Source organism: Aminobacterium sp., from assembly GCF_034926885.1.
In the GTDB taxonomy this organism is placed as follows: domain Bacteria; phylum Synergistota; class Synergistia; order Synergistales; family Aminobacteriaceae; genus Aminobacterium.
In genome coordinates, this window is record NZ_JAYFQR010000020.1 from 1 (window position 1) to 113448 (window position 113448).

The 113448-nt window shown below is 42.5% G+C and carries 132 protein-coding genes, 1 tRNA gene, 1 pseudogene and 1 other annotated feature (1 of these 135 only partly in view); of the genes and pseudogenes, 121 read left to right on the forward strand and 13 right to left on the reverse strand.

Going from position 1 to position 113448, the window contains the following annotated elements; genetic code table 11:
* The 71 genes and pseudogenes from tuf to VB083_RS09240 all read left to right on the forward strand — a co-directional run.
* A pseudogene (gene tuf / locus VB083_RS08890) lies at nucleotides 1-146 on the forward strand (elongation factor Tu); the annotation flags it as partial.
* A 21-nt stretch (nucleotides 147-167) separates the two neighbouring features.
* Nucleotides 168-476, forward strand: coding sequence for a 30S ribosomal protein S10 (rpsJ, locus tag VB083_RS08895; RefSeq protein ID WP_307880079.1), 309 nt, complete (start codon nucleotides 168-170; stop codon nucleotides 474-476).
* 30 nt (nucleotides 477-506) lie between these two features.
* Nucleotides 507-1133, forward strand: a complete 627-nt coding sequence (gene rplC / locus VB083_RS08900) for a 50S ribosomal protein L3 (RefSeq protein WP_213690638.1) — start codon at nucleotides 507-509, stop codon at nucleotides 1131-1133.
* A gap of 29 nt (nucleotides 1134-1162) precedes the next feature.
* Complete coding sequence (gene rplD, locus VB083_RS08905; protein ID WP_213690637.1) at nucleotides 1163-1786, forward strand: 50S ribosomal protein L4; 624 nt, start codon at nucleotides 1163-1165, stop codon at nucleotides 1784-1786.
* Complete coding sequence (gene rplW, locus VB083_RS08910; RefSeq protein WP_213690636.1) at nucleotides 1783-2079, forward strand: 50S ribosomal protein L23; 297 nt, start codon at nucleotides 1783-1785, stop codon at nucleotides 2077-2079. The genes rplD and rplW overlap by 4 nt, the downstream gene beginning before the upstream one ends.
* An 18-nt stretch (nucleotides 2080-2097) precedes the next feature.
* Nucleotides 2098-2925 (forward strand): 50S ribosomal protein L2, encoded by an 828-nt coding sequence (gene rplB, locus VB083_RS08915; RefSeq protein WP_213690635.1) that lies wholly within the window; start codon nucleotides 2098-2100, stop codon nucleotides 2923-2925.
* An 18-nt stretch (nucleotides 2926-2943) separates the two neighbouring features.
* Nucleotides 2944-3225, forward strand: a complete 282-nt coding sequence (gene rpsS / locus VB083_RS08920; RefSeq protein WP_213690634.1) for a 30S ribosomal protein S19 — start codon at nucleotides 2944-2946, stop codon at nucleotides 3223-3225.
* Nucleotides 3226-3238: 13 nt separating this feature from the next.
* Nucleotides 3239-3571: a 50S ribosomal protein L22 gene (gene rplV, locus VB083_RS08925; RefSeq protein WP_213690633.1), complete on the forward strand. Its 333-nt coding sequence runs from the start codon at nucleotides 3239-3241 to the stop codon at nucleotides 3569-3571.
* A 13-nt stretch (nucleotides 3572-3584) separates the two neighbouring features.
* Entirely contained in the window at nucleotides 3585-4250 is a 666-nt protein-coding gene (gene rpsC / locus VB083_RS08930) for a 30S ribosomal protein S3 (protein WP_213696106.1), read from the forward strand.
* A gap of 6 nt (nucleotides 4251-4256) precedes the next feature.
* A complete protein-coding gene (gene rplP, locus VB083_RS08935) occupies nucleotides 4257-4679 on the forward strand; it encodes a 50S ribosomal protein L16 (protein WP_213690631.1) in 423 nt (140 codons plus the stop codon).
* Between the two features lie 2 nt (nucleotides 4680-4681).
* Nucleotides 4682-4894: a 50S ribosomal protein L29 gene (gene rpmC, locus VB083_RS08940; protein WP_213690630.1), complete on the forward strand. Its 213-nt coding sequence runs from the start codon at nucleotides 4682-4684 to the stop codon at nucleotides 4892-4894.
* A gap of 6 nt (nucleotides 4895-4900) precedes the next feature.
* Nucleotides 4901-5200 (forward strand): 30S ribosomal protein S17, encoded by a 300-nt coding sequence (rpsQ, locus tag VB083_RS08945; RefSeq protein WP_213690629.1) that lies wholly within the window; start codon nucleotides 4901-4903, stop codon nucleotides 5198-5200.
* 3 nt (nucleotides 5201-5203) lie between these two features.
* Nucleotides 5204-5572 carry a 50S ribosomal protein L14 gene (gene rplN / locus VB083_RS08950; RefSeq protein ID WP_323401991.1) on the forward strand — a complete coding sequence of 123 codons (369 nt, stop codon included), beginning with the start codon at nucleotides 5204-5206 and terminating at the stop codon, nucleotides 5570-5572.
* 15 nt (nucleotides 5573-5587) lie between these two features.
* Complete coding sequence (rplX, locus tag VB083_RS08955) at nucleotides 5588-5914, forward strand: 50S ribosomal protein L24 (protein WP_213690627.1); 327 nt, start codon at nucleotides 5588-5590, stop codon at nucleotides 5912-5914.
* A gap of 12 nt (nucleotides 5915-5926) precedes the next feature.
* Nucleotides 5927-6472 carry a 50S ribosomal protein L5 gene (gene rplE, locus VB083_RS08960; protein ID WP_213690626.1) on the forward strand — a complete coding sequence of 182 codons (546 nt, stop codon included), beginning with the start codon at nucleotides 5927-5929 and terminating at the stop codon, nucleotides 6470-6472.
* Nucleotides 6473-6491: 19 nt separating this feature from the next.
* Complete coding sequence (locus VB083_RS08965; RefSeq protein ID WP_213690625.1) at nucleotides 6492-6677, forward strand: type Z 30S ribosomal protein S14; 186 nt, start codon at nucleotides 6492-6494, stop codon at nucleotides 6675-6677.
* A 29-nt stretch (nucleotides 6678-6706) separates the two neighbouring features.
* Nucleotides 6707-7111, forward strand: a complete 405-nt coding sequence (gene rpsH, locus VB083_RS08970) for a 30S ribosomal protein S8 (protein ID WP_213690624.1) — start codon at nucleotides 6707-6709, stop codon at nucleotides 7109-7111.
* 17 nt (nucleotides 7112-7128) lie between these two features.
* Entirely contained in the window at nucleotides 7129-7668 is a 540-nt protein-coding gene (gene rplF / locus VB083_RS08975; protein WP_213690623.1) for a 50S ribosomal protein L6, read from the forward strand.
* A gap of 15 nt (nucleotides 7669-7683) precedes the next feature.
* Nucleotides 7684-8052: a 50S ribosomal protein L18 gene (gene rplR, locus VB083_RS08980; RefSeq protein WP_213690622.1), complete on the forward strand. Its 369-nt coding sequence runs from the start codon at nucleotides 7684-7686 to the stop codon at nucleotides 8050-8052.
* Nucleotides 8053-8067: 15 nt separating this feature from the next.
* The gene (gene rpsE, locus VB083_RS08985; protein WP_213690621.1) at nucleotides 8068-8580 is read left to right on the forward strand and encodes a 30S ribosomal protein S5; all 513 of its coding nucleotides are present in this window, start codon (nucleotides 8068-8070) and stop codon (nucleotides 8578-8580) included.
* A gap of 16 nt (nucleotides 8581-8596) precedes the next feature.
* The gene (gene rpmD / locus VB083_RS08990; RefSeq protein WP_213690620.1) at nucleotides 8597-8782 is read left to right on the forward strand and encodes a 50S ribosomal protein L30; all 186 of its coding nucleotides are present in this window, start codon (nucleotides 8597-8599) and stop codon (nucleotides 8780-8782) included.
* Nucleotides 8783-8794: 12 nt separating this feature from the next.
* On the forward strand, nucleotides 8795-9241 hold the full coding sequence (gene rplO / locus VB083_RS08995) for a 50S ribosomal protein L15 (RefSeq protein ID WP_213690619.1): 447 nt from the start codon (nucleotides 8795-8797) through the stop codon (nucleotides 9239-9241).
* On the forward strand, nucleotides 9242-10540 hold the full coding sequence (gene secY, locus VB083_RS09000) for a preprotein translocase subunit SecY (RefSeq protein WP_213696103.1): 1299 nt from the start codon (nucleotides 9242-9244) through the stop codon (nucleotides 10538-10540).
* Between the two features lie 16 nt (nucleotides 10541-10556).
* Nucleotides 10557-11213 carry an adenylate kinase gene (locus VB083_RS09005; protein ID WP_213690617.1) on the forward strand — a complete coding sequence of 219 codons (657 nt, stop codon included), beginning with the start codon at nucleotides 10557-10559 and terminating at the stop codon, nucleotides 11211-11213.
* Entirely contained in the window at nucleotides 11210-11986 is a 777-nt protein-coding gene (gene map / locus VB083_RS09010) for a type I methionyl aminopeptidase (RefSeq protein ID WP_213690616.1), read from the forward strand. Before VB083_RS09005 ends, map begins: the two co-directional genes overlap by 4 nt.
* An 11-nt stretch (nucleotides 11987-11997) precedes the next feature.
* On the forward strand, nucleotides 11998-12288 hold the full coding sequence (locus VB083_RS09015) for a KOW domain-containing RNA-binding protein (RefSeq protein WP_213690615.1): 291 nt from the start codon (nucleotides 11998-12000) through the stop codon (nucleotides 12286-12288).
* A 9-nt stretch (nucleotides 12289-12297) separates the two neighbouring features.
* Complete coding sequence (gene infA / locus VB083_RS09020) at nucleotides 12298-12519, forward strand: translation initiation factor IF-1 (RefSeq protein WP_213690614.1); 222 nt, start codon at nucleotides 12298-12300, stop codon at nucleotides 12517-12519.
* A gap of 117 nt (nucleotides 12520-12636) precedes the next feature.
* Nucleotides 12637-12762 carry a 50S ribosomal protein L36 gene (rpmJ, locus tag VB083_RS09025; protein ID WP_013048053.1) on the forward strand — a complete coding sequence of 42 codons (126 nt, stop codon included), beginning with the start codon at nucleotides 12637-12639 and terminating at the stop codon, nucleotides 12760-12762.
* Nucleotides 12763-12769: 7 nt separating this feature from the next.
* Nucleotides 12770-13147 carry a 30S ribosomal protein S13 gene (gene rpsM, locus VB083_RS09030; RefSeq protein WP_213690613.1) on the forward strand — a complete coding sequence of 126 codons (378 nt, stop codon included), beginning with the start codon at nucleotides 12770-12772 and terminating at the stop codon, nucleotides 13145-13147.
* Between the two features lie 35 nt (nucleotides 13148-13182).
* Nucleotides 13183-13575, forward strand: a complete 393-nt coding sequence (gene rpsK / locus VB083_RS09035; RefSeq protein WP_213690612.1) for a 30S ribosomal protein S11 — start codon at nucleotides 13183-13185, stop codon at nucleotides 13573-13575.
* 32 nt (nucleotides 13576-13607) lie between these two features.
* Nucleotides 13608-14237, forward strand: a complete 630-nt coding sequence (gene rpsD, locus VB083_RS09040; RefSeq protein ID WP_213690611.1) for a 30S ribosomal protein S4 — start codon at nucleotides 13608-13610, stop codon at nucleotides 14235-14237.
* A 33-nt stretch (nucleotides 14238-14270) separates the two neighbouring features.
* Nucleotides 14271-15269 carry a DNA-directed RNA polymerase subunit alpha gene (locus VB083_RS09045; protein WP_213690643.1) on the forward strand — a complete coding sequence of 333 codons (999 nt, stop codon included), beginning with the start codon at nucleotides 14271-14273 and terminating at the stop codon, nucleotides 15267-15269.
* A gap of 4 nt (nucleotides 15270-15273) precedes the next feature.
* Entirely contained in the window at nucleotides 15274-15627 is a 354-nt protein-coding gene (rplQ, locus tag VB083_RS09050) for a 50S ribosomal protein L17 (protein ID WP_307879488.1), read from the forward strand.
* Nucleotides 15628-15629: 2 nt separating this feature from the next.
* On the forward strand, nucleotides 15630-16463 hold the full coding sequence (locus VB083_RS09055; RefSeq protein ID WP_213690610.1) for an energy-coupling factor transporter ATPase: 834 nt from the start codon (nucleotides 15630-15632) through the stop codon (nucleotides 16461-16463).
* A complete protein-coding gene (locus VB083_RS09060) occupies nucleotides 16448-17293 on the forward strand; it encodes an ATP-binding cassette domain-containing protein (protein ID WP_213690609.1) in 846 nt (281 codons plus the stop codon). Before VB083_RS09055 ends, VB083_RS09060 begins: the two co-directional genes overlap by 16 nt.
* A complete protein-coding gene (locus VB083_RS09065) occupies nucleotides 17290-18102 on the forward strand; it encodes an energy-coupling factor transporter transmembrane component T family protein (protein WP_213690608.1) in 813 nt (270 codons plus the stop codon). Before VB083_RS09060 ends, VB083_RS09065 begins: the two co-directional genes overlap by 4 nt.
* Complete coding sequence (gene truA, locus VB083_RS09070; protein WP_213690607.1) at nucleotides 18102-18917, forward strand: tRNA pseudouridine(38-40) synthase TruA; 816 nt, start codon at nucleotides 18102-18104, stop codon at nucleotides 18915-18917. The genes VB083_RS09065 and truA overlap by 1 nt, the downstream gene beginning before the upstream one ends.
* A gap of 57 nt (nucleotides 18918-18974) precedes the next feature.
* Nucleotides 18975-20024, forward strand: coding sequence for a rod shape-determining protein (locus VB083_RS09075; protein ID WP_307879487.1), 1050 nt, complete (start codon nucleotides 18975-18977; stop codon nucleotides 20022-20024).
* A 12-nt stretch (nucleotides 20025-20036) separates the two neighbouring features.
* Nucleotides 20037-20846 carry a flagellar basal-body rod protein FlgF gene (gene flgF, locus VB083_RS09080; RefSeq protein ID WP_213696101.1) on the forward strand — a complete coding sequence of 270 codons (810 nt, stop codon included), beginning with the start codon at nucleotides 20037-20039 and terminating at the stop codon, nucleotides 20844-20846.
* An 18-nt stretch (nucleotides 20847-20864) separates the two neighbouring features.
* Complete coding sequence (flgG, locus tag VB083_RS09085) at nucleotides 20865-21653, forward strand: flagellar basal-body rod protein FlgG (protein ID WP_213690604.1); 789 nt, start codon at nucleotides 20865-20867, stop codon at nucleotides 21651-21653.
* Between the two features lie 12 nt (nucleotides 21654-21665).
* Nucleotides 21666-22607 (forward strand): flagellar basal body P-ring formation chaperone FlgA, encoded by a 942-nt coding sequence (gene flgA / locus VB083_RS09090; RefSeq protein WP_213690603.1) that lies wholly within the window; start codon nucleotides 21666-21668, stop codon nucleotides 22605-22607.
* Nucleotides 22604-23188 carry a flagellar basal body L-ring protein FlgH gene (locus VB083_RS09095; protein ID WP_213690602.1) on the forward strand — a complete coding sequence of 195 codons (585 nt, stop codon included), beginning with the start codon at nucleotides 22604-22606 and terminating at the stop codon, nucleotides 23186-23188. The genes flgA and VB083_RS09095 overlap by 4 nt, the downstream gene beginning before the upstream one ends.
* Before the next feature lie 14 nt (nucleotides 23189-23202).
* Nucleotides 23203-24333 (forward strand): flagellar basal body P-ring protein FlgI, encoded by a 1131-nt coding sequence (locus tag VB083_RS09100; RefSeq protein ID WP_213690601.1) that lies wholly within the window; start codon nucleotides 23203-23205, stop codon nucleotides 24331-24333.
* Nucleotides 24334-24345: 12 nt separating this feature from the next.
* A complete protein-coding gene (locus tag VB083_RS09105) occupies nucleotides 24346-24669 on the forward strand; it encodes a hypothetical protein (RefSeq protein WP_307879486.1) in 324 nt (107 codons plus the stop codon).
* A complete protein-coding gene (locus VB083_RS09110; protein WP_213696099.1) occupies nucleotides 24656-25102 on the forward strand; it encodes a YkgJ family cysteine cluster protein in 447 nt (148 codons plus the stop codon). Before VB083_RS09105 ends, VB083_RS09110 begins: the two co-directional genes overlap by 14 nt.
* A gap of 90 nt (nucleotides 25103-25192) precedes the next feature.
* The gene (locus tag VB083_RS09115) at nucleotides 25193-26347 is read left to right on the forward strand and encodes a DUF3084 domain-containing protein (RefSeq protein ID WP_213690600.1); all 1155 of its coding nucleotides are present in this window, start codon (nucleotides 25193-25195) and stop codon (nucleotides 26345-26347) included.
* Between the two features lie 37 nt (nucleotides 26348-26384).
* On the forward strand, nucleotides 26385-26600 hold the full coding sequence (locus tag VB083_RS09120) for an alcohol dehydrogenase (protein ID WP_213690599.1): 216 nt from the start codon (nucleotides 26385-26387) through the stop codon (nucleotides 26598-26600).
* Nucleotides 26590-27015, forward strand: coding sequence for a GNAT family N-acetyltransferase (locus VB083_RS09125; RefSeq protein WP_213690598.1), 426 nt, complete (start codon nucleotides 26590-26592; stop codon nucleotides 27013-27015). Before VB083_RS09120 ends, VB083_RS09125 begins: the two co-directional genes overlap by 11 nt.
* Complete coding sequence (locus tag VB083_RS09130) at nucleotides 27002-27649, forward strand: ComF family protein (RefSeq protein WP_213690597.1); 648 nt, start codon at nucleotides 27002-27004, stop codon at nucleotides 27647-27649. Before VB083_RS09125 ends, VB083_RS09130 begins: the two co-directional genes overlap by 14 nt.
* Before the next feature lie 59 nt (nucleotides 27650-27708).
* Complete coding sequence (gene flgM / locus VB083_RS09135; protein ID WP_213690596.1) at nucleotides 27709-27993, forward strand: flagellar biosynthesis anti-sigma factor FlgM; 285 nt, start codon at nucleotides 27709-27711, stop codon at nucleotides 27991-27993.
* A gap of 4 nt (nucleotides 27994-27997) precedes the next feature.
* Nucleotides 27998-28444, forward strand: coding sequence for a flagellar export chaperone FlgN (gene flgN, locus VB083_RS09140; RefSeq protein ID WP_323401992.1), 447 nt, complete (start codon nucleotides 27998-28000; stop codon nucleotides 28442-28444).
* A gap of 12 nt (nucleotides 28445-28456) precedes the next feature.
* Nucleotides 28457-30943 (forward strand): flagellar hook-associated protein FlgK, encoded by a 2487-nt coding sequence (gene flgK, locus VB083_RS09145; RefSeq protein ID WP_323401993.1) that lies wholly within the window; start codon nucleotides 28457-28459, stop codon nucleotides 30941-30943.
* Nucleotides 30944-30954: 11 nt separating this feature from the next.
* The gene (flgL, locus tag VB083_RS09150; RefSeq protein WP_213696095.1) at nucleotides 30955-33651 is read left to right on the forward strand and encodes a flagellar hook-associated protein FlgL; all 2697 of its coding nucleotides are present in this window, start codon (nucleotides 30955-30957) and stop codon (nucleotides 33649-33651) included.
* A 29-nt stretch (nucleotides 33652-33680) separates the two neighbouring features.
* Nucleotides 33681-34154 (forward strand): flagellar assembly protein FliW, encoded by a 474-nt coding sequence (fliW, locus tag VB083_RS09155; RefSeq protein ID WP_307880078.1) that lies wholly within the window; start codon nucleotides 33681-33683, stop codon nucleotides 34152-34154.
* Complete coding sequence (gene csrA, locus VB083_RS09160) at nucleotides 34154-34408, forward strand: carbon storage regulator CsrA (protein ID WP_213690591.1); 255 nt, start codon at nucleotides 34154-34156, stop codon at nucleotides 34406-34408. Before fliW ends, csrA begins: the two co-directional genes overlap by 1 nt.
* Nucleotides 34408-36939 carry a motility associated factor glycosyltransferase family protein gene (locus VB083_RS09165; protein WP_323401994.1) on the forward strand — a complete coding sequence of 844 codons (2532 nt, stop codon included), beginning with the start codon at nucleotides 34408-34410 and terminating at the stop codon, nucleotides 36937-36939. The genes csrA and VB083_RS09165 overlap by 1 nt, the downstream gene beginning before the upstream one ends.
* Before the next feature lie 113 nt (nucleotides 36940-37052).
* The gene (locus tag VB083_RS09170) at nucleotides 37053-39410 is read left to right on the forward strand and encodes a flagellin (RefSeq protein ID WP_213690589.1); all 2358 of its coding nucleotides are present in this window, start codon (nucleotides 37053-37055) and stop codon (nucleotides 39408-39410) included.
* Nucleotides 39411-39487: 77 nt separating this feature from the next.
* Nucleotides 39488-39847 (forward strand): flagellar protein FlaG, encoded by a 360-nt coding sequence (locus VB083_RS09175; protein WP_213690588.1) that lies wholly within the window; start codon nucleotides 39488-39490, stop codon nucleotides 39845-39847.
* A 123-nt stretch (nucleotides 39848-39970) separates the two neighbouring features.
* Complete coding sequence (locus VB083_RS09180; protein ID WP_213691985.1) at nucleotides 39971-41143, forward strand: polysaccharide pyruvyl transferase family protein; 1173 nt, start codon at nucleotides 39971-39973, stop codon at nucleotides 41141-41143.
* 65 nt (nucleotides 41144-41208) lie between these two features.
* Nucleotides 41209-42246, forward strand: a complete 1038-nt coding sequence (locus tag VB083_RS09185; protein ID WP_213691986.1) for an N-acetylneuraminate synthase family protein — start codon at nucleotides 41209-41211, stop codon at nucleotides 42244-42246.
* On the forward strand, nucleotides 42246-43406 hold the full coding sequence (neuC, locus tag VB083_RS09190; RefSeq protein WP_213691987.1) for a UDP-N-acetylglucosamine 2-epimerase: 1161 nt from the start codon (nucleotides 42246-42248) through the stop codon (nucleotides 43404-43406). Before VB083_RS09185 ends, neuC begins: the two co-directional genes overlap by 1 nt.
* A 1-nt stretch (nucleotide 43407) precedes the next feature.
* Nucleotides 43408-44103, forward strand: coding sequence for an acylneuraminate cytidylyltransferase family protein (locus tag VB083_RS09195; RefSeq protein ID WP_323401995.1), 696 nt, complete (start codon nucleotides 43408-43410; stop codon nucleotides 44101-44103).
* A 128-nt stretch (nucleotides 44104-44231) separates the two neighbouring features.
* Complete coding sequence (locus tag VB083_RS09200; protein ID WP_213691989.1) at nucleotides 44232-44675, forward strand: OmpH family outer membrane protein; 444 nt, start codon at nucleotides 44232-44234, stop codon at nucleotides 44673-44675.
* Nucleotides 44676-44750: 75 nt separating this feature from the next.
* Nucleotides 44751-45581 (forward strand): HAD-IIB family hydrolase, encoded by an 831-nt coding sequence (locus VB083_RS09205; RefSeq protein WP_213691990.1) that lies wholly within the window; start codon nucleotides 44751-44753, stop codon nucleotides 45579-45581.
* Nucleotides 45582-45632: 51 nt separating this feature from the next.
* Entirely contained in the window at nucleotides 45633-46130 is a 498-nt protein-coding gene (locus VB083_RS09210; protein ID WP_213691991.1) for an adenosine-specific kinase, read from the forward strand.
* Between the two features lie 21 nt (nucleotides 46131-46151).
* A complete protein-coding gene (locus tag VB083_RS09215; RefSeq protein ID WP_323401996.1) occupies nucleotides 46152-47351 on the forward strand; it encodes an ABC transporter substrate-binding protein in 1200 nt (399 codons plus the stop codon).
* Nucleotides 47352-47371: 20 nt separating this feature from the next.
* On the forward strand, nucleotides 47372-47737 hold the full coding sequence (locus tag VB083_RS09220) for a DRTGG domain-containing protein (RefSeq protein WP_213691993.1): 366 nt from the start codon (nucleotides 47372-47374) through the stop codon (nucleotides 47735-47737).
* Nucleotides 47738-47740: 3 nt separating this feature from the next.
* Nucleotides 47741-48172 (forward strand): ATP-binding protein, encoded by a 432-nt coding sequence (locus tag VB083_RS09225; RefSeq protein ID WP_213691994.1) that lies wholly within the window; start codon nucleotides 47741-47743, stop codon nucleotides 48170-48172.
* Nucleotides 48173-48184: 12 nt separating this feature from the next.
* On the forward strand, nucleotides 48185-49483 hold the full coding sequence (locus tag VB083_RS09230) for a [Fe-Fe] hydrogenase large subunit C-terminal domain-containing protein (RefSeq protein WP_213691995.1): 1299 nt from the start codon (nucleotides 48185-48187) through the stop codon (nucleotides 49481-49483).
* Between the two features lie 12 nt (nucleotides 49484-49495).
* Nucleotides 49496-49834, forward strand: a complete 339-nt coding sequence (locus VB083_RS09235) for a serine kinase (protein WP_213691996.1) — start codon at nucleotides 49496-49498, stop codon at nucleotides 49832-49834.
* Nucleotides 49809-50597, forward strand: coding sequence for a PHP domain-containing protein (locus tag VB083_RS09240; RefSeq protein WP_323401997.1), 789 nt, complete (start codon nucleotides 49809-49811; stop codon nucleotides 50595-50597). The genes VB083_RS09235 and VB083_RS09240 overlap by 26 nt, the downstream gene beginning before the upstream one ends.
* On the opposite strand, the gene hisIE is transcribed toward VB083_RS09240, so the two are convergent.
* Genes hisIE through hisD form a run of 8 tightly spaced genes read right to left on the reverse strand, consistent with a single transcriptional unit; the run spans nucleotide 50594 to nucleotide 56977 of the window.
* Nucleotides 50594-51217 (reverse strand): bifunctional phosphoribosyl-AMP cyclohydrolase/phosphoribosyl-ATP diphosphatase HisIE, encoded by a 624-nt coding sequence (hisIE, locus tag VB083_RS09245; RefSeq protein ID WP_213695959.1) that lies wholly within the window; start codon nucleotides 51215-51217, stop codon nucleotides 50594-50596. The genes VB083_RS09240 and hisIE overlap by 4 nt on opposite strands.
* 1 nt (nucleotide 51218) lies before the next feature.
* Complete coding sequence (gene hisF, locus VB083_RS09250; protein ID WP_213695960.1) at nucleotides 51219-51983, reverse strand: imidazole glycerol phosphate synthase subunit HisF; 765 nt, start codon at nucleotides 51981-51983, stop codon at nucleotides 51219-51221.
* The gene (locus VB083_RS09255) at nucleotides 51977-52696 is read right to left on the reverse strand and encodes a HisA/HisF-related TIM barrel protein (RefSeq protein ID WP_213692000.1); all 720 of its coding nucleotides are present in this window, start codon (nucleotides 52694-52696) and stop codon (nucleotides 51977-51979) included. The genes hisF and VB083_RS09255 overlap by 7 nt, the downstream gene beginning before the upstream one ends.
* On the reverse strand, nucleotides 52693-53310 hold the full coding sequence (hisH, locus tag VB083_RS09260; protein WP_213692001.1) for an imidazole glycerol phosphate synthase subunit HisH: 618 nt from the start codon (nucleotides 53308-53310) through the stop codon (nucleotides 52693-52695). The genes VB083_RS09255 and hisH overlap by 4 nt, the downstream gene beginning before the upstream one ends.
* Entirely contained in the window at nucleotides 53307-53876 is a 570-nt protein-coding gene (locus VB083_RS09265; RefSeq protein ID WP_213695961.1) for an imidazoleglycerol-phosphate dehydratase, read from the reverse strand. The genes hisH and VB083_RS09265 overlap by 4 nt, the downstream gene beginning before the upstream one ends.
* On the reverse strand, nucleotides 53866-54516 hold the full coding sequence (gene hisG, locus VB083_RS09270) for an ATP phosphoribosyltransferase (protein ID WP_213692003.1): 651 nt from the start codon (nucleotides 54514-54516) through the stop codon (nucleotides 53866-53868). Before hisG ends, VB083_RS09265 begins: the two co-directional genes overlap by 11 nt.
* On the reverse strand, nucleotides 54510-55724 hold the full coding sequence (locus tag VB083_RS09275; RefSeq protein ID WP_213692004.1) for an ATP phosphoribosyltransferase regulatory subunit: 1215 nt from the start codon (nucleotides 55722-55724) through the stop codon (nucleotides 54510-54512). The genes hisG and VB083_RS09275 overlap by 7 nt, the downstream gene beginning before the upstream one ends.
* The gene (hisD, locus tag VB083_RS09280; RefSeq protein WP_307879479.1) at nucleotides 55721-56977 is read right to left on the reverse strand and encodes a histidinol dehydrogenase; all 1257 of its coding nucleotides are present in this window, start codon (nucleotides 56975-56977) and stop codon (nucleotides 55721-55723) included. The genes VB083_RS09275 and hisD overlap by 4 nt, the downstream gene beginning before the upstream one ends.
* Nucleotides 56978-57121: 144 nt before the next feature.
* Between hisD and radA the strand changes: the two genes are divergently transcribed.
* The 5 genes from radA to holA all read left to right on the forward strand — a co-directional run bounded on the left by radA (nucleotide 57122) and on the right by holA (nucleotide 64086).
* On the forward strand, nucleotides 57122-58459 hold the full coding sequence (gene radA / locus VB083_RS09285; RefSeq protein ID WP_307879478.1) for a DNA repair protein RadA: 1338 nt from the start codon (nucleotides 57122-57124) through the stop codon (nucleotides 58457-58459).
* Nucleotides 58456-59793 (forward strand): NfeD family protein, encoded by a 1338-nt coding sequence (locus tag VB083_RS09290; protein WP_307879477.1) that lies wholly within the window; start codon nucleotides 58456-58458, stop codon nucleotides 59791-59793. The genes radA and VB083_RS09290 overlap by 4 nt, the downstream gene beginning before the upstream one ends.
* A gap of 2 nt (nucleotides 59794-59795) precedes the next feature.
* Nucleotides 59796-60587 carry a slipin family protein gene (locus VB083_RS09295; RefSeq protein ID WP_213701786.1) on the forward strand — a complete coding sequence of 264 codons (792 nt, stop codon included), beginning with the start codon at nucleotides 59796-59798 and terminating at the stop codon, nucleotides 60585-60587.
* Between the two features lie 80 nt (nucleotides 60588-60667).
* A complete protein-coding gene (gene leuS / locus VB083_RS09300; RefSeq protein WP_307879476.1) occupies nucleotides 60668-63154 on the forward strand; it encodes a leucine--tRNA ligase in 2487 nt (828 codons plus the stop codon).
* Nucleotides 63154-64086, forward strand: a complete 933-nt coding sequence (gene holA / locus VB083_RS09305) for a DNA polymerase III subunit delta (protein ID WP_213689996.1) — start codon at nucleotides 63154-63156, stop codon at nucleotides 64084-64086. Before leuS ends, holA begins: the two co-directional genes overlap by 1 nt.
* 69 nt (nucleotides 64087-64155) lie before the next feature.
* Here the strand turns inward: holA and rpsT are convergent, their stop codons facing one another.
* Entirely contained in the window at nucleotides 64156-64446 is a 291-nt protein-coding gene (gene rpsT, locus VB083_RS09310) for a 30S ribosomal protein S20 (RefSeq protein ID WP_213689995.1), read from the reverse strand.
* A gap of 99 nt (nucleotides 64447-64545) precedes the next feature.
* Between rpsT and VB083_RS09315 the strand changes: the two genes are divergently transcribed.
* From VB083_RS09315 to VB083_RS09350, 8 genes are all read left to right on the forward strand, one after another.
* Nucleotides 64546-66513: an ATP-dependent DNA helicase gene (locus VB083_RS09315; RefSeq protein ID WP_213689994.1), complete on the forward strand. Its 1968-nt coding sequence runs from the start codon at nucleotides 64546-64548 to the stop codon at nucleotides 66511-66513.
* Nucleotides 66514-66585: 72 nt separating this feature from the next.
* Entirely contained in the window at nucleotides 66586-66723 is a 138-nt protein-coding gene (rpmH, locus tag VB083_RS09320; protein WP_213689993.1) for a 50S ribosomal protein L34, read from the forward strand.
* A gap of 26 nt (nucleotides 66724-66749) precedes the next feature.
* On the forward strand, nucleotides 66750-67100 hold the full coding sequence (locus tag VB083_RS09325; protein WP_213689992.1) for a ribonuclease P protein component: 351 nt from the start codon (nucleotides 66750-66752) through the stop codon (nucleotides 67098-67100).
* 24 nt (nucleotides 67101-67124) lie between these two features.
* Nucleotides 67125-67361, forward strand: a complete 237-nt coding sequence (gene yidD, locus VB083_RS09330) for a membrane protein insertion efficiency factor YidD (protein WP_213689991.1) — start codon at nucleotides 67125-67127, stop codon at nucleotides 67359-67361.
* Between the two features lie 14 nt (nucleotides 67362-67375).
* Nucleotides 67376-68161 carry a YidC/Oxa1 family membrane protein insertase gene (locus VB083_RS09335; protein WP_213689990.1) on the forward strand — a complete coding sequence of 262 codons (786 nt, stop codon included), beginning with the start codon at nucleotides 67376-67378 and terminating at the stop codon, nucleotides 68159-68161.
* Nucleotides 68162-68210: 49 nt separating this feature from the next.
* The gene (jag, locus tag VB083_RS09340; protein ID WP_213689989.1) at nucleotides 68211-68846 is read left to right on the forward strand and encodes an RNA-binding cell elongation regulator Jag/EloR; all 636 of its coding nucleotides are present in this window, start codon (nucleotides 68211-68213) and stop codon (nucleotides 68844-68846) included.
* Between the two features lie 5 nt (nucleotides 68847-68851).
* Entirely contained in the window at nucleotides 68852-69625 is a 774-nt protein-coding gene (locus tag VB083_RS09345; RefSeq protein ID WP_213701783.1) for a prolipoprotein diacylglyceryl transferase, read from the forward strand.
* 77 nt (nucleotides 69626-69702) lie between these two features.
* On the forward strand, nucleotides 69703-71097 hold the full coding sequence (locus tag VB083_RS09350) for a DegQ family serine endoprotease (protein WP_213689987.1): 1395 nt from the start codon (nucleotides 69703-69705) through the stop codon (nucleotides 71095-71097).
* Between the two features lie 59 nt (nucleotides 71098-71156).
* On the opposite strand, the gene VB083_RS09355 is transcribed toward VB083_RS09350, so the two are convergent.
* Together VB083_RS09355 and VB083_RS09360 are read right to left on the reverse strand one after the other, a co-directional pair.
* Nucleotides 71157-72254 carry a sensor histidine kinase gene (locus VB083_RS09355; protein WP_213695769.1) on the reverse strand — a complete coding sequence of 366 codons (1098 nt, stop codon included), beginning with the start codon at nucleotides 72252-72254 and terminating at the stop codon, nucleotides 71157-71159.
* Between the two features lie 33 nt (nucleotides 72255-72287).
* On the reverse strand, nucleotides 72288-72968 hold the full coding sequence (locus tag VB083_RS09360) for a response regulator transcription factor (protein ID WP_213689985.1): 681 nt from the start codon (nucleotides 72966-72968) through the stop codon (nucleotides 72288-72290).
* 251 nt (nucleotides 72969-73219) lie between these two features.
* Between VB083_RS09360 and rpsO the strand changes: the two genes are divergently transcribed.
* From rpsO to VB083_RS09435, 15 genes are all read left to right on the forward strand, one after another.
* Nucleotides 73220-73486, forward strand: coding sequence for a 30S ribosomal protein S15 (rpsO, locus tag VB083_RS09365; protein ID WP_213689984.1), 267 nt, complete (start codon nucleotides 73220-73222; stop codon nucleotides 73484-73486).
* Between the two features lie 132 nt (nucleotides 73487-73618).
* A complete protein-coding gene (locus VB083_RS09370; RefSeq protein ID WP_213689983.1) occupies nucleotides 73619-75880 on the forward strand; it encodes a polyribonucleotide nucleotidyltransferase in 2262 nt (753 codons plus the stop codon).
* Nucleotides 75877-76317 carry a dUTP diphosphatase gene (dut, locus tag VB083_RS09375; protein ID WP_213689982.1) on the forward strand — a complete coding sequence of 147 codons (441 nt, stop codon included), beginning with the start codon at nucleotides 75877-75879 and terminating at the stop codon, nucleotides 76315-76317. Before VB083_RS09370 ends, dut begins: the two co-directional genes overlap by 4 nt.
* Nucleotides 76318-76618: 301 nt before the next feature.
* Nucleotides 76619-78520, forward strand: coding sequence for a threonine--tRNA ligase (gene thrS, locus VB083_RS09380; protein WP_213689981.1), 1902 nt, complete (start codon nucleotides 76619-76621; stop codon nucleotides 78518-78520).
* Nucleotides 78521-78556: 36 nt separating this feature from the next.
* Nucleotides 78557-78690: a sequence feature (ribosomal protein L20 leader region), on the forward strand.
* 20 nt (nucleotides 78691-78710) lie between these two features.
* Nucleotides 78711-79283, forward strand: coding sequence for a translation initiation factor IF-3 (gene infC / locus VB083_RS09385; protein ID WP_213695981.1), 573 nt, complete (start codon nucleotides 78711-78713; stop codon nucleotides 79281-79283).
* A gap of 64 nt (nucleotides 79284-79347) precedes the next feature.
* Nucleotides 79348-79545 carry a 50S ribosomal protein L35 gene (gene rpmI / locus VB083_RS09390; protein WP_213689980.1) on the forward strand — a complete coding sequence of 66 codons (198 nt, stop codon included), beginning with the start codon at nucleotides 79348-79350 and terminating at the stop codon, nucleotides 79543-79545.
* 55 nt (nucleotides 79546-79600) lie between these two features.
* Nucleotides 79601-79960, forward strand: coding sequence for a 50S ribosomal protein L20 (gene rplT, locus VB083_RS09395; protein WP_213689979.1), 360 nt, complete (start codon nucleotides 79601-79603; stop codon nucleotides 79958-79960).
* Between the two features lie 2 nt (nucleotides 79961-79962).
* Entirely contained in the window at nucleotides 79963-81282 is a 1320-nt protein-coding gene (locus VB083_RS09400) for a TrkH family potassium uptake protein (protein ID WP_213689978.1), read from the forward strand.
* Nucleotides 81283-81294: 12 nt separating this feature from the next.
* Nucleotides 81295-81990 carry a potassium channel family protein gene (locus VB083_RS09405; RefSeq protein WP_213689977.1) on the forward strand — a complete coding sequence of 232 codons (696 nt, stop codon included), beginning with the start codon at nucleotides 81295-81297 and terminating at the stop codon, nucleotides 81988-81990.
* Complete coding sequence (gene pheS, locus VB083_RS09410; RefSeq protein ID WP_213689976.1) at nucleotides 81987-83033, forward strand: phenylalanine--tRNA ligase subunit alpha; 1047 nt, start codon at nucleotides 81987-81989, stop codon at nucleotides 83031-83033. Before VB083_RS09405 ends, pheS begins: the two co-directional genes overlap by 4 nt.
* Nucleotides 83027-85435, forward strand: coding sequence for a phenylalanine--tRNA ligase subunit beta (gene pheT / locus VB083_RS09415; RefSeq protein ID WP_213695979.1), 2409 nt, complete (start codon nucleotides 83027-83029; stop codon nucleotides 85433-85435). Before pheS ends, pheT begins: the two co-directional genes overlap by 7 nt.
* A gap of 32 nt (nucleotides 85436-85467) precedes the next feature.
* Nucleotides 85468-85767, forward strand: a complete 300-nt coding sequence (locus tag VB083_RS09420) for a hypothetical protein (protein WP_213692168.1) — start codon at nucleotides 85468-85470, stop codon at nucleotides 85765-85767.
* 17 nt (nucleotides 85768-85784) lie between these two features.
* Nucleotides 85785-86045 (forward strand): hypothetical protein, encoded by a 261-nt coding sequence (locus tag VB083_RS09425; protein ID WP_213692169.1) that lies wholly within the window; start codon nucleotides 85785-85787, stop codon nucleotides 86043-86045.
* A complete protein-coding gene (locus VB083_RS09430; RefSeq protein WP_213692170.1) occupies nucleotides 86042-86560 on the forward strand; it encodes a CvpA family protein in 519 nt (172 codons plus the stop codon). Before VB083_RS09425 ends, VB083_RS09430 begins: the two co-directional genes overlap by 4 nt.
* Complete coding sequence (locus tag VB083_RS09435) at nucleotides 86547-88898, forward strand: endonuclease MutS2 (protein WP_213692171.1); 2352 nt, start codon at nucleotides 86547-86549, stop codon at nucleotides 88896-88898. Before VB083_RS09430 ends, VB083_RS09435 begins: the two co-directional genes overlap by 14 nt.
* A 107-nt stretch (nucleotides 88899-89005) precedes the next feature.
* On the opposite strand, the gene VB083_RS09440 is transcribed toward VB083_RS09435, so the two are convergent.
* Nucleotides 89006-89698 (reverse strand): Crp/Fnr family transcriptional regulator, encoded by a 693-nt coding sequence (locus tag VB083_RS09440; RefSeq protein WP_323401998.1) that lies wholly within the window; start codon nucleotides 89696-89698, stop codon nucleotides 89006-89008.
* A 125-nt stretch (nucleotides 89699-89823) separates the two neighbouring features.
* On the opposite strand from VB083_RS09440, the gene VB083_RS09445 reads away from it, so the two are divergent.
* The 4 genes from VB083_RS09445 (at nucleotide 89824) to VB083_RS09460 (ending at nucleotide 93297) form a co-directional block, all read left to right on the forward strand.
* Nucleotides 89824-90411, forward strand: coding sequence for a class I SAM-dependent methyltransferase (locus VB083_RS09445; protein WP_213692173.1), 588 nt, complete (start codon nucleotides 89824-89826; stop codon nucleotides 90409-90411).
* Nucleotides 90412-90591: 180 nt separating this feature from the next.
* A tRNA-Arg gene (locus VB083_RS09450) sits at nucleotides 90592-90667 on the forward strand.
* Between the two features lie 83 nt (nucleotides 90668-90750).
* Nucleotides 90751-92118: a sodium:solute symporter family protein gene (locus VB083_RS09455; protein ID WP_213692174.1), complete on the forward strand. Its 1368-nt coding sequence runs from the start codon at nucleotides 90751-90753 to the stop codon at nucleotides 92116-92118.
* A gap of 6 nt (nucleotides 92119-92124) precedes the next feature.
* A complete protein-coding gene (locus tag VB083_RS09460; RefSeq protein ID WP_213692175.1) occupies nucleotides 92125-93297 on the forward strand; it encodes an alanine--tRNA ligase-related protein in 1173 nt (390 codons plus the stop codon).
* 63 nt (nucleotides 93298-93360) lie between these two features.
* Here the strand turns inward: VB083_RS09460 and VB083_RS09465 are convergent, their stop codons facing one another.
* Entirely contained in the window at nucleotides 93361-94326 is a 966-nt protein-coding gene (locus VB083_RS09465) for a TAXI family TRAP transporter solute-binding subunit (protein WP_213692176.1), read from the reverse strand.
* A gap of 301 nt (nucleotides 94327-94627) precedes the next feature.
* Between VB083_RS09465 and VB083_RS09470 the strand changes: the two genes are divergently transcribed.
* The 18 genes from VB083_RS09470 to VB083_RS09555 form a co-directional block, all read left to right on the forward strand.
* Nucleotides 94628-95137 carry a HutP family protein gene (locus VB083_RS09470; protein WP_307879470.1) on the forward strand — a complete coding sequence of 170 codons (510 nt, stop codon included), beginning with the start codon at nucleotides 94628-94630 and terminating at the stop codon, nucleotides 95135-95137.
* 82 nt (nucleotides 95138-95219) lie between these two features.
* Nucleotides 95220-95459: a 50S ribosomal protein L31 gene (gene rpmE / locus VB083_RS09475; RefSeq protein WP_213692178.1), complete on the forward strand. Its 240-nt coding sequence runs from the start codon at nucleotides 95220-95222 to the stop codon at nucleotides 95457-95459.
* Nucleotides 95460-95522: 63 nt separating this feature from the next.
* Nucleotides 95523-96218, forward strand: coding sequence for an FAD-dependent thymidylate synthase (thyX, locus tag VB083_RS09480; RefSeq protein WP_213692179.1), 696 nt, complete (start codon nucleotides 95523-95525; stop codon nucleotides 96216-96218).
* A gap of 2 nt (nucleotides 96219-96220) precedes the next feature.
* Nucleotides 96221-97132, forward strand: coding sequence for a DUF1385 domain-containing protein (locus tag VB083_RS09485; protein WP_307879469.1), 912 nt, complete (start codon nucleotides 96221-96223; stop codon nucleotides 97130-97132).
* The gene (gene prfA / locus VB083_RS09490) at nucleotides 97116-98192 is read left to right on the forward strand and encodes a peptide chain release factor 1 (RefSeq protein WP_213692180.1); all 1077 of its coding nucleotides are present in this window, start codon (nucleotides 97116-97118) and stop codon (nucleotides 98190-98192) included. The genes VB083_RS09485 and prfA overlap by 17 nt, the downstream gene beginning before the upstream one ends.
* Nucleotides 98193-98234: 42 nt before the next feature.
* Entirely contained in the window at nucleotides 98235-99053 is an 819-nt protein-coding gene (gene prmC, locus VB083_RS09495) for a peptide chain release factor N(5)-glutamine methyltransferase (protein WP_213692181.1), read from the forward strand.
* 82 nt (nucleotides 99054-99135) lie between these two features.
* Nucleotides 99136-100323: a thioredoxin-disulfide reductase gene (gene trxB / locus VB083_RS09500; RefSeq protein ID WP_213692182.1), complete on the forward strand. Its 1188-nt coding sequence runs from the start codon at nucleotides 99136-99138 to the stop codon at nucleotides 100321-100323.
* Nucleotides 100324-100392: 69 nt separating this feature from the next.
* Entirely contained in the window at nucleotides 100393-101325 is a 933-nt protein-coding gene (locus VB083_RS09505) for a 1-phosphofructokinase family hexose kinase (RefSeq protein ID WP_213692183.1), read from the forward strand.
* Nucleotides 101326-101340: 15 nt separating this feature from the next.
* Nucleotides 101341-101793 (forward strand): HPP family protein, encoded by a 453-nt coding sequence (locus VB083_RS09510; protein WP_213695653.1) that lies wholly within the window; start codon nucleotides 101341-101343, stop codon nucleotides 101791-101793.
* Between the two features lie 57 nt (nucleotides 101794-101850).
* On the forward strand, nucleotides 101851-102321 hold the full coding sequence (fliS, locus tag VB083_RS09515; protein WP_307879467.1) for a flagellar export chaperone FliS: 471 nt from the start codon (nucleotides 101851-101853) through the stop codon (nucleotides 102319-102321).
* A complete protein-coding gene (flgN, locus tag VB083_RS09520) occupies nucleotides 102308-102772 on the forward strand; it encodes a flagellar export chaperone FlgN (protein WP_213690668.1) in 465 nt (154 codons plus the stop codon). The genes fliS and flgN (VB083_RS09520) overlap by 14 nt, the downstream gene beginning before the upstream one ends.
* 11 nt (nucleotides 102773-102783) lie before the next feature.
* Complete coding sequence (locus VB083_RS09525) at nucleotides 102784-103860, forward strand: M48 family metalloprotease (RefSeq protein WP_213690669.1); 1077 nt, start codon at nucleotides 102784-102786, stop codon at nucleotides 103858-103860.
* An 89-nt stretch (nucleotides 103861-103949) separates the two neighbouring features.
* Nucleotides 103950-105728: a DNA polymerase III subunit gamma/tau gene (dnaX, locus tag VB083_RS09530; protein ID WP_323401999.1), complete on the forward strand. Its 1779-nt coding sequence runs from the start codon at nucleotides 103950-103952 to the stop codon at nucleotides 105726-105728.
* On the forward strand, nucleotides 105725-109156 hold the full coding sequence (gene dnaE / locus VB083_RS09535) for a DNA polymerase III subunit alpha (RefSeq protein WP_213690671.1): 3432 nt from the start codon (nucleotides 105725-105727) through the stop codon (nucleotides 109154-109156). The genes dnaX and dnaE overlap by 4 nt, the downstream gene beginning before the upstream one ends.
* Nucleotides 109157-109207: 51 nt before the next feature.
* Nucleotides 109208-110959, forward strand: a complete 1752-nt coding sequence (gene pyk, locus VB083_RS09540; protein WP_213690672.1) for a pyruvate kinase — start codon at nucleotides 109208-109210, stop codon at nucleotides 110957-110959.
* A gap of 16 nt (nucleotides 110960-110975) precedes the next feature.
* A complete protein-coding gene (locus tag VB083_RS09545; protein WP_213690673.1) occupies nucleotides 110976-111581 on the forward strand; it encodes an NUDIX hydrolase in 606 nt (201 codons plus the stop codon).
* The gene (locus VB083_RS09550) at nucleotides 111572-112414 is read left to right on the forward strand and encodes a deoxyribonuclease IV (RefSeq protein WP_213690674.1); all 843 of its coding nucleotides are present in this window, start codon (nucleotides 111572-111574) and stop codon (nucleotides 112412-112414) included. The genes VB083_RS09545 and VB083_RS09550 overlap by 10 nt, the downstream gene beginning before the upstream one ends.
* A gap of 6 nt (nucleotides 112415-112420) precedes the next feature.
* On the forward strand, nucleotides 112421-113448 hold the 5' portion of the coding sequence (locus VB083_RS09555) for an alanine racemase (RefSeq protein WP_213690675.1). The gene runs 49 nt beyond the window's last position; only the first 1028 of its 1077 coding nucleotides appear in the window; it begins with the start codon at nucleotides 112421-112423; the stop codon falls past the right edge of the window.

A 113448-nucleotide genomic window follows, 5' to 3' on the forward strand; every position in this document is an offset into this window, starting at 1 on the left:
GAGTAGAGATGGTTATGCCGGGAGACAACGCGACCTTTGAGGTAGATCTGATAGTGCCAATCGCCATGGAGGCAGGACTTCGTTTTGCCGTTCGTGAAGGTGGACACACTGTCGGAGCTGGCGTTGTTACCGAGATTCTTGCATAACCCCAACAAAGGGGGTTGTTGATTTTGGCTAAAAAGATTCGTATTCGCCTGAAAGCCTTTGATCACAGAGTATTAGATAGTTCGGCTTCTCAGATAGCAGAAACGGCAGAGCGGAGTGGTGCAAAAGTTTCTGGACCTATCCCATTGCCAACTGAAATAAATAAATATACAATTCTTAAATCCCCGCACAAAGATAAGGATGCGAGGGAGCAGTTTGAAATGCGAACTCATAAGCGCTTAATTGATATTCTTAATCCAACGCAGAAAACGATGGATGCGCTTATGCAGCTGAACCTTCCTTCTGGGGTGGACATCCAGATCAAACTGTAGGAAGCTCTGAGCTGAAAGGAGTGGAAGTGGATGAGCATTGGAATACTGGGGCGTAAGTTAGGTATGACTCAGATTTACAACGAAGCTGGACAGGCTGTACCTGTTACTGTTATTCAGGCCGGTCCGTGCCCTGTTGTTTCTCTGAAAACTCCTGATAAGAACGGATACTCAGCAGTACAGCTGGCATTCGAAGAAGTGAAGCCCCACAAGCTCACAAAGCCCGTAAAAGGGCAGTATGATAAGGCTAGTCTTGAGCCCCATCGTCATATGAAAGAATTTCGTATGAGCGATACTGAGGCCTACGAGATTGGTCAAGTAATTACTGTTTCCCTTTTTGAAGAGGGCGAGAAGATTAACGTTGTAGGCAAAAGTAAGGGAAAAGGATTTGCCGGTGTTATGAAACGGCATAATTTTGGTGGTACTTTTGCTACCCATGGTGTTTCTGTAATGCACCGTCATGGTGGTTCTAGCGGCGCTAGCAGCTATCCTGGCCGTGTGTTTAAAGGAAAAGCAATGCCTGGACATATGGGTGGTGAACGTGTCACTGTCAAAAACCTTACAGTGGTGGCAGTGGATACGGATAACAATCTTCTGCTTGTCAAAGGGGCCGTTCCCGGTGCGAAAAATGACATCGTTACGGTCTTTAAGCAGGATTAGGTCGGGGACAGAAGGAGGGCAGAACGATTATGCCTACCGTAAAGCTTGTTAGTTTTCAGGGTGAACAGGTAAGTGACCTCCAGCTTTCCGACTCTGTGTTTGCTGCGCCGATTCATGTACCGGCCATGCACCAGGTAGTTGTGGCACAGCTGGCGAATCTTCGTCAGGGTACCCACAGCTGTAAGGGAAGAGGAGACGTTAGCGGCGGCGGAAGAAAGCCTTGGCGCCAAAAGCATACAGGTCGTGCTCGTCACGGAAGTACCCGATCACCGATCTGGGTCGGAGGTGGCGTAGCTCACGGACCACAACCTCGAGATTATCGTCAAAAGGTTAATAAGAAGGTTCGTCGTCTTGCTATGAGAAGTGCACTATCTCTTAAAGTTAGAGATAACCTGTTAACAGTAGTGGATAAATTTAATCTCGAAACCCCATCGACAAAAGAAATGCTCGGGTTTATTGATAAGATTGGTGTAAAGAAACCTCTGATCGTTCTTCATGAGCCCAATGAAGCTATTTCTAAGTCTGTAAGAAATATTCCTGGGGCAAGAGCAATTAATGTTGGTAATATCAACGTTTATGATCTTCTTAACTACCAGAGTCTCGTTTTGACTCAGGAAGCTATAGCCCGGATCGAGGAGGTGTACTCGATATGAAACTCCTTGCTCATGACATCATCATTCGGCCAATCGTAACAGAGAAGAGCAGCAGATTGATGGAGCATAATAAATATACATTTGAGGTGCACCCTAGCGCCAATAAGATCCAGGTAAAAGAGGCTGTACAAGAGGTCTTTAAGGTTAAGGTTAAGAATGTTCATATCATTCGAGTTCACGCAAAGCCCAAGAGAATGGGAGTTTTCCTTGGAAAAACCCGTTCTTGGAAGAAAGCGATTGTAAGCCTTCCAGAAGGCGAACGAATCGAGTTCTTCGAGGGCGCGAGTATTTAGAGGGGGGAGACGATTAATATGTCTGTAAAAGACTTCAAACCCTATACGCCAGGCCGCAGAGCCATGTTGAGCCAGTCTTATGACGATGTTACGAAAAGCGAGCCTGAACGCGCCCTGACTGCCGCTTTGAAAAAGTCTGGTGGACGGAATAACCTTGGTCGTATAACAATGCGCCATCGTGGTGGCGGCATGAAGCGTCTCTACCGGATTATCGATTTTAAACGCGATAAGATCGGTGTGCCTGGAAAAGTTGCCGCAATTGAGTATGATCCTAACCGCTCATCTCGTATTGCGTTGATTCACTACGTAGATGGTGAAAAACGATATATCTTGGCTCCAGCAGATTTAAATGTTGGCGACACGATTGTTGCGGGACCCGAGTCGGATATTAAACCAGGTAACGCATTGAAACTCAAAGATATGCCGGTTGGTACAGTTGTTCATAACGTAGAACTTGAACCTGGATGTGGCGGAAAGTTGGTACGTTCCGCTGGTACTTCAGCTCAGGTTATGGCGAAAGAAGGCAAGTATGCCTACATCAGAATGCCGAGCGGAGAGCTTCGTCTTGTTTTAAATGAATGCATGGCTACAGTTGGCCAGGTAGGCAATGTAGAGCATGAGAATATCTCTCTTGGTAAGGCTGGTAAAACTCGCCTTATGGGCAAAAGGCCTATGGTTCGCGGAATGGTTATGAACCCAGTGGATCACCCCCTTGGTGGTGGAGAAGGACGTAGTAAATCTCATAAACATCCTGTCTCTCCTTGGGGCACACTGGCAAAAGGTTATCGTACCCGGAAGAACAAGCCTTCTGATAGGCTTATTGTTCGCCGCCGGTATGCGAAGTAGCGTTAGGAGGGACTAAATATGGCTCGTTCAACAAAGAAAGGGCCCTATGTTGACCTTAAACTTCTTCGCAGGATAGAGGATATGAACGTTTCCGGGAATAAAAAGGTTCTGAAGACCTGGTCCCGACGTTCAACAATCGTTCCGGCGATGATTGGTCATACAATAGCGGTACATAATGGTCGAATTCATGTTCCTATTTATGTAAGTGAGAACATGGTAGGACATAAACTTGGAGAGTTCGCCCCAACACGCAAATCAGCGCGTCATGCGGGTCAGGAACGCTCCTCGAGAGTGAGGTAAGGGAGTGATGGGAATGGAAGCAAAAGCCCTTGCCAGACAAGTGCGTATTTCTCCTTATAAAGTGAGACGCATTCTTCCCCTTATTAGAGGGAAGAAAGTTGATGAAGCGATGATGATTCTCAAATATAGTTCTCAGAAATCAGCGAGGGTCGTCAGCAAGGTATTGCAGAGTGCAGTAGCCAATGCCGAGCACAATTATGGTATGGATACTGACAAGCTGCGGGTTGTCAAAGCTACGGCTGATCAGGGACCGAGTATGAAACGTTTCCGCCCAGTATCAATGGGAAGAGCTCATCCCTATCGTCACCGTACCAGCCACGTAACGATCATCGTTGCGGAACGTTAAGGAGGGGGAACTCGTGGGACAGAAAGTTCACCCAGTTGGTTATAGATTAGGTGTGGTAACGGAGTGGGAATCAAAATGGTACGCTACAGGCAAGGATTACGCCAAAAAGCTCCATGAAGATCTCGCTCTTAGAAAGTGGATTTTGGATAGATGGTCACATGCCGGAATTTCCAGAGTCGATATTGAGCGTGTGGGCAATGTAGTTCGTTTTTCAATTTGGACCTCCCGGCCTGGTGTAGTAATTGGACGAGGCGGATCAGAGATTCAGGCAGTAAAAGACGAGCTTCAAAAAATGACGGGATCTAAGATAATGATCAACGTTCAGGAGATCAAAAATCCAGATGTCGTTGCCCAGCTTGTCTCTGAAAGCGTAAGTTCTGCTCTTGAACGCAGAGTGAGCTTCAGACGAGCAATGAAACAGGCTATTTTCCGTGCAATGAAAGCCGGAGCAAAAGGCATTAAAGTACAGTGTGCCGGCCGTCTTGGCGGAGCTGAAATAGCCCGGACAGAGTGGTATAACGAGGGGCAGCTTCCTCTTTCTACCATCAGAGCTGATATCGATTATGGTTTCGCTCAGGCTCAAACCATGTATGGCGTTATTGGAGTCAAGGTCTGGATCTTTAGAGATAGGGATGCTGAAAAAGCAGCTCAGCCCAGACCCTCTAGAAAGAGGGGGTAGTCCGATATGCTTATGCCAAAACGAGTAAAATACCGGAAGCCCTATCGTAGACTTCTTCGCGGTAAAACTAAAGGTGGAGCTACAGTGGCTTTTGGCGACTATGGTTTGCAGGCTCAGGATTGTGCTTGGATCACAGCTCGTCAGATAGAGGCAACCCGTATTGCTATTTCGAGAAAAATGAAAAAGGGCGGAAAAATCTGGATTCGTATTTTCCCAGACCATCCTTTTACAAAGAAGCCTCTTGAAACTCGTATGGGTAAAGGAAAGGGAACGCCAGAATTTTGGGTCGCCCCTGTCAAACGCGGGCGTATTTTATTTGAAGTTGCAGGAGTATCTAGGGAAGTAGTGGAAGATGCTTTCAGAACTGCATCCCATAAGCTGCCTGTAAAGGTCAAAATTGTTGCCCGTGAAGGTCTGGGTGGTGAATAGAAATGGATGCGAAGAGTTTGCGTGATTTAACCCTAGAAGAGCTTCAAGAGAAACATCGTCAGTATAAAGAAGAGCTTTTCAATCTTCGTTTTCAAAATGCAATCGGTCAGCTTCAGAATACAAGCCGGATTAATGTAGTAAAGAAGACCATTGCTAAAGTTCTGACGGTAGTGCGAGAGAAACAGCAGGCAGAAAGCGCTGCTGGAAGGAGGTAACGACTGATGGAGGCACGTTCACCCCATCGTAAGAGACGGGTCGGAACCGTAGTCAGCGAAAAGATGGACAAAACTATCGTTGTCCGTGTAACTCGACACGACATTCATCCTTTATACGGAAAGCGGATAGTTAAAAGTACTAAATATATGGCTCACGATCCAGAAAATACCTGTCGGCTAGGTGATTTAGTGAGCATCGCTGAAACCCGACCCATGAGTCGCAGAAAATGCTGGGTTCTTGAAAGAGTTATCGAAAGAGCCCCAGTGTTTGATAAAGCTGCTGACGAATTGGCCGAGGAGGAATAGGTCATGATTCAGCTTAGAACAGTCTTTAATGTAGCAGATAACTCTGGTGCGAAAAGCTTGATGTGCATCCAGGTTCTAGGCGGAAGCGGACGGCGCTATGGAACCATAGGAGACGTTATTGTTGCTTCCGTCAAAGAGGCCATTCCAAATAGCAATATCGCTAAGGGTTCTGTTGTAAAAGCAGTCATTGTCCGTACGAGAAAAGAACTGCGCCGTCCTGACGGTTCATATGTCCGTTTTGACGACAACGCAGCTGTTATTATCGACAACAACGGAGATCCTAAAGGAACCCGTATCTTCGGGCCTGTCGGAAGAGAGCTCCGGGCCAAGAAGTATATGAGGATACTTTCTTTGGCTCCTGAGGTTGTCTAAGGGGGCAATGCCATAATGAGCAAAATGAGAATTAAAAAAGGAGACTTAGTTAAAGTTATCTCCGGTAAAGATAAGGGGAAGGAAGGCAAAGTCCTTCGTAATCTTCCTAAGGAGGAAAAAGTTGTTGTAGAAGGCGTAAACATGGTTACTCGCCATGTTAAACCTTCTCCTCAAAATCCTCAGGCCGGGATTGTAAAACAGGAAGCTCCTCTTTACGCCGCAAAAGTCATGCTTGTTTGTCCCACTTGTGGTAAGGCAACTCGTGTAAGCAGAGCCTACCTTGAGAGTGGACAAAAGGTTAGAGTATGTAAGCAGTGCGGCGAAATAGTGGATCGGGCATAAGGAGGCACAACAATGAATCCTCGTTTCCTTGATAAGTATAAGAGCGAAGTGGTGCCTCATCTGAAAGAGCAGTTTAAATACTCCAATGTGATGGAGGTTCCACGTATTACTAAAGTTGTAGTCAACATAGGCGTAAGTGAAGCTAAGACTGATTCCAAATTTATGGATGCTGCTATAGCTGAGCTTAGAGCAATCGCTGGACAACAGCCTCTTATGAAGCGCGCGAAGAAATCCATTGCTGGATTTAAGCTTCGTCAGGGTATGCCAGTTGGTTGTAAAGTTACTCTTCGTGGTGGCCGTATGTGGGAGTTTCTGGATCGTCTGATGTCTTTGGCTTTGCCGACAATTAAAGACTTCCAGGGAGTTTCCAGAAAAGGTTTCGATGGTCGAGGAAATTATAACCTTGGCTTAAGAGAGCAGCTTATCTTTCCGGAAATTGACTATGACGATGTTATTCGAACACGCGGTATGAATGTAGCCATAGTAACTACCGCGAAGACGGATGAAGAGGCTTTTGCCCTGCTGAAAGAGCTGGGAATGCCTTTCAGCAACCGTTAGGAATAAGGGGGAAAAAATTATGGCTCGTAAAGCAATGGAATATAAAGCTAAGCAGCCCCCAAAGTTTGAGGTGCGGAAGTATAACAGATGCCCGCTTTGCGGACGTGTTCACTCTTATATGCGTACGTTCGATATGTGCCGCTGCTGCTTCCGCAAATTGGCGAGAGAGGGGAAAATCCCCGGTGTCGTCAAGTCCAGCTGGTAGGCGAGAGTGAACATAAGGGGGTCACAGGAATGTACGTAACCGATCCAATAGCTGATATGCTGACACGGATTCGGAATGCTAATGTGGTTTACCACGAAAGCGTAGATGTCCCTCACAGTAATGTGAAATTCAATATTGCAAAAATATTGAAAGAAGAGGGATATATCCGAAATTACAAGGTAATTAACGATCCTAAAAAACCCTATGCTGTAGTGCGTGTTTTTCTGAATTACGGTCCTAATAGAGAACGTGTTATTCAGGGACTTCGCAGAATCAGCAAACCAGGGCGCAGGATCTATGTTGGTAAAGACAATCTCCCCAAAGTCATGGGTGGTCTTGGAATAGCTATCATTTCCACTTCCCAGGGCTTGAAGACAGAGGCTGAGGCATCTCAGCTTGGTCTTGGCGGAGAAGTTGTTTGTTACGTTTGGTAAGCGAGGAGGGAACGCTTATGTCACGAATCGGACGTAAACATATTCCTCTCGCTAAGGGAGTAACGGTCACTACAAAAGACGATAAGGTTTTAGTTAAAGGACCTAAAGGTGAGCTCTCCTGTGATCTCGTGCAGGGCATTGCTCTTTCTGTAGAGGACAATGCAATTGTGATAGCGCGGGATAACGACGAAAAGCAGACAAGAGCTTTTCACGGAATGATGAGAGCACTCGTTGCCAATATGGTGACGGGAGTAACTGAGGGTTTCGAGAAAAAACTTGAGATCGTCGGTGTAGGATACCGTGCTCAGATGCAGGGGAAGAAGTTAATTCTCAATGTCGGATATTCAAACCCTATCGAATATGATCCACCAAAGGGTGTTGAGATTTCAACAGAAAGTCCTATAAAGATTTCGGTAAAGGGTATTGATCGACAGCTGGTAGGTCAGGTAGCGGCGATCATTCGTGAGTTCAGGAGTCCTGAGCCCTATAAAGGGAAAGGTATCCGCTATGCTGGCGAATATATTATTCGTAAGGCCGGCAAAGCCAGTGCCAAGTAACCTGAGGTGACGTTGATGAAGACGAATAGTAGAAACCAAATGCGTATCGTCCGGCACCGGAGACTCAGGAAAACTGTTTCCGGAACACCGGAGCGCCCAAGAATGGCTGTTTATCACAGTCTGAGCCATATTTACGTTCAGATTGTAGATGATGTAGCTGGGCATACCCTTGCCTCGGCTTCGACACTCGATAAAAGCCTCAGGGAGACCCTTTCAGCAGGAACCTGCAATATGGAAGCGGCTGTAGCCGTAGGCAAGCTTGTTGCGGAGCGCGCGCTCGAAAAGGGTATTTCAGCAGTGGTATTTGACCGTGGGGGACATATGTACCACGGAAAGGTCAAAGCCCTTGCCGATGCGGCCCGTGAAGCAGGCCTGAAGTTTTAAGAGGGAGGACCGAGGATGACCATAAAACGTGTTGACGCTAAAGGCTTAGAGCTCAGCGAACGCGTAGTTGCCATCAATAGAGTAAGCAAGGTTGTAAAGGGCGGTAAGCGCTTTAAATTTAGCGTACTCGTTGTTGTTGGTGACGGCGAACACTATGTAGGCGTAGGAATGGGGAAAGCCAAGGAAATTTCTGAAGCAGTTCGTAAGGGAATCGATAAAGCGACAAAGAACCTTCATGAACTTAAAAAAGTTGGCAATACTATCCCTCATCCTGTTGACGGGCAGTTTGGAGCAGCACATGTTCTTTTGAAACCAGCAGCTCCTGGTACAGGAGTTATTGCGGGTGGCGTTGTCCGAGCTATCATGGAGCTTGGTGGCGTAAAAGACGTGTTGACCAAAGTTATTGGTAGAACATCTAATCCTGTCAATGTTGCGTGGGCGACATTAGAGGCCCTGCGCGAGATGAGGACGCCCGACGAAATTGTGCGTCTGAGGGGTCTTGAAGCCGCTCAGCCAGAGGCAGAATAAGGAGGGGTCAGTCCTAATGGCTAAACTTCGTATAACATGGGTTAGAAGTGCAATTGGACAGCAGGCTCGTCAGAAGAAGACAATTAAGGCACTCGGACTCAAAAAATTGCATCACACAGTTGAGTACGAGGATGTCCCCCAAATTCGCGGAATGATCAATCAGGTCCACCACCTTGTTGAGTGGACTGTTGTTGAAGACTAGGAGGGACGCAGCATGAATTTACATGATCTTCGACCTGCTCTTGGCTCCAGACGCAAGGCAAAACGCTTGGGTCAGGGCCATGGAAGTGGCACAGGAAAGACTGCGGGAAAAGGAACAAAGGGTCAGAAATCAAGAGCTGGCGGAGGAGTTCGTCCAGGTTTTGAAGGCGGCCAGATGCCGATTACTCGTCGTATTCCTAAACGTGGATTTAACAATGCTCGATTTGCAAATACGTATCAGATAGTCAATCTTGAGCAAATTGCAGATCGTTTTGAGAGTGGTTCCGTTGTAGGAGCAGAAGAGCTCTACAAAGCGGGACTAATTAGAAACTTGACAACCCCAGTAAAAATTCTCGCGAGAGGAGAAATTTCCCAGGGCCTGACTATAAAAGCCCAGGCCTTCAGTGCCCAGGCGGTTGAAAAAATTTCAACTGCTGGTGGGAAGGCTGAGGTGATCTAAGTGCTTGATTCTTTCAGGGACGCCTTTAAGCTGCCAGATTTAAAAAGACGGATTCTTTTTACTCTTGGGGTACTTTTTATTTTCCGTCTTGGCGCCCATATCCCAACGCCAGGTATTGATACAGCTGCTATGGCGAGGCTCTTCGAGCAGGGCGCAGGTGTGCTCGGGTTCCTTGATATTTTTGCAGGCGGTGCGCTGAGGCGATTTGGTATTTTCGCTCTCGGCGTTACCCCCTACATTAACTCGAGCATCGTTTTACAACTTCTTGTGGTCGTTTTCCCTGCGCTTGAAAAGATGCAGAAAGAAAGCGATGAAGGGCGAAAGAAGATTATTCAATACACAAGATGGGGTACGATCCTTTTTGCTGGTATTCAAGCAATTGGTATGACATTCTGGCTTGGCCGTTTAGGAATTTTCTATGGCGGACTTTTTGCCGGAATTATTGTTATCTTGACAGTTACTGCGGGAGCCGTGGCCGTTATGTGGCTGGGCGAAGAAATTACGGACCATGGAATAGGTAACGGAATTTCATTGCTTATTTTTGCAGGAATTGTAGCTCGTATCCCAGAAGCTATCTTAAGAAGTTGGCAAATGCTTCGTTTAGGAGAAATGAGTGTTCTTGCATTAGTTGTGTCCATAGCGCTTATGATTGCCGTTATAGCTGGATGTATTTTGTTGCAAGAAGGACAGCGACGTTTGCCTGTACAATATGCCAAGCGTGTGGTTGGAAACAAAGTCTACGGAGGACAGAGCACTTTCATACCTTTGAAGGTGAACCAGTCTGGTGTTATGCCAATAATTTTTGCATCATCAATTCTGTTGTTCCCTTATTCTATTGCACGCTTCTTTACTGGCGATATTGCATTGATGTTCCAAAGGATATTTGAGCCAGGCAGTACAACCTACATGGTTATTTACGTTGCGCTCATTATCTTTTTCGCTTATTTCTATACAGCAGTGGTTTTCAACCCAGCTGATGTTGCTAATAATATGAAAAAGTATGGCGGATTCATCTTGGGGATACGCCCGGGTCGTCCCACATCAGAGTTTATTGAGAAGGTTATGTCAAGGATCACTCTTGGTGGAGCTGTGTTTCTCGCTATTATCGCTCTTGTTCCCACTCTAATGACCAATCTCATGGGAATTACGAGTTTTTATTTTGGGGGAACAGCAGTTCTCATCGTTGTAGGTGTGGCATTAGACACTGTACATCAGATCGAAGGGCAGCTTCTGATGCGCCACTACGAAGGAATTCTCAAGCGCCGTGATTCCAAAGGCGGAAGCTTCCTCCGATTCTAAAGGGGATGTAAATATAATGCGAGTTATATTGCTAGGACCGCCAGGTGCAGGAAAAGGAACACAGGCGGCAGAAATAAAAGCTAAGTACGATGTAGCACATATCTCCACTGGGGATATGCTTCGTCAAAATGTAAAAGATGCAACAGAGCTTGGTCAGCAAGCCCAGAAATATATGGATGGGGGCAAGCTTGTTCCAGATGAACTGATCGTTAAGATGATGGGAGAACGACTCAAGGAAAAAGACTGCGAAAAAGGTTTTCTTCTTGATGGTTTTCCGCGAACGGTTCCTCAGGCCGAGTCCCTCGACGGGTTGCTTGAAAATATGAACCTTTCTCTTGACGCTGTTATATTACTGGACGTAGCTGATGATATAGTAGTTGATCGTCTTTGCGGCCGTCGTATGTGTCGCCAGTGTGGAGAGATTTATCACGTATCATTTAAACCTTCTTCTCAAGGCGATAAATGTGATAAATGTGGAGGAGATCTTTTCCAGCGAGATGATGACAAGGAACAAGTCATTCGAAATCGTCTCAAAGTTTATCACGATCAGACGGCACCTCTTATCTCTTATTACGATGAAAAGGGGCTTCTAAGACGAGTCAATGCTGGGACATCAAGTTCTAGTGTTATGGCGGAAATAGAAGCACTTGTCAACGAGAAGGTAGCTGAATGATTACTTTAAAGAAAGAAAAAGATCTTCAGTATATGCGGAAAGCAGGTCGAATAGTTGCAGATGTTTTAGACCTTATTGCTGAAATTGTTCGGCCTGGCATTACAACAGCAGAAATTGATAAAGCTGCCGAAGATCTGATAGCAAGAGAAGATGCGACACCTGCTTTTAAAGGCTATCGAGTTCCAGGAATATCCATACCTTTTCCAGGTGCAGTGTGCGCTTCTATAAACAGCGAGATTGTTCACGGAATTCCTTCTACCGATAGATTTCTTGAGGAAGGCGACATTATAAGTATTGACGTAGGTGCTTGCTACCATGGATACTATGGTGATGCGGCTTGTACTTATCCAGTTGGGAAAGTATCTTCGAAACGCCAAGAGCTTATTGATGTGACTCTTGAAAGTTTAAATAGAGGTGTAGCTGCAGCTAAAGCTGGGAGTACCATTGGGGATATAGGACATGCAGTGGAATCGTATGTTGTTCCCAAAGGATTTGGATTGGTTCGGGATTATACCGGTCACGGTGTTGGCAAACATCTGCACGAGCCACCTCAGGTTCCGAATTACGGGTATCCTGGCAGAGGCGTAACTCTCAAGGCTGGAATGACAATAGCTATAGAGCCCATGGTTATGTCGGGAGCGGAGGAGACTGTCGTAGGTTCAGATGAATGGGTTGTTCTCACAGCAGACGGTTCTGATGCTGCTCATTTTGAAAGATCCGTTCTCATCACAAATGATGGGGTTGAGATACTTACTCCTTGGGAATGGGCCTGAACGGAGAATATATGTTTCGCGTCGGTCAGGTTGTAATATCAAGGAAGGGAAAAGATGCTGGCAAATGGTACGTCGTTGTAAAGGTTCAATCTGAAAATAACAGAATATATGTTTCAGACGGCGGCAAGTTCCCAGCCTCTAAACCTAAAGCTAAAAATCCGAGTCATATTCAAGGGACGCGCTGGATTTTGGATGAAGTGGAAGATAAAATTTCCCGAGGCAAGGAATTAGATAAAGGACGTTTGCAGTATCTTTTTTCGCAAGTAAGGGAAATGAACAGTACTCAGAAGCAGGGAGGTTGACTAATCCGTATGGCCAATAAGGACGATGTCATAGAAGTGCGTGGAACCGTCATAGAACCGCTTCCGAATGCCATGTTTAGGGTAGAATTAGACAATGGTCACAAAATTCTGGCCCATGTGTCGGGTAAAATGAGAATGCATTTTATTCGTATTCTCCCAGGTGATAAAGTTTTAGTAGAAATTTCACCTTACGACTTGACACGCGGACGAATAGTGTATAGATATAAATAACTTATTTATCTGCCCTTATGCTTAAACCGCGGCTGGTGAAAGCAGCAAAATAGATATGTCGAGTATCCAAGGCCTCTTTGGCTAGGTGAAGGTTTTCTCGGAGGAGCGTGGAAAAAAATGAAAGTCAAACCATCGGTTAAACCGATATGTGAGCATTGCCGAGTGATTCGGCGAAAAGGAGTGGTACGGATTATATGCAGCAAGAATCCGCGCCATAAACAGAGACAGGGTGCAAGGAGGTAACGAGCATATGGCCCGTATTGCTGGTGTAGACCTGCCTCGCGAAAAGCGAGTAGAGATAGCGCTTACATATATTTATGGAATAGGGCTCCCAACTTCTCATAAGATTCTCGCTTCGACAGGTATTAACCCTGACACGCGAGTTAAGGATCTTACAGAAGAAGAAGCTCAGAAGCTTCGAAAAGAAATTGAGGAGCATTACAAAGTAGAGGGAGACCTGCGTCGAGAAGTAACCATGAATATCAAGCGTTTGATGGATATTGGTTGCTACAGGGGACTTCGACATAGGCTGGGACTTCCTGTTCGTGGTCAGAAGACTAAGACGAACGCTCGTACACGGAAAGGGCCACGCCGTACCGTAGCTGGGAAGAAACAGGCTGGTAAGTAAGAATTAAAGATTGATCATCAAGGAGGCTGACGCACGTGGCCAAACGTACACAGCGTAGAGGAAAAAGAAAAGAAAAGAAGAATGTAAGTTACGGTGTTGCTCACATCTTCTCTACCTTCAACAATACTATAGTGAGCATCAGTGATAAAAGCGGAAACATTTTATCTTGGGCATCCGGCGGTAATGTAGGTTTCAAGGGAACTCGTAAGTCCACTCCTTTTGCTGCCCAGATTGCTGCTCAGCAGGCGGCTAAAACAGCCCAGGATCATGGGGTGAAGGAGATTGATGTTGTAGTCAAAGGTCCTGGCCCAGGACGGGAGTCTGCTATTCGCTCTCTTCAGGCAGCTGGACTTCAGGTTAACATGATTAAAGACGCGACGCCAATTCCCCATAACGGCTGCAGACCGCCGAAGCGTCGCAGAGTTTAATTTCACCCCTATAAGGAGGCGAAAGACATCTTATGAGCAGATATACAGGACCCGTATGCCGTCTCTGTAAAGCTGAAGGCGTGAAACTTTTTCTTAAAGGCGATCGCTGCTTTACAGAAAAGTGTGCAATAACACGGGGAGAGAATAAAAGTAAACAGAAGAAGGGGAGACCTCGCGCCAAGATGAGCGAGTACGGACTCCGACTTCGAGAGAAACAGAAATTACGCCGTTTTTATGGCATGAACGAAGGTCAATTCCGACGTTTGTTTGCAGAAGCTTCAAGATTGTCAGGAGTAACTGGTCATAATTTCCTTCAGTTACTTGAGCGTCGTCTTGATAACGTTGTCTATCGTATGGGACTTGCCTCAAGCAGAAACCAGGCTAGACAGATCGTTCTTCATGGACACATAACTGTAAATGGACGCAAAGTAGATATTCCCAGCTACCTTCTTCGTGCCGGTTCTGTCGTTGCTGTTGCGGAAAGCAGCAAAGATATTGCACTCATTCGTGAAAACGCGGAAGTTGCAGCATCTAGAACTATTCCGGAATGGCTGGAAGTTAATACCGAGCGGATGGAAGCAAAAGTTATTTCCATTCCCGTACGTGAACAGATTGATGTTCCCGTCAACGAGCAGCTCGTTGTTGAGTTCTATGCCAGATAGTAGGCGTGAAAGGTGTTGGACAAAGTGGAACTAATGCGGCCTGAGATTCGAATTGAAGAGTGTAGCCCGACTTTTGGAAGAGTTATTGTCGAACCTCTTGAACGAGGATACGGTGTTACGCTTGGCAATGCGTTAAGACGAGTGCTGCTTTCCTCTGTAAAGGGGGCGGCCATTACTTCAGTCCGTATTGATGGTGTTCTACATGAGTTCAGTACCATTCCTGGTGTTCGTGAGGACGTAATTGAGCTTATGCTGAATTTAAAGCACATTCCAGTCCGTTCATATAGCAAAGATGTAAAAGTTTTGCATCTTGAAGCTGAGGGACCCAAGGAAGTTGTCGCTGCTGATATTCAGCCTGATAGCGAGATTGAATTTATCAATCCTGACGCGCCAGTATGCGTACTGGAAGATGGCGCCCAATTATCGATGGATCTTTACATCGAGCAGGGGGCTGGATATGCCACCATCGATCGACCGAGACCCGCCTACCTTCCAGCAGACGCTCTTTTAATTGATGCAATTTATTCTCCAGTGCTGAAAGTGCATTACGATGTAGAAGCAGCACGAGTCGGACAACGAACTGACTACGAGCGGCTAGTTTTAAACGTAACAACGAATGGCGTAGTGGCGCCGGATGTTGCTGTAGGCGAGGCAGCGAAAATTATTCGCACGTATTTTGGGTTTATAGTGGAAGACGTTGATAAATTACATCCTCTTGAGGGCGTAGACGAAGATGAAGCGGCTCTTTTAGCAGAAGAAACCTCTATGGAAGCTGCTGAAGCGGCAAAGGAAGAAGATGATCTTCTTTCCAGACCTGTACGAGAGCTTGAACTTTCGATTCGTAGTGAGAATTGCCTTTTAAGAGGTGGAATTCATACTATCGGTGATCTTTTAACGCGAACCCGGGATGACCTGCTCAAAATTCGTAACCTTGGTAAAATCTCTCTCCGAGAGATAGAGGAAAAAATTGAAAAGCAGGGACTTCGCCTGAGCGCAGAAAAGAGCGAAGAGAAAGCAGTAAAGGAGGACTAGTTCCATGAGACACCGTATGGATCATAGAAGGCTTGGCCGTTATGGAAGTCATCGTAAAGCGATGCTCTCCAATCTGGCTGCGAGTCTTTTTATAGAAGAGAGCCTTACCACCACGGTGACCCGGGCGAAAGAACTTCGCCGTGTAGCCGAAAAATTTATTACCAGAGCTAAAGGGGCAACTGTGCATGATCGTCGAATTATTCGTGCCCGTCTTGGCCATAAAGAGGCTTCTATAAAACTCTTTGAAGATTTGGCAAAAAGATATGCCAATCGTCCTGGTGGCTATACTAGAATAATTAAAACCGGTTCACGTCTTGGCGATGGTTCGCCCATGGCAATAATCGAGCTGGTTGATTAGCAATGGCCCCAAAAATAGTCTGTTCGCTTCAGGATGTAGTTTTTTCCTACCCTGAAGCGAATAGTTCTGCACTGGATCGTGTCTGTTTAGAGGTCCGGGAAGGGGAGTGGCTGGCTCTACTCGGCAGCAATGGTTCGGGAAAATCGACGCTGGCCAAACATTTGAACGCCCTGCTGCTACCATCGCAGGGCGCTTGTTTTGTTTATGGTATGGATACGAGAGACGAAACAAAGCTATGGGATATAAGAAGTCATGTTGCTATGGTGTTCCAAAATCCTGACAATCAGATTGTGGGAACAGTTGTAGAAGATGACACGGCTTTCGGCCCTGAGAATATGGGACTTCCCCCAGAAGAAATTCGTCGCAGGGTAGATTGGGCCCTTTCTGTTACCGGTTTATCCCATAAAGCTCAAAATCCTACATATTCCCTTTCCGGTGGAGAGAAACAACGGTTGGCTGTAGCTGGAGCTTTAGCTCTTGATCCACCTTGTTTAGTTCTTGATGAACCGACAGCAATGCTTGACCCTCAAGGACGTCGTGATTTACTTGACATATTGAAAAATCTTCATGAGCAGGGAAGAACAATAATTTATATTACCCATCGCCTTGAAGAAACCGTCTTTTGTGACAGGGCTTTTGTTTTGAAAGACGGTACTGTACGATGGAATGGAGCCATAACGGAACTCTTCAGCCTCACTCAAAAACTTGATGAATGGGGACTTGAAACGCCTCCCTTTGTTGAGTTATGGCAAATGTTGGTTGCAGAGCAGCTTATTCCAGAAGGAACGCCTGCAACAGTATATGGAGTACAAAAAGCCTTATGTCAATTATTATAAAAAATCTCACTCATATTTATCATCCTTCCACACCTCTAGAAACAGTGGCTTTGAAGGATATAAGTCTACAAACAGAGAAAGGTCAGTGGCTTTCCATAGTTGGTCATACCGGAAGTGGTAAGTCCACACTGGCGCAACATCTTAATGCTCTGATTGTTCCAGAAAAGGGAGAAGTTGTTGTTGAGAATATGGTTGCTCGTTCCGGGAGTTCTGATCTGCGTAAAATCAGGCATCTTGTGGGGTTAGTTTTTCAGTATCCCGAGCAACAACTTTTTGCAGAAACAGTATTTGAAGAAGTAGCCTTTGCTCCGCGAAATTGGGGTGTTCCAGAAGATGAATTACAAGGTGTAGTGGAGCGTTCTCTCTTGGAAGTGGGACTCTCTCTTGATTTTCTTGATCGCAATCCTTTCCAACTTTCGGGAGGAGAAAAACGCCGTATAGCTCTCGCATCAGTTTTAGCTGCAGATCCTGCCTATGTAGTTCTTGATGAACCGACAGCGGGTCTTGATGCTACGGGGCGTAAAGAGCTTGTTCGTCTTCTATTGGCTCAAAAAGATAAGGGTCGTGGAATAGTTTTTGTTACTCATGATTTGGAAATAGCTCTAATGGCCAGCGATTCTATCTTAGTGCTTGAAGGGGGTCGTGAAGTGGTACAAGGCCCTCCCAAGAGAATAGTAGAAGAGTTGAGCCAACGTCCAGTGCGGGGACTTTGTTTGCCTCAAGTGTTGGAGTTAGCAGTTACACTTAATCAAAAAAATTGGTCGGTTCCTTTAACGTGGGAGCATAAACGACTTTTTAAAGCCATACAGAAGAAGGTGAATGCGTTATGAAATTTATGAACCATCTAACCTTTGGGCAGTATGTTCCTGCGAATTCTGTTGTTCATGCTCTTGATCCACGATGCAAAATATTAGGAACAATATTTCTTCTCACCGGTATATTTCTCGTGAAACATCCCCTTGCTTTTGGAGTATGGGGACTTTTGCTATTGGCAATTACTTTGTTTTCGAAATTACCCTTTTCCCTCGTACTTCGTTCTGTACGACCAGTGATGATACTTGTTATTTTTACTGCGTTAATACACATCTTTTTCACCAAAGGCACACCTGTATTCCAATGGGGTTTTGTCACTGTTACACAAGAAGGAATCCGTATGGGGATATATATGGGGTTGCGGTTATTGTTTCTTGTACTTTTCGCTTGTTTTCTTACGTTGACGACAAGCCCTATGGAGTTGGCAGACGGATTGGAAAAACTCTTTTCCCCCTTAGCCCCTTTGGGTTTTCCAGCTCATGAATTAGCTATGATGATGACTATTGCCCTTCGATTTATACCTACGCTTTTAGATGAAACAGATCGCATTATGAAAGCGCAACTTGCGAGAGGGGCAAATCTTGATAAAGGAAATATTTGGCAGCGGTTGCGAGCCATGCTACCGGTTCTTGTGCCTCTTTTTGTTATTGTGTTTCAACGAGCGGAAGATTTGGCAACGGCTATGGAAGCTCGCTGTTATAGAGGAGGTAATGGTCGAACACGTCTTAAACCCTTGCACTGGCGTGGTTCTGACACTGTAGCACTGTTTTTATTGCTTGTAACCTTATCACTTCTTATCTATGTAGATCATATGGTGATTGCGTAATGCATACGTATGCTGCTGTTATCTCTTATGATGGAGTGGCCTTTTCCGGTTGGCAAAAACAAACACAGGCAGCAAGTGTTCAAGAGGATATAGAGAAGGCTTTGCAAAGCGTATGTGGTAATGTTGTTACTGTAACAGCAGCAGGAAGAACCGATGCTGGAGTTCACGGGAAAGGGCAGGTTATTTCTTTTTCATTAACGACTCTTTGGGATCTGCATAAACTTGTATTGGCCATTAATTTCTATCTACCTGAGACTGTTCGTGTTATGCGTGTTTTTTTGGTTGATAATAATTTTAGTGCTCGCTTTTGTGCTTTATGGAGAGAATACCGATATTATATATGGCATGGTCCGGCGTTCCCGCCTTGTCTTTCTCAAAGAGCTTGGTGGAATCGCTGGTATTGGAATAAATCGGCAGTAGAAAAAGCGTGTCTTTATTTAAGAGGAACACATGATTTTAAGGCATTTTGCCCTATCAAAGAATGTCCTGACAATACTGTTCGATCTATTCTTTCTCTAAAATATAGAAATAGGGAACATCTATCTGTGCTTACTATTCGCGGTAATGCTTTTCTCATGAATATGGTGCGTTCGATAGTAGGAAGTCTGGATCTTGTGGGAAAAGAGAAAAAAAGTGCTGAATGGATCAAAGAACTTCTCGATGATAACAAGAATCGCACTCATGCAGGAATGACAGCTCCAGCTCACGGGCTTTATTTTTGGAGGGTTGGCTATGATGTTCACCACTTTTTACCCATTCCTGAAATATCGAAAGAAAGAGTAAAGGAAACATTCGTCCCTTCTGATTTTGCGTAGAAACACATATAATATTTTCTGAGAGTGGGAATGTTTTTAGATAAGGAGGCTACTTTCGTGTTTGGAAGCGATATCGGCATAGACTTGGGAACAGCTACAGTGCTTATTTACGTAAAGAACAAGGGAATAGTTCTGCGAGAGCCGTCTGTTGTAGCAATAGATCTTGAAAACGGCAAAATTCTTGCAGTGGGATATGAGGCCAAAAATATGGTGGGGCGTACCCCTGGAAACGTTATTTCCGTACGGCCTCTCCGTGATGGAGTGATAGCAGATTACACCATGACAGAAGCCATGCTTCAGTATTTCATGAAGCGAGTAAATAAAGGCTTTCGTCGTTTCTTTAGAAATAGGGTTATGATATGCGTTCCTTCCGGAGCGACAGACGTAGAACGTCGAGCCGTTCTTGAGGCAGCAGTTGAAGTTGGAGCCAGTGAAGCTTTTCTGATAGAGGAACCTATGGCTGCCGCTATTGGAGCGAACCTGAACGTTGAAGAACCCAGAGGCAAAATGATTGTCGATATCGGTGGTGGTACAAGTGATATCGCTGTTATTTCTCTGGGAGGCATTGTCGTTTCGAAATCGTTGCGTATTGGCGGAGATAAATTTGACGAAGCCATTATGCGTTATCTAAGAAAGCATTATAGTTTGGCAATTGGAGAGCAGACAGCTGAAAATCTTAAGATCATGATCGGAACTTGCGGGCAGGAAGAGGAAGAGATGACCATGACTCTTAAGGGACGTGATTTGGTACAGGGCTTGCCTCGTCAGATAGAAATCAGCAGTGCTGCTGTGAGTCAGGCTATAGGAGAAATGATTCAAGCTCTAATTGATGGAGTTAGAAATGTTTTAGAGCTAACGCCGCCGGAACTTTCTGCCGATATTATAGATAGAGGAATCGTTCTTACTGGTGGAGGATCGCTGTTACGTGGACTTCCTGAGCTTATTACTCAACAGACGGGCATAAATTGTTTTTGCGCAGATGACCCTATGGAGAGTGTAGCTTTAGGGACAGGCAAAGCTCTTGCAGAGATAGATAAATTGAAAGCGACAGGGCGAAGCGGCATATTGATGACCTCCTCTCGGAAAGGACGAAAGAAAATACGGTAGGAGGATTGCCCCGTGCATCGAGGACTCTATAGTGCAGCGTCAGCCATGCTTGTACAAGAGCGGATGGGTGATGTTGTTGCAAATAACCTGGCAAACGTTAATACTGCTGGCTTTAGAGGTAGAATTGCTGTCAATAAGGCTTTCCCCGAGGTGTTAATGGATCGCTTGGAAAAACTTGATCCCGGGGAAGGCAGAATGGAAGTAGTCCCGCCAGAAGGCGTTATTTTCAGAGGACGTGTTCCCATTGGGGATATTCCACTTGCGAATGTTCTATCTGAAACTGCTATGAAAAAGAGCGAAGGCTCTCTGAGGATTACAGAAAATCCCTTTGATGTTGCTTTACAGGGAGATGGCTTTTTTTCTGTACAGGATAATAATGGAAATGTTTTTTATACGAGATCAGGCCAATTCCAGATTGGCGCTGACGGTCGTGTTATTACTCATGATGGAATGTCTGTGTTGGGTCAGGGAGGCCCTCTGGAGGTAGGAGAAGCTTCTATTATCGAATTCGACGATTCAGGTCAGCTTATTGTTGACGGAGAAGTGGTTGATACCTTGCAGGTCGTTACTTTTGATAAGGCGACACTTTTAAAGCAGGAAGGAAAATCTCTTCTTTCAGAAACAGCAGATTCAGGTACTCCTATAAATGTGGACGAAGTACAGGTAAGGTCTGGTGCTCTTGAAATGTCGAATGTGAATGTCGTGGAAGAAATGGTACGTATGATAGAAGCTCACAGAGCCTATGAAAGTGCATCTCGAGCAGTTACAGCCCATGATGAGACGACAGGAAGATTAATTTCTACCTTTGGCAGAGCGGTTTAATTCCAGGAGGGATACGAGATGATTCGATCTTTATGGTCTGCTGCAACAGGAATGGTGGCCCAACAGACAAATTTAGATGTTACGTCAAATAACTTGGCAAATGTCAACACGTCGGGATATAAAAAGATGCGTGCTGATTTTCAGGATTTGCTTTATCAAATAGACAGAGAACCTGGCGCTCCTGTTGAGACTGGAACGACTGTTCCAACAGGAATTCAGGTAGGTTTAGGAACAAAAGTTGTAGGTACGTCTCGAACTTTTTCGGAAGGGAACCTTCAGGTAACGAATAACCCTTTGGATATCACTATAGAAGGAGATGGCTTCTTTCAGGTTATTCGCCCAAATGGTGAGATTGCTTATACACGAGATGGCTCATGGAAAGTAGATGGAGAAGGACAAATTGTTACAGCGGATGGTTTTCTTCTTGAACCTGCTATTACGATACCCGATGATGCTACTGAAATAATAATAGATAATATGGGCCGTGTTTCTGTTAAAACCGTAGGAAATCAGGAAGCCGATGAAATTGGTCAAATAGAGATTGCCCGTTTTGTTAACCCTGCAGGACTTCGTGCCATGGGGCGGAATCTTTTCGAAGAGACTCCTGCTAGTGGTGAAGCCATAGAGGGAATTCCAGGAGAAGATGGACTGGGGACTCTCCATCAAGGAATTCTTGAAATGTCGAATGTTCAAGTTGTAGAAGAAATGGTAAATCTTATCGTTGCACAGCGTGCATATGAAGCTAACTCCAAGAGCATTCAGACAGCGGACGAACTATTGAGGATTGCTAATAGTCTTCGACGGTAGGTTGGGGTTGTGATGACAGAGAGACTTTTTGAAAGGCGGGAGCGTTGGTGTGCCCGCCTTTTTTTTATTTTTACCCTTTTGTTGTTTGTAGCAGTTTTTTCTTGTGGCATGTATTCTACGTCGGCGGTTGCCTCAACTCTGCTTTCTCTTGAATTTCCTGCTCATATTTCATATCAGAAATCTCCTCTATATCTTGAGCAGATATCTGTAATTAACGGTCCAGAAAATATTGTAAACTATGTCAGGAAGATCGCTGTACCTATGGAAGGTTCATATCTGACACAAGATGATATAGTAAAAATCCTTGTAAAAAACGGAGTAGGAGGCATTCGTCTCTCTCTGTTAATGCCCAAACACGTGGAGCTCAGGCAAGAAACCAGACTTCAAAGTATCGTTCGGAGTATTTCAGGCTGGACGTGGGCTGTTGAAGTGAAACCTCTCTCTGAGGCTGTTCCCCAACCGTCAGAAGATTATATCTCCCCGGGAACGCTCTCTCCTGGAGTGGGCTCAACCACTTTGAAGTTTCGTAGCAATGGTGGTATTCGGTCGATTCCTGTGCGCATTTCTTGGTATCAGCCTGCTGTTGTATTACAAAGAGAGTGTGATAGGGGGCACGTGATTACTGAAAATGACGTTATTCTTCGAAGGGTACAGCTTTCTCAATCAGGAGAGTTACCCAGTCGTGTCGAATCTGTAGTTGGCCTTGCTTTAAAAAGAGATGGTCGTTACGGAGATGTGATCTCTTTCAATTTTCTTGAAACAAAGCCGATAATTTATAGAGGAGACGAAGTGACGATTATTTCTCGAATGGGTACGCTTATTGTGGAAGTTTCCGGTGAAGCCTTAGATGAAGGTGTACTGGGTGACAGAGTTCGAGTTCGGAATAACAGAAGTAGAACTGTAGTAACAGGACGTGTTGTAGGCCCTGGTAAAGTGGAGGTCGATTCTGAATGAACGTAAAACGTACACTCATAGTTTTAAGTGTTTTTGTTTTTATATTTTCTGGTTGGAGAGTTCCTCTTTTAGCTCAGTCTCTTTGGAGTGATTCAACAAATTGGATTGCGGACCAACGTCCTAGCCAAATAGGGGATATTGTTTCGGTTGTTGTTGCCGAAAAAACAACTACAAAGGATGAAGCAAAAACTGATGTAAGCAAAGATAATAATAATTCTGTTTCAGATGGAGTAGGCGTTTTGAATTTTATCAAAGCCTTGGGCTTTTCTTCTAAATCCTCAACTAAGGGTGACAGCTCCACAGAGAGAACGCATACTGCCAAAACAACAATAACCTGCCTCGTAACAGAAGTTCTCCCCAATGGGAATCTTGTTATAGAAGGGGCCAGGGATGTTGTTACCCACGAGGAAAAATTAAAGCTGCATATACGAGGTGTTATTCGACCTCAAGACGTAGAGAGCAACAACACTATCGGTAGCGATAAGGTCGCTAATGCGGAGATAGGTGTTGAAGGTAGAGGAGCTTTATCCAGAGTTCAGAAACCAGGTATACTCACACAGATACTACAGGCTATTTTCTAAGGAGACAGAGATATATGAAAGACAATAGTAAGTGGTTGAAAAGAATTTTTGCGGGCATATTAGTCTTGGTTTTGTTGCTTCCCATGGGGCCAAACACCCTCCATGCCGGTGTTCATCCTGCAGTACGTATTAAAGATTTGGCAGATATACAGGGTATTCGTTCGAACCAGCTCGTAGGTGTTGGTCTGGTTATGGGGTTACAAGGAACTGGAGATAAGGCAAAAATGTCTTTGCAAATGGTTCGTAACCTCATGAGTCAGTTCGGGCTTACAGTTGACGAAGGTTTGGTTAAAAGTAAAAATGTAGCCTCTGTTACAGTTACCTGTGAACTTCCTCCCTTTGCTCGGCCAGGGCAGCAAATAGATGTTACTGTAAGCACTATGGGCGACGCGAAGAGTCTTCAAGGTGGTACGCTCCTTCAGGTGCCTCTCAAAGGTGCAGATGGAAGGGTTTATGCTGTTGCGCAAGGGCCAGTTCTTGTTGGAGGGTTTTCTGCAGAAGGTGGAGCGGCCAGAATGTCAAAAAATGTTGTTACTGTGGGCAGGGTTCCTAACGGAGCCCTTGTTGAGCGTGATGTTCCTATGAACTTTTCTGCCAATGGAACAATTAGTCTTCTTCTGAAAGATCCTGATTTTACAACGGCCGAACGTGTTGCTCTGGCTATAAACTCCCGCTTTGGAGGGATCGCTTCTCCTATAGACGCGGGGATGATTCAGATTGTTATCCCTCCCCAATTCTCCTCTTCTCCGAGTTCGTTCATTGCAAATATTGAAAGGTTGACTGTTGAACCAGACATGGTGGCGCGCGTTGTTGTCAACGAAAGAACGGGTACAGTCGTTATGGGCGGAGATGTTAAAATCAGTACAGTGGCTGTGGCACATGGAAATCTTACAGTACGTGTGACAGAAAAACCTGAAGTTGTTCAGCCAGAGCCTTTTGCTACAGGAAGAACAGCTGTTCAGCCACGAACAGAAATAGCGGCGGAGGAACAGGCTGGAAGCCTCATCTCTTTGGGTGCTACGGCGACTGTTAGTGATCTTGTGAATTCATTGAATTCTGTAGGAGCGACACCAAGAGATATTATCTCAATTTTGCAGGCTGTAAAAGAAGCAGGTGCCCTTCACGGGGAACTTGTTGTCATGTAAAAGGAGTCTTTCATGAATAAAATAGATACAACAATGCAATCTATTTCTTTGCTGCAAGAAACAGGGCATAGAACAGAACAAAAGAAACAGCTTGAAGAAGCATGCCGTCAATTCGAAGGCATACTCTTAGGACAATTATGGAAAAATATGCTTCATGACGCAGAAGAAGTTGCAGGAAAAAAGCAAAAAAGAACTTTCGGCCCTTTAGAAGATCTTTCTGTCGAAATGTCGGCGGAAGCATTAACTAAACAGAACGGTGTTGGTTTGTGGAGAGTTCTTTACGATCAGCTTTCAGCCTCTCTTGATACGAATTCGTCAGACAATGAATCAGCTTAAAAGTATAGAGAGCGCTTGGTGGCGAGAGGGACTTTCCTTTACATGTTTGGGGTGTGGGCGCTGTTGTAGGGGAGAACCAGGCGCTGTTTGGGTTTCTGAAGAAGAAGAGAAGAAGATTGCCGAGTGGCTTAACATCTCCTTGTCTGTTTTCCGGGTTTATTATGAAACAAGGCGATGGGGGCCTCCGAGCCTTAAAGAAAAACAAGCTGGTGAATGTGTCTTTTACAATTCAGAACGGGCTCGATGTACTATTTACCCTGTTCGCCCAGCGCAGTGTTCTCTCTTTCCCTTTTGGCCTTCAGTTTTAGCTACGCCAGAAAGTTGGAGAAAAGCGGCCTTGCTTTGCCCAGGAATGAATGAAGGACGCTTCTACACCGCTATAGAAATAGAGGCATACTTGAATAAATTTCCGTCTGTTATTCCTACTCTGTAATTTTGCTGAAAATGAGGGGAGTCCTTTGTGACTGCCCTCATTTCGTGTTATTCTGTACATGAATACTATTTTATGAATGGGGGCAGAAGAGTGCAGGCCCAAATATGGTCTGATATGAATTGGAAACTTATTATTACACTCCTAATTGTGAGTGCGATCTTGGCCTACTTGGGAGATCGTATTGGCATGCGCATCGGTAAAAAACGGATTTCACTTTTTGGGTTACGGCCGCGCCATACGAGTCAAATTATTACTGCTCTCACCGGTGTTGTTATTTCTATAGGAATTCTGCTCACCATGTCTGTCGTGTCAGAGAACGTACGAACTGCCCTTTTTTCCATGAAATTTCTGCAAAGCCAAATTGTTAATTTAACGTCCGAGTTGCAAGAAAGTCGAGAAGAATCTCAACTTATGTCTATTCGTTTAGTGGAGAGTCAGACAAAGCTTGAATCCCAAGAGACAAAACTCAAAGAGATTCAACAAAAACTTGCGTCCGTACAACCTAAGGTTGAAAAAGCTCAGGAAGAATTAGCTTCGGTAAAAAGTGAAAAAGCAGCATTAGAGAAGGAAAAATTCAAATTAGACCAGGAAATAAGCTCACTTCGTCAGGAAGCTGACCGACTTCGTGAAGGATTAGTGCAGGTTCGAAGTGGAAGGATAGCAGTCTTTGCCGGCGAGCTTTTAGGTCAGCAGGTTATAGAGAGAAAAAGTTCTAAAGAGGATGTTGAATCTGCTTTTGAAGAACTTCATCATCGTGCGGAAATGGTTTTGTCTTTGCGTACAGGAAAACCGGCTGAAGAAATTGTTTTAGGTGTCGATCCTGAAACAGAGAAAAAGAAGATGGACGAATGTATAAATGCTCCTGCTCGTAAGTTTGTTCGAATTATTGCCGATGCAAACATATTACTGGGTGAAGACGTTCGGGTGCGGTACGAAGTTTATGACAGCCGCTTAGTCTATGAAAATGGTGAAGTTGTAGCTCAGCGGACGTGGGTTCCTAATAGTGGAGATGCAGAATCTTTCTTGCATAGCTTATTAGCAGAGGTAAATAGAAGGGCTGTTGCCGAGGGAATTATGCCAGATGCCGCAAGTGGCAAGGTTGGGGCAATGGATGCAACTGATTTTTTCGATGCTGTTGAAGAACTGCAAAAAGTGGAAAAAGCTGTAGATGTTACGGTTATAACATTAGATGATATATACACAGAAGGACCGGTGCGAATAAAATTCCATATCACGACACTTTAATCGTACCTCTTTATAAGGAAATACAGGAGGAGTATTGATGCTCATAGTAGCGTGTCAAATATGTGGCGAAACTAAAGTCTTAGCAGGGACCCCAGATGTAGATGGAGTTGCCCGTGCTATGTGGATTTGTCCAAAGTGCGGAGCAGGTCAAGTTGTCCAACTTCAAATATCTGCTGATGCTCGCAAATCGGATTTGCGTAAAATAGTTCATGGATTGGCGTTTCAGAAAGCGGTAAGTGTACATGAAAGCTAAACTGGAATATGCATTTTACGATAGTAAAAAGGCTGTGACGCCGGCAGAATTAAGAGATCTTTATCGCTTTACTCGTTGGGGACGAAGCCGTTCCCTTGAGGATATAGCTCGCATGCTTGAAGGAACCACTATGTGCTTTTCTGTTCGTCACGGTGAAAAACTGATAGCTTTTTGCAGAATTCTGACAGATTTTGTATTTAGGGGATCTTTATGGGACATAATGGTTCATCCCGATTTTCAAGGCAAAGGGATTGGGTCTGCTCTCATCGATTACGCCCTTTCTCATCCGGCTATACGGTCTATCCCCCTTATTTTGACGTATACGAGCGAACTTGAACCTTTCTTGGCTCAATATGGTTTTGAGCGAAATGAGGGAGCCTTAATGCTTTTACGACGTCCCATTGAATATTCCTAAATATTTTTGTTTCATTTGGGCAAAATGGATAAAGCAGATCATATGGCCTGTTGAATGTCCCGTATGTGGTCGAATTGCTTCTATCGGGTGTCTTTCTTGTCTGGAATCTCTTCTTTCTCATCCAGTAGAAAGAAAAATAGATGGTGATTTGACTCTTCTATCAGGTGCGTATCACCAAGATATATGTCGAGAATTAGTTTTAAGATTGAAATATGAAGGCTGGGGAGAGTTGGGGCATATTATGGGGCGAGCTTTGGCCAGAAGCATCTCTCAGGCGATAGGAGATGCTCTTGTCCCTATTCCTCTTCACAGACAAAGTAAACGGCCATGGAATCAAGCTGAGCTCATTGCACAGGGCATATCTCAAGAGTGGAACATCCCAGTCTTTAATATGCTCAAATGGAAAAAAGACAAAACCACACAAACTTCTCACTCCTCAATGGAAAGACGCACAATGCAAGATGATGTTTTTCATTTTTGCGGACAAAACAAGCCAGTTTACTCTGTAATCTTGGTTGATGATGTTTCTACTACTGGCACCACTCTTCGAAGAGCGGCATCTACTTTGAGAAAATATGCGATACATGTAGAGACAGCTATAACGTGGTCAACTTCTCTTCGTTATTTGCGCTAAAGCTACTTTGAAAGTATTCCGATAATAGATACAAGAAAGGGTAGAACGGGGTGATCATTATGATCGATAAGATTCATGGCATTTATGGCCCTAGCCCTGTAGGGAAGGTCAACGGCAAAAAACATTCGGGCCGTTCGGCATCAGAGGAGACTGACGGAGTTGAGTTTAGCTCTTTTGCTAAAGAGTTGGCAAAAGCGCGAGTTGAACTCAAGAAGATTCCGGATGTTCGGCTTGATAAAGTCGAAGACTTTAAAAAACAGATACAGGACGGACAATATCGGCCCGATATGAACAAGGTCGCAGAGTGTCTTATTAGGGCAGGATTACTCGACAAAGAGGAATAAATTGATGGATAGCCTTGAACTTTCGAAAATTCTTCTGCAGCAAACTGATGTTCTGCAGAAAATGCATGGTGTTGTAGTGCAGCAGAGAGAGGCGCTCAAGGAAGGGCGCCTCGAATTATTGCAACAGTTAATGAAAGATCAGCAGAATTACGCCTTTCAGGCAGAGACTTTAGAACGAGAACGTCAGAGAATATCTGGGCGTATTTCGTCTTTCTATCATTGTCCATCTACTATTGCTGATTTTTGTCAGAATATGCAGCCAGATGTTGCTAGGGAATTACGACAGGCGGCAGATGGTTTGCTGAGGATTGTTGGCAAATTACAGGCAGAGATGGCAATTCTTGCTCGGTTGGTAGAAGAAAGTCAGACGTTAAGCGAGATAACTATAGCTGAGTGGCGGCGTTTGGAGGGGCTGACTTCCTCTAAAAATGGTCTTGACGTATGCGGATAAGGGGGTTCCTTTATGTTTAATAGTTTTTTTGGCCTCGAAATGGGTCGTCGTGCAATGGATTATTTTCGAAGGTCTATGGAAACTGCGGGACATAACATATCTAATGCTGATGTAGAGGGCTATTCTCGTCAGAGAGTAGATGCTTCTTCAACAGATCCATTTACAAATCCCGGCCTTTCTCGACCCAACGTTCCCGGGCAAATTGGGACAGGAGTCAAAATTGATGCTATCCGCCGTCTCAGAGATGAATTCTTAGATCTTCAGTTTAGAGAGGAATCGTCTGTTCAGGGATATTGGGAGACGATGGAAAAGGCCTTGAATACGATAGAGCTTTATGTTAATGAACCGGCTGGTGAAGGTTTTAAAGTTGCCCTTGATGATTACTGGTCTAAATTACAAGAGCTACAGAAACGACCTGACGAGGCTTCTGTTCGAGAGGCTCTAGTAAGTAGTGCGCAGAATCTTACTGTATATATGGATCAGCTTGTAAGAAACTATGGAGAGTACCGTGTAGCTCTTGATAACGACCTTCTTTTGAAAGTGCAGCAGGCAAATGATTATATAGATCAGATTGGAGCTTTAAATACGACGATTGCCGAGATTCAGGGAGTTGGAGGAAATCCAAACGATCTTCTTGATCAGCGCGATCTTTTGACGGAAAAATTAAGCGAATTAATTAATATAAATGTTTCATTGCCATCTGATATGGATGATGGCGACTTCAAAATTTACCTTGATGGGAAACTATTGGTGCAGGGGGATAAAACAAGACATCTTGTAGCTGTTCCTGTACCTGGCAACGAGGGATTCCATGATGTGCAGGTGGAAGATAACCTTTTCAATATAGTTGATAATACTGATGTCCTCTATCTCATGCCGGGACAAAACGCTCCAGAAGGTGTTCATTCCCTCCAGGTTGATCGTTTAGCTTCTGAAACATCGTGGAAAGTTGGTGGAGGAGATTCTTCTTTTACTCCTCGCCTTCGTCCTCAATCACCGACAGAAGCATTGAATATCCGAGGAGCTTTTACTCTGAGCGTTGGCACGCAAGGGACGCTGTCAAAATCGAAAATAATGCCGTCTCAGACAGTTCTATCTTCTGGACAAGATGGGGACACATACTCCTTTCGGGTTGGAGCAGGTTCTGAGGAACAAATTATTTCAATTACGTGGAATGCAACTGACGGAAGATGGGATCTCTCTGATGGAACAAATACAGCGCAGTCTCTCAGTGGAGAATTGTCATTAAGTGATCTTAATAGCTTTCTCAATACAAGTCTTTCTTCAATGCAGGTTACTGCCTCTTTAGACGGAAACCAAATGACCATCCGTTCTATGGATGATCATCTTCTTTCAATAACTGATATAAAGGGCGGAATTGCTTCAAATTTAGGACTTACTTCGTCTGGTAAAACAGTATCAATAGAAGTTACTGAGGAAGATACTCTTGAAACTATCCGAAACAAAATTAATGGGGCTTTCGGAGAAGAAGATGGTGTTAGCGCTCCTGAGGAGTGGCTTCATGCGGCTATAGAAAAAGATGAAGTAACCGGAACATATTTCCTCACGTTGGAAAGCAATGTACTAGGTGAAGCGTCGCGGATTAACGTAATGGGAGATGAGAACGGCTCCCTCAATGTGGCTCGACGTCTTGGCTTTTTAGGTGATGATAATGCAACAAGTTGGTTAGAAACCTCCCAAGATGCAGCTTTTTCTTTTGACGGAAAAACATATCTTTCTTCAATGAATGAGATGAAAGAAGCGAGACGAGTTCCTCGGCAAGCTGACTATTCTGCAACTGTCAATGAGGAAATTTCGTCAGGCCTTCGTTTTGAATTGAGAGGGCTTGGAAGAGCTGAAATAACCATAAAGCATCATGTAAAAGGTGGTTCTATTTTAGGAACCATGGAAGCCAGAGATGACATGATTTTAAGTTTCAAAGATCAACTCGACGAGGTTGTCTATGGTCTCGTTACGGAAATGAATGCTCGTCATTATGCAGGTCATGGCATGGGTGATTCGAGCATGACAACTGGAATTGCCTTTTTTGAACCTATCTCTGGTAAATATGGAGCATCAGCGCACTTCTCTTTCAATATGGATTTGGATAAAGACCCCAGCCTTATTGCCGCGGCTAGGGGAGATGGCAAAGGTGCTTCAAGAGGAGAAGGAGACGGTAGTAATGCTTTGGCTCTTGCTCAGTTGAAACAGGCGAAAGTGCTTCAGAATGGTGCTGCTGATGTAAACGAATATTACCTCTCTTTCCTTGCCAGTTTGGGATCAAAGGGATTACAGGCCAAGACTATGGCGACGAACCAGCGTCATTTAACAGAACAGATAGACACACAGCGGCAGGCAACTATGGGCGTAAATATAGATGAAGAAGTGATGGATATTATAAAGTTTCAACAAGCCTTTAATGCTATGGCGCGATATATTACTACAGTGGATGAAATGCTTGATCGTATCATTAATGGTATGGGTGTCGTAGGCCGATAGGGGGAATCAGTATGACGCGTGTAACGAACTCGATGATGCATCAGACGTTACTTTCTGATTTGCATAAAAATTTAGCTCGAATGCTTGAACAGAGCCATCAGCTTACTACAGGAAAAAAACATAGCCGACCGTCAGATAACCCCATCGATGTGACACGGGAGCTTGGTTTGAGCACGTCTATAACAGAGAATACCCAATATCGTCGTAACCTTGATGACGCCGTAACATGGCTTTCCAATACAGATACATCAATGAACCAGATGACCGATATTGTTCATCGTATTCGTGAACTTGCTGTTTATGCTGGTGACGGTGCCCTCAGCCAGACTGAAATGGATGCAATAGCAGAAGAGATGGTGCAACTTCAGGAAGAACTTATAAATACAGCAAATTACTCCGTGGAAGGTCGGTATTTGCTGGCGGGTTTAAATACCTCTGTCCCCCCCTTTAAGAGAGATGATTTGGGACGAGTTATCTACACTGGAAATACAGAACATGTAGAGTTTGAGGTAGAGCGAGGTGTAGTTGGTCAGGTCTCTTTCCATGGGCGGGAAATTTTTCCTCAAAGTGGAAGGGATTACTCTATTCAGAGTCGTGCTTTGCCTATGGATTTCAGGTGGGAAGGCCGATCCGAAATTATACAGATAAAGGTTGGAGATCGTGTCGCAAAGGTGCGCATCCCAGAGCGATGGTCTGATGATCAGTTGCCTGGTATCGATCAGCCAACTGATGAAAATGGATTTCGAGATCAGGGAGAATTGAAGGGGTACACATTAGACCAGATAGCTGACATTATCAATACAAGCAAAGATATGGGAGACATTAGTAAGCTAGTTACAGTTCGTACTGTAACAGATTCTGCAAGTCAGGTTCAGCATCTTGAATTTGTAAGCCATACCGGTGAGCCTATTCAAGTGACAAGTTGGCCCGAGACCGATACTACTGAAACAGATCATAGCCATGCAGGGCTGGTCTCTCTTTTAGGTATGGAAACGACATTGCAAAGTGTAGAGTTTTCATCAGATACTCTTTCTCTTAGTGGAGGAGCTTTACATTGGCGGCTACAAAGCGGAGATAACAAAGCTGATTTGCAAATTGAAGCCTCTGCTTCGCTTACAGTTGATGAGTTGGCAGAACGCATACGTCAGGTAGCCGGAGATTGGTTAGAAGTTGTTGTTCAGACAGATAGTGCTGAAACGTCTTCAACTCTTGACGGCGAGGTCGCTACCAAGAAGTTGCTTTTGCGCCCTAAAGACAATGAACCGTTAGTTATTTACGATAAAGCGGGAACAAGTAGCGCTCAATATGCTGCTCAATGGGGATTGTCAACGGCGATGACAACGGAGCCAGGAGCGTCAGTTTCTTTTTCCACAGCAACAACTCTGGATCCAAATTTACCTGCCCTTATGAAGGTCTCAGTTGGCGATAAAGATTACACTGTAAAAATTTATCTTGAAGATGTCCGTTCAGCTTCAGGGGGAAATAGTGTTGATAGTTTAAAAGTACTTGAGCAGATTGTAGACCAGGTTGGTGACGATGTTTTAGGTATGGATATTCTTGATTCGTCTACACAATATGGGGCTTTATTCTCGAAAACTGGAGAGCCTGTCGTTCTTCGCGATATGAACTTCTCCGATCCTTCTTTTGCTGCTTTTTCTGGAGGTCTTGCCCTCCAGATGGGAGTGCAGACAGGTCTTACAGGAGGAAGTGGTGCGACAGACGATATGATAACTGCTGGAGGAACATTGCGCATCGCTACATTGGGCAAGACAGTAGACATTACCATAGATGCTGGAAGCACCCCTGAAGATGTGGCTAGGCGGATACGAGAAGCGGCAGGGGATTGGATAGATGTCTCTTACTATGATCCTCGCCCTGGAGAGAGTGGAAGTCAGATTCAATTTGGACTAGTAGCTAAAGATGGTTCTCCATTGACAGTTTACGATGTGCAGGGGACAGTAGCGAGTGACATAATGAATATGGATAATGCTATTAAGGGAACGGTTGATGTGTCTGGGTGGACACCTCCTGCTAATGGAACGTTCTCTATCTCTATTAATGGAATGGAACACACAATAGATCTTTCTGCCATATCCCCGTCTGAAGCAGGAAATCCTGTTACTATCGAAGACCTTGTTCATACGATTAATAGTCGTTTTCAAGAGCAGGGAGTTAAGGCCGAGTTAGTAAAAGATGGGGCAGATCAGTGCCTTGTACTTTGGTCTCCACAAGGGTTTTCAATAGAAGCCACGCAATCGGGAGACGATGCAACTGCCTTGCTGGGGGCTACTTCAGCCCAAACGGAGAATCGTGGTGGGATAGGCGCCTATTCTCAAAAAATAACTGTTCGTACGGGGGCAAATCAACAGAAAACAGACTTCTTTGGAGTAATTGAAAATTTGGCAAATGCTGTTCGTCAGCAAGATAGAGAAGGTATCAACTCTATAATGTTAGGTAAAATCGACGATTTTACCGATAATTTACTTCGTTGTCGAACTCGAGAGGGTGCCGTACAAAAAAGGTACACTTCAAACCAAAGTCGACTTCAACAGAACAATTTAAATCTTACGGAGCTTTATAGCAAAGTGTCGGATGTTGATTTAGCGGAAGCCTATACACAACATAAAATGACTGAAGCCATCTATCAGGCAAGTCTTGCCATGATGGCGCAGATCATACAACCTACTCTAGTAGACTTTTTACGATAATTAGTATGGAAAGCGGAGGTGACTGAGTGATGAGCCGCATTCTTGAAACAAGCCGTTTTGGAGAGTTGCAAATTGAAACTGAGGCTGTAATCAGCTTCCCGAAGGGGATTCCTGGTTTTGAGACCTATAAGGAATGGGTTATTGCCGGTGATGACGAAAATCCCATCAAATGGTTACAAAGTGTGACCGATGTAGATACGGCGTTACCAGTTATTTCTCCACAACTGGTGGTGCAAAACTATAATCTTCAATTAGCTCCAGAAGATTTGACCGATATAGAAGGGGATTTTTCAAAAATAACAGTGATGGTTATTGTTACGATTCCTCCTTCTGCTCCTTGGGAGATGACAGCGAATCTCAGAGCTCCTGTTGTGGTTAACCACGAGAAACGGTTAGCCAAGCAAATTATTTCACAAAATGAAGAGTATCTTATGAGGACTCCAGTGCTGCCTCAAAGTGTTAGAGAAATGATGAAGAAAAAGGCGGCAGGAGGAGAAAAGTAATGCTTGTCTTAAGCAGAAAAGCAGGAGAAGCTATCGTTATTGGCGAAAATATAGAAATATCTATTCTTGAAGTGCGCGGGGATGTGGTTCGTATTGGAATAGAAGCCCCGAGAGATGTGCGCGTTTGGAGAAAAGAGTTGTGGCTTGAAACGGCTCAAGAAAACAAACGAGCTGTTGCTCCTACTGCATTGGCTAAAGAAGCGGAAGATATTCTTCGCCAAACTCTTCATAAGGATAAAGAGGATGTTGATTAATGCGACTATTAACGCCGAATTTTGATTTATGGCAGAAAAACTTAGATGCTTTGCAAAAAAGTAATCCTCAAGCTGCCGAGTTGTTAAAATCCTATGCGGAAGCTGAAAAATACGGAACATTTACAATGAGTTTTGATGATAATGTTGTCGAACTTCGCAAGAGTGACGGGCGATTGCATTTTAGAGAATATCGCAAAAAAACTTTCATTGAAATGGACGGAGGCCGCAAAGAAGATATTAACCTGTACATTGGTTTTGGCCTGGGGTATAGTTTTGCTAGAACGATGAGTCAAGAACGTATGAACCGGGCTGTGATTGTTGAGACAGACCCGGCTCTTTTATATTGGAGCATGCATATCCATGAAATGGAAGGATTGTTAGCCAGTCCTGGAATTTCATGGGTTGTGGGTACAACATCTACCGACCGTGAAACCCAGTGGCGACAAGTATTTGAAAAGCATAGGGGATTGTTGAATGAGGCCCCCTGTGTTTTTATTCACAGAACTAAAGATGGAGAAGAAAGTGTTCAAGAAATACGTCAGATCATAAGTGAGTTTAGAACTGCTTTAAGTGGAGAGATGCATTCGCAGCTTATAGATGCTGATCGTGCATATAGTGAGATGGCACATAATATTGTAAATGGCTGTTTAGTGCATAAAAAAGGGATGTTTCCTCTTTCTTCTTTACAAAAAATGTGGAAAGAAAAGCCCATTATCATTGCCTCAGCAGGACCATCTTTAGATAAACAGTTGCCCTTACTTAAAAAAGCCCAGGATTATGCTGTTATTATTGCCAATGATGTAATAGCTGAGGGGTTATTTAAGGAAGGAATTACTCCTCATGTAGTTGTTGCCCTCGATTCTTCACGTTCTAATTATCAGCGTATGAAACCAATTATAGAAAACTTTAGAGAACAAGCCTCTCATACTGTTTTTGTAGCGGGAAGTAAGGTCCATCCGGCAGTTGTTTCGAAGTGGCCGGGGCCTATATCATTAACTAATTGCGATGCTCTTGGTCCTTACCTGGCCAAGATAATGGGAATGCCGGATATTCGAAGCGGATTATGTGTAAGTCATTTGTGTTACCATCTGGCTGAAACATTACATCCCTGTGAGATTGTTTTTATCGGCCAAGATCTTTCTTATGGTGTTGACGGAAAAACTCACGCATCTTCCTTTGGGCACTATCGTTATGGTCGTAAAAATTTTGCCAAAGTTCAAAGTTGGGATAAAAGTACCACTGTTGATACCAATAATCATTGGTATGCCTTCCTTATCTATTTCGAGCGTTGCATAGCTGATGCAACAATCCCTGTTTATAACTGTACAGAAGGTGGCGCATGGATTGAGGGAGCTAATCATGTCCCCTTTGCTAGTCGTGTTGAAAATTGGAAGGAAATAGGTCTTACTTCTGTGGCATATGCAGAAAAGCAACAGCAGGTTATGAAGGGAGGACTCTCTTCTGAGGGTGCCCTTTATGTTATGAACGAAATGTTATCCTTGCAAAAACGATGTTTTGAGATTTCTGAACGTGTTTGTAACGTTTGTAACACAGGGCAGCAAATGTCGTTAAAAAATTTAAGGATGACTTCTCTTTCTCTTCTTAACGAGTGGAAATGCCTTTGGCGTGAAATTCCTAAATTAGCAATAGGATTGCAGTCTATAATTATATTTTCAACCTCAGGAAAGTATTGGAATACCCCTTTCCCTGATGGGTGGAAACATAAAGATTTTATGCTTTTCTGGTCTCAGGTCTATGACGATATATCTGTTGTTTTCACATATTTGGGAAAGCTTTTTTATATTTGGAAAGAACTCTCGGAAAGTAACGAGAATGATCGAAGTTCTGCACGGAATATATGGAAAGAAATAGTCGAAGGAAACGATGATTGGTGGAATCCATGGATTGAAACATCTTTATTAGAAGAACGTCCTTCTAAAATTGCTCGACTCTTGTTAGATGGGTACCTAGCTGGTCTCGATAAAGATTTACGTCTCTTTACAGATTGGATTGCTTCAGAATATACAGGCTTTTTCGGAGAGTGGTGTGTCGCCTGGAAGAATTTTATTGATGGGGAACTTGATGGTTATATTGAAATGGCACGTCTTATCTTTGCGGTTCGGCACGAGGCTTATAATGTTCCAGAAAAAGAACTAGATGGTGCTATGAAATTAGTTCAGTTACTTCCCTCTCTTTTGCGTAGTTTTGCAGTTCATATTAGAAAGAGTCGACAGGGGCAACAGATTTCTTCCCTCTTCCCATCCTTGCTTGCAACTCTTCTTGACGGTGAAGCTTATTTTTGGGAGGGGGATATATCTTATAATGACTCTTTTATTTCTCTTTTGAATTCGTTGCCTACTGATCCTTTTCATGATTGGTTCAAGAAAACGGCAGGAGGAAACTGGGCAGCTTGGACAGCAGAACGTATTATGATGAATGTATCAAAAGAAGAACAAGAAAAAGTTGAACAAAAAATATTACTTTGTTGGAATATTTCTCTTAAGAAAGCAGAGAAAGTTGTCGATATATAAATATAAGTTTTAGAAAAGGAGGTGAATTCCCCAGAGGTGTAATGTTTTTGTAGTAAGATGATTCGTTTTTCAAGGAAGAATCAACAATTAACCTCAAGGAGGAGGAAATAATAATGCGAGTATATCATAATATTCCTGCACTTTTTGCTTACAATTCTGTAAGCCAGACAAATGGTTCTCTTCAGAAATCCATTAACAAACTTTCCACAGGTCTTCGTATTAATAGCGCTGCTGACGATGCAGCGGGACTTGCCATCAGTGAGAAGATGCGTGCACAGTATAAGGGATTGGATCAGGCTGTCAGCAATGCTCAAGATGGTATTTCTATGATTCAGACAGCTGAGGGTGCTCTTAACGAAACACATTCTATTTTACAGAGAATGCGCGAGTTAAGCGTTCAGGCTGCAAACGATACACTCACATCTCAGGATCGTCAGTACATCCAGCTTGAAGTCGACCAGCTTCGTGATGAAGTTGACCGTATTGCTGGAACGACTCAGTTCAACAAAAAGAAGTTGCTTGATGGTTCTGCATCTGTGCTTTGGTCCACAGACGAGCTTTCTACTAAGGTTTTCGTACGTGGCGGACTTCGTACTATTGACCAGTATGGCCAGAAGATCGTAGCTGAGGGCAACTATAAACTTTCTGTTGAGGCTAAAGCTGGTCAGACACAGGTACAGAAGAGTGACATTTTCAAGGTGAAACATGATGATGTCATTGCTGATGTTTCTGGTAAAGAAGCTCTTGGTATTAAAACTCTTTCTGGAGAGGGTCTTGTCCATGCAAGCGCTAACGCAACTTCCGTAAAATTAAATGCTACCTTGACTGGTGCAAGAACAACAAGTGTTGCTATTAGTCATAGCTTTGGAGTTCAGGACGGCGTACCTACAGGCTTCTTGAATTTCCTCAGCAACGCAACAGAGACATTGTTTACTGGAAATGTCGTTAATGGTTCCACATTGTGGGAAGTAAAAGCTGTTAACGGCGAGAAGATAACCTTTAACGTAAAGGTCCAGACCGTGGGATCTACAGCCGGAGCTGTTATGCAGAGCGCTGAAAAAGATATTACAATCGATTTCGCGGCTGCAGATGGAGCTTCTGCTCTTGACGCACTTACAGCAGCAGGTCTTTCTTTTAATGCATTAACAGGTGCTAATGTTGCTACCTCCATGAATGCTAATTTGAAGGTTGGAGAGCAGTTCGTAGTGAACGTTAGCCGTCAGGCAGCAGATGCTGCTGAAGATGGCCTGAAGTTCAGCGTTACAGCTGATGGCGTAACCAATACTCAGGAGATGCAGTTCTATTTTGCCGATGATGCTTTGAACGATACGCAGAAAGAGCTTAAATTCTGGGCATTCGACGAAGATGGAACAGCTCAGCTCTCCACATATAAATTTGATATGGGTACATTAGCTGCTGGCGAGGCTACCTTCCGTCAGTTAGATGCTGGCGACGAGGCTTATGAAGATGTCAGCTTAAGAGATCTTGATAAGTTCTGGGATGCTTCTTCTGGACGATTCCTTATGGATGATCCTCAGACAATTAAACTTGTACAGGGTGACGGCAAAGACGCGAGCATCACTTTGTACAGCCAGGATACACTTGGCGATTTGGCATTAAAGCTGAATAACGCGATCTCTTCTGGATTGGATCAGATTAAAGTTTTGGATGCTGCCAATCGCGATGAGAACAAAGGAAACTTTGTTAAATTCGTCGAAGATGATGCCGATAATACCCCTTATTCTGTACGTGGAACATTGGTCATTTCCAGTGCTGTAGCAGGTAAAGCTGGAAATATCAACTTTATCGGTGACGAAGATGTCGTTAAAGCTCTCAGCTTGAACGAAGTTCAGAAAGCTTCTGAAAACACCTTTAACGTTAAGGTAACCAATGCTCATACCGGAACAAATGTAAACCAGGTTGAAGTAACAGGCAATCAGCTTGTTGGAGTAGTACATCCTAACGTAGATATCGAAATCGACGCTATGGCTGGCTTAGACGCAGCTTGGGATGATGCTGCTAAAAAGTGGACCGTTTCTTCTTCTGGTACATATGATACAACTGTTCACCTTGCCGATAATACAACTGTTTTCCAGATTGGTGCCAATGAAAAAGAAGATATGGGAGTCTATATTGGCGATATGAGTACACGTTCCCTTGGTTTGAACAAAGTACTCGTAACTGACAGAGATTCTGCCAGCCGCTCTATCACTGTCATTGATAGTGCTATCGACAGAGTTTCTAGCCAGAGAGGCAACCTTGGTGCCTATCAGAATCGCTTAGAGCACACCATCAATAACCTGACCACAGCCAGCACAAACCTGACCGCTGCTGAAAGCCGTATTCGTGACCTTGATATGGCAAAAGAGATGATGAACTTCACGAAGCTCAACATCCTTATGCAGGCCGGTAACTCCATGTTGGCCCAGGCGAACCAGCTGCCCAACGCTGTTATGCAGCTGCTTCGGTAAGACAAACGAGAGAATAAAAAACATTTTGAGAGGGGCTTTAGCCCCTCTCTTTTCTAGCAGAGGATGGTGGCGGATTTATGAACATTTCCTCAAAAGCGGGATTTCGCTCCAGTCCTGTTGACGCGACACTCTCTCCTTTGTCTATCCACCAGCAGGCCGGGGGTAGTTCAAACAGAAGCAATACTTTTCATAATGGAGTTCCTTTTTCCAAAAACGAAAAGGAACTAAAGAATGTCCTTACCCAAGCAGAAGAAATAGTTCAAATTTTTGATAGAAACTTAAAGTTCAAGTATGTTAAGGAAGCGGATCTTTTCCAGGTAGAAGTTATAGATACGGTTAAAGATGAAGTTGTTCGAAAGATCCCACCTGACGAAGTTGTGAACTTAGTAAAACATGTTGAAGATCTGCTAGGGATGCTCTTTGATGTAAAAGGATAAAAAGAAGGAGTGCAAATTGTTGTAGCTGTACGACTTTTTGCACTCCTGTTGGTTTCTCTCAAATTTTCGATTTACCGGTCACTCCCTTCTTCTAATAATAAGTAATTGAGGTGTCTACTAATTATGAAAAGTCTGAGAGCTTTACATATAGCGAGTTTTAATGGAAATATCGGAGATAACGCCAATCATAATGGCTTCAGAAGCAAGTTGGAATGTTCGTTGGGATCCCCCATCCAATATAAGGAACTTGAGATCAGAGAATTCTATCAGTCGTGGAATATCAGAGATTTCAACAGCAGGGATTTTGTGAGTTTGTGCAATAATTTCGATTTTGTGGTTATTGGTGGTGGAAATTTCTTCGAGTTAAAGTGGGACTATTCATGTACGGGTACGACTATAAATATAAGTACTGACACCTTAAATCAAATAAAAGTTCCCATATTTTTTAATGCTTTGGGATGTGATGTTGCTAAAGGTGCTTCCCAAAGTGCGATTTCTAAGTTTGAGTCTTTCTTAGATGTTATTACAAGTTCGGATAAATATATGGTAAGTATCAGAAATGATGGTTCTTACAAAACTTTAAACGATCTGTATGGGAATAAATATAATGAGAGTATTTATAGAGTTCCTGATGGTGGTTTCTTTTTCAAGACGAAACCTTTTTATTATCCTGAATTGAACCCAAAATATAAATCGTTAGGAATAAATATCGTATCAGATATGAAAAAGGTGAGATTTAGTAAGCAACAGATAGAAGGAATTGAGTATGAAGAGTTTATTGAGAGTTTTGCGAGAGTTATCAATAATTTTTTCTATGCATACGAAGGATATCAGATTATACTTTTTCCTCATATTTATAGCGATTTAGAGGCTATATATAAATTATTAGAGAGAATAGACGATAGATTTAGGCGAAAAAGAGTTGTTGTGGCACCCTACTTAACTGGTGAAGGTGCTGATGAATATATTTTTGGTTTGTATAAACAATGTGAAGTTATATTAGGGATGCGTTTTCACAGCAATGTATGTTCTATAGCTCAACAAATACCAACAATTGCGTTGAGCAGCTATAAAAAAATAGTAGATTTATACGATGAATTACAGTTGTCAGATAGAGTTGTAGAGGTAAATAAAAGAGGATTTGATAATAAACTTCAAAACCAAATAGAGTTTACATTAAAAAATATAGAAGATGTGAAAAAAAGATATGGCATTGTGAACGCGAATCTTTTGATTAAGGGAAAAGCTTTTTATGACGAAGTAAAAAAATGGTGCATGAAAAATGACATCATTTAACGGTTAGTTTTTTATATGGTGCTACCGATAATATAGACGGTACATTGTGATTAGAGGTGGAAAGAATGCCCTTTTTTAGATTAGGAGAACGTTGCGTTGGTGACGGCTACCGCCCTTTGGTTATTGCAGAAATAGGCATTAATCACGAAGGTGACATAAATAAGGCTTTTCGTATGATTGATGATGCACGTCTTGCTGGCTGTGAATGTGTAAAGTTTCAATCCCATGTAATAGAAGATGAAATGGCTCCCAGTGCAAAAAACATTGTTCCTTCAAATGCAGAAGAGTCTATCTGGGATATTATGAAAAGATGTTCTTTTTCTGAAGCAGAAGAAGCCCAATTGAAACAGTATGTAGAGAAGAAGGGGCTTTTCTTTTTAAGTACACCCTTTTCCCGAGCTGCAGCTTTACGACTTGAACGTTTAGGGGCTAAAGCTTATAAAATCGGCTCAGGGGAGTGCAACAATTACCCCTTGGTAGAACTGGTTGCTTCTTTTAAAAAGCCTGTTATTTTAAGTACAGGGATGAATTCTATCGATTCGATAGGTGTGTCTGTAGATATTTTAAGAAAGTATGATGTTCCCTTTGCTCTTTTACATTGCACCAGCATGTATCCCACTCCATACGCTAAGGTGCGTTTAGGTGCACTAAAACAGCTGAGAGAAGCCTTTCCTGATGCTGTTATAGGGTTGTCTGACCATTGCGAAACCATATATCCTTGTTTAGGAGCAGTGGCTCTCGGCGCTTCTATTTTAGAGCGACACTTTACTTCAGATAAATCTTGGCCTGGTCCCGATATTCCCATATCCATGGAACCTCAGGAGTTGAAAGAGCTCATTATTGCTAGTCGTGCTATTTATGAGGCATCAGGCGGAGAGAAAGGTATACTCCCGGAGGAACAACCTACAATAGATTTTGCGTATGCTTGTGTCGTTGCAGAAAAGGATATAGCACAAGGTGAAGTGCTTACTGAAGCGAACATTTGGGTAAAGCGACCAGGAACAGGAGAAATTTCAGCAAGTGAATATAAGGCTATTTTAGGGAGAAAAACTAAAATAGCCATCCGTGCAGGGAGTCAGCTCCGATGGGAGGATCTTCTATAGTGAAAGAGAAAAAAACGATTCTGTTTATCTCTGGAACGCGAGCAGATTATGGCAAGTTAAAACCTTTGATTCGTGGAGTGAAGCAAGCACCCTCGCTTGAATGTAAGGTTTTCGTTACAGGAATGCATACGTTAGCTAGATATGGTTACACCGTTAATGAATTTGAAAAAGACGGCTTATCTGAGAATATTCACGTGTTTATGAACCAAATATACGGGGAGCCTATGGATTTGGTTTTGTCTAATACGGTTGCCGGATTATCTAGGTACGTTCACGAAGTTACGCCAGATATGATCGTTGTTCATGGGGATAGAGTAGAAGCCCTGTCAGGTGCCATAGTGGGCTCATTAAATAATATCTTAGTAGCACACATTGAAGGTGGCGAGATTTCTGGGACTATAGACGAAACTATACGTCATTCCATAACTAAACTTGCTCATCTTCATTTTGTTGCTAATGAGCAGTCTGCTCAAAGATTGGTTCAGATGGGGGAATGCAAGAAATCTATTTACGTTATAGGATCACCTGATATTGACATAATGCTTTCGGAGTCTTTACCTTCTTTAGAAGATGCTCGCCAACGTTATGAGATCGAATATGACCGATATGGCATATTCATGTTTCATCCCGTTACCACAGAAATTGACTCTTTGAAAAATCAGATTGATGGTGTCTGTCAGGGAGCTGAAAAAAGCGGAAAGAATTTCATCGTTGTCTACCCAAATAATGATCCTGGGTGTGACATTATTCTTGATTCATACAAAGACTTGCAAAAATCGTCACATTTCAGATTTTTCCCCTCTTTGCGTTTCGAATTTTTTCTTACATTTCTCAAGAATGCAGATTTTATATTGGGGAATTCCAGTTCTGGCATTCACGAAGCACCAGTTTATGGCATCCCCACAATAAATATTGGCTCACGTCAGAACGGAAGAATCTCTCTCCCTTCGATTATAAACGTTCCGGCAGAGAGCAGTGCTGTTGTGCAAGCTATAGATAAGGCAACAGAAATGAAGAACAATAGAATCGCGTCTTCTATGCAATTTGGAGATGGACAGAGTACAAAACGTTTTGTAGCAGCTTTATCAGGAAAAAGTATTTGGGAAACGTCACGTCAAAAACAGTTTCAGGATCTACTTTCGTGGAAAGCAGGGGTATAAAATGAATTGCGTTGCTGTCATTCCAGCGAGGGGTGGTAGTAAGGGAGTACACAGAAAAAATATGAGGATGCTTAATGGTCGGCCACTTGTGGGGTGGACCATTGATGCAGTTTTAAAATCGAAATATATTACTCACTGCGTATTATCTACAGATGACGATGAAATAGCGGAATATGGGCGTTCTTGGGGAATAGATATAGTGATGAGGCCATCGTACCTTGCTGAGGACACTACTCCAACAGCACCTGTAGTTTCACATGTTATAGAGTCTCTGGGGACAGACTATCAGGGAAATTATGAAATAGTTCTACTTCAGCCTACATCCCCTTTACGAACGTTTCGCCAGATTGATGAATGTATCAGTGAAACGAGAGCGCGTAGAATGGAGTGTGCTGTCAGTCTTACAGAAACCGACCATACACCATATAAAACTTTGGTAGAAGAAAAGGGAAAATTACTTCCATTAATGGGGCAGGAATATTTTGAAATGCCCCGGCAAAAACTTCCCAAAACATGGAGGATTAACGGCGCTATATACTATGTTAATGTAGCGTTGTTTTTAAAAACATGTAAATTTGTTAATTTCCCTTTTTACCCTTATATTATGGGAGAGACTTCAAGTATAGATATTGATAACGAATTTGATCTCGCATATGCTGAATTTTTATTTTCGCAGCTGGGAAAAACAGATGATTAACTTTCATTATCTGATAAAATATGCACAAGAAGGTATAGAATCCGTATTTCCCACCTAGACGTATAATAGTTTCGACGCTACAATGCCCAGGAGTGAGTAACTTTTTCTGCTTTGGAGGAGGTCTTTTGATGATAGGTACAAGAAAAGGGGTCTTTATTGCATCTCTTGCTATTTTGGTTGTTTTAATGGTTTCTGGTATAGCGATGGCCGAAGAGAAGATTGGTGTCATTGACTCTCAAAAAATCGTTTTTCAGCATCCTAAATTTGAAAGCGTAACCCAGCAACTGAAAGTAATCAGCCAAACAAAAGAGAATGAAATGAAAACCGCTGTAGAAAAAGAAGCAGATCAGAACAAAAAAATGGAAATCTATCAAACAAAACGCAGAGAGCTTGCTATGGAAGAGCAGCGTTTGATGGAGCCTCTCTTTAAAGAAGCTCAGATGGCCGTTCGTACTGTAGCCAAAGTGAAAGGGATTACTGTCGTAATAGAGAAAAGCGCCGTCTATTTTGGCGGTATCGATATTACAGACGATGTAGTTCAAGAGCTGAAGAAAGCGGCTGCGTCGAAATAGTTTCCGTTGGAAGAATAGTGAAAGTATAGGGTTGTGTCTTGATGGCACAACCCTATTTTTGTAGGGAGGAGTCATATGAATAAAAAAATACTCGTGACAGATATTGACGGGACTCTTTCTTCTGGAGAGATTGTTCATCCAGAAGTAGTTTCTGCATGTGCGCGTCTTAGAGACAACAACTGGCAGATTATGGTTGCCACGGGGCGTATTCTTGCGACAGCTATAGAACATATAAAAGCTATTGGAGCGTGGGCTCCCGCTATTGTCTATGATGGAGCACGCCTCATGGATCCCATGACGGGGCGTTCTTTATGGGAGGCAGGTCTTCCTCCTGAAATTGTAAATAAAGTTCTTGAAGCTGGATGGAATTTTCCTTTAGAATTACAAATTTTTACTGATGAGGCGGCAATATGCCGAAAAAATGATAGAGAGACACGACTTTTTTTAACTCGGGCAGATGTTCCCGTATTTGATAATTTGCAGGAACCTCGAGTAAAAGATCGAGTCTTTCGAATTATATTTTATGGCAATGAACATGAGATATTACGTCTTGAAGAATTTATTGAAGAGACATTAGGAGATTTCGTTGATGTAATGCGTTCTGGAGATGACTTTTTAGACGTTGTTCCTGTAGGAGTTTCTAAAGGAGCAGCTCTTTCTCACTATATAGAGCAGTTAGGTATAGAACCTGAGATCATAGTCGCGGCGGGGGATCATTGCAACGATCTTGCACTTTTTGATGAAGCTCATCTTCGAATAGCACCGTCTGATGCTGTTCCAGAGATTTTAGAACGCGCCCACGTAATAATGCCGCCTGTTCGTGAAAAAGGCTTTGTCTATCTTGTAAATTATCTTATTTCAGGTTCATGGGTTGATAATAAGGGGCTTAAACGTGTAGTATTATAAAAATAGAACAACAATTAACATTTTATTCGTTATCCACAAGGAGGATATATCATGACTGAAATTAAAAAATGGGAACTAGTACAAATGGAGTTTCCTGAGGATTGTAATATCATTATCGGACAGAGTCATTTTATAAAAACAGTTGAAGATCTTTACGAGGCACTTATTACTTCTTCTCCTTCCCTAGAGTTTGGAATAGCTTTCTGCGAAGCTTCTGGCGACTGTCTTATTCGTTATGATGGAAATGCTGATGATCTGAAAAATCTTGCTATCAAAAATGTTCAGAAGTTGAGTGCTGGTCATACTTTTGTTATCTTGCTGAGAAATGGCTATCCGATAAATGTTTTAGATCGCATTAAAAATTGCCAGGAGGTTTGTAGAGTCTTTGCGGCAACTGCAAATCCAATTCAAACTATCGTATGTGAGTCAGAACAAGGCCGAGGAATTGCTGGTGTTATTGATGGCTTTATGCCTGTTGGCGTGGAAGGAAATGACCATATACAAGCGCGCAAAAAATTGCTTCGTGACATTATCGGATATAAACGATAGCGTGTAATTGGTCTCTTTATTATGTTTTATAAACGTTTTTTATCTATATTATGCATAGTAGCCTCCTTTTTCTTGGGGTTGCTATATGGAAATGCTCAATGTAACGCTGAAATGCATCACGAAGTGAAAAAAGGATTAGAGGAAGGATGGATTTGGACTATTGCTGTGCTGCCTCCTGAAGAAGGCTGGCAAAGTGAAGAGGGACAATCCATCTCTTTAGCCTTGTCTGTTCTTGAACAAGAGATTAATGAAAGTGCAGCAGGAATAGCCGGATACGACGTATTTTTCGAATTAGAAGATATTCCTTCTGAAGAGGAGCTTGAGGTTCGCCAAAAGGCTTGGCAGAAAAATAACGTTGCTGTTCTAAGTTTTGTCAGAGGTTCATTAAATAACAATCTTGTTTCTCTTTTAGGGGAAAAGGGGCCTGTTCTTCTCTCTGCATATGGCGAAAATCTTTCTCTTCGTAATGAGAAAGGAAGCATTCTTCCTTATGTCTTTGCTTTGGATTTACCTGAAACATATCGGGCGGAAGCGTTAGCAGCTTATGGCTCTCATATATTCAAAACAGATAATGGGGTAGCTCAGATAACAGACCGTCTTGATGATGGTCTGTCAGCTCGATCAGACCGATTTTCCACATTAGCGGCAAAACATGGATGGCCTGTTTATAATTTTTGGAAGAGCGGTGCTGGAGACAACAGTTTTAAGACTATCTATCAAGAGGGCATTCAATCTGGTGCCAATTGTTTTATTCTTTGGCTTGATTCCCTTGCGATGACCAATATTTATCAAAGTCAACGCGAAGATGGATTGTCTCTTTCTCTATGGTATGGAGGAGAGCCTAATCCAGCCCTCCGTAATTGTGAGGGGATAATTGCAGTAAGTCAGGAATATTCTCTGGAATCGGATCTGTCTTTAGCTGCTTTTGAAAGAAAGATATGGACGATAACTCGTAAAAATGTTCCAGATAGGGCTCTAGCCGGTAGAGCTTGGAGTGCCGCTTCGTGGCTTCTTCAAGGGCTGCACAGGGCTAAAACTCCGGACCCAGATATTGTAGCTGCATTAATGCCAGCGATAGAAGGTGTGTCTTTAGGCAAAAAAGTTTTGAAATTCAGCGACCAGACGCATCGACCTGAAGAACGAGAGGTCAGCATTCTCCAGGTTAAAAAAGGCAGATTTGAACCTATCGCTACAGTGAATGTTCGTGGCGGAGAAGAATAAGCAGGTAGGAGGTCGTGAAGATGAAGCTTCGCGAAGTAGTGGAACATATTAAAGGCGATATTTTGTATGGCGAAGAACTACTTGATTCCACAGAAATCGAATATGCCTACGGTGCTGATTTAATGAGTGACGTTCTTGCCTTTGCCAGGCCGGGTTCTCTATTGCTTACGGGACTTACCAATGTCCAAATTATACGTACTGCTCAAATGCTAGATATTCCTGCTGTCGTTTTCGTGCGGGGGAAGCGCCCTCAGGAAGCGGCAATTAAACTTGCATCTCAATTAGGAATGCCGGTGATCCTGAGCCATAGCAGTATGTTTGAAACGTGTGGCATTCTTTATAGAGAAGGAGTGTTGCCCTGTAATATCCCTGCGAGAGAGGTGTAGGTTGTGAGCGAACCTTATGTAGAAGAATACACTGTAGCTGGCCGCGATTTTAGTGCTATAGGCGAAGCCTCCACTCAGTTCAAAGCTACTATGAAAATGTTGGGAATTCCGTCTGACATTACTCGCCGTGCGTCAATTGTGGCCTATGAGTCGGAAATGAATTTAGTCCTTCATGCAGGTGGAGGAACTATACGTCTTATCGTTTATACAGATAAACTTGAAGTATGGGCTATTGATAGGGGCCCGGGAATTGCAGATATTGAACTGGCAATGCAAGAAGGATACTCAACAGCTACCGATGAAATTCGAGAGCTTGGATTTGGAGCGGGTATGGGGCTACCTAATATAAAACGTCATTCTGATGATATGCACCTTGATTCTGAAGTTGGGAAAGGAACAGTATTAAGCGCCACTATTTTTTTTAAGAAAGAGTAGGGGGGAAAGCTTATGGCTGGGGGTGTCAGAGTTCAGGAAGTACGATGTCGAGGTTGTGCAAATTGCATAAAGTCATGCCCTACTGAAGCAATGCGTGTTTTAACTGGATGCGTTCACATTATTCCTGATCTTTGTATTGATTGTGGGGAGTGTATCAGAAAGTGTAAAGAGAAGGCAATAATTCTCAATGAGGATGAATGGGAACTATTACGATCTCAAGAAAAAGTGGTTCTCATTGCTGACCCTTGTTTTTACGTTCAAATTGGTTCATACGGTTCACCTTTTCTCATGAAAGAAGCTTTACATGCTACACAAATGGAAGATATTCTTGATTGTGAAGCATTGGCTTTTGACGTGGCTGCATATGCCATTGCGCGCCATATAGAGGCAGAAAAATCTGAGCGTCTTCCCTTTATTTCAACATATTGCCCTGCTGTTATTCGCCTTATTCAAATAAATTTTCCAGAACTTATAAGCAGACTTATTCCTATAGAATCACCGCTTGAGTCTAGTGTCGTTCTTTGGCGTGAGGTTACAGGAAGAAAAGATGATCTTACCCTTATTTCTCCATGCCCTGCCAAGACAACTCTTGTACGAAATCCTGTGGGACGTGAGCTCAGCTCCATTGCATATACTGTTTCGGTTCGACGAGTCGTACATGATATTTTGGCCGGAAGTCCAAAAATATCTGGAGAGGGAACCCACAAAATGAATGATCGATGGCTCAAATGGTCGATTACTGGTGGTGAGTCTCGTCATATTTCTTCTTTTAGCCGTCGTCCTTTACGAACTGTTGCTGTTTCAGGCATGAGAAACACGATTGATCTCTTAGCAGAGCTAGAGTTGGGACGTTTGGGTGGTGTGGATTACGTTGAGTGTCGTGCCTGTGACTTAGGATGTATTGGTGGGGTAGGAACTCACGAATCTCGTTTTCTCTCTCGTTTGCGTATTGATGCTATGAAAGTAGATTGGAGCGTAACTGACGATGAGAAAGAAAACATAGAAAAGTGGTATAAAAAGGGTATTTGGAAGCTTGATCAGACTATTCAGCCTAAGCAACGTTTACCTCTTTCAAACGATTTAGGAGAAGCAATGGCAAAGCTTAAAGAAATGAATGCCATTTACGCGGATTTGCCTCATATTGATTGTGGTTCGTGCGGACGTCCGTCGTGTCGGGCCATGGCTGAAGATATAGTGCGTGGAAAAGGTGAAATGACAGATTGCATCTTTAAGCTTCGAGAGCGTATTCATGATTTAAGTAAGGAAATTTCACAACTTTCGGGGAAAGTGCCTCATGCCTTTGGCTCATAAGGAGGGGAAAATTTGAATATTCAATCTATCATTGATGAATTTGAACTTGAAGTTGTATCCCAAGGAGAAACTGATGCTGAAATTAAGGGAGCGCTTACTGGGGATTTGTTGAGTTTTATAATGGCTGCTGCAAAAGAAGGATGGGTATGGATTACTATACAGACTCATCTCAATATTGCGGCAGTTGCTGTTTTAAAGGATGTTCCCTTCATTATAATCGGAGGAGGACGTCGACCAGCAGGGGATTTAATAGAGAGATGTGAAGAGGAAAAATTGACACTAGCCTGTTCTCCTTTACCCGTATTCGAAATTTGTGGGCGGCTTTATGAAATGGGACTGCGTACTCGATAAAGAAGAAAGCAGTCTGACCCCCTATTGTGCTGATATCCATATCCACACGGTGCTCTCTCCCTGCGGAGAGCTTGAGATGGGAGCACCAGACATTGTCTTAAAAGCACGTCAGGAAGGTCTTAATATTATAGCTATTACAGATCATAACTCGGCATTAAATTTCCCAGCTGTGTTTAAAGCGGCTGCTGGTAATCCTGTTGTCATCCCAGGCATTGAAGTTCAAACGGCTGAAGATATTCATGTTGTTACTCTTTTTAAAGATTACAATACGATTTCTGATTTTCAATTATGGTTGTGGCAACGAATGCCTGGAGTACAGAATCGTCCAGAGGTCTTTGGAGACCAATTGGTTATCTCTGATAAGAACGATATTCTTTGTGAAGAGGAGATTCTTCTTATTCAAGGTGTTGGCTATTCTGTTGATGAAGTGGCAATTGAAGCTAAAAGAAGAGGAGGTCTTGTTATTCTAGCCCATATAGACCGCCCTTCCTTTTCCTATCCTGCAGTATTGGGGCCAATCCCTTCAAACTTCCCTGCCGATGCTCTTGAAGTCTCATGGAGGTGTTTCCCCGAAGAAGTAGAGGCCCTTCAGGTAAGATATCCAGAATGGACGTTTATACGTTCTTCCGATTCTCATTGGCTGAAAAGCCTCTGTATTGAAAATAGCTCCACCTTTCTTCTCGCGGAGCCTTCTTTCGATGAGTTGGCGAAAGCTATTCGGAAGGAAGATGGGCGCAAAGTGCTCGCACCTTGGCCGAATTAATGTGCCTTAGCGTGTCTTCTCTCAAGTTCCGCTATAATCTCGTGCAAAGATACGTTTGCTGAAAGTAGCCCCACCATGAGATGATAAAGAAGATCTGCCGCTTCATATATCACTTCATTTTTATCTCCGGCGGCAATGGCAAGTGCCGTTTCCACACCTTCCTCACCAATCTTTTGAGCCGTTCTCTTTACTCCAGACGCTATTAAGCGAGCAGTGTAGCTTTCTTCTGGATTATCGAGTTGTCGTTTTTTTAGATATTTCCATAATTGGCCAGGGAAGATAGCCTTTCCTGCCTGTTCGTTAGTGAGCATGTTAAAAAAGCATGATCTTGCTCCTGTATGACATGCAGGTCCTGTAGGTTCTACAAAAGCTAAAAGGGTGTCTCCGTCGCAGTCTAGGCGAAGTTCCTTCAGCTTTAGTCTATTCCCGCTGGTTGCTCCCTTGTGCCAAAGTTCCTGACGCGAGCGGCTCCAGAAGACCATTTCGTTGATCTCTTCAGTTTTTTCAAGAGACTGGCGATTAGCATAGGCGAGCATTAAAATTTCTCCACTTTCCCAATCTTGAACAATAACGGGAATGAGCCCCTTTTCATCGAAGTGTATTTGTTCGTAATCAATCATTTTATGCCTCCACAAGTCGAATAGGGATATTCTGATCCTTAAGCCATCTCTTTAAATAAGGAATAGGTACCGTTCCAAAATGGAAGATAGAAGCGGCTAAAGCACCATCACAACCTGCTTGGAACGCATGAAGTATATCTTCCTTACTACCAGCACCCCCAGATGCAATAATAGGCACTGGAACCATATTGACAATTTTTGAGAGAAGGGGGATATCATATCCTTTTTGGGTTCCATCACGATTCATTGACGTCAATAAAATTTCACCGCAGCCTAGCTCAACCCCTTCCTGTATCCATTGGAAGGCATCTTTCCCTGTCGACGTTTTCCCTCCCTCAATATAAACTTCCCAGTGACCGGGAATTTCTTCTTTAACGTCTACGGCAAGAACAACGGCTTGACGCCCTAAAAGGGTAGCGCATTCACGAATCAAACCAGGTTTTTTTACAGCTGCCGTGTTGAGTGAAATTTTATCAGCGCCGAGAGCTATTATTTCTCGTGCCTGTTCGGCAGACGAAATACCGCCGCCGACAGTAAAGGGAATAAAAATATGGTCAGCTACATCTTTAACCCAGCTTTTCATTGTACTTCGCCGCTCTGAGGAAGCTGATATATCAAGAAAAACGAGTTCATCTGCTTGTTCATTCATATATCGTTTACCCATTTCTGCTGGATTGCCGGCATCAATGAGATTTTTGAATTGGATGCCTTTGACTACTCGTCCATTTTTAACGTCAAGGCATGGAATGATTCGTTTCGTTAACATAACGAGACCCTCCTTAATGCCTCTTTCAAGTCGAAATCCTTTTCATACAAGACTCTTCCAAGAACGGCCCCGGCGATGTTTATCGATTGAAGAGCTTCCAAATCTTTTAGGGATGATATCCCGCCTGCTGCTATGATAGATATGTCAGGGAATTCTTTTAAAAGCTGTGAATAGAGCATCATATCGGGACCAACGCCAGTGCCATCTCTTTGAACAGCCGTGACAAGCAGTGTGGTATAGCCTGCCGATTTCAAAAAGGAAATATACTCAGATGGAGGCAAAAATGACGTTGAGGTCCATCCACGAGTTGCAACCTTTCCTTCTTTTATGTCCACTGCTGGAATAATTCCATTTCCCCACGTGGAGAAAAGTTGGCTGGCCATTTTTTCATTTTCAACAAGAAGGCTCCCTACGTAAAGACGAGTTGCACCTGCTTTGAAAGTTTCTTCTATATCATAAAGAGATCGAAGACCGCCTCCATACTGAACCATGAGGCCAAGGTGGTGTAGAGATTGTAATATGTATGTATGGGCGGGATGTCCAACCTGCGCCCCTTCGAGATCTATAATGTGTACCCACGTGCACCCTGCTTCGGCGAATTTATGAGCTGCTTCTAACGGTGTAATGTCATATTCTGTCTTAATGTTAAAGTCTCCCTGTTTCAGGCGAACAACTTTCCCTTGATAGAGGTCTATGGCAGGATAAAGTATCATAATGAAACACCTCTCAACATTTTTATAGTTTTTCCCAGTATGGAAAGTCCAGCATTACCACTTCGTTCCGGATGGAATTGGAAAGCAGCCACCCTTTTGCGGAGGCAAATAGCAGTAACAGATCTCTCTTCGATTCGTGTTATAGCTACAGTGTCTTCTGTTTGGGGAAGGCCGTAACTATGGACGAAATAATAAAAGTTAGTTTTTTCTGAAGAGGGTGTTACCCCTTTTATAGGTTTTATCCATTCCAGAGAATTCCACCCCATGTGGGGGCATTTACGCGTTTGCAGGTGACAAACATGACCTTCTAAAAGACCTAGTCCTTCATGATATCCATCTTCTTCACTGCTTTCGCAAAGAAGGTGCAAACCGAGGCATATACCTAAAATAGGCTTATTCTCTTTTGCCCATTGTTGAAGAAATATGTCCCAGCCTTGTTGCCGTAACGCTATCATGGCAGGAGCAAAGGCTCCTACGCCAGGAAGGATTAAAAAATCAATATCTTTTTTTACCAACTCTGGGCTTCGAAGTACGGTGCATGATTCCTCAAGGGCGAGAAGGGCCCTCTTTACATTACCTACGTTTCCTGCTCCATAATCGATGATTCCGATCATATAAGCATCCCCTTTGTTGACTGCACTTCATTTTCTATGGAAGTTGCTTGTTTCATAGCACGTCCTATCCCTTTAAATAGAGCTTCTGCTGCGTGGTGGCTGTTATCTACGGCGAGAAGACGTCCATGAATAGTTATGCGACTTTCTCTACAGAAAGCTCTCCAGAATTCTGGAACCAATTCAAGATCGAAGGTTCCGCATGATGGCGATGGGAATGTTCCATCCCACACAAATTGTCCACGACCGCTTATATCGACTGCAACAAGGGCAAGAGAGCCATCCATAGGCATAGCACACCAGCCATAACGCGCAAAGGGCTTGTTTTCGAGTTCCTTTAAAAAAGCTTTTCCAAGAAGTATTCCTATGTCTTCTGTAAGGTGATGAGCATCTACATCAGTATCCCCAGTAGCTTTTATTGTTGCTGATATGCCACTGTGAAAGAAGAAGAGGTCAAGCATATGCCGAAGAAAACCACATGGAATATCGAGAAAACGTTCTTTCCCCGGGATGGAAAGTCTGAGTGTAATCGATGTTTCGGAACTTTCCCTTTGAAGTTCAGTTGGCATTGCCTACCACACCTTTCAAATTTTCTATTTTTTTGAGAAGCGCTGCTATTTGTGGCCATTTTAAAGAGGCGCTTTGCTTGCTGGCGACTAGCCTCAGAGAGACATCTCTGACTTCTTGAAGAATAACAAGCTTATTGGCCTGTAAAGTATTTCCCGTCTGTACGATATCTAGAATGCAGTCTGCCATACCCAATGCTGGAGCAAGTTCTATTGATCCATGAAGATGAATAATCTCTACCTGAACTCCCAGTGAGGAAAAGTGATCGTCTGCAATTCTAGGGTATTTTGTTGCTACTTTTGTCCACATCAATTCAGAGGGGTGTCCTGCAAAAGCAGGAACCATACGTTCTGGCCCGGCAACCACAATGCGACATTTTCCACGTCCTGTATCCGCGAGTTCTACAAGATCTATGGCGCTTTCTTGAAGAACGTCGCTTCCTATGAGAGCTAAATCAGCGACTCCATGGCTGACATAAAGTGGTACGTCTGAAGGTTTGGCCAGAATATAGCGATAGTTATTTTCTTGTACAACAAGTTTTCGACCGGCATTACGTAATTCTTTTGTTGGAAGCCCTATATTTTCGAACAGATCGATGGCTTCTTTCATTACACGACCTGTTGGAAGTGCAAGAGTTAACATGTATATTCCTCCCTCATCCATTGAGAAAGCGGCATGACTTTCCCGCATTCAATTTGCGTAACGGTTTCACGTCCTAAATCTATCCACCATTCGCAGTTTCGAGATGAGGCAGATTCGTACGATTGGTTTCTGTTCTTGTTCCAACTCATTTCTCCGTTTAATCCGATAGAAAGAATGGTCCCAGCACGTTTAAGCGCTTGCTCTGGGGGCAGAGTAGAACACCACATCATAACGCGATGGGACCCAGAAGGAGGAAGTGCAAGAGTCGCGGCTTCCTCGAGATCTATAGCAAAACCTATAGCTTGACCATCTAATCCATAACTATTGAGAAGGCCGTCATATCGCCCTCCGCCGCCAATTTCCTGTCCAGATGTGCCAGAGGCATAAATACGAAATACAGGGCCGCTGTAGTAACTTAGCTCTCGTGCCAAACTCAAATCTACGAAAATGCGTTTTTCATATCCCAAGTCAGAAAGGGCTTTCACAATATTTCTTAATGGCATGAGATATTGAGAAGATCCCAAAAGAGCAGAGGCTTGCTCAAGTACATTTTTTGTCCCCTTCAGGTCAGGGAGGTGCTCTAAAATATTCCGACTGTACTCTGGAATATCAGACGTTGAGAGCACATTTCTATATTCGGAAAGATTCCCCTCGAGCAAAGATCGAGACAAACGTTCAGCTATAGCTGTCCCTACGTGGGCCAGGGCGTAATTCAGAAAAGTTACATCGCCTATGACTAAAATACTTTTATCAAGGCCTATTTCGTCTAACCAGCGTAAAAGAAGCCATAGGATTTCAATGTCAGCACCTTCTCCCTCCCAGCCTAGAAGTTCTGCACCTATCTGAAAGTTTTCAATGCGATTTTCGTGTTTTTCAGCACGTTTGAATATCCTATCTGCATAACAGAGTCTCAATGGCTGCTGTTCTGGAGCGTAATGAGAAGCAAGGAAAGCTACAGCTGCCAGCGTTATATCTGCTCTCAAACAGGAAGGCTCTCCGTATGGTGTGGTAAGTGCAATAAGCCGTTGTCTATACCCTTCAGGAAGGTGAGGCCAGGCAGATTCAAGAAGTTGTAGCGCGGAAGGCCAAAAAGGTCGGTATCCAAAGGAAGAAAAAAGTTCCATGAAATTGGTACGACATTTATCCATAGAGGCAGCCAGAGGGCCACCTACGTTTGTACATCCTCGTGGTAAGCGATTTATATTCATAATTTATTCCTCCGTAAAGCCATGGAAAGACTGTGTGCTTTGAGCCCTTCCGTTTCAGCTAGAGTGATTCCGTCTTCAGAAAGGGAACTGGCTCCTATACTATTAAGAGTGAGGGACGTAAGGGGACGTAGAAAAGTTCCTGTCCAGAGTCCTCCACTAAACCGTGCTCGCCCCTGAGTGGGAAGAGTGTGGTTTGTTCCTCCTATATAGTCACCGAATGGAACGGGTGACATATTCCCTACAAAAGCGGCTCCATAGGCTGTGCATAGATTCAAAATATTTTCTCCGCTTCGAAGGCAAAGTTGAAGATGTTCTGGCGCTCGTCTGTTGCTTTCCTGTATAGCTTCGTCAAGAGAGCAGATAGCTAGTGTTCCGTTATTTTTCCAGGCTTGCTTGATTGTTTCAGCAGTGTCAAGAGTTTTAAAGAGAGCTTCTAATTCCCAAAGCGTCTTCAGAGCTGTTTCTTCATCTGTACAGAGAAGAGTGCTTGCAGCCATAGGGTCATGTTCTGACTGAGCGGCAATATCGGCTGCCAACCACAAAGGATTAGCAGTTTCATCAGCTATAATGAGCACTTCACTAGGTCCGGCAAGCCCATCGATACCAACTTCGCCTGAGAGTAGCCGTTTTGCTTCTGTTACGTAGGCATTCCCTGGTCCGACAATCATGTCAACTTTCTTTACAGGGCCTGCTCCAAGGGCCATGGCCGCTATTCCGTGTGCACCCCCAAGGGCCCATACTTCAGAAACGCCAAGAAGAGAAGCCGTTGCGGCAATGATAGGAGAGATACTTCCTTCTTTTGTTGGAGGAGAGAGAAGAACAATTTCTGAAACTCCCGCTTCTTGAGCAGGAACGACTCCCATTACTGCTGTGCTTGGCAATGGGTATCGTCCAGCAGGTACATAAACTGCCGCTCGTTCAACAGGAATAAAACGAAGTGCAGCTGTAACGCCGTTTTCTATAGGACATGCAAAAGGCTGAAAGAGTTTCTTCTGATAGCTGTGAAATGTTCTAACATTTCGTATGGATCGTTCAAGAGCTTTTCGAGTTGAAGATGTAAGTCTTTTTTCTGCTTCATAGAGCTCTTCATTGGAAATTTGAAAAGAGCCGCTAAACTTATCAAGTGAAAGAGCATATTTTTTTACTGCTTCCCAACCTTCCTGACGAATGTCTTTAATAATTTGGGAAACCGTATTCTGAACTTCCACCGAGCTTTCTTTGTAGAAAGAACTTGCTTCTTTTATAAATTTCATACCCCTCATCCTTTATCATGGTAAATTATTAGAGCGATAGTAAATTTAGATGGCATGATATCATGATATTTTGAAAGTGTAAAGTCTCGACATGGAAATAAAATAGGGATACAATTTAGTCACTTTATGAAAGGAATATGAGATATGGCTAAAAAAGAGATGGTTCGTTATGTTTGTTCTAATTGTGGAAATGTTAGCCTGACTTGGAATGGCCGTTGTTCTGCGTGTAATATGTGGGGAACGTACGAAAAAGAAGAAATAGATGATTTAGGGCAAAAAAAAGAAAATTCTGATGTGGTAGCAGTTAATATTATAGACGTAAATCCACCCCAACGTTTAACTTCTGGCATAACAGAGCTGGATCGGGTGCTGGGTGGAGGTTGGGTTACTGGCGGAGTTGTCCTTTTGGGAGGGCAACCTGGCATTGGAAAATCTACGTTGCTTTTGCAGGTATGTGGGGCGATGTCGTCAAAAGGAAAACGTATCCTTTATATATCAGGAGAAGAATCGGCATCTCAGGTTGCGCTGCGTGCAAAGCGCCTCAATGCTTTGAAAAATAATATTGATCTCTTTTGTGATACCGATCTTGATGCCGCATTGCACCACGTAGATGGGCATGACTTTGTAGTTCTTGATAGTGTTCAGGCAATGAAGTCTTCAGACGAGGATGGCTGGCCGGGAACACCTTCACAGGTGCGTGCTGTTGCCCAAAGATGTATAGACAGCGCTAAAAAAACAGGTATTCCCTTTGTCTTAGTGGGGCACATTACTAAAGAAGGTCGTATTGCCGGTCCCATGCTTTTAGAGCATATGGTCGATGCAGTGTTACTTTTTTCGGGGGAAGATGTGTCAGCATACAGAATGATTCGCGGAACGAAGAATCGTTATGGCAATACCGATGAATTAGGCATATTCGAGATGACTGAAAAGGGGCTCATTGCTGTTGATGATCCGAGCGGACTCTATTGGAATAAAGCAGATGCTTCTGTTCCTGGAGTTGCCGTTACAGTAATTACAGAAGGTTCTGTTTCTCTAATGGCTGAAATACAGGGCCTTGCTAACGTTACAACCTTTCCATACCCCAAACGGACGTCCAGAGGCATTGATGTCAATAAGGTACATCTTCTTTCTGCTGTTCTAGAAAAAAGAGGAAAAGTTGCATGTGCCATGTTTGATATTTATATGAATGTTACGGGTGGATTGGTTATAAAAGACCCAGGTGCTGATTTGGCCATTGCTATTGCTCTTGCTTCTTCTGTTCGGGATTTTTCTTTGCCTTCTGACTGTTGCTTTCTAGGTGAGGTCGGTCTTGCTGGGGAAATCCGTCCGGTTGGTCGTGTTGGGGCGAGACTTCGAGAGGCAGGGCGGTTAGGTTTCAAAAAAGCTGTTATTAGTGCTCAGCAGAAGGGTGAATTCCCAAAGGAGGTAGAAATTTGCCGAGTAAGCAGTTTACATGAAGCTCTTCGGGAGGTGATGCCATGAATATAAGAAAAGCTGTGATGGCGCTGTTCTTGATCGGTCTGTTGACTTTTTGTCCTTGGCAACAGGCCACAGCGGCATCAAATGTTATCGTTTCCCCTCTGGAAGGAAGCGTCGGAATCACTATGGAAGAGTACATGGGGCGCATTATAGAGGAAGCTTCACAAGAAAAAGCAGAACTTGTTGTTTTTACCTTAGATACGCCTGGTGGTCTTGTTTCGTCTATGCGAGCCATGACGTCATCTTTGCTTGATGCTCCTGTTCCTGTTGTTATTTGGGTCGCGCCAGAGGGGGCAAGAGCGGCGTCGGCGGGAGCGTTTATACTCCAAGCAGCACATGTTGCGGTGATGGCGCCTGGAACAAATGTAGGTGCGGCTCACCCCGTTGTTGCGTCTGGAAAAGATGTTCCAGACGAAGAAATGAAACGTAAAATTACCAACGATTTAGCGGCCCACATGCGCTCTTTAGCTCAAGTACGGGGGCGAAATGCTGTTATTGTTGAAAAGATGGTGACAGAAAGCCTTTCTCTTACTGCTCAAGAAGCTCTTAAAGAGAACGTGATAGATTTATTAGCGACTAATATTGGTGAAATAACCGAACAGTTAGATGGCAAAAAAGTTATGATTCAGGGGAAGGAGAAAACCCTTTCTCTCAAGGCATATAGAGTTGTTAATGTCGAAATGGAGCCTCGGGAAAAGATGCTTCAGTTTTTATCTGATCCCAATGTTGCGTATCTTTTGCTCACAGCAGGGATATTTGCTATAGTTCTTGAAGTTTTGTCCCCAGGAGGCTTCGTTCTTGGAACATCAGGGGCTGTAATGGTTCTTATGGGAGCTTATGGACTTAGAATGTTACCTTTCAATTGGGCTGGTCTCATCCTTTTATTGGCAGGCATTGTTGTCATAATTGTCGATTTGCTTATTGGAGGATTGGGAATACTAAGCTTCTTTGGCATGGCTGCTCTCATTACAGGAGGGTTGATTCTTTTCCGTGCCCCGGGGGGTGAGCTCTTGAACGTCTCGAAAAGTGTTATTATCGGTATGACCGTTGCTTTTTCTCTCTTTTTCATTATTGCTGTTATTTTTATATGGAAATCTATGAAAAAACAAGTCCATTCTGGACAGGAGGGCTTAGTAGGTTATAAGGCACAAGTACTAGAATCTCTCCAGCCAGAAGGGCTTGTCAAGTGCCACGGCGAATTATGGAAAGCACAATCTGTAACGGGAGAGACATTGCTGCCAGGTACGTCTGTACGAGTTGTTCGTGTGGAAGGGCTGGTTCTTGTCGTAGAAAAGGAGAACGGAGAAGTAGGGGTTGAAGAAGGAGGGAGGAGTTAGTTATGTTTGATGGTCTTCTGTATTTCTTATTTAACTTGGGAAGTTCCTTTGGATTTTTACTGATTCTGATTTTGATCCTGATGTCAGCGATCAAAATTGTTCCTGAATATCAGCGCGTTGTTGTCTTTCGTCTTGGGCGTCTCGCGGGAGCTAAAGGGCCGGGGCTTGTCATCGTTATTCCCGTTATTGATCGTATTATCCGGGTGGATTTACGAATAGTAACCCTCGATGTTCCTGTTCAGGAAGTTATTACTCGAGATAATGTTCCCATTAAAGTGAACGCTGTGGTTTATTTCAGAGTTATGGATCCGACGCATTCTATTGTTGAAGTTGAAAATTATATGTTGGCTACAAGTCAGCTTTCGCAAACGACTTTACGTTCAGTTATAGGAGCGGCAGAATTAGATGAAGTCCTTTCTTCCAGAGAAAAGATCAATAGTGAGCTTCAAAAAATTATTGACGAAAGAACAGATTCATGGGGTATAAAAGTAAGTGCCGTTGAAGTTAAAGAACTTGAATTGCCCGAGGGTATGAAGCGAGCAATGGCCAAACAGGCAGAAGCTGAGAGAGAGCGGCGAGCTAAAATCATAAACGCAGAAGGAGAACTTCAGGCTGCTCAGACTCTGAGCGAAGCTGCAAAGCAAATGGAAGTTTCACCAATTACTCTTCAGCTTCGATATTTGCAGACATTAAAAGAGATAGCAAGTGAAAAGAATTCTACGACCTTTTTCCCTCTACCAATGGATCTTATTAAACCGTTTATAAGACGTTTTGAGAAAGGGGAAAACCGTTAGAATACTTTGCACATTTAAGATATGAGGGATATAATTCCTTGATATGATTTTAGAGGTATTTGGTGCGAGGAGGCAGATGCATGGCTTACGATTTTCATTCTATTGAACAAAAATGGCAGAAAGTGTGGGAGGAAGAAAGCACTTTCAAAGTAAAGGCAGATTCTTCGAAAAAGAAGTTTTACTGCCTTGAGATGTTCCCGTACCCCAGTGGGGCTCTTCATATGGGGCATCTCCGAAACTATTCCATTGGCGATATGATGGCACGGTTCCTATGGATGAATGGCTATAACGTTCTTCATCCGATGGGGTTTGACGCCTTTGGCCTCCCTGCAGAAAATGCGGCTCTGAAATATGGAGTTCAGCCAAGTGAGTGGACCCATAAGAATATAGAGCATATGACAGATCAGTTGAAGAGAATGGGGTGCAGTTATGATTGGGATAGACGGGTTGCAACGTGTGACCCTGATTATTATCGCTGGACCCAATGGATCTTCTTGCAGTTTTTTAAAAAAGGATTAGCCTATCGTAAGAAGGCACCTGTAAACTGGTGTGAGAGTTGCAATACGGTTCTGGCAAACGAGCAGGTAAATAGTGAGGGCCGATGCTGGCGGTGTAATTCCCCTGTAGTGAAAAAGAAACTTGAACAGTGGTTCTTCCGTATTACAGATTATGCTCAAGAGCTTCTTGATGATCTAGAGCAGCTTCCTGGATGGCCAGAGCGAGTACGTATAATGCAGAAAAACTGGATAGGACGTTCTGAAGGAGCTCGCTTAACTTTTAACGCAAAAGAACTTGGAGAAGAAATTGAAACCTTTACAACTCGTTTCGATACTATTTTTGGCGTTACTTTCTTAGCACTGGCGCCTGAGCATCCTCTCGTAGACGTTATTTTGGAAAAAGCTTCAAATAAAGAGGAATTAGATACTTTTGTAAAAGAATGTATCAGCCAGAGTGAAATAGACCGTACGGCAGTTGGTGGTGCAAAGAACGGTATTTTTACAGGATTCTACGCAACGAATCCGGTAAATGGCCGTGATGTGCCTATATGGATAGCAAACTATATCCTTATGGATTACGGTACAGGTGCAATCATGGGCGTTCCTGCCCACGATGAGCGGGACTTTGAGTTTGCGAGAAAATATGACATCCCTGTTGATGTTGTTATTCAGCCTTCAGAAGGCGAGAAACTTGATGGCAAAACAATGAAGGTTGCTTTTGTCGATAACGGTGTTTCTTGTAACTCAGGGCAGTTTGATGGCCTTTCAACAGAAGAAGCCATTGTAAAAATGCTTGATTGGGGAGAAGAAAAGGGATTTTGCAAACGAGAAATTAATTATCGTCTTCGTGACTGGCTTATTTCTCGTCAACGCTATTGGGGGGCTCCTATCCCCGTCGTCTATTGTGATCATTGCGGAATCGTTCCAGTTCCTGAAAAAGATCTTCCCGTTATCTTGCCGACTGATCTTGCCGTTAAAAAAGGAGGACAGTCGCCACTCGTTGATGATGAGGAATGGATTAATACAACATGTCCTATTTGTGGGGGACACGCTCGACGTGAAGTTGACACTATGGATACCTTCATTTGTTCTTCGTGGTATCAGTTCCGTTATACAGATTCCCATAACGAAGAGAAGGCTTTCGAGCCAGAATTGGCGAATTACTGGATGCCAGTTGATCAATACATTGGTGGCATTGAACATGCCTGTATGCATCTTATCTATTCTCGTTTCTTTACAAAAGTTCTTTCGGATCTTGGACTGTGTAAAGCAAGAGAACCTTTTGCCAACCTTTTAACACAAGGTATGGTTATAAAAGATGGAGCTAAGATGTCTAAATCGTTGGGTAATGTGGTGGATCCTGACGAAATAATACAGAAATATGGTGCCGATACTGCGAGGCTCTTCATTCTTTTTGCTGCACCTCCTGGAAATGATTTGGAGTGGTCAGAACAAGGAGTTGAAGGTGTTCATCGTTTCTTGAACAGAGTCTGGCGTTATGTTGAAGAGAATATTGAATCCCTTAAAGGGGCCCCTACTGAACGTGTAGCTATGGATAGTCTGACTCAGCAAGATCGACGTGATTTTAAACGAAAAATTCATACGACAATTGTTGATGTAACGAGGGATATCCACGAAGAAAAGCAGTTCAACACGGCAGTTGCCCGTTTGATGGAGCTTTTAAATACTACTTATTCCTGCTCTCCAGAGGATGAGAAGGATTGGGCTCTTCTTCGCGAAAGTGTGGAGACGATGCTTATTTGCCTCAATCCTTTCTGTCCCCACATGACTGAAGAGCTTTGGCAGATGCTGGGGAATAAAACACAGCTAGCATGGAGTTCCTGGCCTGTTGCTGACGAGAGTGCTCTTGTTCTTGATTCAGTGACTATAGTTGTTCAGGTTAATGGAAAAGTCCGCCATAAAATAGACTTGCCGGCTGGGCTTCCAAAAGATGAATTAAAAGAGAAAGCTTTAAGTGAGGCTGCTGTTCAAAAGTGGATTGAAGGAAAAGAGATTGTTAAAGTTATAGTTGTTCCAGATAGACTTGTTAATGTGGTGGTGAAGGGCTAGTGCCCCGAATTGTGATTATAAGCGCCTCTGAGGTCTCTCAGAGGCGCCTTCTTTCAGATACGCTACGAAAATACGAACACTTAGGATATGTGCTTTCAGGACGAAAAGAAGGTAGTTCTTGGCAGGAAGTTTTAGCTTTAGGCCAGAACCGTGGTCTTTTCGATGATAAACAAATGCTTCTTGTGGAAAATGCTGAAGATCTGGGAGTATTGCCAGAAAATATGCTTTCTTTAATCGACACAGAGGAAGAAAATTTTCTTGTAATGCTTGTTTATGATGGGTCTCCTTCCAAATATATTCCTAAAGAAATTCTTCGACATCTTGATATTTATAAAGCTGAAGAAATTCCCTTTTGGACTTCTGCTCGATTGCGTTGGCTGCTTGATTTTTGTCGAGATAAAAAAATTGATATAGATAGAGAAGCTGCGGCATTACTCGTCGATTGGATTGAAGATGGGGAAGAATTGAGAAGCGAAGTGGAAAAAATAGCTGTTTTTTCCAGAAATAAAAGAATAACTACTGATGTAGTGAAAGCTCTTTCCTTTGACGAAGGACGTAATTCTATGTTACGTTTTCTTGATGGCCTTTGTCAGGCAGACAGAAAGGAAATTATTACTCTCCTTCCTCATTTGCAGCAAGATGTCCCTTTTTTGCAATTAGTTACAGCTGTATATAATCGCTTAAAACCAGTTTTATACAAGTATTTTTTCCCGACGCTTTCAGAAAGAGAAATTTTAACGATGTTAAAAGTAAGAAGTTATGCCGGGAAAATGGCAGCAGAGGCAATTAAACATTATGATCGTCATCATCTTTGCTCTTTTATTATAGAGTTGGCAGGACTTTCTTATGGAGAGAAGACAGGAATGGGAACAGGCTGGGTTGGGTTTGAGGCAATGATCTTCCGACTTTTAGATAGCGATAAAAGACAATAAAAAAAGCTGAGTTTCGGATTTCTATCCTGGCTCAGCTAAAAATTCTTGATTTTTTATGGGTGGAAGCCTCTATTCTTCGCTGCTTTCAACAACAGCTCCCGTTAGGGTTTTCACCTTATTTGTCAGAAGCGACTTACGGCGGGCTCCAGTATTGCGATGCATAACACCCTTGACAATGGCTTTATCAATAACACTCTGAGCAACCTGAAGTCGTTTTTCAGCCAGCTCAGTATCCTGACTGTTGACAGCTTCGAGAACTCTCTTAACAGCCGTTTTGCAGCGGCTTGTCCAGTAACGGTTGTAGAGACGATTCTTTTCGCTGGTTCTCATTCTTCTTTCAGCAGACTTCTTATTAGGCATTTCCTTCACCTCCTCCCCATAAAACGCACCACATTTTAACATGCTCTTTGATATATTAGCAATAGAGTTATGCTTTTGCCATAGAGAAGAGGTTGTCAAATGAATGTAAACGAACATCCAATGAATCGAATATTTGCTCCAAATGGAATTCTGGAAAAAACTTTTGATACGTATGAATATAGAGAGCCTCAACTTCTTTTAGCACAAAAGGTGTGGGATTCCTTAGAGAGAGAAGAACGAACTGTTTTTGTAGCGGAAGCTCCTACCGGGGTAGGAAAAACCTTTGCTCTTCTAGCTCCTGCCATGAAATGGGCCCTCGCACAAGATAAAAAAATTCTTTTTCTTACAGCAGGAATTACTCTTCAAGAACAATTGATACGGAAAGACTTACCACGTCTCAATGATATTCTGGGGTATAACGCATCTTTTGGATTACTTAAGGGAAGAAGCAATTATGTTTGTTTGAGAAGAGCTGTGGAGCTTGAGCAAGATGGCTTTTTGTCTTTTGGTGATGGTGGCGCAGCTTCAATGTACCTTTCAGATTGGTTGAAAACGACGCAGACGGGAGATCTTTCAGAATTGAAGCTTCCTGCCGATTTCCCAATCTTTCCTCGAGTCGCAGCTCAGATCCATGGTTGTTTGGGACATCGATGCCCGTACAGAGAGAGGTGCTTTATTCAAAAGGCGTTAAAGAAGGCTCAAGACTGGGATATTATTGTTTCAAATTATCATATGTACTTTGCTTATGTAATGAATGGTAAAAAAACTTTCCCTGTTCCCTTTGACGTTATGATTTGTGATGAAGCTCATCGAATGGTAGATGCTGCACGGTCTATAGCCTCAGTCAGGGTGTCATGGGAGGATCTTACACGCCTTCTCAGAAGTAAGGGGGCAGCTAATGCTGAATCTTTTTTATTATCGAGAGACGAAGAAGCAGGAACATTGAGAGATGAACTATCAGGAGCACAAAAAGAGGGGAGTATACTTTTTGAGTTTCTACAAACTTCAACTCCAGACGGTACTCTGATTAAAAAGAGAAATGAAGAGTTGTTTCGTCAAGGAATGCTTGTCTCTTCTCATATAGAAAAGGCTTTAAAACTTTTAGAAGAGACTGAAGAGCTTAAAGAGGAAACACCCTATGGAATTGAGGAAAGCCGTTTGGCTTTAGCCCTTGCTTGGATAGAGGAACTTCGTCTTTATTCCCTTTCTCTTCAGTGGTGTTTGTCGGTAGAATATTTTCCAGAATGGGCATATTGGCGTGATGGAAACACCTTGGTAAGTGAGCCGACATTATGTTCCGATAGCGTATCTGAGAGTCTTTTTTCGCAAGAGCCCGAAAAGGTTTTTGCTGTTTCTGCTACAATGACAGTAGGAAAATCCTTTGATTTTTGGGTGAGAGAAACAGGAATTCTACCTACTGAAACCTGCATTTTGGAATCTCCTTTTGATCTTGCTCGTCAGATGAATATTCTTGTTATTGATCTTGGCCTTAAGGTTATAGAAGAGGGTTACGATGATAGGGTTTGTAAGGTCGTGGAGAAACTTTGTGATGAAAATGGGGGCAGATCTCTTATCCTGTTAAGTTCAATGCGCCTTGTTCGGAAGGTAGGCCATTGGCTAAAACAGAAAAAGCATGATTATGAGGTGTACGTTCAGAATGATTTGCCCCGTACAGAACTTCTTGAACGGTTTCGATCTGATATATCAAGCGTTCTTGTTGGAAGCGTTTCATTCCGTGAAGGTGTAGATATTCCTGGAGAAGGGCTTACTCAGGTTATTATTGATCGTATACCATTCCCACATCCTAAAGACCCTATTATTCAAGCAAGAAATGAATTAGAGGGAAGAAAAGCTTTTATAAAAGTGACATTGCCACAAGCGAGAATGTATTTACGTCAAGCGGTTGGACGCCTTATCAGAACGAGCAGTGATCGTGGTCGGGCCATAATTCTCGATGGAAGAATTATAGACAGGCAGGATTGGAAAATTCATCGGGACTTACCTCCTGTTTCTATTCAACGTTTGACAGTCAAGATCAATTCTGTTGCTCATGAGAAAACGGTGTGATATAGTATCAAGGCTGATCGGTTTCCGGTCTCTAACTATGAATATGTTACTTTGTTTCTGGGAGGTGTAGTCGTGGATAAAGGTACTTTTCAGCCCCATAATAGACCGCGAAAGAGAAAAATGGGATATCTCTCCCGTTCCAGTTCTCCTAGTGGATTGAGAATTCTTCGCAACCGGAGACGCAAGGGTCGTAAGCGTTTGACTGTATAGCCTTGAAGCTTAGTTATTCGCGCTCTGTGCGGCTCAAGAAGGGTTGGGAATATGATCATGTTTTCCGCACCGGCAGTCGCTTCAAAGGCGAGCTGGTGCGGTTGCTGTTTGTAAACGCTCCTGACGGAAAAACAAGAATAGGTCTTGCTGTGGGAAAACGTCAGGGCCCTGCTTCAGTCCGCAATAGAGGTCGCCGTGTTTTGAAAGAAAGCATTCGCCGTCTGCTACCGTGGATAAAAGGATCATGGTGGTGTGTCTTTTCTCTCCGTACGTCTGGACTGGAGGCAAATGCGCATGAAGTGTATGATGATATGGTGAAAATATTAGGTCATGTAGGTTTGCTGGATGAGTCATGGCCAGATAACCCTTGGAAGTAGTAGAAGAATAGAAGTGACGAGTTGATGAAAATATCAGCACAGATTGCAGTGTGTGCTATTAAGTTTTATCAGAAATGGATTTCTCCAATGTTGGGGAAGAATTGCCGTTTTTATCCCACATGTTCTCAATATACCCTTGAAGCTATAGAAGAATATGGGGCATTAACGGGGATTCGACTTGGAGTAATTCGTATTTTGAAATGTGGGCCGTGGCATCCTGGAGGATACGATCCGGTTCCAAAAAAGTATAATTCTGATTGAGGATGGTGAATAGTGTGGGAACTCTCTGGAAAGCAGCAGGGGATTTTATGCTTCTTATCCTTGAAACTCTTCATAATTTAACGGGATCATGGGGTATTGCAATTATATTATTGACTTTGGCGGTCAGGATACTATTGCATCCTCTAACACACAAACAAATGGTGAGTATGCAGAAAATGCAAAAACTCCAGCCCCGAATGAAGATGTTGCAAGAGAAGTATAAAGATGATAAAGAATCATTGAATAGAGAAATAATGAATTTGTATAAAGAGAATAAAGTAAACCCTGCCGCAGGATGTTTACCTCTTCTTGTACAGTTACCTATCCTTATTCTTTTGTTTAGACTGCTAATGAATTATAATTTTGGCAGCATTCCTTTTCTTGGATTTATTAGTCTCGAGGGGTCAGTGCTTTCTACGTTGGCCCAAGCCGTTGCCCTTCCGGAAACGGCGAAGATTGGCGTAATGTCTGTCTTGTCTGGAGTTCTTGCCAATCCTTCCGGGTTAGTTCATTTTACAGTTTACGGTGGTAACTTTTTACTTCTCATTGTTGTCGGTTTCCTTACATGGGCACAGCAGCAGATGAGTTCTTCGGGGAACCCTCAAATGGCAATGATGAGTTGGTTTATGCCCCTTTTCCTTACGTTTATATGTCTTAGCTTGCCCGGCGGAGTTTTGTTATATTGGGGAGTTTCGTCTTTCCTAGGTGTAGCTCAGCAGTGGTGGATTACGAAAAAAACCAGCGAGGAAATGCAAGAAAAGCCAGTGTTGCACAAAACTAAACCTACAGGGAAAGAATAGAAAATTCAAGGGCATCCCAGACAGGCAGTGTGTCGAAGGGGGATTATATATGACTGAGCAAGACAAAATGATTTTGGAAGTCGGCTCTGTAGATGAAGCAAAAAGGCTGGCAGCAGCTAAATTAGGGCTACATCCAGAGGATTTTCTTGTAAAAATTATTGAAGAAGAGAAAAGTTTTTTTGGTCTTCTTGGAAAAAAATTGCGTGTTGAAGTATGGCCGGAATTTCCTTTGTTAGTGTTGAAAGGGCAGGAGTTGGCCAGAAATCTGATTCAGCATATGGGACTTTCTGTAACAGTCCAAAGTGGTGACGATGATTTTCTGAATCTTTCTGGCGATGATGCTGGTATCGTTATCGGGAAATATGGAGAAACCTTAAAGGCCATGGAGTATCTTATTAATCTTATGTTGCGAGAAGAGAGTCGAGAGGGTCGCGTTAAACTTGATAGTGATGGCTATCGTCAAAGACGAGAAGCAAGCCTTCAGCGACTTGCTCTTGCAGCTGCCAGAAAGGTAGAAAAAAGGGGACGGCCTGCATATCTTGAGCCAATGTCGAGTTGGGAGCGTCGTATCATTCATTTAACATTAAAGGATTATAACAACGTAACAACTCGTTCAGTGGGAGAAGAACCCTCCCGTAAAGTAGTTGTTTGTCCTGTTGCATCGTCGAGGAACAGACGGCATTAAGTAGTATGTATCCAATTCTTTTTTCTATATATAAAATAACGGTCCACAGTTATTATGTACTGTGGACCGTTGCGTTAGTTACAGCTTTTCTTTGGACGCAGAAAAGAGCTGTCAATCAATATGGTGTAGAATCATCTAAGATGCATGTTCTATTGTTTGTTGTTGCTATAGGTATCGTTATAGGAGCATGTGTCGGTATGATCGTTCATGTAGGCCCAACAGTTATTCGTAACGATCCTCTTCGTGTTTTTCGATTTTGGGAGGGGGGTATGTCGTCTTTTTATAGCTTTTTTGGCGGCAGTTTTTTTGCTCTCGCGTATATATTCTTTTTTAAATTATCATTATGGCGTGTTGCTGAGTCTGCATCTCTCCCTTCAGCAGCATTGATTGCCATAGGCCGATGGAGCTGTTTTATGAACGGATGTTGCGCTGGAATAGAGACCACTCTTCCATGGGGTACTCGTTTTCCCATAGATCCGCAGCAACTGACTCGTCACCCAACCCAACTTTATTATTCTTTTGGGGCTCTTCTTATTTTAATTATGTTGCAAGAAGTGGAAAAAAGAATAGGTAGAGGCGAAAGAAAATTACGAGTTGCTCTTCTTTGGCCGTTGTTTTTAATTCTTTTTGGTCTATTACGCATTCTTGTTGATCCTTTACGTATAGATTGGCTGCTTCTAGGGGAGGAAGCCTCCCATAGAGGAAGTTTGATTATGATTTTAGTTGGTAGTATATGGTTGGTAATCTCATATATAAACTTCCGAAGACTTTCTGATTAAGATTTCAGTAAAACAAACGATGTCCATTAACCGAAACTGAATAAAATAAAGGAGTACTGTAAACGGAGGTGAACTATATGAAAAATATACGAAACACAATTGCTTTTCTCGCTCTTGTTGCATTTGTTTTAGGAATGCTGGGAGCGCCTTCTTTTGCTCAAGATGTTTTTAGTGGAAATCCTGTAGCTGCAATAGCTAAAGACGCTTCCCCAGCTGTTGTTAATATTGATGTAGAGACAATGGTTACTCGTTCAGTTTCTCCATTTCCCGATGACCCCATTTTCAGACATTTCTTTGGAGAGGAATTTCAGCGTTTCTCTCGAACGATTCCTATGAAGGGGAGAGGTTCTGGTTTCATCGTTTCAGAAGAGGGGCAGATCCTAACCAATAATCATGTTGTCGAAGGTGCTGATAAAATTACAGTAACACTTTCTGATGGTCGAACTTTTTCTGCAAAAGTTCTTGGAACAGACCCTACTTTTGATTTAGCTGTTATAAAAATAGACGCAAATCATTTGCCTGTCTTAAAGCTTGGTGATTCGGATCGTTTGGATGTTGGTGAGTGGGTTGTAGCCATTGGTAACCCCTTTGGTTTGGAGCATACAGTAACAGTTGGTGTTATATCTGCAAAAAACAGGAGTATTCATGCTGGAGATGTTAACTTCGATGGTTTCTTGCAGACAGATGCCGCTATTAATCCAGGAAACAGTGGTGGACCTTTAATTAATCTTTCCGGTGAAGTTGTGGGTATTAACAGCGCCATTGTTCCGTACGCTCAGGGAATTGGCTTTGCAATCCCCATTAATATGGCTAAACAGGTAATGAACGATCTTGTAAAATATGGAAAAGTAAAACGAGGATGGCTTGGTGTGTATGTGCAGCCACTGACAAAAGAGTTTGCTTCGGCATATGGCATAAAGGAAGAAAAAGGAGCAGTAATTAGTGATGTTGTTCCTGATTCTCCTGCTGCTAAAGCTGGTTTACAGCGTGGCGATGTTATTGTTTCCGTTAACGGAAATAAAATAGAAAATCATCAGGATCTTGTCTTCAGAATTCGACAATCTATGGCAGGGGATACAGTAACGTTGAACGTTATTCGTAAAGGGAAAAAAGAAGATTTCTCTGTAAAATTAACTGAGGTATCTTCTGCGATGGAAGAAGATATTGAAGGACAATCATCGAAAAACAGTGAAATGCTACGGAAGGCCGGACTTGAAGTTAGTAATGTAACTACTCAATTACGTTCGCGTTACAATTTGCAAAAAAATGATGGCGTAGTCGTTACATCAGTTGAGCCAGGTTCTTTTTCTGCTCGAGCAGGAATTCGAGAAGGAGATTTGATTCTTGAAGTTAATGGAACTAAAGTTGATAGCGTGAATCACCTCGAAAAAGTTTTAGGCAAAAAAGATGATTCCCTTGTTCTTCTTCTGGCTCGGGGTTCTAGAACTTTCTTTGTTTCTATGAGTTTCTAAAAATTAAAGAATAGCCGCCCCAAAAAGGGCGGCTATTCTTTTTATATTCTGTAAACATGTTAAAAGGTATCGTATTCAGAAAGTGCATTCGCATCAAGATTAAAAACTAAAGTAAAAGAAGTTCCTTTTCCCAATGTCGATTGAATATCCATTTCAGCTTCATGAAGTTCGGATATACGTTGAACGAGAGAGAGCCCCAACCCATAACCGCCTCCACTACGCGCAGTATCTGCTCGCCAGAAAAGATCGCGGCATTTTTGTATGGCATATTCGTCCATTCCCTGCCCAGTATCCCATACTCTTAAAAAGGCCTTTTGCTTTTTTATGTCACTCCATGTTTCTATACCTATTGTTCCGCCTTCTGGCGTATATTTACTCGCGTTATCCAGTAAATTAGATGCAACTCGAGTCAGTAATTCAAAGCTGCCGAAGACAGGAGCAAAAGAAAATTTTTTTTCGAGATGCTGATGTCGTGTCTTTTCTATTAACGCAAACATATTTTCACACGTTTCATCTGCTACCATGAGTAAATCAACCGGTTCCATCCATTCGGGCCCCGAAAACTTAGAAAAACGAGAGAGTTCGAGAATAGATTCCACTATTTGTTGCATGTTATCTATCTGAATCATAATTTGTTCAAGTCTCTCTTTATAATATGCGGGTTCGCGAGGTGACATAAGCATGATTTCGATTTTCCCCTTAATTACCGCAAGAGGTGTACGCAACTCGTGACTTGTATCTGCTGAAAGTTGCTTGAGCTGCGTAAGGGATTCTTCGAAACGAGCTAAAAGACTATTTAAAGAATTTCTAAGTTCTATAAATTGAGGGTGATCTCCAAGATAGGGGATCACTATATGATCATTTTTTCTTTTCCTTTTTTGCAAAGTCTGACTGATTTTTCGTAAAGGGGTGTACATGCGAAGTTCAAGAAACCATAAAGCTACAAAAAATGAGAGAGCGCAACCCGCTATGATTCCGCAGAGGTAAATAAAAAAAGAAGATAAAGAAAATGAACAACTTAGTGTAGCAATAGAAAGAAGGGTAAAAAGTAAAACGGCAAAAAGGGACAATCTGAGCAGTTTCAGATTGCCCCTTTGTTGAGTCGAAACATTTGTTAAACGTAATTTGAAGGATTTTAAAAGTTTGTTAAATCGCAATGTTCGTCACTGACACCTCTAGGCATCACTTTTCTAGGCACAGTCTGGGCAACTTACTTTGTACCCGACTCCTCGCACTGTCACAACAATGGTGTCTAGTCCGTGCTCTCTCAGCTTATCTCTCAAATATTTAATATGGACGTCAACCACATTACTTGTACCGTCATATTCTTTTTGCCATACTTGAGAAATAATCTTCTCCCGAGTGAAAACCTGATTTTCATGTCTCATAAGCAATTCAAGAATGTCAAATTCACGTCTTCGTAAAGGCAGAACTACGTTATCGACTCGGCATTCCCTTGCAACTGGGTCTAAAATCATATCACCGCAGTGAAGAAGATTGTGCTGCTGATCAGAAGTTCTTCTTAACAACGTACGAACCCTTGCAAGAAGTTCTCTGAAGTCAAACGGTTTTACCAGAAAATCATCAGCCCCTTTATTGAGGCCTTCTACCTTGTCGTCCACGCTATCTTTCGCCGTGAGAATGATAATAGGAAGAGTCGCACCACTTGCTCGAAGTTTTTCCAAAACTTCGAGTCCACTTATTCCAGGAAGCATAAGATCTAAAATAATACACTCGCATTCTGGATTTTTCGCTTTTTCTAGACCTTCTTCTCCTGTATAAGCGCGTTCTACTGAATATCCATTCTCTGCAAAGCCCTCGGCGAGAACTTGGACAAGATCCTTGTTGTCTTCAACAATAAGTAAAGACATACCTATCCCCTCCCGCACCAAAATGTTTAGGTACTATTGTTAATTCTTTATTATTTAACCATATACTTGAACCCATGTCGAGTGCAGAATTAGATATTTCGTAAAATTGTGTAATTTTACTTACGGTAAAAATTGAAGAAAAAATTGTCATATAAACGACTCCATGGTACTATGTTCATGACCCATTACTAGGATATACACTAAGATGTATTTCTTGGTTTTCGGGATTTTACGCATATGAGGTGAACAGAATGCTCGAGAAAGAGACAAAACATCAGATTATTGAGGAATATCGTACCCATGCTGCAGATACAGGATCTCCCGAGGTTCAGATAGCAATGCTTACGGTGAGAATTCGAGAATTGACGGAGCATATGAAAGAGCACACAAAAGACTTCCACTCCAGAAGAGGACTTCTTAAAATGGTTGGAAGAAGACGTAAGCTTCTTCGTTACTTAAGAGAGAAAGACTTCAATAGATATAAAAACTTGATTGAACGTCTTGGACTTCGTCACTAATTTTAAGCAGACAAGTTTTTTCTTGAATTTATGTGCGGGGGCGGCTATTCGCTCTCGCACTTTTTTTGTGTGATGTGTTATTCTTATCCAGTACACTAAAGAAGAGGTTGAAAATTAGAGGAGGAACATTGTATGAAAAAAATGTTTTCAATTGAGATCGGAGGTCGAGAGATTACCTTCGAGACGGGGAATGTGGCTAAGCAAGCCAATGGCTCTATCGTAGCCAGATGTGGCGACACTGTTGTTTTGACAACAGCATGTATTTCCGACACTCCCCGTACAGGGATTGATTTTTTCCCTTTATTGGTAGATTTTGAAGAAAGATATTATTCTGCAGGAAAAATTCCTGGAGGTTTTATCAAAAGAGAAGGGCGCCCTACCGAAAATGCTATATTGAGTGCCCGCATGGTGGATCGTTCTATTCGTTCTCTTTTCGACGATGACTTACGTTATGACGTACATGTTGTTGCTACTGTCCTTTCTGTGGATCAGGTTAACCCCCCCAGTGTTCTTGCAATTAATGCAGCTTCTGCAGCCTTGATGCTCTCTGAAATTCCATGGGATGGACCTATTGGTGCTGTTCGTATCGGCTACATTAATGATCAGTTAGTTATTAATCCTCTTGAGGAGGATATGGTAAATTCCAAGCTAGATTTGCTTGTTTCTGGACATAAAGATGGAATTACTATGGTTGAGGCAGGGGCCAATGAAGTTTCAGAAGATCTGCTTGTTGATGCTCTTGATCTTGCTCATTCAGAAATAAAGAAAATTGTTGCCATGCAAGAGGAGATGCAGAGGGAGATAGGAAAGACAAAGATTGAAATCCCGGCTCCTGAAGTATTTGAAGAGATAGATGCATGGTTGCAGAGTGAGATGCAGCCTCATATTTCGGAGGCCGTTAATATTCACGCGAAGAAACCTCGGGCTGAAAAGGTCCGATTCGTTAAAACCACGGCAACAGAGCATTTTTCTGAAACATACCCTGACTCTGAATTGTATATTAGTGCTGCAGTGGATGAAATGGTCAAGAAGACAATGCGAGCTCTCATCCTGAATGATCGGCGCAGGGTCGATGGTCGTGCCATGAATGAGATTCGTCCCATTACATGCGACGTTGATGTATTGCCGCGAGTTCATGGATCTGCTCTTTTTACTCGAGGAGAAACGCAGGCTCTTGTCGTAGGAACTCTTGGTATGATGGGAGTTGACGATCAGATTCTTGATGGGTTAAAACAGGACGAGCCTAATAAACGGTTTATTCTTCACTATAACTTTCCTCCGTATTCTGTTGGAGAAGTTCGCCCCATGAGAGGACCTGGTCGTCGTGAAATTGGGCATGGAGCTTTGGCAGAAAGAGCGTTGCGTCCTATCATTCCCGAAGAAGTTGATTTCCCTTACGTTGTTCGTTTGGTTTCTGATATTTTGGAATCTAATGGTTCCAGTTCTCAGGCGTCCATTTGTGGAGGAAGCCTTGCCCTTATGAGTTCTGGCGTTCCTATAAAGAAACATGTAGCCGGAATTGCAATGGGACTTATTAAGGAAGATGACAAGGTAGAGATTCTCACAGATATTCAGGGACTTGAAGACCACTACGGAGATATGGACTTTAAAGTTGCTGGTACTAGAGAAGGTGTAACAGCTCTTCAGATGGACAATAAAGCGGGAGGAATTACGAGAGATATTTTGAAAAAAGCTCTTGAACAGGCTAAGGAAGGTCGCTTTAACATTCTCGATAAAATGGAGGCAGCAATAGCAGCTCCTTCTGAACTCTCTCCTTACGCTCCCCGCATTCATGTTACTCATGTTGATCCTGAAAAAATTCGAGATATTATCGGTCCTGGTGGCAAAGTCATACGGGGAATCACTCAGGAAACAGGCGTTAAAATTAATGTAGAAGATAGTGGCGAAGTGTACATTGCTGGAACCTCAAGCGAAGGTGTAAACAAAGCCTTGGCTATTATTAAAGGTTTAACTAAAGAGTTGGAGCCGGGCGAAATTTATCTCGGAAAGGTAACGCGGATTATGAATTTTGGTGCCTTTGTCGAGTGCTTGCCTGGAAAAGAAGGGCTATTACATGTAAGTGAAATCAGTCCTCATCGGGTAGGCAAGGTAGAGGATGTTTTCTCTGTTGGTGATTCTGTACTCGTTATGGTTAAAGAAATAGACGATATGGGGAGAACTAATCTGACTCGTAAGAAAATTTATGATCAAGAAGAACGAGCCATAGAAGAGGGGTTTGCATCTGCTCTCGAAGATGAGAAAAAAAGAGAAATTCTCATAGAAGCCAAAGCAGCAACTGCACCTCGTCCATCTGCAGGACCGCGTAGAGGTCCTCATGAAAGAAGCGATAGAGGTGGAGATAGAGATAGACGTCAGGGAGGCGGGCGCAGATGAAATCTGTTCCCGTTAAGGTAGTACGTAAGAATAGTAATGTTACATTGCCTGAATATGCTACTCCCGCTTCATCAGGAGTAGATCTTCGTGCTGCGGAATCCCTTATTCTGGAGCCTGGAGAGAGAGGAAGTGTGGGCACAGGCTTATCTATAGAACTGCCTGAAGGTTTTGAGGCCCAGATACGGCCTCGTAGCGGCCTTGCTCTCCGTTCGGGTATAACGTTACTGAACACGCCGGGTACCATAGATTCTGACTATCGCGGAGAAATACGAATCATTGTTATAAATTTGGGACAAGAACCTTTTGAAATAAAGCCAGGAGATCGGATTGCACAAATGGTCATAGCGCCTGTTGTTCAGCTTAAATGGGAAGAAAGCTCTTCTCTTTCTGATTCACAGCGTGGTGAAGGTGGTTTCGGTAGTACTGGTGTGAACTAGAAAGAGTTGACATTCTTTCTGATAGGTAGTATAAAATCGCCAATACAGGAAGTTGAATATAAGGCTATGAAGGGAAGAGTAGCTTTATCGTTGCTGGACAGAGAATAAAGGTCATTGGCTGAAAACCTTTTACAGCAGAGTAGAGTGAAGACCACCCCTGAGCCGATGGCAGGGAGCGCACCTTATTGCGCACAGAGGGCCAGCTTGTTGTATAGCTGGAACTGGAGTGGAACCGCGATTAAGCCCACATCGTCTCCAGAAGGAGAAGTGTGGGCATTATTTTTTTGAGGGAGGGGTACGTATGTTCGAACTCAAAAGTACCAGTGGAAGTGTAGTAGAAGTTGAAGACGGTAAAGTGCTGGACATCTTAAAACGCTGGGACATGAACAAAGGCGCGGTTGCTGCGAAGATCAATGGACGTCTTGTAGACCTTTCAGCTGATATTGCCGAAAGTGGACTCTTGGAATCAGTGGATGGAGCGAGTGAGGAAGGTTTGGAGATCATACGCCATTCAACAGCTCATTTAATGGCTCAAGCTTTCCAGTCTATTTTTCCTGAGACGCATTTTGGCATAGGCCCGGCAATCAAGAATGGTTTCTATTACGATATGGAACTTCCTGAACCCATATCTGAAGATGTATTGCCCAAAATAGAGAAAGAAATGAAACGGTTAACTAAACGAGCTTTCCCTATAGAACGTGAAGTTTTAAGTAAAGAAGATGCAATACGTTTTTTCGAGGAACGAGGAGAAAAGTATAAAGTTGAGCTTATCAAAGAAATTGAAGACTCTACTGTAAGCTTATATAAACAGGGAGATTATGTAGATCTTTGCCGAGGGCCCCATGTCCCTAATACATCATGGATAAAATACTTCAAACTTCTTTCCGTAGCGGGAGCCTATTGGAGAGGCAGCGAGAAAAATATTATGTTAACCCGTGTCTACGGAACAGCCTTTGCAGATGAAGAATCGCTCAAGCAATATATAACGATGCTTGAAGAGGCTAAGAATAGAGATCACCGTAAAATAGGAAAAGAACTTGATCTTTTTAGTCTACAGCCGGAAGGCCCTGGCTTCCCATTTTTCCATCCTAAAGGGATGGTCATATTGAACAAACTGACCGAATTCTGGCGACAAGTGCACGAGAAAAATGGCTATTGTGAAATACGTACGCCTCTTATTCTTGACCGTAGTTTGTGGATTCGTTCCGGACATTGGGATCACTATCGCGATAATATGTACTTTACAGAGATAGATGAAATGCCTTTTGCCATTAAACCCATGAATTGTCCTGGCGGTATACTTGTGTATAAGAGTCAGATTCGAAGCTATAGAGATTTACCTCTTCGTATGGCTGAGTTGGGAACTGTTCATAGACATGAACGTTCTGGAGTACTTCATGGCTTAATGAGAGTCCGGTGCTTTACCCAGGACGATGCCCATCTTTATTGCACTCCTGAACAGGTGAAAGATGAAATCAAGGGGATTATGCGTCTTTGCCAGTATATTTATAGAGATGTTTTTGGTTTTAAATATACAATGGAACTTTCAACACGTCCTGAAGATTCTATGGGCTCGGAAGAGCAATGGAATATAGCTGAAAGGGCGTTGAAAGAAGCCTTGGAAGAAACCAATATGGAATATCGCGTTAATCCTGGTGACGGTGCATTTTACGGACCTAAAATTGATTTTCACCTTGAGGATTGCATAGGCCGAACATGGCAGTGTGGCACCATACAATTGGATTTCCAGATGCCTGAGAAATTTGACCTTTCATACGTAGGTGCAGATGGGAAAGAACATAGGCCGGTTATGCTTCATAGAACAATTTTAGGAAGTTTGGAGCGTTTCTTTGGCATTCTTATAGAGCAATTTGCAGGAGCATTCCCATACTGGCTAGCACCAATTCAAGTCCGTTTGCTTCCTATTTCAGAAGACTTCTTTGAGTATGCCAACGAAGTAAAAACCGAGTTGGCCACCCACGGAGTTAGAGTGGAAATTGATTGCCGAGATGAAAAACTGGGCAAGAAAATTCGGGATGCTCAGATTCAGAAGATTCCTTATATGGTTGTATTAGGAGAAAAGGAAGCTTCTAGCAAGCAGGTTGCTCCTCGAGATCGTAGCAAGGGAGACCTTGGCGCCATGTCAATAAATGATTTTGTAAAAGTTTTGGAAGAAGAGTTTAATCCGCTTATATGCAAGTAGTAATTGCCATATTTTTATAGCTGTGATATAGTTTCTAAGTTCAAGTAGAGGACCGCCCTCTCACCTGACGACGCATAAAGTTGTTGTCTGGTTGATGTAGAAAAACTCGAAGAGAGTTTTTGTTTGTCTGTATGAGGGCCGGTGATATTCATCGGCCCTTTTTTATATTTAAACATGGAGGTGAAGGGTTATAGCCAAAAGAGAAGAAGGGGAACCCCGCGTCAATGAGGAAATTACTGTAAGTGAAGTATTGCTAATTGACGAAAACGGAGTCAAAGTTGGTATAACCAAAATAGAGGAAGCTTTGAAATCAGCTGAAGAGCGAGCTCTTGATCTTGTTGAGGTAGCTCCTCAGGCAAGAGTGCCTGTTTGCCGTATTATGGATTACGGTAAATATCGTTATCAGTTGCAAAAGAAAGAAAAGGATGCACGAAAGAAACAAAAGGGTCAGACATTAAAAGAAATGAAGATGCGTCCTAAAATTGATGAGCATGATTATAACTTCAAGGTAAAGGCAATTATAAATTTCCTGAAGGCTGGACATCGTGTAAAGGTGTCAGTGTTTTTTAGAGGCCGCGAGATGGCTTTCCTTGATAAAGGACGAGAAGTTATTGGGAGAGTTGTTCGTGATGTCGAAGCCGTAGGCAAAAGTGAGGGAGAACCTCGCATGGAAGGCCGTTATATGCGAATTATGCTCACACCTCTTAGTCCCACAAAAACAACAGGTAAACAGAATCAAAAGGATGTTGAACAGTCAAAGTAGCATTCTTACTGCACATCCCTTTTGTTGAAGTATGAATATATTTGCAGGAAGGGAGGGTATTGCAATGCCTAAATTGAAATCTCATTCTGGAGCCAAAAAAAGGTTCTCTTCCACAGGTACAGGGAAGTTTAGTTACAGAAAAAATGGAAGGGGACATCTTTTGACAGGAAAAAGTCAGAGTCGTCTTCGTCGTCTTAAAAAGTCTGGATGTGTATCAAAAGCTAGATCTGAAGATTTGAAAAAGCTACTTCCCTATGCTTAGGGTGAAGTTTTCTTCATAAGCTTGAGAAAATTAATATTGAAAGAGGTGACATGCTATGCCTCGTGTTAAGGGTGGTAGCATTAGTAATAAAAAAAGAAAGAAACTTTTTTCTATTACCAAAGGTTATTGGGGTAGAAAAAAGAATGTTTACAGAAGAGCTAGAGAGGCTTTTCTTAAATCTCTTTCCCGTGCTTACGATGACCGCAAGTTAAAGAAAAGAGATTTCCGGCGTTTGTGGATTACCCGTATAAATGCAGCAGCACGGGCTCAGGGAATGAGTTACAGTGCATTGATTGATGGGCTTAAGAAATCTGGAATAAGCATTAATAGAAAAATGCTTTCTGAACTGGCCATTAACGATATGCCGGCCTTTGTCAAGTTGGTTGAAAAAGCCCGTAATGCGTTAGGACAATAATTTTGAAAACATATAGTTCTCTCAAAGTAGAGAGGACCATCGTAGGGGGGTTCCTATCGCTTATAGTGGTAGGAACCTTCCTTATATGGTCATTTAATTTTGCGGCAGGTCAACCTCTTTCATGGGTCGATTCTTTCTTTACTGCCACTTCAGCGCTCTGCGTAACGGGACTTTCTGTTGTTGATACAGGTAAAGATTTGTGCTTGATGTCCCAAGGGGTAGTTCTGGCTCTTATCCAGCTGGGTGGGCTTGGTGTTATGACGGCGACAACTACGCTGTTGCTGCTGTTGCGTCAAAAAATAGGAATACGTCAACGTCTTCTTTTCGCAGGAGGACTGGGGCTCGATACTCCTGCGGGAGCTGTTCGTCTTCTTATGCGTATTCTTAAAATGACTGTTATTATTGAGGGAATAGGGATGGTGCCTTTGTTTATTGCCTTTGTTCGAGACTTTCCCCCCTTAAAAGCGTTGTATTTGGCTTTATTTCATAGTATAAGTGCTTTTTGTAATGCTGGTTTTTCCCCTTTTTCTACAAGTTTAGAGGGGTATGCTTCTACTTTTTGGGTTCCTGCAACTATTATGGCTCTTATCGTTTCTGGTGGAGCCGGTTTCTTGGTCCTTTCCGGTATTGGCCGATACGTACTTCGACGAGATACTCTTTCTCCTCATTGTAAACTTGTAATAAAGGTAACGGCCAGTCTCATTGGGGGAGGTTTACTTCTTTTCCTTATTTCAGATTGGAATGGAGCCTTTAAAGACCTTCCGCCTGTTTTGAAGGTATGGAACGCCCTTTTCCAGAGTGTGACGCCCCGTACAGCTGGTTTCGATACAATACAGACGTCTCGGTTTTCAGCGTTAGGCATCTTTATTACATGTTTGCTTATGATTATTGGTGCTTCTCCTGGTTCTACAGGTGGTGGAATTAAAACGACAACTTTTGCCCTGTTGATTCTCTCTACGTTTTCTGAAATGAAGGGGAGGGGGCGTATCGTCTTTGCTAATAGAAATATTCCTTTTGATAATGTGCGTCGTGCACTTTCTATGACGCTTCTTTATGTAAGTACTGTTCTTTTTTGTATAGTGTTATTATCTTTCACAGAAGAGCTTCCTTTTCGAGCCTTAATTTTTGAGGCTTTTTCGGCAATGGGTACGGTGGGGCTGTCTTTGGGCATTACTTCGTCTCTTTCATCGGCAGGTAAGATTATCATGATTTTGTTGATGTTTTGGGGGCGTGTTGGTATTTTAACATTCATGTATGGAATGATTAGTCGTGAAACACGGGATAATGTGAATTATGCTACGACGAATATTCCCGTAGGCTAGGGGGCTTTTTAAATGGCTGAGAAACGAAAGATGATTCTTATAGTTGGTTTAGGACGTTTCGGACTTTCATTATGCGAAAAACTAGCAGCGATGAATCAGTATGTTGTAGGCGTTGATGCAGATGCTACAAAAGTTGAAGAGGTAGCTGAAATTATAGACTTGGCAGCCCAGCTTGATGCCACAGATGAAGATGCTCTTATAAAAGTCGGAGCGAAAGAGGCAGACATAGCAGTTGTTACTATTGGTGAAAATATTGAAGCAAGTATCTTAGCAACGACTATAATAAAGGGGTTTAACATCCCTTTAGTCGTCGCGAGGGCACAAACGGCCCTTCATGCAAGGGTTTTATCTCGCGTTGGTGCACATCGGGTTATCTTCCCTGAAAGAGACATGGGGCAGAGAGTTGCAGAGCAATTTGTTCATCCATGGCTTTCAAGTTTTTCGCAGCTCCCTGGGGGAGATTATCTCGTAGGTGAAATTTCGCCTTTATCAGAGATGGTAGGGAAAACCCTTGTAGAACTTGATTTTCGAAAAAAATATAATGCTATGGTCTTGCTTTTCGATAGAAAAGGTTCAAGATTTTTACCATCGGCAGATACAGTTATCAATAAAGATGATCGCCTTCTTATTGCTGGTAAAAAGAACGATTTAGACACTCTTTTAGAAGCTATAGATGAAGAGCGCGAAAGGGAGGGTAATGGAGCGTGAGTGAAGTTCACAATAACATAGAAAGTTGTCGTACAGAATTTTTAGCTAAGCTTGATAACATTTGTTCTGTAGACGAAATACAGGAACTGAAAGTACAGTTCCTTGGCAAAAAAGGTAAAGTAACGTCTCTTCTGAAGATGTTGGGTTCACTCCCTTCTGAGAAAAGGCCTGAAATAGGGCAGTTGGTTAACCAGCTGCGGGATGATATAGAAAATCAGCTTTTGTCCCGTAAAAGATTTTTTGAAGAGCAAGAGTGGATAGCTGAAGAGCAGAAAGAAATGATCGACGTTACTCTTCCGTCTCGTGGCAGAAATTGGGGAGCCTTTCATCCTGTAACTCAGGTTACGATGGATGTTATAAAAATTTTAACAGGCTTAGGGTTTTCTGTTGCTTTAGGTCCTGAAATAGAAGACGATTTCCATAATTTTGAAGCTCTTAATATTCCGTCTTTCCACCCAGCACGAGATATGCAGGATACGTTCTATTTTGACGAAAAACATTTGCTTAGAACGCATACATCTCCAGTTCAGGTTCGCTCTATGCTCAAATATGGAGCACCATTGAGAATTGTATGCCCAGGAAAGGTCTATAGACGTGACAGTGATCCTACTCATTCCCCCATGTTCCATCAATTGGAGGGCTTGTTGGTTGACAAGGATATTGCTGTCGCTGATTTGAAGGGATGCCTTGAAGTATTAGTTAATAGTATCTTTGGCCGTCCTTTGAAAACACGTTATCGTGCGAGTTATTTCCCCTTTACTGAACCTTCTTTGGAGCTTGATGTCGAATGTGTTGAGTGTTCAGGCAAAAATCCCCATTGTCGTATATGTAAAGGGACTGGCTGGTTAGAAATAGGCGGGTTGGGGATGATTCATCCCAACGTACTGAAGGCTGGAGGCATAGATCCCCATGTTTACAATGGTTTTGCGTGGGGAATGGGGTTAGATCGACTTGCTCTATTGAAATATAAGCTGACTGACCTTCGTGTTCTTTTTGAAGGGAATGTTCCCTATCTTCTTTCGGGGAGTGGCAAATCATGTTAATGTCGTGGAATTGGTTAAATAGTCTCGTCTCTATTCCGGCATCTCTTGAAGAAGTAGCAGAAAAGCTGACTCTTACAGGGTGTGAAGTAGAGGGAATAACGCGTCCATGTGAAAAGTTGTCTGGTGTTTATGTCGCGCGAATCGATTCACTAGAACAGCATCCTCATAAAGATTCTCTTTGGGTTGCATCTCTTAATTATGGCAAAGAGAAGGCTATATGCGTTACAGCTGCAACCAATTTGAAAGCGGGAGATATTGTCCCCTATGCTCCACCTGAAGCAATTCTTTTTGATGGAACAGTCCTTGGTAAAAAGGATTTTGAAGGAATTATGAGCGAAGGGATGATGCTTTCTGCTGATGAAATAGGTCTTCCTGACATCGCTGATGAGTATGGAATTTTACGTCTTCCTGCAGATGCTCCTGTTGGGCAGGATGTAAAGAAATACTTACGTTTAGATGATGCTGTTCTTGACATTTCTATTACGCCGAACAGAGGCGATTTGTTGAGTGCACTTGGTATAGCTCGCGAGATATATGCTCTTTTCCCAGATGCTGTCGGCAGAAAAAATTTAAAGAATCGCCCAGAAGAAGGAAATGTTTGGCCCGTAGATTTCAGAAATATTTCTTTGGAAGATGAAGGGTGCCAGCGTTATTTATTAGGGCTTGCAACTGATGTAAAAATTCAGCCTTCGCCTTTGCCTGTGCGTATTTTATTGTCTCTTATGGGGATGCGTCCGATTTCAAATATAGTTGATGCAACTAACTTGACCATGCTTTTGATGGGGCAGCCTCTCCATGCCTTTGACCTTGATAGACTACCTGATCGTGAAATTACTGTTCGTTCCGCAAAACAAGGGGAAAAAATGGTGACGCTTGACAGCAAGGAAAGGCTTCTTGATCCTTTGGATATACTTATTACAAGTAAGGGGACTCCTATCGCACTGGCTGGTGTAATGGGTGGAGAAAATACCGAAATATGCGAGACCACAAAGAATGTTGTTATAGAGAGTGCTAATTTTGATGCTGTTCGTGTTAGCAGAACATCGCGTCGTTTAGGTTTAAACAGTGAAGCTTCTTTTAGATACGCACGGGGAGTAGATCCTGAATTAGTCTATCCTGCAATGGCTTTTGTTCTTGGTTTACTGCAAGAATGGGGAGTTGCAACAGTAGATTGGAATGTTTTAGAGGCAACATCTGGAACTCTTGCCCAAAAAGAAGTGCGTTTGACAAAGGAAAAGCTTCAAAGAATATTGTTATGGGATGATCTGGACGAAGCTTCAAACATCTTGGGACGTCTTGGAATATATGAATTAACACAAAAGAAAGAATCTTCAACCCGATGGTTTAAGATCCCTTCCTATAGACCAGATATCGATATTGAAGAAGACATTGTGGAAGAAGTTGCGCGAATACGGGGATATAATGACATGCCGAGTCGCCTTCCTCAAAAAATGAGCCACGCCGGAACTGTTGGAGAATGGACTGAACTACAGGCTGACCTACGCCAGCTTGCTTTAGCAAGAGGGTATGTTGAGGTTATAACTTACTCTTTCCTTCCTCCTTCCTTTGTCAATCTTTTACGGCTCTCTGAAGACGATGAGCGGGCTCATCCTTTTGTACTTTCAAACCCCTTGAGCGTAGACCTTTCGGCAATGCGAACATTGATGTTGCCTGGTTTGTTGAATGCTCTTGCGTCTTCTTTACGTTCAGGATGGAGAGATGCTATTCGTATCTTTGAGTTGGGAAGAGTATTTATACGAGATTCAGAGTCTGAAAGTGGAGTGCGCGAGATTGAAAAAATGGCAGGTCTTGTCTATCCAGGTCGCGATACTCGAAATATATACAAAGAAAGTCTCATTGAAGATTTTATGTCTGTAAAAAGCGATTTAGAAGCAATTCTCCAGAGTAGAGGAGCGCACTGTACCTTTATGACTAGCACAGAACCTTTTGCTCATTCTGGCCAGAGCGCGGATATATACATGGAAGATAAAAAAATAGGGTATTTTGTACGCCTTAAACCCTCTCTTGAAAAAGAACTTGATATGGGGGCTCCTTTGTTCGCTTTTGAGTTATCTCTGGAACCTCTCATCAAAGAAAATATGCCTTCGTTCAAGGAGAATTCGCCGTATCCAGGTGTAAATAGAGATATTTCTTTGTTAGTTGCTATTAACAAAAATGCAGAGATTGTTGAGGAAGAACTACGCAGCGCAGCGGGTTCTTTGCTATGGAATATTCGCCTTTTTGATGTTTACACCGGAAAGGGTGTTCCCGAGGGATCCCGTAGTCTTGCGTTTTCACTTACATATAGGGATGCTCATCGAACACTTAGTGATGAAGAGGTTGATACAGTCCACAATAAAGTACGGGAAGAAATGGCTGCGAAAGGATATGTCCTTCGCTAAATTCTGGTAAATACTGAGATGGAGGCGATGCTATGGTGACTCTTAATTCTATTGAGCAGTTGGCAAATAGGTTGGCCGAATTGTTGACACGGTTGAAGAACGAGAACGACCAACTTAAAAGAGATAACCAATCTCTTCGAAATAAAGTCTCCGAGAAAGATTTGGAACACATCAGAGAGATCAAAGAATTACAGCGGACAGTTGAGCGATTAGAGCGCGAAAAGATGACATTGCAGAAAGATAAGACACAACTGGACAGTCAGATCAAGAACGTTTACGATAAACTTAACGCCCTTCTGCCTGAAGAGGCAGAAAGTGGACGTAATTCCTAATAAAGGAGCTGGCTGTTTTGTCTATCCCATTGAGAGATGTAACGCTCAAGCTTGGGAAAAAGGAATATAACTTAAAGACAGCCTTAGATGAGGAAACGTATGAACGCGTTCTTTCTCTTTTGAAAGAAGCTGCGAATACAGTTGGTCAGGAGATAGCCCAGGAGCATTTATTGCTCCTGGTCAGTCTTCATCTAGCGTACTGTCTTGACCACGCGGGGAAGTCGTTAGAACATATTTTGAAAGAGTATAACAATCAGGGAGAACGTGAAGACTCATGACACTTGCTTTAGGAGTAGATGTAACAATTGCCTTGGTCCTTGCATTCCTTTTTTTGCGTGGTCTTTTTAGAGGTCTCTCGGGAGAAGTATTTTCTTTAGGCGGCATTGTAGGAGGAGCGTATCTAGCTTGGCGTTTCGGACCTACTTTGACGAGTTGGTATTTATCGAGATGGTCTGGATCTGCATCTGTAATTCTTATCATTTCTATGGTCCTTCTTTTTGTTCTGGTCGTAGTAATAGCATCTGTTGTTTGTCGTATTGTTCAAGCTTTTTTGCGTTGGACATCTCTTTCTTTTATAGATAGAGTTCTTGGTGGGGCCGCTGGCATTCTGAAGGGGGCTGTTCTTGTACTTTTCCTTTATGCTTTGCTATCAGCATTTTCGTCTTTTGCATCTCCATCCCCGCAATGGATGCAAGAGAGCATAGCTATGAAAACGGCCTCATTGGCATGGCCCTATGTCAATTCAATTTTCCATACCGTTGAAGGAGTCAATTTGATCAATGAGAGTACGTAAAGAAGTTTGGAACCTTTTAGAGATTGATAAAGTCCTTTCTCTTTTTGCGAAACGTATACGAAGTGATTTAGGCTTAACGGCATTGGAAGAGGTTAGTCCATGTGATACATTAGAATCTCTTCGTAACCGACAGGGCTTATTTCTGGCATATTGTGATTACGTTGATAGGTATGGAGATTTCCCTTGGAATCAAAATGTAGTAAGTGTTGCAGTGCAAATTCAGTCAGCCCGTAAAACAGCTCTTCTCTCCGGGCGAGAGCTGGTCGCTTTGCGAACCCTTATTATTTTGGGTAATAAAATAAAAGATAGCTTGAATAAAGCAAGAGAAGAATACGCTCCCTTTTTGCTTTTATTAAAAAAAATAAGGGATTTTTCTGAAGAAATAGAGTTCCTTTCTGTTCTCGACGAAGACGGCAATTTATATGATTCTGCCTCTCCCATTTTATTTCGAATTAGAAAGAGCGAAGATGCTGTGCGCCAATCAATTCGATTGAGAGCGCAGGGTCTTTTTTCAAATGCAAGACTTAGTTCAATGTTGCAGGAACGGTTACTTTCCTATCGTCAGAATAGATTTACAGTACTTGTACGACAAGACTCTGCGTCCCGATTTCCAGGGACAGTTGTCGATAGATCTGGTTCTGGTAATTCAGTTTATATGGAGCCACGAAGTCTTGCTGAACTCAACAGTAGACTGTTGCTCTTACTCCAAGATGAAGAAGAAGAAAAGCGAAGAATTCTTTCTGAAATAACACAAAAAATACTAACGCGCGAAAGAGCCATATCAGATGTTGAGTGGGTTATTGGCCAAATTGACTTGTTTTACGCCTTAAAAGATATTGTGGATCAACAAAAGTGGGTTTTGCCTGAAATAAGTGGCAAGCCTCTTTTCGCCTTTTGCGATTTAGTACACCCTCTTCTTGGTGAAAAAGGTGTTCCGTTGACATTAAATTGTGGGCAAAGTTTTAGAGTTCTTGTAATAACGGGGCCTAACACTGGGGGCAAAACAGTTGCCCTTAAAACTGTCGGTGTAGGTGTGATTCTTGCTTGGTGCGGATTTCCAGTTCCGGCCCATGAAGGATCTGTTGTTGGGGTATTAGATAACGTTTTTGCTGATATTGGTGATGAACAGAGTATTGAGCAAAATTTATCAACATTCAGCGCTCATTTAAAAAATATTATTCATATTCTTTCAGAAGCGACATCATCCTCTCTCGTTCTTCTCGATGAGCTAGGAGCTGGCACAGATCCACAGGAAGGTGCCGCATTAGGAGTAGCGTTACTGGATAGTTTACGAGAGAAGAAATGTATCACTTTGGCTACTACGCATCATAATCCTATTAAAAGCTATGCACTAACAACCCCAAATGTAGAAACAGCAAGTATGGAGTTTGATGCAGAGACTCTTGCTCCAACATATCGCCTTCTCATGGGGATTCCTGGGCGGAGCAATGCCCTTTTTATAGCAGAGCGTTATGGAATGCCTGATGAGATTTTGAGAAAGGCTAGAAGGACGTTAGAAGAGCAGGAAGTTTCGGTAGAAGAGGTTATTGCGGATCTTCAGGAAAGAAACGCCCAGCTTGATCTTGAACGAAAGAACTTGGAGATGCAACGCCAAGAAATAGAGGCCTTCAAAAAGGACTACTCTGAAAGAGAAAGAAAATTAGAAGAACGGGTAGAGAAAACCTTGACGAGTGCAGAACAGAAAGCTGCTTCTATACTTTCTTCTGCAGAAGAAGAATCTCGAAAAATGCTTCGAGAACTTGATGATTTGTCACGATCAGTGGTTCAACGAGATTTACATCATAAAAGAGAAAAATTACGTGAAAAAAGAAAAGAACTTGAAGAGAAAGAAGAGAAACGTTCTATGGGGAAAGCTACAACAGCAAAACGAAATTTAAGTGTAGGAGATACAGTTTCTATTCAAGGAACATCTATAACAGGTATAGTTTTATCTATAAAAGGGAATAAGGCTGAAGTACAGGCAGGAGCTCTTCGAATGGATGTTCCACTTGCCTCCCTCTCTCTCTCTTCTAAAAAGGTTCGTGACGCTGTACCTGATACTCCCATAATTTCATCAAAAAGGCCAGAAAATGTTCCTTTATCGATGATGATTAGAGGAATGACAATAGATGAAGCAATGCCTTTGGTCGAAAGATATCTTGATAGAGCTATGCGTGCAGGTTATCAGAGTGTTGAAATTATACATGGGCGTGGAGAGGGTATTCTTCGTAGAGAGGTCCATCAGCTTTGTGACAATTTAAGCTATGTAGAAAGTTACCGCCTTGGTGGCCCTGGCGAAGGTGGTTATGGAGTTACGATTGTAACTTTTAAAAAGTAGAAAAAGAAAGGAGCCCTTGGGTGTGAGATTGGGGCTTCCTTTTTGATTCTTCTTTACAGAATGATTTTTGATTTAAATTTAAGTATAGATTTATGAATTGCACTCGTTTACAACGATAAAATTTTCTCTAACTGCCCCCAATTCTTTACTATAATAATACGCTTCTCGAAAGATAAAATGCCTTCCATTTCCATATTTTTTAATTCTCTCGAAAGAGATGTCCTAGAAACATTCATATATTCTGCCCAGTCTTTTTGGGAAAAAGGAAGGATGACTATGTCGGAGTGAGCATTCTTACAAAGATGTTTCTTGTAATGTATTAAAAATTCTGCGATTTTTTTTTGAATGGAAATAAGAGAAAGGGTACCAATTTTATGTTCTAAAATTAAATTGGAATTAGATAATATTTCTAGAAAATTCAACATAAGAATTTTGTCAGAAGAGAAACAGACTGAAAGTTCACATTTAGGTAAAAAGAGAACTTTACACAGAGAACTTGCAATAACAGTGTGCGGATAGAGTTCTAATTTTGAAAAGATAGCGTGCTCTCCAATTAAATCGGAACTTCTTTTTTTTTGAATAACAATCATTTTCCCATTGGGGAAAATTTTTTGAACATCTACCGTTCCCAGTAAAACAATTCCTAACTTATCTGAAAATTGTATAGGAGAAATAATAGTCTCCCCCTTCTCAAAGGAGTCAATTTTGTGGTTGACCTTTGACAGGAATAACTCTATTTCACTTTTTTTCTTATTCTTAAATAAAGCGCATTTTTGAAGTAATGGTAGAAGTTTATTCATAGAAAATATTCACTCCAGAAAAGTATCTGCAGATAATGAAACATAAAAAACACTTTAGTACAATTTTGTAAAAACGTAAATAGAAATAAACTCAATAGACTTTTAAATAGAAAGGGGCGTTTATAGTGGAGAAAGAGAAAAAGCATAGGAGTGAACATTATGAAAGGAAACCTAGTAGTTTTTTTATGCATGACCCGCATCTTATTTTTGAAGAACTTGACTTAAAAGAGGGAGATTCTTTTCTTGATTTAGGTTGTGGAACTGGTGATTACACCCTTTGGGCGGCTAATAAAGTTGGATTGTCAGGCACTGTATATGCACTCGATATTCAAGAAAGGTTGATTAAAGATCTAGTAAGAGAAGCTTCCATTCAAAAAATAACGAATATTTCGGCTATAGTTTCTGACATTTGCCGTTCTTTACCAATTTCTGATGATAGTATAGATGTAGTTTTTATTGCCACTGTCCTCCATTCGTTGAACTTGGAATCAGTCGGAGAAAATATCTTTAATGAAATTTCCCGTGTTTTGAAACAGAATGGTCATTTAGCTATTATTGAATGTAAAAAGGAAAACACCCTTTGGGGGCCGCCTGTAGTTATGCGTAAATCTTCAGAAGAAATAGAAACACTAGTAGCGCCCTTTGGTTTCAAAAAGATTAGTTATAAAGATCTAGGATATAATTACATGATCCAATTTTCTCTAAGAGCTTAACATCCTCTATAAGAGGATGTACTGTTTTCCTAGGGGATATTTTGAGTAGTTTTTATTTATTCTTTATAATAGAATAGTCCGTGTTGAAACGTCCAAGACAGGAGGGCGTTAACCCACATCGCAACTAGTTTCTAGTTGCAGTAAACCCCGGTACGTGGTAATATTTTCGACGTTTGAGAAGTGCCTGTAGCTCAGCGGATAGAGCGTTGGCCTCCGGAGCCAAAGGTCTGGGGTTCGAATCCCCGCAGGCACGCCATTTAGAAAATATAAGCCGGGTTGCGTGAATAAGCAGCCCGGCATTTTTTGTGTAAATTATCTTTAGCAAAGGACTTGATTAATATGAAACTTTTTGCCTTCTCCGCACTTTCCGTACTTGTTCTTTTTTTAGCTCTTGGCACATTTGTTGCTCGTAAAATAAAAGGCACCAGTGATTATGCTGTTGCTGGACGTAAAGCCGGTATAACAGGTGTCACGGGAGTTATTATGGGTGCCCTTGTTGGAGGGGCATCAACCGTAGGTACAGCTCAGATGGCATATCAATATGGGTTATCGGCTTGGTGGTTTACCCTTGGAGGAGGCATTGGTTGCCTAATCTTAGGTATTGGTTTTGCAGCTACTTTACGAAATTCGGGAGTGGTGACAATTCCAGAGTTTTTAAAGAGAAATTATGGCAGCGGTGTGAGTATGGTTTCCATGATCGCTTCTTCTCTGGGAACATATATATCGGTAGTTGCACAATTTCTTTCTGGCGTTGCATTACTTCAGACAATTTTCCCCCTTTCCTCCATTCAGGCTTCGATGGGTATCGCATGTCTTGTCCTTGGTTTTTTATATCTCGGAGGTTTAAAAAGTTATAGTGTTATCGGGAAAGCCAAAATAGCGATGCTTTTTCTGGCATTAGGAGCTTCTGTGCTACTTGGACTTGGAAAGGGCATGACTCCACTGGCTTTATACCATACTCTTTCTGTGACGCCTTTTTTTGATCTATTCGGAACAGGTGTAGCAAAAGGGTTTGGGGCCTTTTTTTCTATGATTGTAGGAGTTTTTTGCACTCAAATATATATACAAGGTATTTTTGCAGCATCTAGTCCAGCTACGGCTCGGAAAGGTGCTTTATTGGCGGGAATTCTTATTCCACCTCTCGGATTAATGGGAGTTTATGTGGGATTATTTATGCGAACTACGGGAATAGCTATATCTCCTTCGCAAGCTCTTCCGATGTTCATCCGATTATATTTTCCCCCTTTGGTTGGGGGATTTTTTTGGGCAGGAATTCTTATTACAGTTATAGGCGCAGCAGCTGGATTATCCTTTGGAATTGCTACCAATATTGTGCAAGATTTGTTTAAATTTTTACCGTTTTTTTCTACTAAAATGGACGAGAGAAGAACGCTCCTGGCAAGCAGAGTAGCTGTTCTTGTTATAGTTGTGAGTGCTGCGTATATAGGGGTTCTTTTCAGTGGAGATATGATTTTGCAGTGGAGCTATTTGAGTATGAGTTTAAGAGGCGCGGGAACATTTTTCCCCCTTATTGTTGCTCTACTATTTCCATCCAGGCTTTCTCCTTTTTGGGCTCTAGGAGCAGCTGTTGCTGGTCTTGCCGCTGTTCTTCTTGCACCTGCCATTATTCCATCTGTTCAGCCTCTTTTTGTTGGTCTTATCTTTTCAGCAGGATTCACTCTTTTCGGACTTTTGTATAGGAGGTGAGTTTTTGTGGAAAATAAAATAGTTATTAAGGAAATAGTTAAAATTTCAGGGAAAAAAGCCGTTATTGTAACAGATCCTAATCCGTTTCACCCGGCAGGAGGAGGGCAACCTGGAGATACGGGGATCCTCAAGTCAGCTGATTTTTATGCGGATGTTACAGATTGCCAAACAGAGAATGGCAAAAATTTCCTCTATATAAAAGTTAATAAGGGGGAACTCGTTGAAGAGTTAGTTGTCGAGGCAGAAGTCAACTTAGAGCGACAGTGGCTTTTATCTAGAATGCATTCGGGAGAGCACGTCCTTTCAAAAATATTGGAGAACTCTCATCCTGGTCTTCATATTTATAAAGTGGCCGTAGAAACAGATTCGACAACTGTATATCTACATTATCCGAACGAATTAACATGGGAGATTCTTTTTCATGCAGAAGAAGAAGGGAATAAGGTTATAGAGGCTGACCTTCCCGTGTCTGTTTGCGTAAAGTCCTATGAAGAAGCGCGTGAAATTAAGGGGTTAAAGGCGAATTGGGATCGAATAGGAGAAAATGACGCTGTTAGAATCGTCAGTATTCCAGATTTTGATATCATTGCCTGTTCAGGAACCCACGTATACCGAACTTCGGAAATAGGTGGAGTTCATGTTGAGGGATTTAAGGGAAGATATCCTGAATGGGAATTTCGATTTACTGTACATAGAAATCAGAAATTAAAAGAAGAGAGTTATGCAATTAGAAAACTGTTACGAGAGATAGGATGCCCCATAGAAAAGTTAGAATCTGTTTTTAAACGGCTACAACAAGAAAACAAAACTCTGTTAAAAGGTATAGACTCTTTACGTGAGTTCGTTGCTTTCCCATGGGAAGAGGCAGCTGTAAAAGAATTTCCCTTATTCTTTTATCACGGTGCTAACATTCCAGTGGAAGTGGCTTCTGCATCGGTAAGTCGTAAAATTAAAGAAATGGACACATCCCTTTGTCTTTTTATTACATCTGCAGATGGAGGTTCTCAATTTTTCCTTGGTGCTGGGGAGAGTGTTTCTCTTGATGTTGCAGCTTTTGTGAGAAATAATAAGATTCTTGGGATTAGGGGTGGAGGAAGGAAAGATTGGGTAAGTGGCAGAACCCAAAAAGATAATCTGGATTTATGGGTAAAGGAGCTTCAGCTTTATTTCGAAGCTTGAAATATAAAATAAAAAAACTGGAGCTTTTCATAAAGCTCCAGTTTTTTATTGTCTATTCTTTTCTTAGAACTTAGGGATAGTCATTCCCTTTTCTTTATAAAATCGTGCTGCACCGTTATGAAGAGGTACAGAGACACCATCAAGAGCTGTTTCAAGAGTAATAAGTTGAGCTTTAGCATGGATTGGGCGAAGTTCTTCAATGTTATCCCAAAGAGCTTTTGTCATGCGATAAACGAGATCTTCTGGAAGATCTGCATCGCAGACAAGAAGGGCCATTACGGCAGGGGTCTTAACGTCACGGTCTACTCCCTGATATGTCCCTGCGGGAATAACACTCTTTACAAAATATGGGTACTCTGTAACAAGTTTATTAAGGAAATCGTCATTGAACTCAACGAGGTCGACATCATGCATTGTTGCGAGATCCATAATGGAAGAAGTTGGATATCCCGCTACGACAAAACCGACATCAAGCTGGCCGTCTTTAAAACGCTGAGTCGTATTGTTGAAGTCGAGGAAGTCTGTTTTCATATCGCTGTACTTAATATTAGCTGCGTTAAGTATTGCGGAAACATCGCCCTGTACTCCGGAACCTGGTGCACCAACAGAAACTCTCTTACCTTTAATATCCATAATGTCGTTTACTCCGTGCCCTTTAAGGGTAATACAATGGACGTGTTCTGGGTAAAGAGAAGCCATTACTCGAATGTTGTCATAGGCGCCTTTTTTGAAAGGGCCCATTCCTTTTGCGGCCCAATAAGTGATATCGTTTTGCGCGAAAACCATTTCAATCTGGTGGGTTCCGAGAAGGTTGATATTTGCGACAGAGGCATTTCCCGTTTCTGATGTTACCTGTACATCTTCAAGATGCCGAGTCAAAATGTCAGCAATACCGCCGCCTAGAGGATAGTAGGTACCACCAGTACCACCAGTAGCGATAGAAACGAATGTCTTTGCAGAGGCGGCTCCGGCAAAGACAGCGAACAAAAGACACAACACAGTTGCGAAAACCATTGTTTTCTTCATCATATTTCCCATTCCCCCTCAAAAAGTTTTTTGGCTCCTTTTTGAAACGATATTCTCTTTAGAAATAAGGAAAAATTCTTACGGGGCACCCCCTTTCCAGATTATATTTCATATTAGTATAAAGCTCTTTTGGAAGAGTATCAAGAATAGTAAGGTTTTTCAAGATTTTTTCGAGAATTATTAAGACGACTTAAACAGAAGTCTGGTTTTTCATTAAATATGCTATAGTAAAATGAGTATCTGAGAGGGGAGATGTCCTAAGATGCTGTGGAAAAAAATATTTAACAACCAGGAGGAACTTCTTATGGCGGAGGGGGTCGCGGAGGAAGAAGAAAAAGTGGATGATGACATTGAAACTTTACGCGGAGGTATTGATCTTGAGCTCACCATTCAGGTTCATTTGAATGACGAGAATCAAGTGGGTCGTGCAGCCTTGCTTTTGGCGTCTACAACTACATCAGATGCAGAAAATGCACTTAAACGCGAGTTAGCACAATATGGTTGGAGATCTGTAGCAACAGAAGTCGGGGGGCTTGCCGGAGATCTTCCTCAAAAGGTAACCCGTGCTCTTGTCGGTGCGTCTTTGAATGCTGGTGTAGTTGATAAAACAAGAAATGAAATGCATGCTCTAATGCATGCTGCAGTAGAGGCTCTTGAAGGTTTTTTGACTGTAGGGATGCTTGAAGCAAGTGTAGGTGCTAAAATAGCAATAGTTCGCAATGAACGTTGGATTGCCGTTGCAGTTATGGGGGATACTGCTTATCATGCAGTGGCGCATCACGAGAGGTGCGGTCTTGGCGTTATGCATATCTAAATATTTGCTTGCATGTCTTTATTTCATATGGTAAAGTGCATATTTGTTCAGTAAAGAAATGTCTTTTGGAGGTGCAACATAGATGAAAAAAGGGATACATCCCGATTATAAAGAATGTGTTGTAACGTGTGCGTGTGGCAATACGTTTACTACCCGTTCTACTTCTTCTGAAATCCGCGTGGGTGTTTGTTCTGAGTGCCACCCTTTTTACACAGGTAAGAAGGGAAGTAGGGTGGCAAGTGAAGCTGGTCGCCTTGAGAAATTCCGTAAAAAGTACGAAGGAATCAATTACGGACAGCGCGACACAGAAGGCGAAGAGTAAGAAGGGGAGCGAGGCTCCCCTTTTTTACATGTTCTTTAGTTATGGATAGGAGCTGATGCGTTCGTGAAATGTCATGTAACGTTGTTGGGGTATACTCCAGATCCTGACAGAATTGTGGCTGCTGCAGCCCGTCTTTGTTATAGTGATATTCCAGCGGGATCGATAATGAAAGAGCAAGATTCCTCTTCTGTAGAATCGTTACTTTTACACCTGCGAAAAAGTGGACATAACTCTCCTTTTGAACATGCGTCTTTCACATTTTCTCTTGATGGAATGAGCAGGGTTACTAGTCATCAGCTCGTGCGTCATCGAATTGCGAGTTATAGTCAGAGAAGCCAACGTTATGTATCCATGACACAACCAGATGTAGTTGTGCCGCCAACGATAGCTGCTGACAAAGAGGCTGAACAAATGTTTCTTGATCAGGTAAGGGCCTCCCACTGTACCTACCTTGATCTCGTTAAACGGGGAATTCCCAAGGAAGACGCTCGATATATTTTGCCTCATGGATGGACAACGAGTCTTGTAATGACTATGAACGCGAGAGAACTTCATCATTTCTTTGCTTTAAGGCTTTGTCGACGGGCCCAATGGGAAATACAGGATGTTGCTCGTGGAATGCTCCGGGAAGTTCAAAAAGTAGCCCCTGTTATTTTTAATCTTGCAGGTCCTTCCTGTGTTGTGAATGGTAAATGTAACGAAGCCCGTCCTTGCGGACATCCCTTTCACTCCATGGAGGAACTTCTCAAGGAGGAGTAATTTTGAGTTCTGAAAATAAACGTATGCCTGTGGGAGGACAAGCCGTTATAGAGGGTGTTTTAATGCGTGGTCCTCAAAGATGGGGGCTTGCCGTACGCCAACAGGATGGCGAAATATACAAGGAACATTGGGATGCTGTCTTACGATCTGCCTCCTTTTGGTGGAAATGTCCGATAATCCGCGGTCTTATCACCATGTTTGAAATGTTGAAAATTGGAATACGGGCTTTGAATCGTTCTGCCCAATTGGCCTTGGGCGAGGAAGAAGCAATTACGCCATTAGAGTTTGCTGGGTCTGTAGCCGTCGCTCTTATTGCTGTCGTAGGCGTTTTTGTGGCTCTCCCTGTTTGGCTTGCACAACAGGGAGGGGATTTTTGGAATCTTTCTGCTTTTTCTAAGAATATATTAGAGGGATTGCTGCGAGGAGCTTTCTTTGTTGTCTACGTTGCAGGAATTGGCTTGTGGAAAGACATAAGGCAAGTTTTTCGGTATCATGGAGCAGAGCATAAGACTATTAATGCTTTTGAAGCTGGAGCAGACATGACCCCAGAGCAGGTTTTAACCTACTCTCGAATCCATCCTCGTTGTGGTACATCTTTCCTCTTGATTGTTGTCATAGTGAGCATTATAGTTTTTTCTGTTGCAGGGCACGGTGGTTTATTGTGGAAAATAATGATGAGAGTATTGCTGCTCCCATTGGTTATAGGGTTATCGTATGAAGTCATACGGGCAGCATCGTCTATAAAAAAGTTGGGAACAATTATACTTTGGCCTGCTTTATCTTTTCAATATCTAACGACAAGAGAACCTAGTGTAGAGCAGATAGAAGTTGCAATAGCTGCTCTTGAAGAAGCGTTAGGTAGGCCTTTGTCTGATTATTCCGGAGGTGAAGAATTGAATGAATCTAGAGAGTAAACTTGACGAAATAGAACAGTCGTTTGTCGATTTAGAAAAGAAAATGTCTGACTTGGCTATTGCCAGTAATCCTAAGGAAATGCAGAAACTTGCAAAAAGGCACTCACGAATAGAGGCTACAGTAGCAAAATATAGAGAATATAAAAAAATAAAGAACGATATTGATGAAGCAAAATCCCTTTTCCATTCTGGGGATGAAGAGATGCAGGAACTTGCACGAGAAGAGGTTAAAGAGAAAGAGCCTCTCTTGGAGGAGATTCGTAAAGAACTTCATGTTCTGTTATTGCCTGTTGATCCGAATGATGAAAAAAGTGTCATTATGGAGATACGTGGCGGAGCGGGAGGAGAAGAAGCTGCTCTCTTTGGTGCTGACCTGTATCGTATGTACAGTCGTTTTTGTGAACGAGAGGGATGGAAAATAGAAGTCATTCAATCAAACGAAACGGGGATTGGCGGTTTGAAAGAAATTGTCTTTAAAATCGATGGGAATGGTGCTTTCAGTAAATTGAAATTTGAAAGTGGAGTCCATCGTGTTCAGCGAGTTCCCGTAACAGAAGCTGGTGGTCGTATCCATACTTCAACAGCGACAGTGGCAGTTTTGCCAGAGGTAGAAGCTGTTGATGTGGAGATTCGCTCTGAAGACTTGAAAATAGATACATATCGTTCAAGCGGAGCCGGGGGGCAGCATGTTAATATGACAGATTCTGCTGTTCGAATTACACACCTTCCCACAGGTATTGTTGTAACATGCCAAGATGAGAGATCGCAGATAAAGAATAGAGCTAAAGCCATGATGTATCTTCGAGCGAAGCTCTATGATCTTGAGAGTGGAAAGAAAGCAGAAGAACTGGCGGAAGAACGCCGAGGGCAAATTGGCTCTGGTGACCGCTCAGAACGCATTAGGACATATAATTACCCGCAAAACAGAATTACAGATCATCGGATAGGGGTAACCCTTTACAAACTTGATCAATATCTTGATGGTGATTTATACGAGATGATCGATGCCATAACAATGGCAGACCAGACTGAAAGATTACAAAAATTAGAGAGGGTATAGACAATACATAATCAAGAATTGCTTTACCAGACTAGACAGAATGTGGCAACGCGCTTAAGAGATGCAGGCATAGAAGGAGCAGAAAACGAAGCCGAATGGTTGTTATGTTCTCTGAAAGGCATAGCTCGTTCTCAGCTTTGGCTTAATCTTTGGAGGACATCTCTCTCTGAAGAAGAAATATTCTGTCTGGAAAAAATGGTGGAAAGACGTATAAAAAGAGAACCTTTGCAGTATATAATAGGGTACGAGAGCTTTTGGGGAAGGGATTTTTCCGTTGGTCAAGGTTGTCTTGTCCCTCGTCCAGAGACAGAGCTTCTAGTGGAAGAAGCTCTTCGATATTTTAGTGGAGGTACCTTTCTGGATTGGGGAACTGGCAGTGGTTGTATTGCATCCACTCTTCTATTAGAAAGGCCTTTGGCGAATGGTATTGCTGTAGATGCCTCTCCTAAAGCCTTAAAATGGGCGTGGAAGAATTTAAAAAAATATGGTTTATTGCAACGTTGTCTTTTGTGGCATTCCCGTGATATAGAGGATGTTCCTGTGCCAGAAAAGAGCTTAGGACTTGTAATTAGCAATCCTCCGTATATTCCTACATCTGCAATTAAGGGGCTTATGGACGAAGTTGCTTTATATGAACCTCAAATAGCTCTTGATGGAGGGCATGATGGATTGTTTTTTTATAAGAAGCTCATGGAAAAAAGTCCTCTATGGCTTTCTTCTGGTGGACATTTAGTTATGGAAATGGGAGATGACGACCAAGCACGTTATTTGGCTGCATACGAAACGATAGCGTTGCGTTTTGTACGGCTGGTTAAAGATTTGCAAGGATTTTATCGCATAGGCGTTTGGTGTCGTGTATAATGACGCAAGTGATCTATTAAGATCAAATATATATTATTCCGTTTTTGGATAGAGTTACAACGAACGAGGAGGAGATGTTGGAATGGAAAAGAGAGAGCTCGTGATCATCGGAGCTGGGCCCGCTGGTCTAACCTCGGCTATTTATGGTCGTAGGGCTGGACTTGACGTACTTCTTATTGAAAAAGGAGTAGCCGGTGGTCAGATTAATATTACTGCCGAAATTGAAAACTGGCCTGGTGTAGCACATGCTTCCGGTCAGGAATTAGGAGTAATGTTTAGAGAGCATGCAGAGAAATTCAATACTGAATTTCGTGATGCAGATGTTCAGAAAATCGAGGTTCGTGATGGTAGCAAAATAGTCGTCACAGACAAAGGCGAAATCGAAGCAGAGGCGATTATTCTTGCGACAGGAGCTTACTTTAGAAGACTTGGTTGTGAAGGTGAAGCCGAGCACATTGGTGGTGGCGTGAGCTATTGTGCTGTTTGTGACGGAGCCTTTTTTGAAGATCAGGAGATAGCAGTTGTCGGTGGTGGAAACACAGCCGTAGAAGAAGCATGCTATCTTACCAACTTTGCTTCTAAAGTATCTATCATTCACCGTAGAGATGCTTTCAGAGCTGATAGAGCTGCTACGGAAAGAACTCTTTCCAACCCTAAAATCGTTCCTATTTGGAATAGCGTAGTAGAAAAAATCGAAGGCGACGGGATGGTTGAGAACCTTGTATTGAAAAATGTAAAAACGGGCGAAATTTCCAACCTTCCTGTAGCAGGTGTGTTCATTTTTGTTGGACAGGCTCCACATGATGAATGTATCCGTGGCCTTGTAGATGCTAAAAAAGGCGGATGGATCGTCACTAATGAGGATATGGAAACATCCGTGGAAGGCATTTTTGCCGCAGGAGACGTACGCGACAAACATCTTCGTCAGGTTGTAACTGCTGCTGGTGATGGTGCTGTTGCAGCAATGTCTGCATCTGCCTATATTAACGAGCAGGTACATCTTCGTTCTACACTCTTAGATCCAGAGCGAGTTGTGGCTTTCTTCTATTCCAGCATCGTTGAATCTCAGGTTCAGCTTTCTAACGCTGTTGAAGAAATGAGCAAAGAGACGGGGCAGAAGGTTGCCATTATTGATGGTTATCGTAACGCTCGCATGGTTGAAAAGCTTAAATTGGGTGAGATGCCTGTCGTTGTAGAGCTTAAAAAAGGTGAAATTGTTTCTAAGAAGACTATATCTTCTGCATCAGAGCTTTCTGAGTTTCTTAAATAGTAAAATAAAACTTAATTGAGGGAAGGTGGGGTATCCCACCTTTCCTTTTATCTCATAGGGGGGAGCTTGATGATTGTCACGGTTACATTAAATCCCGCTGTCGATGAGGAGTTTGTCGTTCCGGAATTTCGGCCGGGTGGCTGGTTCCGTTCCAGAAATGCCATCCGAACCCCCGGCGGGAAGGGCATTAACGTCTCTATGATGCTGTCTCAATTGGGATATGAGTCGGCCGCTATGGGATTTCTCGCTGGTTTTAATGGAGCTTATATTCGTGACGTTCTGCGCAGAGAGAGAATTACTACAAATTTCGTTCATGTCAAAGGTGAGACACGCACTAATGTCTATATAATAGACGAAACAGGTCATGTTGAGACAGGGCTTTCAGAACCTGGCCCGTATGTTTCTGAAGAGGCTTACGACCGCTTTCTTCGTAACTATCAAAGAATGTTGCAACGTACACGATTACTCGTCTTAGGTGGATCTCTACCTCCTGGAGTGCCTCAGGATATTTATGGGGAATTGATCCGAATGGCAAAAGAGCATAATATCCCTACAATTGTTGACGCTGCGGGGCTACCTCTTCAATCTGCGTTGGAAGCTGGGCCTACAATCGCTAAAATTGACCATCGTTTTATGTCGCGTGTTTCCGGTATATCGTTAACTTCTCTCGATAATATTATTAAGGTCGTTTCAAAGTTGCACGATCAAGGGGTTGAATGGGCTATCACTTCCTATCATGTATACGGTGATGTGTTTTTCACTCCTAAGGGAATCTATCTTGCTCTTGCTGATCGACGTTCAGTCGTTTCTTTATTTGCAACGGCCGATGCTCTTATAACAGGGCTCATTGTCGGTGCGGAAGAAGGAATGGATGTAGAAGATCGAATTCGTTTTGCAATGGCATGTGCATGGGAAGACGCAATGCACGTAGAAAAAGGTTTTTCAAGCCGAGATGCCATTGAAGCTCTTATGCCTCGCGTACAGCTAGAGCGTTTTGATTAAAGGAGGCATCTAATTATGCGAATTGGAGATCTTATGGATAAGGATTTGACCTCAATAACAGAAAATACCACATTGAAAGAGGCCATAGAGATTCTTTCTCAGCATAATTTGACGGGATTACCTGTTGTTGATGAGTTAGGCGCTCTTGTTGGATTTATCAGTGAAAAGGATATTATTCAAGCTTCATTGCCTGGCTACTGCGATTATTTGGTAGGGGCGGCATTTATTCCAGATTTCGATCAATTGTCAGAAAAGCTCAGGAAAAAAGGACAAGAACCAGTAGGGAAGTATATGACGCGTGAAGTTATATATTTTTCTGAAGATGATTCTGACCTTCATGTTGCGCTCTCTTTAATTCAAAAAGGGTTGAAAATGGCTCCTGTTGTAGGTAAAGACGGTGTATTTATCGGAATTGTAAGTAGGGCACATTTGATCGAACATATAATGTGTGAAGAAAAAGAAAATTAAATATAAATATATTCCCCTTGGTAGCCGAGAACTATATGATAGGGGGGATTTGGATCAATGGTTTTAGGGAATAGTCAAAATGATCAGGTAAATAAGTATATAACTACGCAAATACAGACGGCATCAAAAGAACAGCTTCTTCTCATAACCTATGATATAGGTATTAAAAAATGCAGATTAGCTGAACGATCTCTCTTGAATAAAGATTTAGAGCAAGCAAATGAAAATATTCTCAAAGCCCAAAATGTGGTTCGAGAGCTTATGATTACTCTGAATATGGAGGCAGGAGGGGATGTTGCATCTAGCCTAATGGCTCTTTATGACTATATTTACCGCCAGCTTGTTGAAGCTAATGTTCAAAAGAGTCCAGACCTTGTTGCACAGGCACGGGGTATGCTTGAAGAGTTGCGCACTACTTGGGAAGAAGCCATTGAGAAATTAGCCGAAGAGCGGAGTAAAGCCGTTGGGGTGACTGAAAACGAAATGAGTTCTGGGGTGACAGGTGGGGGTTTTAATGTTGCAGGATAACCTTGAGTCTAAGATCAGGGATCTCTTGTCTTCTGAAATAGCTCTTTATACTGAACTTGAACATTATGTAGACGATGAACTCGAGTGTGTTAACAATAAAGATATGGAAAAATTGCTAGAAGTATTGCAGCAAAAACAAGGCGTTATTTCACGTCAAGAGCTTCTCCAGGAAGAGTGGGGCCAAATAGCGATGAAATTTGGTCTTGTTGAAGGGCGCGATGGCCCTTTATTTTGGTCGGCTGTGGAACAACATGTCGAGTCTCAAGGGTTTTATTCCCTTTCTAAAATAGTAAATGAGATAAAAGAACAGGTTACAGCTCTTTTGACCAAAGAAGAGCATGTGCAGGCGCTGCTTGAACAACATATTTCTGAATTACGAGAACAAATGGCTCAACTTAATAAGGGGAAGACCGCTTTTAAAGGATATATGAAGTCTGGGGGAGTTTTATAAGGACGGTTTGTATGAAAAAAAAATGTAATATCGGAATTTTGATCTCGCTGTTTTTTTTCTGCTTTTGTTTAGTAGCGCAAGCAGAAGACACTGTGCAGCGAGAAATACGTATTGGGAAAAAGGTTTCTGAAGAAGTAGAGCAGCATTGGGAGCGAATTTCAGATCCTGTGCAGATAGCTCATCTTTCCATGATCTGTGAAAAATTAAAACCACAAATGACTCGTTCTCTTCCCTTTGAGATACGTATTATACGAGAGGAAGCTGTAAATGCTTTCAGTTTGCCGGGGGGCATTATCTATATGACGACTGGCATTCTTAATTTCCTCCATAGCGATGCAGAACTTGCTGCTATTATTTCTCATGAAATGATCCACGCTGACCGAGGACATGTTGTAAAACAAATAGCCCGTTCCCAACGGATATCAGTTATTTCCCTGGCACTTATTATTGCTAGTGGGGGACAGGCTGCCCCAATGATTTTAACAAATATGGCACAGATAGCTATTACAAATTCCTATAGTAAAGACTTGGAAAGAGAAGCTGATGTTGAGGGGCTTTTTGCTCTTGAAGAGGCTGGTTATCCACCTGCGGCTATGTTAACGGTTATGGAAGGTCTTGCAGCAGAACAGCTTCGTCATCCTTACGTTGACCCAGGTATTTTTATGGATCACCCCTATGTGGAAGAGCGTGTTGATTATCTAACACGGATTATTAAGGAAAAAGGATGGCCTCTTGAACGAAAAAAAGCTTTACGTTTGTTGGTGATTCGTATAGAGCCAAAAGACGCATCCCTTGTTATGTATGTTGATGATGCTCCGGTTTGGGAAGGACCAAACAGTAGCGATGTAGCAGCTTTATTCTCTTCTGTTAAAGATAAATTAGATAGAGCCTATCAGATGGAATTACCACCTTATGAAATTGAAGTTGTAGAAATAGATCAAGTGCGTGCTTTGCGAGTCGGATCAACTCTTATTGTAAAGGAGCCTTTGCCTGCTGCTGTTGATTCTTTGGCGTCTTTGAGACAAACTTTAGTAGATAGCTTGCTTCAGGCAAAAACGACTCACCCTATAGCAGATTATCTCAATTAATTTAATGAGCGTTCCCTCGTTTCCCAACAATTAAAGATGTTAGAATATCATAAGAAACTTTTTAATGCCCTCAAAGGGGGATTTTGTTGATGACAGTGTCTCTTTATCGTCGATATCGACCTGCTCAATTTAGTCAGGTTATAGCTCAGGAGGCTGCCGTACAGGTTATTACGAAGGCTCTTGAAGATAATAGGGTAAGTCATGCCTATTTGTTTTCAGGACCGCGCGGCTGTGGAAAAACAACGTTAGCCCGTCTTTTAGCCAAAGCTTTAAATTGCGTTGGTGATAAAGATGGTGTTGAACCATGTAATAAGTGTGTTAATTGCACGGCTATAAATAGAGGCGAAAGTTTGGATGTTATTGAAATAGATGGTGCTTCAAATAATAGTGTAGACGAGGTTCGCGAACTTAAGTCTCACGTATCGCTATCACCTTTTGCTTCTTTATACAAAGTGTACATCATAGACGAGGTACATATGCTTTCTATTTCAGCCTTTAACGCTCTACTTAAAACATTGGAGGAGCCTCCTTCCCACGTTATATTTATTTTGGCAACAACGGAACCTCACAAGGTACCAGTAACAATCCGATCTCGTTGTCAACATATACCTTTTAGGAAAATAGACGCTCTGAGTATTGTTACATGTTTAAAAGATATCATTCAGAAAGAAAATAGAGAGGCAGAGGAAGATGCCCTATGGGAAATTGCCAGACAGGCAGATGGAGCAATGCGTGATGCCCAGTCTCTCTTGGAGCAGGTTATGGCTCTGGCTGGAAAACGATTGGAAATAGAGGATGTTAATCGTCTTTTAGGAGGGGGAAGTCGTCCAGAGCTTGAACGATGGGTTGCATCTGTTCGCTCAGCAGATATGTCTATCTTTACTGAATTACAAAACATGTTTAGACGAGGAGCTTCTCCTCAAAAAGTTGTAGAAGATCTTTTCGTTATTTTTCGAGATCTTTGGATAACGAAATCTTGGGGAAAAGATTCAGTTTCTCTATTGGAAGGTTCTTCTTCCGAGAAGAATTTTTTGCTTCAGGAGTCTCCTTTTTGGAAATCCCATCATCTATTATCGCTCATGGATTTTTGTGCGAAAATACTTCCTCACGTGCGTATGGGGATGAAAACAGACGTTCTTTCTGGCCTTTTTTTGAATAAGTTAATCGAAGATGAAATTTTGACTCAACATAGTGATAATGTAGAAAAAAAGACTTCGAAAAAAAAGCTAGAAGTAGTTGCAGAGCCCAAAGTGATCGAAGTGTTTCAGGAGCCTCAAGAGCCTCAAGAGCCAAGTAAGCCAAAAGAATCTTATGTGCAGAGCGTCACCTTGAAAGAAAAATGGGAAGAACTTTTAACATCATTTATTCATGGTGACATCCATATGTATAGTGCCCTACTTTACGCCTCTGTTTCTTTTGAAAATGGACTGCTCACATTGGAATTTCCAGAATACTGTAAGTATTCCTTAGAGCTTCTTTCGGTAGAAAGAAATGCTTTCATTTTGCAACAGAAAATAGAGGAAGTTTTCAATGAAAAGCTAACTCTTCAGTACATATGTAATGATAAAACTTTAGAATATGATTTTTCATCATCGAAAAAAATTTCTGAATCTGAAGAGGCTGTTTTTGAAATTCAAGACGAACCAACGAAGGTTTTGCCTTTTGATGACATCCCCTCAGCGAAGCCGGGAAAATCTGCATCTAAAACAGAAAATGAACAGGAAGAAGATCAAGAGCAAGAACAGGAACAGGAACAAGCAGTTTTTTCAGGTCTTGTTGATGCGGTACTTCGCTGGGGAGGCGGAGAAGTGCTTCTCCATAAGAAAGAAAATGTAGAAGAAATAGATGGGGGAATCACAGAAGAATGACTCGTCCTTTTGTTCATTTACACGTTCACAGTGAATATAGTTTGCTTGATGGCGCTATACGTTGTGGAGAGCTTGCTGAAAAAGTTGCGTCGTGGGGAATGCCAGCGGTGGCTCTCACTGACCATGGGGCAATGTATGGTGCTATAGAATTCTATGATAAATGTTTAACTGCAGGAATTAAACCGATTATAGGTTGCGAAGTGTATGTTGATCCCGATGGGCACACTTCAAGGGAAAAGAAGGGCAAAAATTTTCATTTACTTCTTCTTGCTGAAAACCAGCAGGGCTACCACAACTTAATAAAGCTTGTTTCTATTGCGAATACAGAAGGATTTTATTACAAGCCGAGAATTGACCACGATCTTCTCGCTCGATATAGCGAGGGAATTATTGCGTCATCTGCGTGCCTTGCAGGAGAGATTCCTTCTTTAATCTTGCAAGGGAAAGAGGAAGAAGCATTAGCTCGCGCCCAAATGTATAGAGATATTATGGGTAAGGATAACTTTTTTCTTGAAATAATGTACAACTCAATTCCGGAACAAGCTATTGTTAACAAGGCAATTGTTAAGATGGCAAGAGCAAATGATTTTAATCTCATAGCTACAAATGATGCGCATTACCTGAACGAAGAAGACTACAATTGGCATGAAATCCTGTTGTGTGTACAGACAGGAACAACTATGAACGATCCAGATAGAATGTCTTTTTCATGTAATGATTTTTACCTTCGTTCTCCTGAAGAAATGGATCATTTACTCGGAACAGAATTACCGGATGCTCTTGACAACACGGTAGCTATAGCAGAGCGTTGTTCGATTAAATTTGATTTGGGAACGCGAGATTATAAATTACCACGTTTTGATCTCCCTGAAGGAGAGACTCTTGAAACAAACCTTGAAAAGCAAGCATGGGCAGGTCTTAAACGACGTCTGGGAAGCGAAAATATTCCAGATGATTATGCTAAACGTCTTTCTTACGAGCTTTCGGTCATCAAAAAAATGGGGTTTGCCGGTTATTTCCTCATCGTTTCCAGCATTATTCAGGCGGCAAAGGGGCTTCATATTCCCATTGGGCCAGGTCGAGGCTCTGCTGCAGGCTCTCTTGTTGCCTATAGTCTCCGTATTACGGAATTGGATCCTTTAAAATACAATCTTCTTTTTGAACGTTTTCTTAATCCTGAACGTATAAGTATGCCCGATATTGATACGGACGTTTCCGACAAAGGACGAGAGGAATTATTACAATATATAGCTCAAAAATATGGTGTAGATAGAGTTTCTCAGATCATAACTTTTGACCGAATGAAAAGTAAGGCGGCCATAAGAGATGTAGGTCGTGCGTTGGGGATGCCTTATGGTGATGTCGACGTCGTTGCCAAACTTATTCCAGAGGGTGTTAAGTCGATTCCAGAAGCATTGGAACAGAGTGAAGACCTTAGTAGTCTAGAGACTAAAGACCTAGCGGTCAAACGGCTTTTGGATAGTGCTTCGAAGATAGAAGGAATTGCTCGCCATTGTTCTCAACATGCGGCTGGAGTTGTTATCACACCAATGCCCATAACAGATCTGGTGCCTGTTCGCAGAATCGGAGAAAATCAGATTGTTACACAGTATCCTATGGAACCTGTTGAAAAACTTGGTCTTGTCAAGATGGACTTCCTGGGGCTTAAAACACTTTCAGTACTTGAGGAAGCTCTTTCTAATATTGAAATCAATGGGGAAAAAGCTCCTGACCTTAATAGTATTCCTTTGGATGATGAGGCAACATATACAATGTTGCAGAAAGGGGATACTCTTGGTGTATTCCAGCTTGAATCTACTGGAATGAGGCAATTACTTAGAAAAATTAGACCAGATTGTTTTGAAGACTTAATCGCCATTCTGGCTCTTTATCGTCCCGGGCCGTTAGGAAGTGGAATGGTAGATCAGTATATTGAACGTAAGCATGGGCGTGAACCTGTCGTATATCTCCATCCAGAATTGTCTGAAGTGCTAAAAGAAACCTATGGAGTTATTCTCTATCAGGAGCAGGTTATGCAATGCGCTGCGCGTCTTGCTGGATATTCTCTTGGAGAAGCCGATTTGCTGAGACGAGCTATGGGTAAGAAAAAAGTGGAAGTTATGCAACAACAGCGAAAGAAGTTTGCTGAGGGCTGTGCACAGCATAATGTTCCAGCTCAGAAAGCTGAAGAGATTTTTGATATTATTCAGGAATTTGCAGGGTATGGTTTTAATAAATCACATAGTGCTGCATATGCTCTGATTAGTTATCAGACGGCTTATCTTAAGGCTAATTTCCAGTCGGAATTTATGGCCGCATATTTAACAAGTCAGATAGGTTCAAAAAAAGATGTAATGGCACGATATGTGCGAGAAGTCAGAAATTCTGGTATTGAAGTGCTTCCTCCAGATGTTAATTCTTCCATGGAGTCTTTCACAGCTGTAAAAGATGTTGTACGTTTTGGTTTAGGTGCAGTGTCCAAGGCTGGGCATGGTGCTGTGGAAGCCATTATAAAAGCTAGAGAATGCGGGGGGCCCTTCATCTCCCTTTGGAATTTCTTGTGCCGTGTAGATTTAAGGGTTGTAAATAAATCAGTTATCGAAAATCTTATAAAAGCAGGGGCTTTTGATGGCTTAACGACAAATAGATGTCAACTAGTAACAGCGCTTCCTGATTTTATAGCCCTGGCTCAGAAGAAAAGCGAGGAAAAAAACCAATGTTCTCTTTTGTCGCTTCTTGATGGAGATGGGGAAGAGGGGGATCTTGAACCAGAACTTCCTGATATCGATGATTATAATATTTATGAACGTCTTGATTTCGAAAAAGATGTTGTAGGTTTGTATATCAGCGGTCATCCCTTTGCTCAACATGAAGATGAAGTTGGTCGTTATTGTACGTGTCGTATTTCAGACCTCAAATATTGGAAGAGTAAAAATATGCCTCCGCAAATTGGAGGTATGGTGCTTTCTGCAAAGGAGAAATACACGAAACGAGGAGACCCAATGGGGATTCTTGAGGTTGAAGATGCAGAGTCAAAAGTGGAGGTTATTTGTTTCCCGAAAACATGGTCATCTGTAAAGGAACAAGTAGAACCTGGGCAAATTTGTGTAGTCAGGGGCACTTTAGATGATAGAGGCTCTGGAAATATTATTGCCAGGGAGATTGTCTCTTTTCAGTCTCTTCAAGAGAGAAATTTTCCGTATGTGAAAATTGTACTTGACGGAACTTTATTACCGCAAGAATGTGTGAAAAACTTTATTCGTTCTCTCAAAGATTTTCCTGGCCGATCTCAGGTGTTATTAGAGATTCGAAACGGGATAGGCAGTGTTACTATTCTTCTGGCAGGCATAAAAGTAGATGGTCCTACTATAAAGATGAAAGGACTATCCTCTGTGATTCCAGAGGAATCTTACGAAATCTGCTGTTGATGTAATGAATAAACGTAATCCATATTTGATAGACGGAAGGGGTCAGAAATAATGAAGAAAGTGAAAATAGTTTGCACGATTGGCCCGGCATGTTCAACTTTTGAGATGCTCTGTTCTATGGCAGAGGAAGGAATGAATGTAGCTCGTTTTAATTTTAGTCATGGTTCTTATGAGGAACATAAGGCTCGTCTTGACCTCGTTCGAGAAGTCGAAAGAAAAATGGGATCTCCTATTGCCACTCTTCTTGATACAAAGGGGCCAGAAATTAGAACTGGAACGTTACAGGAAGGCGCTGTTTTTTTGAAAAAAGGACAAGATTTCGTTTTAACAACACGAGATGTTGTTGGTAATGATAAAGAAGTTTTTGTTAATTATGCTAACTTACCAATAGAAAGCAGCGTGGATCAAGATATTTATATTGACGATGGAACTCTTCACCTCAAAGTTACAGAAATTAGTGAGAATGATGTACATTGCACAGTTATCGTTGGTGGAGAACTAGGAGAGCGAAAAGGAGTCAATATACCGGGAGCTTCCATTTCCCTTCCAGCTCTTTCGGAAAAAGATCGTTCTGATATCTGTTGGGGTTTGAAAAATGACATGGAGTATATCGCCGTTTCTTTTGTCAAAAATCAAAAAGACATCATGGATGTTAGAAAAGTAATCGAAGAAGCTGGCGGAACTATGAAAATTATAGCGAAAATAGAGACACGACAAGCTGTCGATGGTATAGATGAAATTCTAGATGTAGTTGATGGGGTGATGATTGCCCGTGGAGACTTGGGTGTCGAAATTCCCACGGAGGAGGTTCCTCTAGTACAAAAAGAGATTATAGATCTTTGTCGTTCTAAGGGGAAAGCTGTTATAGTTGCGACCCAGATGCTAGACTCTATGATTAGAAATCCCCGTCCTACACGAGCAGAAGCAAGTGACGTTGCAAATGCTGTTCTTGATGGAGCTGATGCCGTAATGCTTTCGGGAGAAACGGCGAAAGGAACGTATCCTCTCAGGTCTGTAGAAACGATGCGCCGCATAGTGGAGAGAGTTGAGAAGGATATAGAGCTTTGGCAACATCCCCTTCATAGAAAGCAGTTAAGTACGGGAGTGCCAGATGCAGTAAGCGGAGCTTCTGTTGAAGTCGCGCGAGAAATGGGTGCTGCTGCAATTATCTCCCTTACTCGAAGTGGCAGTACAGCCCAAATGATTAGCAAGCATCGTCCCCCATGTAAGATTATTGGAGCCACTCCTGTCTTGAGAACATGGCGAGAATTGGCTTTATATTGGGGAGTAGAACCTCTTAGAGTTGAAAATATTTCCAATCAGGAACAGGCCATTGATAATGTCTTTTCATTATGTTTGGAAAACAAGCTTTTGAAGGAAGGGGATATAGTTGTTGTTACGGCAGGTGTCCCTATGGGTATTCCAGGAACAACTAATATGTTGCAAGTTCATACAGTGGGTCGAATTTTAGTCAAAGGCCTTTCTCTTTTGAAAAAAGAAGCTTTTGGTGTAGTGAAAAAGGCGAATACGCCAGAAGAGGCTCTTGAGAAAATGGAAAGAGGCAACATTTTAGTCGTTTCCCAGACAGATAAAGATTTTGTTCCTGCTATGAGAAAAGCTGCAGCTATTATTACAGAACATGGTGGATTGACGTGTCACGCGGCTATAGTTGCTTTAGAATTGGGAATACCATGTGTTGTTAGTGCAAGCAATGCACTTTCAGTTCTTGAAGACGGGATGATGGTTACGGTCGATGGATTCCGTGGTGTTGTCTATGCAGGAAGCGTTCGTCTTAGAGCATGAGGAGCTGACGATGTAGATGGCAATAGATGATTTTTCAGGGAAAAGATGCAATATGCAAACCTCTTTTCCTCCATGGAATTACTTACTTACATTAGATGGGAAACGGCTTAGTGCTGTCCTTGTACCTCTTTTCCGATCAGAAAAGGGGTATAAAGTTCTTTTTTTAGAACGTCCCTACTTTATGAAGCGTCATGGCGGCGAAATGTGTTTCCCAGGAGGAGAACGGGATGATTTTGACAGAGGCCCTCTTGAAACAGCGTTGCGGGAAACAGAGGAAGAGATTGGTTTAGAACGAGAGTATATAGAGCCTATATATCTTATGGAACCCCAAAAAGCAGTGACAAGCGGTTTTGCCGTCTATCCTGTTGTAGGCGTGATTTCAGATGAGACTCTCATGTCGAGACTTAAGCTTTCTCATGAAGAGGTTGCCGGCATAGCATTTATGCAACTGGATTCTATCCCAGTTATTCCTGAAATATATAAGATTGAACATGAAGGAATACAGTTTGAGACCCCGCGCTATGATCTTCCTGATGGAAGGATAATATGGGGTGTCACTGCCTTCATATTGTATCGATTTATAACTATGTTACGTAAGGGAGAAATTAATTTATGCCTTTAATCGGCGCTCACGTTTCCATTGCAGGTGGTCTTGAACGAGCAATAGAACGTGGCGAGGATCTTGAATGTGAAGCTATACAGATGTTTACCAAAAATCAGTTACAATGGCATAGTACTCCTATCTCTATGTCTCGGGCAGAACGTTTTTTACATGCATGGCGGCGGAGTGGTATACAACAAGTTGTTGTTCATGCTTCATATCTTATCAACCTTGCATCACCAGATGAAACTCGAGAAAAAAGTATAGTTGCTCTTACTGAAGAGGTAGAACGTTGCGATATGCTTGGTATTGATGAAATTGTTGTTCATCCAGGATCATCTCGGGGGCGACCTCGTGATGAAGGAATAGGAAAGCTTGTTAACAGTTTAGGGCAGGTGTTACAACGCACATCTGTGACAAGAGTTCGGATTCTTATTGAAACTATGGCAGGGCAAGGAAGTATATTAGGAAGTTCTCTCGACGAATTGAAGTCTGTGCTTGATCATTTTCCTCAAAATGAACGTTTAGGATTGTGTCTCGATACGTGTCATCTCTTTGCTGCAGGATACGAATTGCGAACTTTTGAAGCTTATGAGCGTTTTGTCTCGTCTCTTATGGGTAAAATAGGACTTGAACGAGTTGGATGTTGGCATTTAAATGACAGTGCTCATGCTCGTAATAGTCATCTTGACAGACATCAACATATTGGAGAAGGAGAGTTAGGGGTTTTGCCCTTTTCTTTCATAGTCAATGACAGTAGATGGAACGGGATACCGGCATTACTGGAAACACCACAAAATGGACTGGGAAATAAAGGAAATCTTACTGTACTTCGTAAATTAAGAGGAGGGTAAGAGAGTATGAGTCTTTGGCCTCGTCTCATAGTTCAACGTGAGAAAATTGCCTACAATGCTGCCCACGTTGTTTCATTGTGTCGTCAATGGAATATAGGAGTTTACGGTGTAGCAAAAGGAGCCTGTGCCAATGAAGATATTGTCCGTATTATGGTTGAGAATGGGTGTGAAGGAATAGCTGATAGTCGTATAGAAAATTTATATCGACTACGTAAAGAAATGTGCCTTCCTGTTCCCATAATGATGCTGCGGCCTCCTATGATGAGTGAAATTCCTGAAGTTGTGGAACTTTGTGACTCATCTGTTGTTTCGATGATTGAGACAATACAAGCAATTGATGCAGAGTGCAGCTTACAAAAGAAAAGGCATAACGTGTTACTCATGATCGATTTGGGTGATTTACGAGAGGGCATATGGCCAGACGAATTAGAACAGATAGCCTCTGTCCTGAAGAAGTGTCGCTTCATAGATTGTCTAGGCGTCGGTGTGAATTTTGGATGTTTTGGAGGAGTGCTTCCTTCTCGAAAAAAATTGGAAACATTAGGTTCCCTTAAAAAAAAGTTAGAAGAATACTTGGAGTGTAGTGTCCCCTTGTGTTCAGGAGGTGCCACATCATCTTTGTCTCTTCTTGACGATGGTACTATGCCTTCTTGCATCAATTCGTTGAGAATAGGAGAGGCTATTTTGCTTGGAACGGACTCGTCAGGAGGCAAAACGTTCCCATATTTACTACGGAACACTATATTTTTAGAAGCAGAAGTGATAGAAGTAAAGAGAAAACCTAGCGTTCCTTTAGGAACAATTGCTGCAGATGCTTTTGGCGACATCCCCGTTTTTGTTGATAAAGGAGTTCGATTGCGTGCTCTCGCAGCCATTGGCAAGCAAGATGCAAGAATAGATGCTCTTTTGCCTTGTGATAAAGGAATTGAAATTTTAGGTGCGTCAAGTGATCATATGGTTCTTGATGTGGAAGAGTGTGACAGAAAACTATGTGTAGGAGATAAAATACGATTTTCAGTAAAATATGGGGCTTT

Coding starts and splice junctions, on each gene's coding strand:
- rplC (WP_213690638.1), top strand. CDS start 507: ATGAGCATTGGAATACTGGGGCGTAAGTTAGGTATGACTCAGATTTAC.
- rplD (WP_213690637.1), top strand. CDS start 1,163: ATGCCTACCGTAAAGCTTGTTAGTTTTCAGGGTGAACAGGTAAGTGAC.
- rplW (WP_213690636.1), top strand. CDS start 1,783: ATGAAACTCCTTGCTCATGACATCATCATTCGGCCAATCGTAACAGAG.
- rplB (WP_213690635.1), top strand. CDS start 2,098: ATGTCTGTAAAAGACTTCAAACCCTATACGCCAGGCCGCAGAGCCATG.
- rpsS (WP_213690634.1), top strand. CDS start 2,944: ATGGCTCGTTCAACAAAGAAAGGGCCCTATGTTGACCTTAAACTTCTT.
- rplV (WP_213690633.1), top strand. CDS start 3,239: ATGGAAGCAAAAGCCCTTGCCAGACAAGTGCGTATTTCTCCTTATAAA.
- rplP (WP_213690631.1), top strand. CDS start 4,257: ATGCTTATGCCAAAACGAGTAAAATACCGGAAGCCCTATCGTAGACTT.
- rpmC (WP_213690630.1), top strand. CDS start 4,682: ATGGATGCGAAGAGTTTGCGTGATTTAACCCTAGAAGAGCTTCAAGAG.
- rpsQ (WP_213690629.1), top strand. CDS start 4,901: ATGGAGGCACGTTCACCCCATCGTAAGAGACGGGTCGGAACCGTAGTC.
- rplN (WP_323401991.1), top strand. CDS start 5,204: ATGATTCAGCTTAGAACAGTCTTTAATGTAGCAGATAACTCTGGTGCG.
- rplX (WP_213690627.1), top strand. CDS start 5,588: ATGAGCAAAATGAGAATTAAAAAAGGAGACTTAGTTAAAGTTATCTCC.
- rplE (WP_213690626.1), top strand. CDS start 5,927: ATGAATCCTCGTTTCCTTGATAAGTATAAGAGCGAAGTGGTGCCTCAT.
- VB083_RS08965 (WP_213690625.1), top strand. CDS start 6,492: ATGGCTCGTAAAGCAATGGAATATAAAGCTAAGCAGCCCCCAAAGTTT.
- rpsH (WP_213690624.1), top strand. CDS start 6,707: ATGTACGTAACCGATCCAATAGCTGATATGCTGACACGGATTCGGAAT.
- rplF (WP_213690623.1), top strand. CDS start 7,129: ATGTCACGAATCGGACGTAAACATATTCCTCTCGCTAAGGGAGTAACG.
- rplR (WP_213690622.1), top strand. CDS start 7,684: ATGAAGACGAATAGTAGAAACCAAATGCGTATCGTCCGGCACCGGAGA.
- rpsE (WP_213690621.1), top strand. CDS start 8,068: ATGACCATAAAACGTGTTGACGCTAAAGGCTTAGAGCTCAGCGAACGC.
- rpmD (WP_213690620.1), top strand. CDS start 8,597: ATGGCTAAACTTCGTATAACATGGGTTAGAAGTGCAATTGGACAGCAG.
- rplO (WP_213690619.1), top strand. CDS start 8,795: ATGAATTTACATGATCTTCGACCTGCTCTTGGCTCCAGACGCAAGGCA.
- VB083_RS09005 (WP_213690617.1), top strand. CDS start 10,557: ATGCGAGTTATATTGCTAGGACCGCCAGGTGCAGGAAAAGGAACACAG.
- map (WP_213690616.1), top strand. CDS start 11,210: ATGATTACTTTAAAGAAAGAAAAAGATCTTCAGTATATGCGGAAAGCA.
- VB083_RS09015 (WP_213690615.1), top strand. CDS start 11,998: ATGTTTCGCGTCGGTCAGGTTGTAATATCAAGGAAGGGAAAAGATGCT.
- infA (WP_213690614.1), top strand. CDS start 12,298: ATGGCCAATAAGGACGATGTCATAGAAGTGCGTGGAACCGTCATAGAA.
- rpmJ (WP_013048053.1), top strand. CDS start 12,637: ATGAAAGTCAAACCATCGGTTAAACCGATATGTGAGCATTGCCGAGTG.
- rpsM (WP_213690613.1), top strand. CDS start 12,770: ATGGCCCGTATTGCTGGTGTAGACCTGCCTCGCGAAAAGCGAGTAGAG.
- rpsD (WP_213690611.1), top strand. CDS start 13,608: ATGAGCAGATATACAGGACCCGTATGCCGTCTCTGTAAAGCTGAAGGC.
- VB083_RS09045 (WP_213690643.1), top strand. CDS start 14,271: ATGCGGCCTGAGATTCGAATTGAAGAGTGTAGCCCGACTTTTGGAAGA.
- rplQ (WP_307879488.1), top strand. CDS start 15,274: ATGAGACACCGTATGGATCATAGAAGGCTTGGCCGTTATGGAAGTCAT.
- VB083_RS09055 (WP_213690610.1), top strand. CDS start 15,630: ATGGCCCCAAAAATAGTCTGTTCGCTTCAGGATGTAGTTTTTTCCTAC.
- VB083_RS09060 (WP_213690609.1), top strand. CDS start 16,448: ATGTCAATTATTATAAAAAATCTCACTCATATTTATCATCCTTCCACA.
- VB083_RS09065 (WP_213690608.1), top strand. CDS start 17,290: ATGAAATTTATGAACCATCTAACCTTTGGGCAGTATGTTCCTGCGAAT.
- truA (WP_213690607.1), top strand. CDS start 18,102: ATGCATACGTATGCTGCTGTTATCTCTTATGATGGAGTGGCCTTTTCC.
- flgG (WP_213690604.1), top strand. CDS start 20,865: ATGATTCGATCTTTATGGTCTGCTGCAACAGGAATGGTGGCCCAACAG.
- flgA (WP_213690603.1), top strand. CDS start 21,666: ATGACAGAGAGACTTTTTGAAAGGCGGGAGCGTTGGTGTGCCCGCCTT.
- VB083_RS09095 (WP_213690602.1), top strand. CDS start 22,604: ATGAACGTAAAACGTACACTCATAGTTTTAAGTGTTTTTGTTTTTATA.
- VB083_RS09100 (WP_213690601.1), top strand. CDS start 23,203: ATGAAAGACAATAGTAAGTGGTTGAAAAGAATTTTTGCGGGCATATTA.
- VB083_RS09105 (WP_307879486.1), top strand. CDS start 24,346: ATGAATAAAATAGATACAACAATGCAATCTATTTCTTTGCTGCAAGAA.
- VB083_RS09110 (WP_213696099.1), top strand. CDS start 24,656: ATGAATCAGCTTAAAAGTATAGAGAGCGCTTGGTGGCGAGAGGGACTT.
- VB083_RS09120 (WP_213690599.1), top strand. CDS start 26,385: ATGCTCATAGTAGCGTGTCAAATATGTGGCGAAACTAAAGTCTTAGCA.
- VB083_RS09125 (WP_213690598.1), top strand. CDS start 26,590: ATGAAAGCTAAACTGGAATATGCATTTTACGATAGTAAAAAGGCTGTG.
- flgM (WP_213690596.1), top strand. CDS start 27,709: ATGATCGATAAGATTCATGGCATTTATGGCCCTAGCCCTGTAGGGAAG.
- flgN (WP_323401992.1), top strand. CDS start 27,998: ATGGATAGCCTTGAACTTTCGAAAATTCTTCTGCAGCAAACTGATGTT.
- flgK (WP_323401993.1), top strand. CDS start 28,457: ATGTTTAATAGTTTTTTTGGCCTCGAAATGGGTCGTCGTGCAATGGAT.
- flgL (WP_213696095.1), top strand. CDS start 30,955: ATGACGCGTGTAACGAACTCGATGATGCATCAGACGTTACTTTCTGAT.
- fliW (WP_307880078.1), top strand. CDS start 33,681: ATGAGCCGCATTCTTGAAACAAGCCGTTTTGGAGAGTTGCAAATTGAA.
- csrA (WP_213690591.1), top strand. CDS start 34,154: ATGCTTGTCTTAAGCAGAAAAGCAGGAGAAGCTATCGTTATTGGCGAA.
- VB083_RS09165 (WP_323401994.1), top strand. CDS start 34,408: ATGCGACTATTAACGCCGAATTTTGATTTATGGCAGAAAAACTTAGAT.
- VB083_RS09170 (WP_213690589.1), top strand. CDS start 37,053: ATGCGAGTATATCATAATATTCCTGCACTTTTTGCTTACAATTCTGTA.
- VB083_RS09175 (WP_213690588.1), top strand. CDS start 39,488: ATGAACATTTCCTCAAAAGCGGGATTTCGCTCCAGTCCTGTTGACGCG.
- VB083_RS09180 (WP_213691985.1), top strand. CDS start 39,971: ATGAAAAGTCTGAGAGCTTTACATATAGCGAGTTTTAATGGAAATATC.
- VB083_RS09185 (WP_213691986.1), top strand. CDS start 41,209: ATGCCCTTTTTTAGATTAGGAGAACGTTGCGTTGGTGACGGCTACCGC.
- VB083_RS09195 (WP_323401995.1), top strand. CDS start 43,408: ATGAATTGCGTTGCTGTCATTCCAGCGAGGGGTGGTAGTAAGGGAGTA.
- VB083_RS09200 (WP_213691989.1), top strand. CDS start 44,232: ATGATAGGTACAAGAAAAGGGGTCTTTATTGCATCTCTTGCTATTTTG.
- VB083_RS09205 (WP_213691990.1), top strand. CDS start 44,751: ATGAATAAAAAAATACTCGTGACAGATATTGACGGGACTCTTTCTTCT.
- VB083_RS09210 (WP_213691991.1), top strand. CDS start 45,633: ATGACTGAAATTAAAAAATGGGAACTAGTACAAATGGAGTTTCCTGAG.
- VB083_RS09215 (WP_323401996.1), top strand. CDS start 46,152: ATGTTTTATAAACGTTTTTTATCTATATTATGCATAGTAGCCTCCTTT.
- VB083_RS09220 (WP_213691993.1), top strand. CDS start 47,372: ATGAAGCTTCGCGAAGTAGTGGAACATATTAAAGGCGATATTTTGTAT.
- VB083_RS09230 (WP_213691995.1), top strand. CDS start 48,185: ATGGCTGGGGGTGTCAGAGTTCAGGAAGTACGATGTCGAGGTTGTGCA.
- VB083_RS09240 (WP_323401997.1), top strand. CDS start 49,809: ATGAAATGGGACTGCGTACTCGATAAAGAAGAAAGCAGTCTGACCCCC.
- hisIE (WP_213695959.1), bottom strand. CDS start 51,217: ATGATTGATTACGAACAAATACACTTCGATGAAAAGGGGCTCATTCCC.
- hisF (WP_213695960.1), bottom strand. CDS start 51,983: ATGTTAACGAAACGAATCATTCCATGCCTTGACGTTAAAAATGGACGA.
- VB083_RS09255 (WP_213692000.1), bottom strand. CDS start 52,696: ATGATACTTTATCCTGCCATAGACCTCTATCAAGGGAAAGTTGTTCGC.
- hisH (WP_213692001.1), bottom strand. CDS start 53,310: ATGATCGGAATCATCGATTATGGAGCAGGAAACGTAGGTAATGTAAAG.
- VB083_RS09265 (WP_213695961.1), bottom strand. CDS start 53,876: ATGCCAACTGAACTTCAAAGGGAAAGTTCCGAAACATCGATTACACTC.
- hisG (WP_213692003.1), bottom strand. CDS start 54,516: ATGTTAACTCTTGCACTTCCAACAGGTCGTGTAATGAAAGAAGCCATC.
- VB083_RS09275 (WP_213692004.1), bottom strand. CDS start 55,724: ATGAATATAAATCGCTTACCACGAGGATGTACAAACGTAGGTGGCCCT.
- hisD (WP_307879479.1), bottom strand. CDS start 56,977: ATGAAATTTATAAAAGAAGCAAGTTCTTTCTACAAAGAAAGCTCGGTG.
- radA (WP_307879478.1), top strand. CDS start 57,122: ATGGCTAAAAAAGAGATGGTTCGTTATGTTTGTTCTAATTGTGGAAAT.
- VB083_RS09290 (WP_307879477.1), top strand. CDS start 58,456: ATGAATATAAGAAAAGCTGTGATGGCGCTGTTCTTGATCGGTCTGTTG.
- VB083_RS09295 (WP_213701786.1), top strand. CDS start 59,796: ATGTTTGATGGTCTTCTGTATTTCTTATTTAACTTGGGAAGTTCCTTT.
- leuS (WP_307879476.1), top strand. CDS start 60,668: ATGGCTTACGATTTTCATTCTATTGAACAAAAATGGCAGAAAGTGTGG.
- rpsT (WP_213689995.1), bottom strand. CDS start 64,446: ATGCCTAATAAGAAGTCTGCTGAAAGAAGAATGAGAACCAGCGAAAAG.
- VB083_RS09315 (WP_213689994.1), top strand. CDS start 64,546: ATGAATGTAAACGAACATCCAATGAATCGAATATTTGCTCCAAATGGA.
- yidD (WP_213689991.1), top strand. CDS start 67,125: ATGAAAATATCAGCACAGATTGCAGTGTGTGCTATTAAGTTTTATCAG.
- jag (WP_213689989.1), top strand. CDS start 68,211: ATGACTGAGCAAGACAAAATGATTTTGGAAGTCGGCTCTGTAGATGAA.
- VB083_RS09345 (WP_213701783.1), top strand. CDS start 68,852: ATGTATCCAATTCTTTTTTCTATATATAAAATAACGGTCCACAGTTAT.
- VB083_RS09350 (WP_213689987.1), top strand. CDS start 69,703: ATGAAAAATATACGAAACACAATTGCTTTTCTCGCTCTTGTTGCATTT.
- VB083_RS09360 (WP_213689985.1), bottom strand. CDS start 72,968: ATGTCTTTACTTATTGTTGAAGACAACAAGGATCTTGTCCAAGTTCTC.
- rpsO (WP_213689984.1), top strand. CDS start 73,220: ATGCTCGAGAAAGAGACAAAACATCAGATTATTGAGGAATATCGTACC.
- VB083_RS09370 (WP_213689983.1), top strand. CDS start 73,619: ATGAAAAAAATGTTTTCAATTGAGATCGGAGGTCGAGAGATTACCTTC.
- dut (WP_213689982.1), top strand. CDS start 75,877: ATGAAATCTGTTCCCGTTAAGGTAGTACGTAAGAATAGTAATGTTACA.
- thrS (WP_213689981.1), top strand. CDS start 76,619: ATGTTCGAACTCAAAAGTACCAGTGGAAGTGTAGTAGAAGTTGAAGAC.
- rpmI (WP_213689980.1), top strand. CDS start 79,348: ATGCCTAAATTGAAATCTCATTCTGGAGCCAAAAAAAGGTTCTCTTCC.
- rplT (WP_213689979.1), top strand. CDS start 79,601: ATGCCTCGTGTTAAGGGTGGTAGCATTAGTAATAAAAAAAGAAAGAAA.
- VB083_RS09405 (WP_213689977.1), top strand. CDS start 81,295: ATGGCTGAGAAACGAAAGATGATTCTTATAGTTGGTTTAGGACGTTTC.
- pheT (WP_213695979.1), top strand. CDS start 83,027: ATGTTAATGTCGTGGAATTGGTTAAATAGTCTCGTCTCTATTCCGGCA.
- VB083_RS09420 (WP_213692168.1), top strand. CDS start 85,468: ATGGTGACTCTTAATTCTATTGAGCAGTTGGCAAATAGGTTGGCCGAA.
- VB083_RS09430 (WP_213692170.1), top strand. CDS start 86,042: ATGACACTTGCTTTAGGAGTAGATGTAACAATTGCCTTGGTCCTTGCA.
- VB083_RS09435 (WP_213692171.1), top strand. CDS start 86,547: ATGAGAGTACGTAAAGAAGTTTGGAACCTTTTAGAGATTGATAAAGTC.
- VB083_RS09440 (WP_323401998.1), bottom strand. CDS start 89,698: ATGAATAAACTTCTACCATTACTTCAAAAATGCGCTTTATTTAAGAAT.
- VB083_RS09455 (WP_213692174.1), top strand. CDS start 90,751: ATGAAACTTTTTGCCTTCTCCGCACTTTCCGTACTTGTTCTTTTTTTA.
- VB083_RS09465 (WP_213692176.1), bottom strand. CDS start 94,326: ATGATGAAGAAAACAATGGTTTTCGCAACTGTGTTGTGTCTTTTGTTC.
- VB083_RS09470 (WP_307879470.1), top strand. CDS start 94,628: ATGGCGGAGGGGGTCGCGGAGGAAGAAGAAAAAGTGGATGATGACATT.
- rpmE (WP_213692178.1), top strand. CDS start 95,220: ATGAAAAAAGGGATACATCCCGATTATAAAGAATGTGTTGTAACGTGT.
- prfA (WP_213692180.1), top strand. CDS start 97,116: ATGAATCTAGAGAGTAAACTTGACGAAATAGAACAGTCGTTTGTCGAT.
- trxB (WP_213692182.1), top strand. CDS start 99,136: ATGGAAAAGAGAGAGCTCGTGATCATCGGAGCTGGGCCCGCTGGTCTA.
- VB083_RS09505 (WP_213692183.1), top strand. CDS start 100,393: ATGATTGTCACGGTTACATTAAATCCCGCTGTCGATGAGGAGTTTGTC.
- VB083_RS09510 (WP_213695653.1), top strand. CDS start 101,341: ATGCGAATTGGAGATCTTATGGATAAGGATTTGACCTCAATAACAGAA.
- fliS (WP_307879467.1), top strand. CDS start 101,851: ATGGTTTTAGGGAATAGTCAAAATGATCAGGTAAATAAGTATATAACT.
- flgN (WP_213690668.1), top strand. CDS start 102,308: ATGTTGCAGGATAACCTTGAGTCTAAGATCAGGGATCTCTTGTCTTCT.
- VB083_RS09525 (WP_213690669.1), top strand. CDS start 102,784: ATGAAAAAAAAATGTAATATCGGAATTTTGATCTCGCTGTTTTTTTTC.
- dnaX (WP_323401999.1), top strand. CDS start 103,950: ATGACAGTGTCTCTTTATCGTCGATATCGACCTGCTCAATTTAGTCAG.
- dnaE (WP_213690671.1), top strand. CDS start 105,725: ATGACTCGTCCTTTTGTTCATTTACACGTTCACAGTGAATATAGTTTG.
- pyk (WP_213690672.1), top strand. CDS start 109,208: ATGAAGAAAGTGAAAATAGTTTGCACGATTGGCCCGGCATGTTCAACT.
- VB083_RS09545 (WP_213690673.1), top strand. CDS start 110,976: ATGGCAATAGATGATTTTTCAGGGAAAAGATGCAATATGCAAACCTCT.
- VB083_RS09550 (WP_213690674.1), top strand. CDS start 111,572: ATGCCTTTAATCGGCGCTCACGTTTCCATTGCAGGTGGTCTTGAACGA.